108 protein-coding genes and 2 pseudogenes (2 of these 110 cut by a window edge) are annotated in these 111,284 nt (G+C 64.3%); 66 read left to right on the top strand and 44 right to left on the bottom strand.

The window, feature by feature from the left end; genetic code table 11:
- From ndk to IB234_RS13245, 12 genes are all read left to right on the top strand, one after another.
- Window positions 1–335 carry the 3' portion of a nucleoside-diphosphate kinase gene (ndk, locus tag IB234_RS13300; protein ID WP_182831880.1) on the top strand. 97 nt of this gene lie to the left of the window's left edge, so the window shows 335 of its 432 coding nt (coding positions 98–432); its start codon lies off the left edge, out of view; it ends in the stop codon at window positions 333–335.
- Between the two features lie 24 nt (window positions 336–359).
- Entirely contained in the window at window positions 360–1,505 is a 1,146-nt protein-coding gene (gene rlmN / locus IB234_RS13295; RefSeq protein ID WP_192318368.1) for a 23S rRNA (adenine(2503)-C(2))-methyltransferase RlmN, read from the top strand.
- Window positions 1,506–1,516: 11 nt separating this feature from the next.
- On the top strand, window positions 1,517–2,278 hold the full coding sequence (gene pilW / locus IB234_RS13290) for a type IV pilus biogenesis/stability protein PilW (RefSeq protein ID WP_192318365.1): 762 nt from the start codon (window positions 1,517–1,519) through the stop codon (window positions 2,276–2,278).
- Window positions 2,275–3,315 (top strand): RodZ family helix-turn-helix domain-containing protein, encoded by a 1,041-nt coding sequence (locus tag IB234_RS13285; RefSeq protein WP_318652017.1) that lies wholly within the window; start codon window positions 2,275–2,277, stop codon window positions 3,313–3,315. The genes pilW and IB234_RS13285 overlap by 4 nt, the downstream gene beginning before the upstream one ends.
- A gap of 8 nt (window positions 3,316–3,323) precedes the next feature.
- The gene (ispG, locus tag IB234_RS13280; protein WP_192318361.1) at window positions 3,324–4,436 is read left to right on the top strand and encodes a flavodoxin-dependent (E)-4-hydroxy-3-methylbut-2-enyl-diphosphate synthase; all 1,113 of its coding nucleotides are present in this window, start codon (window positions 3,324–3,326) and stop codon (window positions 4,434–4,436) included.
- A 12-nt stretch (window positions 4,437–4,448) separates the two neighbouring features.
- Window positions 4,449–5,735, top strand: a complete 1,287-nt coding sequence (gene hisS / locus IB234_RS13275; RefSeq protein WP_192318359.1) for a histidine--tRNA ligase — start codon at window positions 4,449–4,451, stop codon at window positions 5,733–5,735.
- Between the two features lie 34 nt (window positions 5,736–5,769).
- A complete protein-coding gene (locus IB234_RS13270; protein WP_192318357.1) occupies window positions 5,770–6,405 on the top strand; it encodes a tetratricopeptide repeat protein in 636 nt (211 codons plus the stop codon).
- Window positions 6,398–7,549, top strand: a complete 1,152-nt coding sequence (gene bamB, locus IB234_RS13265; RefSeq protein WP_192318355.1) for an outer membrane protein assembly factor BamB — start codon at window positions 6,398–6,400, stop codon at window positions 7,547–7,549. Before IB234_RS13270 ends, bamB begins: the two co-directional genes overlap by 8 nt.
- A gap of 67 nt (window positions 7,550–7,616) precedes the next feature.
- Entirely contained in the window at window positions 7,617–9,116 is a 1,500-nt protein-coding gene (gene der, locus IB234_RS13260; RefSeq protein WP_192318353.1) for a ribosome biogenesis GTPase Der, read from the top strand.
- Between the two features lie 128 nt (window positions 9,117–9,244).
- Window positions 9,245–10,393, top strand: a complete 1,149-nt coding sequence (locus IB234_RS13255) for a pyridoxal phosphate-dependent aminotransferase (RefSeq protein WP_192318351.1) — start codon at window positions 9,245–9,247, stop codon at window positions 10,391–10,393.
- Window positions 10,381–11,178 (top strand): amidohydrolase, encoded by a 798-nt coding sequence (locus IB234_RS13250; protein ID WP_192318349.1) that lies wholly within the window; start codon window positions 10,381–10,383, stop codon window positions 11,176–11,178. Before IB234_RS13255 ends, IB234_RS13250 begins: the two co-directional genes overlap by 13 nt.
- Window positions 11,179–11,193: 15 nt before the next feature.
- On the top strand, window positions 11,194–11,685 hold the full coding sequence (locus IB234_RS13245; protein WP_192318347.1) for a hypothetical protein: 492 nt from the start codon (window positions 11,194–11,196) through the stop codon (window positions 11,683–11,685).
- Between the two features lie 68 nt (window positions 11,686–11,753).
- Here the strand turns inward: IB234_RS13245 and IB234_RS13240 are convergent, their stop codons facing one another.
- The 3 genes from IB234_RS13240 to IB234_RS13230 all read right to left on the bottom strand — a co-directional run bounded on the left by IB234_RS13240 (window position 11,754) and on the right by IB234_RS13230 (window position 16,215).
- A complete protein-coding gene (locus IB234_RS13240) occupies window positions 11,754–12,821 on the bottom strand; it encodes an NAD(P)-dependent alcohol dehydrogenase (RefSeq protein ID WP_192318345.1) in 1,068 nt (355 codons plus the stop codon).
- Between the two features lie 196 nt (window positions 12,822–13,017).
- Window positions 13,018–14,688, bottom strand: coding sequence for a 2-isopropylmalate synthase (gene leuA, locus IB234_RS13235; RefSeq protein ID WP_192318343.1), 1,671 nt, complete (start codon window positions 14,686–14,688; stop codon window positions 13,018–13,020).
- 306 nt (window positions 14,689–14,994) lie between these two features.
- Window positions 14,995–16,215 carry a mechanosensitive ion channel family protein gene (locus IB234_RS13230; RefSeq protein WP_192318341.1) on the bottom strand — a complete coding sequence of 407 codons (1,221 nt, stop codon included), beginning with the start codon at window positions 16,213–16,215 and terminating at the stop codon, window positions 14,995–14,997.
- Window positions 16,216–16,347: 132 nt separating this feature from the next.
- On the opposite strand from IB234_RS13230, the gene IB234_RS13225 reads away from it, so the two are divergent.
- The 4 genes from IB234_RS13225 to IB234_RS13210 all read left to right on the top strand — a co-directional run bounded on the left by IB234_RS13225 (window position 16,348) and on the right by IB234_RS13210 (window position 21,055).
- A complete protein-coding gene (locus tag IB234_RS13225; protein WP_192318339.1) occupies window positions 16,348–16,752 on the top strand; it encodes a DUF6491 family protein in 405 nt (134 codons plus the stop codon).
- A 180-nt stretch (window positions 16,753–16,932) separates the two neighbouring features.
- A complete protein-coding gene (locus tag IB234_RS13220; RefSeq protein ID WP_192318337.1) occupies window positions 16,933–17,487 on the top strand; it encodes a sigma-70 family RNA polymerase sigma factor in 555 nt (184 codons plus the stop codon).
- Window positions 17,487–18,476 carry a FecR domain-containing protein gene (locus tag IB234_RS13215; RefSeq protein ID WP_192318335.1) on the top strand — a complete coding sequence of 330 codons (990 nt, stop codon included), beginning with the start codon at window positions 17,487–17,489 and terminating at the stop codon, window positions 18,474–18,476. Before IB234_RS13220 ends, IB234_RS13215 begins: the two co-directional genes overlap by 1 nt.
- A gap of 167 nt (window positions 18,477–18,643) precedes the next feature.
- Window positions 18,644–21,055, top strand: a complete 2,412-nt coding sequence (locus IB234_RS13210; RefSeq protein WP_192318333.1) for a TonB-dependent siderophore receptor — start codon at window positions 18,644–18,646, stop codon at window positions 21,053–21,055.
- Window positions 21,056–21,167: 112 nt separating this feature from the next.
- Here IB234_RS13210 and IB234_RS13205 read toward each other — a convergent pair whose 3' ends face one another.
- Both IB234_RS13205 and xseA read right to left on the bottom strand, forming a co-directional pair.
- A complete protein-coding gene (locus IB234_RS13205) occupies window positions 21,168–21,986 on the bottom strand; it encodes a peptidoglycan DD-metalloendopeptidase family protein (protein ID WP_192318331.1) in 819 nt (272 codons plus the stop codon).
- Window positions 21,987–21,989: 3 nt separating this feature from the next.
- Window positions 21,990–23,369 carry an exodeoxyribonuclease VII large subunit gene (xseA, locus tag IB234_RS13200; protein WP_192318328.1) on the bottom strand — a complete coding sequence of 460 codons (1,380 nt, stop codon included), beginning with the start codon at window positions 23,367–23,369 and terminating at the stop codon, window positions 21,990–21,992.
- A 119-nt stretch (window positions 23,370–23,488) separates the two neighbouring features.
- Between xseA and IB234_RS13195 the strand changes: the two genes are divergently transcribed.
- Together IB234_RS13195 and IB234_RS13190 are read left to right on the top strand one after the other, a co-directional pair.
- Window positions 23,489–24,247, top strand: a complete 759-nt coding sequence (locus IB234_RS13195; RefSeq protein ID WP_318652015.1) for an EAL domain-containing protein — start codon at window positions 23,489–23,491, stop codon at window positions 24,245–24,247.
- On the top strand, window positions 24,244–24,795 hold the full coding sequence (locus IB234_RS13190) for a sugar ABC transporter ATPase (RefSeq protein WP_192318326.1): 552 nt from the start codon (window positions 24,244–24,246) through the stop codon (window positions 24,793–24,795). Before IB234_RS13195 ends, IB234_RS13190 begins: the two co-directional genes overlap by 4 nt.
- On the opposite strand, the gene IB234_RS13185 is transcribed toward IB234_RS13190, so the two are convergent.
- A complete protein-coding gene (locus IB234_RS13185; RefSeq protein WP_192318324.1) occupies window positions 24,774–25,697 on the bottom strand; it encodes a LysR family transcriptional regulator in 924 nt (307 codons plus the stop codon). The genes IB234_RS13190 and IB234_RS13185 overlap by 22 nt on opposite strands.
- A 103-nt stretch (window positions 25,698–25,800) precedes the next feature.
- Between IB234_RS13185 and IB234_RS13180 the strand changes: the two genes are divergently transcribed.
- The 9 genes from IB234_RS13180 to IB234_RS13140 all read left to right on the top strand — a co-directional run bounded on the left by IB234_RS13180 (window position 25,801) and on the right by IB234_RS13140 (window position 35,720).
- On the top strand, window positions 25,801–26,574 hold the full coding sequence (locus tag IB234_RS13180; protein WP_192318322.1) for a sulfite exporter TauE/SafE family protein: 774 nt from the start codon (window positions 25,801–25,803) through the stop codon (window positions 26,572–26,574).
- Window positions 26,575–26,679: 105 nt separating this feature from the next.
- A complete protein-coding gene (guaB, locus tag IB234_RS13175; protein ID WP_192318320.1) occupies window positions 26,680–28,149 on the top strand; it encodes an IMP dehydrogenase in 1,470 nt (489 codons plus the stop codon).
- A 74-nt stretch (window positions 28,150–28,223) separates the two neighbouring features.
- The gene (guaA, locus tag IB234_RS13170) at window positions 28,224–29,801 is read left to right on the top strand and encodes a glutamine-hydrolyzing GMP synthase (RefSeq protein WP_192318318.1); all 1,578 of its coding nucleotides are present in this window, start codon (window positions 28,224–28,226) and stop codon (window positions 29,799–29,801) included.
- 65 nt (window positions 29,802–29,866) lie between these two features.
- The gene (locus IB234_RS13165) at window positions 29,867–30,481 is read left to right on the top strand and encodes a LysE family translocator (RefSeq protein WP_192318316.1); all 615 of its coding nucleotides are present in this window, start codon (window positions 29,867–29,869) and stop codon (window positions 30,479–30,481) included.
- A gap of 98 nt (window positions 30,482–30,579) precedes the next feature.
- Entirely contained in the window at window positions 30,580–31,599 is a 1,020-nt protein-coding gene (locus tag IB234_RS13160) for an extracellular solute-binding protein (RefSeq protein WP_192318313.1), read from the top strand.
- 1 nt (window position 31,600) lies between these two features.
- Window positions 31,601–33,175, top strand: coding sequence for an ABC transporter permease (locus IB234_RS13155; protein WP_192318311.1), 1,575 nt, complete (start codon window positions 31,601–31,603; stop codon window positions 33,173–33,175).
- 164 nt (window positions 33,176–33,339) lie between these two features.
- Window positions 33,340–34,710 carry a multicopper oxidase family protein gene (locus IB234_RS13150; protein WP_192318309.1) on the top strand — a complete coding sequence of 457 codons (1,371 nt, stop codon included), beginning with the start codon at window positions 33,340–33,342 and terminating at the stop codon, window positions 34,708–34,710.
- Entirely contained in the window at window positions 34,710–35,186 is a 477-nt protein-coding gene (tadA, locus tag IB234_RS13145) for a tRNA adenosine(34) deaminase TadA (protein ID WP_192318307.1), read from the top strand. Before IB234_RS13150 ends, tadA begins: the two co-directional genes overlap by 1 nt.
- A 66-nt stretch (window positions 35,187–35,252) precedes the next feature.
- Entirely contained in the window at window positions 35,253–35,720 is a 468-nt protein-coding gene (locus IB234_RS13140) for a hypothetical protein (protein ID WP_318652014.1), read from the top strand.
- A gap of 6 nt (window positions 35,721–35,726) precedes the next feature.
- On the opposite strand, the gene IB234_RS13135 is transcribed toward IB234_RS13140, so the two are convergent.
- The 4 genes from IB234_RS13135 to mltF all read right to left on the bottom strand — a co-directional run bounded on the left by IB234_RS13135 (window position 35,727) and on the right by mltF (window position 40,411).
- Complete coding sequence (locus tag IB234_RS13135; RefSeq protein WP_192318305.1) at window positions 35,727–37,505, bottom strand: glycosyltransferase family 39 protein; 1,779 nt, start codon at window positions 37,503–37,505, stop codon at window positions 35,727–35,729.
- Entirely contained in the window at window positions 37,502–38,473 is a 972-nt protein-coding gene (locus tag IB234_RS13130) for a glycosyltransferase family 2 protein (RefSeq protein WP_192318303.1), read from the bottom strand. The genes IB234_RS13135 and IB234_RS13130 overlap by 4 nt, the downstream gene beginning before the upstream one ends.
- 14 nt (window positions 38,474–38,487) lie before the next feature.
- Window positions 38,488–38,835: an EamA family transporter gene (locus IB234_RS13125; RefSeq protein WP_192318301.1), complete on the bottom strand. Its 348-nt coding sequence runs from the start codon at window positions 38,833–38,835 to the stop codon at window positions 38,488–38,490.
- 103 nt (window positions 38,836–38,938) lie between these two features.
- Window positions 38,939–40,411, bottom strand: a complete 1,473-nt coding sequence (gene mltF, locus IB234_RS13120; RefSeq protein WP_192318299.1) for a membrane-bound lytic murein transglycosylase MltF — start codon at window positions 40,409–40,411, stop codon at window positions 38,939–38,941.
- Between the two features lie 193 nt (window positions 40,412–40,604).
- Here mltF and purL point away from each other — a divergent pair, with 193 nt between their 5' ends.
- The 3 genes from purL to IB234_RS13105 all read left to right on the top strand — a co-directional run bounded on the left by purL (window position 40,605) and on the right by IB234_RS13105 (window position 45,320).
- A complete protein-coding gene (purL, locus tag IB234_RS13115) occupies window positions 40,605–44,501 on the top strand; it encodes a phosphoribosylformylglycinamidine synthase (RefSeq protein WP_192318297.1) in 3,897 nt (1,298 codons plus the stop codon).
- Window positions 44,502–44,558: 57 nt separating this feature from the next.
- The gene (locus IB234_RS13110; protein WP_192318295.1) at window positions 44,559–44,828 is read left to right on the top strand and encodes a CDGSH iron-sulfur domain-containing protein; all 270 of its coding nucleotides are present in this window, start codon (window positions 44,559–44,561) and stop codon (window positions 44,826–44,828) included.
- Between the two features lie 174 nt (window positions 44,829–45,002).
- Window positions 45,003–45,320 carry a YqfO family protein gene (locus IB234_RS13105; RefSeq protein ID WP_192318293.1) on the top strand — a complete coding sequence of 106 codons (318 nt, stop codon included), beginning with the start codon at window positions 45,003–45,005 and terminating at the stop codon, window positions 45,318–45,320.
- 60 nt (window positions 45,321–45,380) lie between these two features.
- Here IB234_RS13105 and IB234_RS13100 read toward each other — a convergent pair whose 3' ends face one another.
- The 5 genes from IB234_RS13100 to IB234_RS13080 all read right to left on the bottom strand — a co-directional run bounded on the left by IB234_RS13100 (window position 45,381) and on the right by IB234_RS13080 (window position 48,456).
- A complete protein-coding gene (locus IB234_RS13100; protein ID WP_192318291.1) occupies window positions 45,381–46,397 on the bottom strand; it encodes an alpha/beta hydrolase in 1,017 nt (338 codons plus the stop codon).
- A 45-nt stretch (window positions 46,398–46,442) separates the two neighbouring features.
- Window positions 46,443–46,703 carry a DUF2790 domain-containing protein gene (locus tag IB234_RS13095; RefSeq protein WP_192318289.1) on the bottom strand — a complete coding sequence of 87 codons (261 nt, stop codon included), beginning with the start codon at window positions 46,701–46,703 and terminating at the stop codon, window positions 46,443–46,445.
- A gap of 28 nt (window positions 46,704–46,731) precedes the next feature.
- Window positions 46,732–47,157 carry an organic hydroperoxide resistance protein gene (locus IB234_RS13090; RefSeq protein WP_192318287.1) on the bottom strand — a complete coding sequence of 142 codons (426 nt, stop codon included), beginning with the start codon at window positions 47,155–47,157 and terminating at the stop codon, window positions 46,732–46,734.
- Window positions 47,158–47,363: 206 nt separating this feature from the next.
- Window positions 47,364–47,813, bottom strand: coding sequence for a MarR family winged helix-turn-helix transcriptional regulator (locus IB234_RS13085; RefSeq protein WP_192318285.1), 450 nt, complete (start codon window positions 47,811–47,813; stop codon window positions 47,364–47,366).
- Between the two features lie 139 nt (window positions 47,814–47,952).
- Entirely contained in the window at window positions 47,953–48,456 is a 504-nt protein-coding gene (locus tag IB234_RS13080; RefSeq protein ID WP_192318283.1) for a L,D-transpeptidase family protein, read from the bottom strand.
- 155 nt (window positions 48,457–48,611) lie between these two features.
- Between IB234_RS13080 and IB234_RS13075 the strand changes: the two genes are divergently transcribed.
- Window positions 48,612–49,511 carry a DUF6929 family protein gene (locus tag IB234_RS13075; RefSeq protein WP_192318281.1) on the top strand — a complete coding sequence of 300 codons (900 nt, stop codon included), beginning with the start codon at window positions 48,612–48,614 and terminating at the stop codon, window positions 49,509–49,511.
- On the opposite strand, the gene IB234_RS13070 is transcribed toward IB234_RS13075, so the two are convergent.
- Window positions 49,491–49,730: a DUF2789 domain-containing protein gene (locus IB234_RS13070; protein ID WP_192318279.1), complete on the bottom strand. Its 240-nt coding sequence runs from the start codon at window positions 49,728–49,730 to the stop codon at window positions 49,491–49,493. The two genes, IB234_RS13075 and IB234_RS13070, sit on opposite strands and share 21 nt — an antisense overlap.
- A gap of 25 nt (window positions 49,731–49,755) precedes the next feature.
- Window positions 49,756–50,301: an NUDIX hydrolase gene (locus tag IB234_RS13065; RefSeq protein ID WP_192318277.1), complete on the bottom strand. Its 546-nt coding sequence runs from the start codon at window positions 50,299–50,301 to the stop codon at window positions 49,756–49,758.
- A gap of 140 nt (window positions 50,302–50,441) precedes the next feature.
- On the opposite strand from IB234_RS13065, the gene IB234_RS13060 reads away from it, so the two are divergent.
- The 5 genes from IB234_RS13060 to IB234_RS13040 are packed head-to-tail and all read left to right on the top strand — an operon-like array spanning window position 50,442 to window position 53,727.
- Entirely contained in the window at window positions 50,442–51,050 is a 609-nt protein-coding gene (locus IB234_RS13060; protein WP_192318275.1) for a CoA pyrophosphatase, read from the top strand.
- 10 nt (window positions 51,051–51,060) lie between these two features.
- Window positions 51,061–51,585 (top strand): gamma carbonic anhydrase family protein, encoded by a 525-nt coding sequence (locus tag IB234_RS13055; RefSeq protein ID WP_192318273.1) that lies wholly within the window; start codon window positions 51,061–51,063, stop codon window positions 51,583–51,585.
- Window positions 51,582–51,788 (top strand): DUF1289 domain-containing protein, encoded by a 207-nt coding sequence (locus IB234_RS13050; RefSeq protein WP_192318270.1) that lies wholly within the window; start codon window positions 51,582–51,584, stop codon window positions 51,786–51,788. Before IB234_RS13055 ends, IB234_RS13050 begins: the two co-directional genes overlap by 4 nt.
- Before the next feature lie 32 nt (window positions 51,789–51,820).
- On the top strand, window positions 51,821–53,002 hold the full coding sequence (gene purT, locus IB234_RS13045) for a formate-dependent phosphoribosylglycinamide formyltransferase (protein WP_192318268.1): 1,182 nt from the start codon (window positions 51,821–51,823) through the stop codon (window positions 53,000–53,002).
- Window positions 52,999–53,727: an SGNH/GDSL hydrolase family protein gene (locus tag IB234_RS13040; protein ID WP_318652013.1), complete on the top strand. Its 729-nt coding sequence runs from the start codon at window positions 52,999–53,001 to the stop codon at window positions 53,725–53,727. Before purT ends, IB234_RS13040 begins: the two co-directional genes overlap by 4 nt.
- On the opposite strand, the pseudogene IB234_RS13035 reads toward IB234_RS13040, so the two are convergent.
- Window positions 53,711–54,493, bottom strand: a pseudogene (locus IB234_RS13035) (transporter associated domain-containing protein); the annotation flags it as partial. The gene IB234_RS13040 and the pseudogene IB234_RS13035 overlap by 17 nt on opposite strands.
- 123 nt (window positions 54,494–54,616) lie before the next feature.
- Window positions 54,617–55,417, bottom strand: coding sequence for an inner membrane protein YpjD (locus tag IB234_RS13030; protein ID WP_192318263.1), 801 nt, complete (start codon window positions 55,415–55,417; stop codon window positions 54,617–54,619).
- A gap of 143 nt (window positions 55,418–55,560) precedes the next feature.
- On the opposite strand from IB234_RS13030, the gene ffh reads away from it, so the two are divergent.
- The 6 genes from ffh (at window position 55,561) to IB234_RS13000 (ending at window position 59,591) form a co-directional block, all read left to right on the top strand.
- The gene (ffh, locus tag IB234_RS13025; RefSeq protein ID WP_043308643.1) at window positions 55,561–56,934 is read left to right on the top strand and encodes a signal recognition particle protein; all 1,374 of its coding nucleotides are present in this window, start codon (window positions 55,561–55,563) and stop codon (window positions 56,932–56,934) included.
- A gap of 134 nt (window positions 56,935–57,068) precedes the next feature.
- A complete protein-coding gene (gene rpsP / locus IB234_RS13020; protein ID WP_021700306.1) occupies window positions 57,069–57,320 on the top strand; it encodes a 30S ribosomal protein S16 in 252 nt (83 codons plus the stop codon).
- Window positions 57,321–57,325: 5 nt separating this feature from the next.
- A complete protein-coding gene (gene rimM / locus IB234_RS13015) occupies window positions 57,326–57,859 on the top strand; it encodes a ribosome maturation factor RimM (RefSeq protein WP_192318252.1) in 534 nt (177 codons plus the stop codon).
- A 28-nt stretch (window positions 57,860–57,887) separates the two neighbouring features.
- Window positions 57,888–58,631: a tRNA (guanosine(37)-N1)-methyltransferase TrmD gene (trmD, locus tag IB234_RS13010; protein ID WP_192318250.1), complete on the top strand. Its 744-nt coding sequence runs from the start codon at window positions 57,888–57,890 to the stop codon at window positions 58,629–58,631.
- 39 nt (window positions 58,632–58,670) lie between these two features.
- Complete coding sequence (gene rplS, locus IB234_RS13005) at window positions 58,671–59,021, top strand: 50S ribosomal protein L19 (RefSeq protein ID WP_192318248.1); 351 nt, start codon at window positions 58,671–58,673, stop codon at window positions 59,019–59,021.
- Window positions 59,022–59,180: 159 nt separating this feature from the next.
- A complete protein-coding gene (locus IB234_RS13000) occupies window positions 59,181–59,591 on the top strand; it encodes an acyl-CoA thioesterase (protein ID WP_043308639.1) in 411 nt (136 codons plus the stop codon).
- Window positions 59,592–59,617: 26 nt separating this feature from the next.
- Here the strand turns inward: IB234_RS13000 and IB234_RS12995 are convergent, their stop codons facing one another.
- Window positions 59,618–61,420 carry a cation:proton antiporter gene (locus IB234_RS12995; protein ID WP_192318246.1) on the bottom strand — a complete coding sequence of 601 codons (1,803 nt, stop codon included), beginning with the start codon at window positions 61,418–61,420 and terminating at the stop codon, window positions 59,618–59,620.
- A gap of 77 nt (window positions 61,421–61,497) precedes the next feature.
- Here IB234_RS12995 and xerD point away from each other — a divergent pair, with 77 nt between their 5' ends.
- The 6 genes from xerD (at window position 61,498) to IB234_RS12965 (ending at window position 67,151) form a co-directional block, all read left to right on the top strand.
- Window positions 61,498–62,394: a site-specific tyrosine recombinase XerD gene (gene xerD / locus IB234_RS12990; RefSeq protein ID WP_192318244.1), complete on the top strand. Its 897-nt coding sequence runs from the start codon at window positions 61,498–61,500 to the stop codon at window positions 62,392–62,394.
- A 168-nt stretch (window positions 62,395–62,562) separates the two neighbouring features.
- Window positions 62,563–63,291, top strand: a complete 729-nt coding sequence (locus IB234_RS12985) for a DsbC family protein (RefSeq protein ID WP_192318242.1) — start codon at window positions 62,563–62,565, stop codon at window positions 63,289–63,291.
- A gap of 110 nt (window positions 63,292–63,401) precedes the next feature.
- Window positions 63,402–64,706 carry a homoserine dehydrogenase gene (locus IB234_RS12980; protein ID WP_192318240.1) on the top strand — a complete coding sequence of 435 codons (1,305 nt, stop codon included), beginning with the start codon at window positions 63,402–63,404 and terminating at the stop codon, window positions 64,704–64,706.
- An 11-nt stretch (window positions 64,707–64,717) separates the two neighbouring features.
- Window positions 64,718–66,127: a threonine synthase gene (thrC, locus tag IB234_RS12975; protein WP_192318238.1), complete on the top strand. Its 1,410-nt coding sequence runs from the start codon at window positions 64,718–64,720 to the stop codon at window positions 66,125–66,127.
- A gap of 138 nt (window positions 66,128–66,265) precedes the next feature.
- Window positions 66,266–66,832, top strand: a complete 567-nt coding sequence (locus IB234_RS12970; protein WP_192318236.1) for a DJ-1/PfpI family protein — start codon at window positions 66,266–66,268, stop codon at window positions 66,830–66,832.
- Between the two features lie 16 nt (window positions 66,833–66,848).
- A complete protein-coding gene (locus IB234_RS12965; protein ID WP_043308632.1) occupies window positions 66,849–67,151 on the top strand; it encodes a ribbon-helix-helix domain-containing protein in 303 nt (100 codons plus the stop codon).
- Between the two features lie 52 nt (window positions 67,152–67,203).
- Here the strand turns inward: IB234_RS12965 and rhlB are convergent, their stop codons facing one another.
- From rhlB to IB234_RS12945, 4 genes are all read right to left on the bottom strand, one after another.
- Window positions 67,204–68,625 carry an ATP-dependent RNA helicase RhlB gene (gene rhlB / locus IB234_RS12960; protein WP_192318234.1) on the bottom strand — a complete coding sequence of 474 codons (1,422 nt, stop codon included), beginning with the start codon at window positions 68,623–68,625 and terminating at the stop codon, window positions 67,204–67,206.
- An 87-nt stretch (window positions 68,626–68,712) separates the two neighbouring features.
- The gene (locus IB234_RS12955; RefSeq protein WP_192318232.1) at window positions 68,713–69,873 is read right to left on the bottom strand and encodes a dipeptidase; all 1,161 of its coding nucleotides are present in this window, start codon (window positions 69,871–69,873) and stop codon (window positions 68,713–68,715) included.
- A gap of 100 nt (window positions 69,874–69,973) precedes the next feature.
- Window positions 69,974–70,912, bottom strand: coding sequence for a GGDEF domain-containing protein (locus IB234_RS12950; protein ID WP_192318230.1), 939 nt, complete (start codon window positions 70,910–70,912; stop codon window positions 69,974–69,976).
- Between the two features lie 242 nt (window positions 70,913–71,154).
- A complete protein-coding gene (locus tag IB234_RS12945) occupies window positions 71,155–71,814 on the bottom strand; it encodes an alpha/beta hydrolase (protein WP_192318228.1) in 660 nt (219 codons plus the stop codon).
- A gap of 391 nt (window positions 71,815–72,205) precedes the next feature.
- Between IB234_RS12945 and IB234_RS12940 the strand changes: the two genes are divergently transcribed.
- From IB234_RS12940 to IB234_RS12925, 4 genes are all read left to right on the top strand, one after another.
- Entirely contained in the window at window positions 72,206–73,234 is a 1,029-nt protein-coding gene (locus IB234_RS12940) for an amino acid ABC transporter substrate-binding protein (RefSeq protein WP_192319080.1), read from the top strand.
- 97 nt (window positions 73,235–73,331) lie between these two features.
- Window positions 73,332–74,516 carry an amino acid ABC transporter permease gene (locus IB234_RS12935; protein ID WP_192318226.1) on the top strand — a complete coding sequence of 395 codons (1,185 nt, stop codon included), beginning with the start codon at window positions 73,332–73,334 and terminating at the stop codon, window positions 74,514–74,516.
- A gap of 10 nt (window positions 74,517–74,526) precedes the next feature.
- A complete protein-coding gene (locus tag IB234_RS12930; protein WP_192318224.1) occupies window positions 74,527–75,624 on the top strand; it encodes an amino acid ABC transporter permease in 1,098 nt (365 codons plus the stop codon).
- A gap of 9 nt (window positions 75,625–75,633) precedes the next feature.
- Complete coding sequence (locus tag IB234_RS12925; protein WP_192318220.1) at window positions 75,634–76,395, top strand: amino acid ABC transporter ATP-binding protein; 762 nt, start codon at window positions 75,634–75,636, stop codon at window positions 76,393–76,395.
- A gap of 52 nt (window positions 76,396–76,447) precedes the next feature.
- On the opposite strand, the gene IB234_RS12920 is transcribed toward IB234_RS12925, so the two are convergent.
- Window positions 76,448–77,407 (bottom strand): GlxA family transcriptional regulator, encoded by a 960-nt coding sequence (locus IB234_RS12920; protein WP_192318218.1) that lies wholly within the window; start codon window positions 77,405–77,407, stop codon window positions 76,448–76,450.
- A 96-nt stretch (window positions 77,408–77,503) separates the two neighbouring features.
- Between IB234_RS12920 and IB234_RS12915 the strand changes: the two genes are divergently transcribed.
- From IB234_RS12915 to IB234_RS12905, 3 genes are all read left to right on the top strand, one after another.
- A complete protein-coding gene (locus IB234_RS12915) occupies window positions 77,504–77,974 on the top strand; it encodes a nuclear transport factor 2 family protein (protein ID WP_192318216.1) in 471 nt (156 codons plus the stop codon).
- Between the two features lie 41 nt (window positions 77,975–78,015).
- Complete coding sequence (locus IB234_RS12910; RefSeq protein WP_192318213.1) at window positions 78,016–78,315, top strand: GIY-YIG nuclease family protein; 300 nt, start codon at window positions 78,016–78,018, stop codon at window positions 78,313–78,315.
- 66 nt (window positions 78,316–78,381) lie between these two features.
- Entirely contained in the window at window positions 78,382–79,317 is a 936-nt protein-coding gene (locus IB234_RS12905; protein ID WP_192318211.1) for a glutathione S-transferase family protein, read from the top strand.
- Between the two features lie 18 nt (window positions 79,318–79,335).
- Here the strand turns inward: IB234_RS12905 and IB234_RS12900 are convergent, their stop codons facing one another.
- Both IB234_RS12900 and yejK read right to left on the bottom strand, forming a co-directional pair.
- The gene (locus IB234_RS12900; protein ID WP_192318209.1) at window positions 79,336–79,671 is read right to left on the bottom strand and encodes a glutaredoxin family protein; all 336 of its coding nucleotides are present in this window, start codon (window positions 79,669–79,671) and stop codon (window positions 79,336–79,338) included.
- A gap of 1 nt (window position 79,672) precedes the next feature.
- The gene (gene yejK / locus IB234_RS12895; protein WP_192318207.1) at window positions 79,673–80,680 is read right to left on the bottom strand and encodes a nucleoid-associated protein YejK; all 1,008 of its coding nucleotides are present in this window, start codon (window positions 80,678–80,680) and stop codon (window positions 79,673–79,675) included.
- Window positions 80,681–80,950: 270 nt separating this feature from the next.
- On the opposite strand from yejK, the gene IB234_RS12890 reads away from it, so the two are divergent.
- Window positions 80,951–82,552, top strand: coding sequence for a M28 family metallopeptidase (locus IB234_RS12890; protein WP_192318205.1), 1,602 nt, complete (start codon window positions 80,951–80,953; stop codon window positions 82,550–82,552).
- A 51-nt stretch (window positions 82,553–82,603) separates the two neighbouring features.
- Here the strand turns inward: IB234_RS12890 and IB234_RS12885 are convergent, their stop codons facing one another.
- Together IB234_RS12885 and yjeH are read right to left on the bottom strand one after the other, a co-directional pair.
- The gene (locus IB234_RS12885; protein ID WP_192318203.1) at window positions 82,604–83,935 is read right to left on the bottom strand and encodes a TAXI family TRAP transporter solute-binding subunit; all 1,332 of its coding nucleotides are present in this window, start codon (window positions 83,933–83,935) and stop codon (window positions 82,604–82,606) included.
- A 51-nt stretch (window positions 83,936–83,986) separates the two neighbouring features.
- Window positions 83,987–85,252 (bottom strand): L-methionine/branched-chain amino acid transporter, encoded by a 1,266-nt coding sequence (gene yjeH, locus IB234_RS12880; RefSeq protein ID WP_192318201.1) that lies wholly within the window; start codon window positions 85,250–85,252, stop codon window positions 83,987–83,989.
- Window positions 85,253–85,375: 123 nt separating this feature from the next.
- Between yjeH and IB234_RS12875 the strand changes: the two genes are divergently transcribed.
- Window positions 85,376–85,795 carry an Lrp/AsnC family transcriptional regulator gene (locus IB234_RS12875; RefSeq protein ID WP_192318199.1) on the top strand — a complete coding sequence of 140 codons (420 nt, stop codon included), beginning with the start codon at window positions 85,376–85,378 and terminating at the stop codon, window positions 85,793–85,795.
- A gap of 16 nt (window positions 85,796–85,811) precedes the next feature.
- Here IB234_RS12875 and IB234_RS12870 read toward each other — a convergent pair whose 3' ends face one another.
- Genes IB234_RS12870 through IB234_RS12855 form a run of 4 tightly spaced genes read right to left on the bottom strand, consistent with a single transcriptional unit; the run spans window position 85,812 to window position 88,900 of the window.
- Window positions 85,812–86,609 (bottom strand): substrate-binding periplasmic protein, encoded by a 798-nt coding sequence (locus IB234_RS12870; RefSeq protein WP_192318197.1) that lies wholly within the window; start codon window positions 86,607–86,609, stop codon window positions 85,812–85,814.
- Between the two features lie 50 nt (window positions 86,610–86,659).
- Complete coding sequence (rlmF, locus tag IB234_RS12865; RefSeq protein ID WP_192318195.1) at window positions 86,660–87,652, bottom strand: 23S rRNA (adenine(1618)-N(6))-methyltransferase RlmF; 993 nt, start codon at window positions 87,650–87,652, stop codon at window positions 86,660–86,662.
- 43 nt (window positions 87,653–87,695) lie between these two features.
- Window positions 87,696–87,917: a TIGR02450 family Trp-rich protein gene (locus IB234_RS12860; protein WP_192318193.1), complete on the bottom strand. Its 222-nt coding sequence runs from the start codon at window positions 87,915–87,917 to the stop codon at window positions 87,696–87,698.
- The gene (locus IB234_RS12855; protein ID WP_192318190.1) at window positions 87,914–88,900 is read right to left on the bottom strand and encodes an NAD(P)/FAD-dependent oxidoreductase; all 987 of its coding nucleotides are present in this window, start codon (window positions 88,898–88,900) and stop codon (window positions 87,914–87,916) included. The genes IB234_RS12860 and IB234_RS12855 overlap by 4 nt, the downstream gene beginning before the upstream one ends.
- Before the next feature lie 218 nt (window positions 88,901–89,118).
- Here IB234_RS12855 and IB234_RS12850 point away from each other — a divergent pair, with 218 nt between their 5' ends.
- Genes IB234_RS12850 through IB234_RS12840 form a run of 3 tightly spaced genes read left to right on the top strand, consistent with a single transcriptional unit; the run spans window position 89,119 to window position 91,905 of the window.
- A complete protein-coding gene (locus tag IB234_RS12850) occupies window positions 89,119–90,024 on the top strand; it encodes a TIGR01777 family oxidoreductase (RefSeq protein WP_192318188.1) in 906 nt (301 codons plus the stop codon).
- Window positions 90,021–91,043 (top strand): ferrochelatase, encoded by a 1,023-nt coding sequence (gene hemH / locus IB234_RS12845; RefSeq protein WP_192318186.1) that lies wholly within the window; start codon window positions 90,021–90,023, stop codon window positions 91,041–91,043. The genes IB234_RS12850 and hemH overlap by 4 nt, the downstream gene beginning before the upstream one ends.
- Before the next feature lies 1 nt (window position 91,044).
- Window positions 91,045–91,905 (top strand): substrate-binding periplasmic protein, encoded by an 861-nt coding sequence (locus IB234_RS12840; protein ID WP_192318184.1) that lies wholly within the window; start codon window positions 91,045–91,047, stop codon window positions 91,903–91,905.
- Between the two features lie 186 nt (window positions 91,906–92,091).
- On the opposite strand, the gene IB234_RS12835 is transcribed toward IB234_RS12840, so the two are convergent.
- The 6 genes from IB234_RS12835 to IB234_RS12810 form a co-directional block, all read right to left on the bottom strand.
- A complete protein-coding gene (locus tag IB234_RS12835; protein ID WP_192318182.1) occupies window positions 92,092–93,276 on the bottom strand; it encodes an acetyl-CoA C-acyltransferase in 1,185 nt (394 codons plus the stop codon).
- 26 nt (window positions 93,277–93,302) lie between these two features.
- Entirely contained in the window at window positions 93,303–93,737 is a 435-nt protein-coding gene (locus IB234_RS12830) for an acyl-CoA thioesterase (protein ID WP_043308607.1), read from the bottom strand.
- Window positions 93,738–93,884: 147 nt separating this feature from the next.
- Window positions 93,885–95,048 carry an iron-containing alcohol dehydrogenase gene (locus tag IB234_RS12825; RefSeq protein WP_192318180.1) on the bottom strand — a complete coding sequence of 388 codons (1,164 nt, stop codon included), beginning with the start codon at window positions 95,046–95,048 and terminating at the stop codon, window positions 93,885–93,887.
- 17 nt (window positions 95,049–95,065) lie between these two features.
- Window positions 95,066–96,040 carry an alpha/beta hydrolase family esterase gene (locus IB234_RS12820; protein ID WP_192318177.1) on the bottom strand — a complete coding sequence of 325 codons (975 nt, stop codon included), beginning with the start codon at window positions 96,038–96,040 and terminating at the stop codon, window positions 95,066–95,068.
- 298 nt (window positions 96,041–96,338) lie between these two features.
- Window positions 96,339–98,129: an acyl-CoA dehydrogenase C-terminal domain-containing protein gene (locus IB234_RS12815; RefSeq protein ID WP_192318175.1), complete on the bottom strand. Its 1,791-nt coding sequence runs from the start codon at window positions 98,127–98,129 to the stop codon at window positions 96,339–96,341.
- Window positions 98,126–99,364, bottom strand: coding sequence for a 3-hydroxyacyl-CoA dehydrogenase (locus IB234_RS12810; RefSeq protein WP_192318173.1), 1,239 nt, complete (start codon window positions 99,362–99,364; stop codon window positions 98,126–98,128). The genes IB234_RS12815 and IB234_RS12810 overlap by 4 nt, the downstream gene beginning before the upstream one ends.
- A 95-nt stretch (window positions 99,365–99,459) precedes the next feature.
- Here IB234_RS12810 and IB234_RS12805 point away from each other — a divergent pair, with 95 nt between their 5' ends.
- The gene (locus IB234_RS12805) at window positions 99,460–100,359 is read left to right on the top strand and encodes a LysR family transcriptional regulator (RefSeq protein WP_192318171.1); all 900 of its coding nucleotides are present in this window, start codon (window positions 99,460–99,462) and stop codon (window positions 100,357–100,359) included.
- Window positions 100,360–100,640: 281 nt separating this feature from the next.
- A complete protein-coding gene (locus IB234_RS12800) occupies window positions 100,641–101,147 on the top strand; it encodes a hypothetical protein (protein ID WP_192318169.1) in 507 nt (168 codons plus the stop codon).
- Here IB234_RS12800 and IB234_RS12795 read toward each other — a convergent pair.
- Window positions 101,144–102,433, bottom strand: coding sequence for an NTP/NDP exchange transporter (locus IB234_RS12795; protein ID WP_192318167.1), 1,290 nt, complete (start codon window positions 102,431–102,433; stop codon window positions 101,144–101,146). The two genes, IB234_RS12800 and IB234_RS12795, sit on opposite strands and share 4 nt — an antisense overlap.
- Window positions 102,434–102,435: 2 nt before the next feature.
- Window positions 102,436–103,360: pseudogene (locus IB234_RS12790) on the bottom strand (aldo/keto reductase).
- Window positions 103,361–103,476: 116 nt separating this feature from the next.
- Here IB234_RS12790 and IB234_RS12785 point away from each other — a divergent pair.
- Window positions 103,477–104,541: an SMP-30/gluconolactonase/LRE family protein gene (locus tag IB234_RS12785; protein ID WP_192318165.1), complete on the top strand. Its 1,065-nt coding sequence runs from the start codon at window positions 103,477–103,479 to the stop codon at window positions 104,539–104,541.
- On the opposite strand, the gene IB234_RS12780 is transcribed toward IB234_RS12785, so the two are convergent.
- From IB234_RS12780 to upp, 3 genes are all read right to left on the bottom strand, one after another.
- Window positions 104,538–106,025, bottom strand: coding sequence for a flavin-containing monooxygenase (locus IB234_RS12780; protein WP_192318163.1), 1,488 nt, complete (start codon window positions 106,023–106,025; stop codon window positions 104,538–104,540). The genes IB234_RS12785 and IB234_RS12780 overlap by 4 nt on opposite strands.
- A 166-nt stretch (window positions 106,026–106,191) precedes the next feature.
- Entirely contained in the window at window positions 106,192–107,454 is a 1,263-nt protein-coding gene (locus IB234_RS12775) for a uracil-xanthine permease family protein (protein ID WP_192318161.1), read from the bottom strand.
- A gap of 2 nt (window positions 107,455–107,456) precedes the next feature.
- On the bottom strand, window positions 107,457–108,095 hold the full coding sequence (gene upp, locus IB234_RS12770; protein ID WP_192318159.1) for a uracil phosphoribosyltransferase: 639 nt from the start codon (window positions 108,093–108,095) through the stop codon (window positions 107,457–107,459).
- Window positions 108,096–108,357: 262 nt separating this feature from the next.
- Here upp and IB234_RS12765 point away from each other — a divergent pair, with 262 nt between their 5' ends.
- The 3 genes from IB234_RS12765 to mqo all read left to right on the top strand — a co-directional run.
- On the top strand, window positions 108,358–108,915 hold the full coding sequence (locus IB234_RS12765; RefSeq protein ID WP_192318156.1) for a hypoxanthine-guanine phosphoribosyltransferase: 558 nt from the start codon (window positions 108,358–108,360) through the stop codon (window positions 108,913–108,915).
- Between the two features lie 451 nt (window positions 108,916–109,366).
- The gene (locus IB234_RS12760; RefSeq protein ID WP_192318154.1) at window positions 109,367–109,657 is read left to right on the top strand and encodes a PA4642 family protein; all 291 of its coding nucleotides are present in this window, start codon (window positions 109,367–109,369) and stop codon (window positions 109,655–109,657) included.
- Window positions 109,658–110,021: 364 nt separating this feature from the next.
- A protein-coding gene (gene mqo / locus IB234_RS12755) for a malate dehydrogenase (quinone) (protein ID WP_192318151.1) crosses the window boundary here: on the top strand, window positions 110,022–111,284 show its 5' portion. The gene runs 225 nt beyond the window's last position; 1,263 of the gene's 1,488 nt are visible here — the first part of the coding sequence; it begins with the start codon at window positions 110,022–110,024; the stop codon falls past the right edge of the window.

Below are 111,284 nucleotides of genomic sequence, written 5' to 3'. Positions count from 1 at the left end.
GCGTCGTCGCTTCCAAGATGGTTCAGCTGTCCGAGCGCGAGGCCGCTGGCTTCTACGCCGAGCACAGCGAGCGCGGCTTCTTCAAGGATTTGGTTGCCTTCATGACTTCCGGTCCGGTTATCGTTCAGGTTCTGGAAGGCGAAGACGCCGTTCTGAAAAACCGTGAACTGATGGGCGCCACCAACCCGAAAGAAGCTGCTGCCGGCACCATCCGTGCTGACTTCGCCGTTTCCATCGACGAGAACGCCGTACACGGTTCCGACTCCGAGGCTTCCGCCGCTCGCGAAATCGCGTACTTCTTCGCCGCCACCGAGGTGTGCGCTCGCATTCGCTAAGCGCGAACAGGCGAGGGTGAATCCATGACTGATGTTGCCAAGACCAACCTGCTGGGGCTGACCCAGAGAGAAATGGAAAGCTTCTTCGATCGCATCGGAGAAAAGCGCTTCCGTGCCGGTCAGGTCATGAAATGGATTCACCACTTTGGTGTCGAGGATTTCGACGCCATGAGCAATCTCGGCAAGGCTCTGCGCGAAAAGCTCAGTGCCTGCGCCGAGATTCGCGGTCCCGAGATCGTCAGCCAGGACATCTCCAGCGATGGCACCCGCAAGTGGGTGGTGCGCGTGGCGTCCGGCAGTTGCGTCGAGACCGTGTATATCCCGCAAGGCGGCCGGGGCACTCTCTGTGTCTCATCCCAGGCGGGCTGCGCGCTGGATTGCAGTTTCTGCTCCACCGGCAAGCAGGGCTTCAACAGCGACCTGACTGCCGCGGAAATCATCGGCCAGGTGTGGATTGCCAATAAGTCCTTCGGCACCGTACCGGCCAAGATCGATCGTGCCATCACCAACGTGGTGATGATGGGCATGGGCGAGCCCCTGCTGAATTTCGACAATGTCGTACCGGCCATGCAGATCATGATGGATGACCTCGGCTACGGCATTTCCAAGCGCAAGGTGACCCTGTCCACCTCTGGCGTGGTGCCCATGATCGACAAGCTGGCGACCGTCACCGACGTGTCCCTGGCCCTGTCGCTGCATGCACCGAACGACGAGCTGCGCAACCAACTGGTGCCGCTCAACAAGAAATACCCGCTGGAAGTATTGCTGGCGTCCTGTCGCCGCTACATCGAAGGTCTGGGCGAGAAGCGCTTCCTGACCGTCGAGTACACCTTGCTCAAGGACATCAACGACCAGCCGGAACATGCTGCGCAGATGATCGCACTTCTCAAGGATTTCCCTTGCAAGATCAATCTGATTCCGTTTAATCCCTTCCCCCACTCCGGTTACGAACGGCCGAGCAACAATGCTATTCGTCGCTTTCAGGATCTGCTGCACAAGGCTGGCTTCAACGTCACCGTGCGTACTACTCGTGGCGACGACATCGATGCCGCCTGCGGGCAACTGGTCGGCCAGGTGCAGGATCGCACTCGTCGCAGTGAGCGCTACATCGCCGTACGTCAGCTGGGTAGCGAGGCTGTAGAACCTCGAAATACCGCCAATCGAAATTGAAGGGGGAATTCATGACTCTGCGCGCCGCGCTTTATCTGTCTCTTGTCTGCTTGTTGGCGGGGTGCGTGAGAACTGGTGGTCCGGTGGACCCCATGAGCACGCGGGAGGGTAGGGAGGCCGCCCGTGACGCATACATTCAGCTGGGTGTCGGCCATATTCGCAATGGTTCTACCGAGCTTGCCAAGGCGCCTCTGCGCCAGGCCCTGGAGCTCGATTCTTCCAGCGCCGAAGCCTATGCCACTCTCGCGGTGGTCTATCAATATGAGATGGAACCCAAGCTCGCCGACGAGAACTTTCGTAAGGCCATTTCGCTCAGCAAGGGCGATGCCCGTCTGCTGAACAACTACGGCGGTTTCCTCTTCGAACAGAAGCGCTATGAGGATGCGTATGCCCAATACCTGAAGGCAGCCGAGGACACACTCTACGGGGAGCGCTCTCGTGTATTCGAGAACCTGGGGCTGACTGCGCTGCAGTTGGGGAAGCGTCAGGAGGCCAAGCATTATTTCGAGCGGGCGCTGCGCCTCAACAGCAGTCGCTCCGTTTCTTTACTGCAGATGGGCCTGCTGACGTTCGAGGATAAGGACTATGTGGCTGCCCGCAGCTATTACGACGGATATAGCCAGCAATCGCGACAGTCTGCGCAGAGCCTGCTGTTGGGTATCCGCTTGGCCAAGGTGTTCGATGATCGTGATCAGGCCGCGAGCCTGGGCCTGCAGTTGAAGCGCATTTATCCGGGAACCCCGGAATATCAGCAGTATCTGTCGGAGCAGTGATGAAAACCTCGCATCCAGAAGCCGTTGCCGCGCCCCGGGTCAACCCTGGGGAAACGCTGCGCAAGGTGCGCGAAAGCCGAGAGCTTGCGCTGAGCGATGTGGCCGTACAGCTCAACTTGACGGCTCAGTCTTTACGTTGCCTGGAGGAGGGTGCTTTCGAGCAACTACCAGGGCACACGTTTGCCCGTGGATATGTGCGTACCTATGCCAAGCTCATGGAGCTTGACCCTGACCAGCTTGTCAGGGAGTTCGACCACTACACGGGAACCGACGCGAGTGGCAGCAGCGTAGCGAGCCTCGCGCGCATTGAGGAACCTGCCCGCGTTTCACAGGGGCTGGTGAAGTTTTTCAGTGTGGTGGTGCTGCTGGCCATTGGTGGTGCTGGTTTTCTCTGGTGGCAGGGTGAAGCCGAGCGCATGGGCAGTGAGTCGACGAAGTCCAGCATCGAGCATGTAGAAGTCGAGGCGGCCGATGGCACCACCGAGCTCCATCCGCTGGGCGAGCCTGAGGACGAGGCAGTCATTGAGGCGCAGGGTGAAGATGCTGTCGAGCAGCCGCCCGAAGTCGCCTCCGGTGATGAGCTCGGGGCACCTGCAGTAGCCGATGCTGATCCTGCCGCATCGGCGACTCCGGCTCAGCCTGCTCCGCCAAGTCCTCCGGTCTCGGCGCAGACACCGAATGCGAGCGATGCTGTAGCTCCGCCCGTAGAGACTGAGAATGCTGTACCTCCGGCAGGCATAGCCGCCCAGGCTCCGGCTGCTCCGACAGCCGCTGTACCTGCTGTTCCCGCTGCTGGAGAGGCTTTGATCAACCTGCAGTTCACGGCAGACTGCTGGACCCAACTGACCGATGCCAACGGCAAGGTGTTGCTCAGCGCCCTCAAGCGCCGTGGCGATAGCGTCGAGCTGACCGGCAAGGCCCCATTGGAACTACGCCTGGGTTATGCCCGCGGCGCCGTGGTGCTGGTCAACGGCCAGCCAGTCGATGTCGCTTCTTCCACTCACGGCGAAACCGCCCGCCTCAAACTGGGGCAGTGAGCCAGATCATGCATTGCGAATCTCCTATCAAGCGTCGCCTGTCCCGAAAAATCTGGGTTGGCTCGGTACCTGTCGGCGGTGATGCGCCGATTGCTGTGCAGAGTATGACCAATACCGAGACCTGCGATGTCGATGCTACCGTCGGCCAGATCGAGCGCCTCGAGGCTGCCGGGGCCGATATCGTGCGCGTCTCCGTACCATCCATGGAGGCTGCCGAGGCCTTCGGTCAGATCAAGCGCCGAGTGAATCTGCCGCTGGTCGCTGATATTCACTTCGACTACCAGATCGCTCTGCGTGTGGCCGAGCTGGGCGTCGATTGCCTGCGCATCAATCCGGGTAACATCGGTCGCGAAGATCGGGTCAAGGCCGTGGTCGAGGCTGCGCGCGACAAGGGCATCCCGATCCGCATCGGCGTCAATGCCGGTTCGCTGGAGAAGGACCTGCAGAAGAAGTACGGCGAGCCGACGCCCGAGGCGCTGGTCGAGTCCGCTCTGCGCCATGTCGAGCATCTGGACCGCCTGAACTTCCCCGACTTCAAGGTCAGCGTGAAGGCCTCCGATGTATTCATGGCCGTCGAGGCCTACCGTCTGCTCGCCAAGCAGATCGAGCAGCCGCTGCACCTTGGTATCACCGAAGCCGGTGGTCTGCGTTCGGGTACCGTGAAGTCGGCGGTCGGCCTCGGCATGCTGCTGGCCGATGGCATCGGCGACACCATCCGTATCTCCCTGGCCGCCGATCCGGTGGAGGAGATCAAGGTCGGTTTCGACATCCTCAAGTCCCTGCGTCTGCGCTCTCGTGGCATCAACTTCATCGCCTGCCCGAGTTGCTCACGGCAGAACTTTGATGTGGTCAAGACCATGAACGAGCTGGAGGCTCGCGTCGAAGACCTGCTGGTGCCGCTCGACGTCGCCGTGATCGGCTGCGTGGTCAATGGTCCGGGTGAGGCCAAGGAGGCACATATCGGCCTCACCGGTGGTACCCCAAACAACTTGGTCTACATCGACGGCGCTCCGGCCTCGAAGCTGAACAATGAAAACCTGGTGGATGAGCTGGAGAAGCTGATCCGTCGCAAGGCGGCCGAGAAGGCCGAGGCCGACGCGGCCGTCATCGCCCGCGGCTGATAAGGAAGATTCGTGAGCAAGACCCTGCAAGCCATCCGTGGCATGAATGACATCCTGCCGGAGCAGACACCGGCCTGGCGCTATCTGGAAAGTACCCTGGTCAGCCTGCTCGACGGCTATGGTTACAAGGAAATCCGCCTGCCCATCGTCGAGTACACCGAGCTGTTCGCCCGGGGTATCGGCGAAGGTACCGACGTGGTCGACAAGGAGATGTACACCTTCCTTGATCGTAACGAAGAGTCCCTGACTCTGCGTCCGGAAGGTACTGCGGGTTGCGTGCGCGCCGTGCTCGAGCATGGCATGACCGGCGGTGGCCAGGTGCAGAAACTCTGGTACGCGGGCCCGATGTTCCGCTACGAGAAGCCGCAGAAGGGCCGTTATCGCCAGTTCCACCAGATCGGCGTGGAGGTCTTCAACCTGCCCGGCCCGGACGTCGATGCCGAGCTGATCGTGCTCACCGCGCGCCTGTGGCAGAAACTCGGTCTGACCGACGCCGTGACCCTACACCTCAACAGCCTGGGTTCCAGCGAGGCGCGCGCCGTCTACCGCGAGGCGCTGGTGGCCTACCTGCAGGAACGCTTCGAGCGTCTCGACGAAGACAGTCAGCGGCGCATGTCGACCAACCCGCTGCGTATTCTCGACAGCAAGATCCCTGAGACCCAGGCGCTGCTGGTCGATGCACCGCGCCTGCACGATTACCTAGATGCCGAGTCCGTCACGCACTTCGAGGGCCTCAAGGCCCGCCTGGATGCGGTTGGTATTCGCTACGAGATCAACCAGAAGCTGGTGCGTGGCCTGGATTACTATAGCCGTACCGCCTTCGAATGGGTCACCGACAAGCTGGGCTCCCAAGGCACCGTTTGTGGCGGCGGTCGCTACGACGGCCTGATCACCCAGTTCGGCGGCAAGCCGACCCCGGGTGTCGGCTTCGCCATGGGCGTGGAGCGTTTGGTCCTGCTGTTGGAAACCTTGGAACTGCTGCCAGCTGGGCTGAATACACCGGCAGACGTTTACCTGTGCGCTTTCGGCGAAGCGGCCGAGCTTGCCGGGCTTGGTCTGGCCGAGCGTCTGCGCGATGCCATTCCTGGCCTGCGCCTGCTGGTCAACAGTGGCGCTGGCAGTTTCAAGAGCCAGTTCAAGAAGGCCGACAAGAGCGGCGCGCGCTTCGCCCTGATCCTGGGAGAGGACGAACTGACCGCCCGCGTGGTAGGTTGCAAACCCCTGCGCGACGACGCAGAACAACAGAACATTGGCTGGGATGCGTTGGCACAGCACCTGGCCGCCTGCCTGCAGGCGTGAGAACAAAGAGAATCAAGGAGTTATTGGGGTGAGCATGACCGAAGAAGAACAGATTGCGCAGCTTAAGGATTGGTGGCAGCGCAATGGCAAGCCCCTGCTGACCGGCGGTGTGTTGGCTCTGGCCATTGTGTTTGGCTGGCAGGGCTGGCAGCGTTATCAGACGAATCAGGCGCAGAGCGCCGGTGCAATCTACCAGCAGATGCTGGAGGTTACCTTCACTGCCGATGGCAAGCCGGATATCGGCAAGGTGACCGAGTTGGCGGCGAAGCTGAAGAAGGAGTATGGCAGCACCAATTATGCTCAGTACGCCAGTCTCTTCATTTCCAAGCTGGCGGTGGACAACGGCAAACTGGATGACGCACTGGCTGAACTCAAGCCTTTGCTGGATAAGCCTGCCGACGAGACAGTCGGCGAAATTGCCCGCCAGCGTACCGCTCGTGTGCTGGCCGCACAGGGCAAGGCCGAAGACGGACTGAAGCTGCTTGAGGGCAAGGTCGCCAAGGCCTGGTTGGCCAGCCGTGAGGAGCTGCGAGGCGATCTGCTGGTGCAGCTTGGCCGTGGTGACGAGGCTCATGCGGCTTACCAGAAAGCCAAGGATTCTCTGGCTGAAGAGGCCGCAGTAGGCAGCTTGCAGATGAAACTCGACGACCTGGCGAAAGGGGATGCCTGACGTGATGCGTTGGAAGAATGCCGCCGTGCTGGCCCTGGCCCTGATAGCCGTGGGTTGCAGCAGCAACAGCAAGAAGGAACTGCCTCCAGCCGAGCTGCCCGATATCCAGGAAGAAGTGCGCCTGGATGCCCAGTGGAGTCGCTCCATCGGTGACGGGCAGGGTGAGCTGTACAATCTCCTGACTCCTGCGAGCGATGGCGACCGCTTGTTCGCTGCGGCTGCCAATGGCGACGTTGTGGCCCTTGATCGTCTGACGGGTGACAAATTCTGGGAAGTCGAGCTGGATCTGCCGATTTCCGGTGGTGTCGGTGCCGGCTACGGTCTGGTGCTGGTTGGTACCCTCAAAGGTGAAGTGGTGGCATTGGATGCCAGCAGCGGCGAAGAGAAGTGGCGTGCCCGCGTTACCAGCGAAGTGCTGTCCGCCCCGGCCACCAATGGCGATGTCGTTGTGGTGCAGACACAGGACGATCGCCTGATCGCCTTCGACGCCAGTACCGGCTCGCAGCGCTGGATCTACGAGAACAGCCCGGCTGTGCTGACCCTGCGTGGTACCAGCAGCCCGGTGATGACCAATAACCTGGTGATCGCCGGTCTTTCCAGCGGCAAGCTCATGGCCCTGGATGCGGGTCGTGGTATTCCCGTATGGGAGCAGCGTGTGGCTGTGCCGCAGGGTCGCTCCGAGCTGGAGCGCATGGTCGACATCGACGGCAATCTGCTGCTCACGGGTGGCAATGTCTACGTAGTCACCTACCAGGGTAAGGTCGCTGCATTCGACGCGGAGAGCGGCCGTCCGCTTTGGAATCGCGATGCTTCCAGCTACGTAGGTCTGGCTCAGGGCTTTGGCAGTGTTTACGTCAGCCTGGCCAGTGGCGCGGTGGAAGGGGTGGATGAAGGCTCCAACTCGGCGCTGTGGAACAATGACGCCCTGCAGCGTCGTCAGCTGTCCGCGCCTGAAGTATTTTCCAGCTACGTGGCTGTGGGGGACTTCGAAGGCTACCTGCACCTGCTGAGCCAGGTGGACGGCCACTTCGTCGGCCGCGAGAAGATCGACGGCGACGGCGTGCGTGTTCGCCCGCTGGTGATTGGTGACTGGATCTACGCCTACGGCAACAGCGGCAAGCTGGTTGGTCTGACCATCCGCTAAGCTGTTCTGCAATGTCCGGCCGCTGCCGTTCGACGGCAGCGGCCTTTGCGTTTTTTAGGAGGAGCCAATGGTTCCGGTAATCGCCCTGGTGGGCCGCCCCAACGTCGGCAAGTCGACGCTGTTCAACCGCCTGACCAGGACCCGTGACGCCATCGTGGCCGAATACGCGGGCCTGACCCGCGATCGCCAGTACGGCGAGGCCAAGTGGCAGGGGCGCACCTACATCGTCATCGATACCGGCGGCATCTCCGGCGACGAGGAGGGCATCGATGCGAAGATGGCCGAGCAGTCGCTGCAGGCCATCGAGGAAGCCGATGCCGTGCTGTTCATGGTCGACTCGCGCGCGGGCATGACCGCCTCCGACCAGATGATCGCCGAGCACCTGCGCAAGCGGAACAAGCGCAGCTTCCTGATCGCCAACAAGGTCGACACCGTCGATCCGGATATCGCCCGTGCCGAGTTCAGCCCGCTGGGCCTGGGCGACGCCCTGCCGATCGCCGCCGCCCACGGTCGTGGCGTCAGCCAGATGCTGGAAGCCGCGCTGGGCATCTTCCCGCGTGACGATGGCGAGCCCGAGCCGGTCGAAGGCGAGGAGGGCGTAGAAGCCCCGGCCGAGGAAGTGGTCGCCGAGGGCCAGGAAGCCAAGCGCATCCCCGGTCCGAGCGAGAAGGATGGCATCAAGATCGCCATCATCGGTCGTCCCAACGTCGGCAAGTCGACCCTGGTCAACCGCATGCTCGGCGAGGAGCGGGTGATCGTCTATGACCAGGCCGGCACCACTCGGGACAGTATCTACATTCCCTTCGAGCGCGACGAAGAGAAGTACACCCTGATCGATACCGCCGGCGTGCGTCGCCGCGGCAAGATCTTCGAGGCCGTCGAGAAGTTCTCGGTGGTCAAGACCCTGCAGGCCATCCAGGACGCCAACGTGGTGATCTTCGTGATGGACGCCCGCGAGGGCGTGGTCGAGCACGACCTCAACCTGCTCGGTTTCGTGCTGGAGACCGGCCGCGCGCTGGTCATCGCCCTGAACAAGTGGGACGGCATGGAGCAGGGCGAGAAGGACTACGTGAAGACCGAGCTGGAGCGCCGGTTGATGTTCGTCGACTGGGCGGACATTCACTTCATCTCCGCCAAGCACGGCACCGGCGTCGGTCACCTGTACAAATCGGTGCAGACCGCCTTCAAGGCTGCTGTCACCCGCTGGCCGACCAACCGTCTGACGCAGATCCTCGAAGACTGCGTGCAGGAGCACCAGCCGCCGACCGTCAACGGTCGCCGCATCAAGCTGCGCTATGCCCACCTGGGTGGCGCCAACCCGCCGCTGATCGTGATCCACGGCAACCAGGTCGACTCGGTACCGAAGACCTACACCCGCTACCTGGAAAACACCTACCGCCGCGTGCTCAAGCTGGTCGGTACGCCGATCCGCATCGAGTACAAGGGCGGTGAGAACCCCTACGAGGGCAAGAAGAACAAGCTCACTGAGCGCCAGGTGAACCGCAAGAAGCGTCTGATGAGCCACCACAAGAAGGCCGAGAAGAAGCGCAAGGACAAGAAGCGCTGATTCACCGCCGTTCTACCCGAAGGCGCAGGAGCAACAGCTTCTGCGCCTTTTTCATTGGCGCCGCTGCTGCATCCTGAGCGGGCCATCGGCTATCCTCGCGGCTCGCACCACGCCAGCAGGAAGTCCCGATGCTCGCCAGCAAGCTGCCCAATGTCGGCACCACCATCTTCACCCGCATGTCCCAGCTCGCCGCGGAAGTCGGCGCCATCAACCTGTCCCAGGGCTTCCCCGATTTCGACGGCCCGCAGGCCCTGCGCGAGGCCGTGGCCCGCCACGTGCTGGAGGGGCGCAACCAGTACTGCCCGATGACCGGTCTGCCGGCCCTGCGTCAGCAGGTGGCGGCCAAGATCGCGCGCAGCTATGGCGTGCAGCGCGATGCCGACAGCGAGATCACTATTACTCCCGGCGCCACCGAGGCGATTTTCTGCGCGGTGCAGGCGCTGATCCATCCGGGTGACGAGGCCATCGTCCTCGACCCCTGCTACGACAGCTACGAACCTTCGGTGGAACTGGCCGGCGGCCGCTGCGTGCATGTGCCGCTGGCCCTGCCGGACTTCGCCGTGGACTGGCAGCGCCTGGGTGACGCCATCACTCCGCGCACCCGCCTGATCTTCCTCAACTCGCCGCACAACCCTAGCGGCGCGCTGCTCAGTCGCGAAGATCTGGACCGCCTGGCCGCTCTGATCCGCGGCCGCGATATCCACATCATCAGCGACGAGGTCTATGAGCACCTGATCTTCGACGGCGCCCGCCACGCCAGCGTGCTATCCCACGAGGAGCTGTACGCCCGCGCCTTCGTGGTCAGCTCGTTCGGCAAGACCTACCACGTCACCGGCTGGAAGACCGGCTACGTGGTGGCGCCGCCGGCGCTCACCGCCGAGCTGCGCAAGATCCACCAGTACGTCAACTTCTGCGGGGTTACTCCGCTGCAGCACGCCCTGGCCGACTTCATGGCGGTAAGTCCCGAGCATGTCGAGGAGCTGCCGGCCTTCTACCAGGCCAAGCGCGACCTGTTCTGCGACCTGCTGGCCGGCTCGCGCTTCAGCTTTACCCGTGCGCCCGGCACCTACTTCCAGCTGGCCGACTATTCGGCGATCCGCCCGGATCTGGACGATGTGGCCATGGCCGAATGGCTGACCTGCGAACACGGCGTGGCGGCCATCCCGGTGTCGGTGTTCTACCAGCAGGCGCCGACCGAGATGCGCCTGGTACGCTTCTGCTTTGCCAAACGCGAGGAGACGCTGCGCCTGGCAGCGGAAAAGCTATGCGCGATCTGAGCCAGCTGCCCGACCTCGAACTGGCACTGATCCAGAGCGAACTGGATTGGCACGACGCCGCCGCCAACCGCGCGCGCTTCGAGCCGCTGCTGGAGCAGGCGCGCGGCGCCGATCTGGTAATACTGCCGGAGATGTTCAGCACCGGTTTCTCCATGCATTCGGCCGAGCTGGCCGAGGCGGAAGACGGCCCGACCACGGCCTGGCTGCGCGAGCAGGCCCAGCGAATTGGCGCGGTGGTCACTGGCAGCCTGATCATCCAGGCTGCCGATGGCAGCTACCGCAACCGCCTGTTGTGGGCGCGTCCGGATGGTTCGCTGGCGCATTACGACAAGCGCCACCTGTTCCGCATGGCCGGTGAGCACAAGCACTACAGCGCCGGCGAGGAGCAGGTGCTGCTGGAGCTCAAGGGCTGGCAGGTGCGCCCACTGATCTGCTACGACCTGCGCTTCCCGGTGTGGAGCCGCGACCCGCACAACACCGATCTGCTGCTCTACACCGCCAACTGGCCGGGCGCGCGGCGTCACCACTGGAACCGCCTGCTGCCGGCGCGGGCCATCGAGAACCTGTGCTACGTCGCCGCGGTGAACCGCATCGGCAGCGACGGCAATGGCCATCCCTACAGCGGCGACTCTCAGGTGCTGGATTTCCAGGGCGAGACTCTGCTGGCACCGGGCGACGCAGCCGGTGTGTTCCGCGTACGTCTTTCGGCCGCCGGACTTGCCCTCTATCGCGAGCGCTTCCCGGCCTATCGGGATGCCGACAGCTTCACTTTCGATACTCACTGACCAGGAGCCATCAGCATGGACGCCACCCCAGAGAACCCCTATCGAGCACCGGCCGCCGAGTTGCTGAGCACCGAGGACAGGGCGGTCGGCCCGCTCTACAGAATGAGCGCCGTCGGCATTGCCACCTTCTTCGGTACACCGCTGGCCGGAGCCTACATCATGGCTCACAACCTACGTGCTCTCGGGCAGCAGGATCGGGTGCGCAATGCCTGGTGGATGGGCATCGGCTTGTTTGCGCTGGTGATGGTGATTGGTTACTGGCTACCGGACGGTGCCAGCATGGGACTGACCGTTGCTCAGGTAATCGGCATGCATCAGTACGCCAAGTCTCTATACGGCGAGGCGGTTGCCGGGCACCTGGGGGGCTTCCGGTCCAACTGGCGGGCATTCGGTATCGCCCTGTTGTTCCTGTTGGCCTTCATCGTGGTGCTGTTCACCGTCGTGATGGTGACCGGTATCGGCGAGGGTGAGATGACAACCCTGGGTGGCCCTGTATCGGTCGAATAGCGTGGAGGTTACCAGCGCTATAGATGAAAACGCCGGGCTGATCCCGGCGCTTTCATCTGTGCTTACCTTCAGGCTGCGCTGGCGTTCTGGAGCGATGCCATGTCGATCACGAAGCGGTACTTCACATCGCTCTTGAGCATGCGCTCGTAGGCCTGGTTGATTGCCTGCATGGGGATCATCTCGATGTCCGAGACGATGCCGTGGGCGGCGCAGAAGTCGAGCATCTCCTGGGTCTCGGCAATGCCGCCGATCAGCGATCCGGCGATGCGGCGGCGCTTGAAGATCAGGCCGAACACGTCGGGCGACGGGTGCGGCGAGTCCGGGGCGCCGACCAGGGTCATGGTCGTGTCGCGCTTGAGCAGGTTGAGGAAGGGATTGAGGTCGTGCGGGGCGGCGACGGTGTTGAGGATGAAGTCGAAGCTGTTGGCGTGGGCCGCCATCTCTTCGGCGTTCTTCGACACCACCACTTCACTGGCCCCCAGGCGCAGGGCGTCATCGCGCTTGTTCGGCGAGGTGGTGAACAGCACCACGCGTGCTCCCATGGCGGCGGCGATCTTCACGCCCATATGGCCGAGACCGCCCAGGCCAACGATGCCGACCTTCTGCCCCGGACCGATCTTCCACTGGCGCAGCGGCGAGTAGGTGGTGATGCCGGCGCACAGCAGCGGCGCTACAGCGGCCAGTTGCGCGGGGTCGGTATGGCTGATGCGCAGGACGAAACGCTGCTCCACCACGATGTGCTGGGAGTAGCCGCCAAAGGTATTTTCGCCACCGAACACCGGGCCGTTGTAGGTGCCGGTGAAGCCGCTCTCGCAGTATTGCTCGAGGTTCTCGTTGCAGGAGGCGCAATGGCGGCAGCTGTCGACCATGCAGCCGACACCGGCCACGTCGCCGACCTTGAACGTCGAGACGTTGCTGCCGACGGCGGTAACCCGGCCGACGATCTCATGGCCTGGTACCGAGGGGTACAGAGTGTTGTTCCATTCGTTGCGTGCGGTGTGCAGGTCCGAGTGGCAGACGCCGCAGTAGAGAATGTCGATGGCCACATCGTCCGGGCCGACAGCGCGGCGCTGGATTTCCACCGGGGCCAGCGGGGTATGTGGGGCCTGGGCGGCGAAGGCGAGGGTCTTGCTCATGGAGTTCTCCCGAAGCGGATCAGTAAACGCAGGAGAGAGTAGAGCACGGGCGTGACAGGCAGCTTGCCCAATACTGCCGCATGCATGCCCATAGGTGCGGAACTGGGCGTGCCGCTTGAGCCTTGAGAGCAGAAACGAAAACGCCGGCCAGTGCCCGGCGTTTTCATTCGTGGCTGACCGATCAGGCGGCCTGCGATCAGGCGGCTTGTGCCTCGGCCTGCTCCAGCGCGCGGTTGAGTGCGCTGAACAGGGCGCGGAAGGTCGCGGTGGTCAGGTTCTCGTCGATGCCGATGCCGTGCAGCGGGCGGCCACCGTTCAGGCGTACCTCGATATAGGCCGCAGCCTGGGCGTTGGTGCCGGCGCTGATGGCGTGCTCGTGGTAGTCCATGATCTCGATGTTCTGCGGCAGGGCGGCGACCAGCGCCTCCAGCGGGCCCTTGCCGGTGCCGTGCTTGCGACGGGCTTCGCCTTCGTAGCTAACCTCAACGTCGACGGTGCAAATGCCGTTCTCTTCCTGCAGGCGATGGCCGGTGAGCACGTACGGGCTGTCGGCTTGCAGGTATTCGCTCTGCAGCAGGCCGTAGATCTGCTGGGCGGTCATCTCCAGGCCAAGGCGGTCGGTCTCGCGCTGTACCACCTGGCTGAACTCGATCTGCATGCGGCGCGGCAGGCTGATGCCGTATTCCTGTTCGAGCAGGAAGGTGATGCCACCCTTGCCGGACTGGCTGTTCACCCGAATCACGGCTTCATAGTCGCGACCGATGTCGGCCGGGTCGATCGGCAGGTACGGTACTTCCCAGACGCCTTCCGGATCCTGCTGGGCGAAGCCCTTGCGGATAGCGTCCTGGTGCGAGCCGGAGAAGGCGGTGTGGACCAGATCGCCGACGTACGGATGGCGCGGGTGCACTGGCAGCTGGTTGCACTCTTCTACCACCTTGCGCACGGCATCGATGTCGGAGAAGTCCAGCTCTGGGTCGACGCCCTGGGTGTAGAGGTTGAGCGCCAGGGTCACCAGGCAGACGTTGCCGGTGCGCTCGCCGTTACCGAACAGGCAGCCTTCGACGCGGTCGGCGCCCGCCATCACCGCCAGCTCCGAGGCAGCTACGCCGGTGCCACGGTCGTTGTGGGTGTGCACGCTGATCAGCACGCTGTCGCGGCGGGCGACATGGCGGCCGAACCACTCGATCTGGTCGGCGTAGTTGTTCGGAGTAGCGCACTCGATGGTGGCCGGCAGGTTGAGGATCAGCTTCTGCGCCGGGGTCGGCTCGAACACGCCGATTACCGCGTTGCACACCTCGACGGCGAAGTCGATTTCGGTGGAGCTGAACACCTCAGGCGAATACTCGAAGCCCCACTGGGTGTCGGGCTGGGCAGCGGCCAGACGCTTGATGGTGGTGCCGGCTGCCACGGCGATGGCTTTGACCCCGGCTTTATCCTGGTTGAAGACGATCTTGCGGAAGGCCGGTGCGCAGGCGTTGTAGTAGTGGACGATGGCCTTCTTGGCGCCCTTGAGCGATTCGAAGGTACGCTCGATGAGGTCGTCGCGAGCCTGGGTCAGCACCTGGATGGTCACGTCATCAGGAATGTGGCCGCCTTCGATCAGCTCGCGGACGAAGTCGAAATCGGTCTGCGAGGCGGACGGGAAGCCCACTTCGATTTCCTTCAGGCCCACGGCGACCAGGCACTTGAAGAAGCGCATCTTCTTCTCGGCGTCCATCGGCTCGATCAGCGACTGGTTGCCGTCGCGCAGGTCGGTGGACAGCCAGATCGGTGCCTTGTCGATGATCTGGTCCGGCCAGGTGCGGTCAGTGAGTTGCACCTGGGTGAACGGGCGGTACTTCTTCGAAGGGTCTTTGAGCATGGTCATCAGGGTAATCCTTGGGTCGGCGGCAGGCCGGGCGAATCGCGAAATCGAAAGGTGTGCGTCGGAGGCGGGATTCAGCCACGCAGTCGCGGGCTGACCAGACGTAGGCAGGCGTGTTGACGCAGCAGGATGAGGGTGTGGGCTATGTTCATGGTGTTCACCTTAAAGAGCGAGGTGAAAGCTGGCAATAGTTAAGGAAAAAACGCCAGTGGATATCGCGTATCTCCATCTGGCGATTTTTTATTGCATATATTCTCTGTTTGTCGAGATCTTATTGCATGGCAGTTTGCGCTTTGTTGCGCCAGACACTCACCTCGCCGCGCCCAGGCGCTGGAAGTCCGCGCCACTGGGGTTCTGGAACACTCGCAGGCCGAAGGCCGGCAGGATCGCCAGCAGGTGGTCGAAGATGTCCGCCTGGATGCGCTCGTATTGGGCCCAGGCCACGGTGTTGGTGAAGCAGTAGATCTCCAGCGGCAGGCCATTCTCGTTGGGCTGCTGGTGGCGGACCAGCAGGGTCATCTGCTGGTGCACTTCCGGATGCGTGCGCAGGTAGTGCTCGACGTAGGCGCGGAAGGTGCCGAGGTTGGTCAGCTGGCGGCCGTTGAGTGGGTCGCTGAGGCTGGCGTTGTATTGCTGCAGTTCGGCCTGCTTGTTGTCGAGGTAGTCGCCGAGCAGGTCGAAGCGGTGTAGCTGCGCCTGGGTTTCGGCATCCAGGAAGCGCACGCTGTTCTGGTCCAGGTGCAGGCTGCGCTTGATGCGGCGGCCGCCGGATTCCTGCATGCCGCGCCAGTTCTTGAACGAGTCGGTGATGAAGCGCTTGGTCGGAATGGTGGTGATGGTCTTGTCCCAGTTCTGCACCTTCACCGTGTGCAGGGCGATGTCGATCACATCGCCATCGGCGTTGAGCTGGGGCATTTCGACCCAGTCGCCGACGCGGATGATGTCGTTGGAGCTGATCTGCACGCTGGCCACCAGCGACAGTAGGGTGTCCTGGAAGATCAGCAGCAGCACCGCGGCCATGGCGCCGAGGCCGGACAGCAGGATCAGCGGCGAGCGGTCGACCAGGGCGGCGATGATGAGGATGGTGGCGATGGCGAACACCGCGATCTTGAGCACCTGCACATAGCCCTTGATCGGCCGCAGATTGGCGTCCGGGCGGCGCTGGTAGAGCGTGTTGATCAGGTTCAGCACTTCGCTGATGGCCAGCGCCAGGGTCAGGACCACGAAGGCGCCGCAGACGTTGCGCACGATCTCCGTCACTTCGCCCGGCAGGTTGGGGATCAGGGCGATGCCCAGCGACAGGATTAGCGCCGGCACTATGTTGGCCAGGCGCGAGATCACCGGCGAGTCGGCGATGCTGCGGTCCAGTTGGGTGGCGCGCAGGCCGCGGTACAGGGCGCGCAGGAGGATGCGCTTGACCAGCCAGTTGGCGATCCAGGCGGCCAGGGCCAGCAGGCTGAGGCTGATCAGGGTGTAGAGTTGTTGGTGCTGTTCGAGCCACTGCAGGGCTTCGCGATACTGTTCGGGCATGGAACTCCTCGAGCGGTTCGTGGTTTTCCGCAGGCGGCGGAAGGTAAGCGCAGCGCATTACCCTAACAAACCTGGCGGCTGGGCGTGGGCCATGCTTGTGTCCTGAGGTGTTTCTGTCGAGTGGAGGTGCCCATGAAGTCGACCCTGGCGCTGTGTGCGTTGCTGACGCTGGGCGGCTGTGCCTCCAGCGAGCATGTGCGCGATGCACAACTGCCGCTGGACCAGCACCTGGCCAAGCTGGGGCTGGTCCAGGGTGAGCCGCAGGATTCGATCAGCCGCTTCGAGATCGACGACTGGGACTACCTGGACAAGCGCCATATCGTGCTCGGCCGCGCGCCGGGGCGACGCTACCTGCTCGAGTTCAGCCGCGACTGTGATCGCCTCGATTTCAGCAGCAGCATCGGTTACAGCTCGACCGTTGGCCTGCTGACCCACCTCGACCATGTGACGGTGTTCGATGGCATGGGTGGCGTGCCGCAGATCTGCCAGATCGACAAGCTGTACAAGCTGGAAAGGGTGGAAAAACCGGCGCCCTGATCGGTATCTCACCAAGCCATTTCTAGCCGAGAGCTCTGGGCTGAGGGGTAAGCGGTCGGTGAAGAGGGCATCGGTAAGTTGCTGGCTGATGGCTGGTTATGTGATGATTAATAGCAATTCTCATTTGCTCTAAAGATCTTGATACCCGCGGGACGCCACCCAGCGGTGTGGTGACTGCCTGTGAGCTCATCTGCCTATGCCACCCCTCCAACGCTGGAGACCCTGTACTGCGACCACCACGGTTGGTTGCAGGCTTGGTTGCGCCGGCGCCTGGGGCACGCCTGCGATGCCGCTGATCTGGCCCAGGACACCTTCCTGCGCCTGATCGGCGGAGCCAGCCAGCCGCGTTTCACCAGCATGGGCGAGGCCCGCGCTTACCTGCGTACCACCGCCAGGAACCTGTGCATCAACCTGTGGCGGCGCCAGGAGATCGAGCGCGCCTGGCTCGATACCCTGGCGGCACTGCCGGAAGACCAGTACCCCTCCGCTGAGCGCCAGGCCGCAGTGCTGCAAGCCCTGGAAGAAATCAGCGGCATGCTGCAGACGCTGTCGGCCAGGGCGGCGCGCGGCTTCATCCTCGCGGTGGTGTGCGAGATGACCGACGATGAGGTCGGTGCAGAGCTGGGGGTTTCCGGGCGCATGGTGCGCAAGTACGTGGCTCAGGCCATGCTCGCCTGCCTGACCCTGCGCGCCAGCGCGACGGTCGCCGCCTTGCGCCAGGAACCGCTCGGCTGATGGAGAGCCGCGCCTACGAGCCAACCGTGCCGTCGCACGCCGTGCTGGAGCAGGCGGCCTACTGGTACGCCACCTTGCGCGACGGCCAGGCCAGTGCCCAGCAGCGCGCCCACTGGCAGGCCTGGTTGGGTGAGGACCTGCTGCACGAGCAGGCCTGGCGCTATGTCGAAGGTATCAGTCATGAATTCGAGCCGCTGCGGGGCCGACCAGACACGCGACTGGCTGCCGATGCGCTTGACATCGTTGCCGGGCGCATGCATTCGCGGCGTCGTCTGCTGACCGGGATGGCTATCATCGCCACCGGCAGTCTGTCTGGTTGGTTGGGCTGGCGCGAGGCGCTGCTACCGTCGAGCCTGATGGCCATCGGCGCGGATCATCACACCGACACTGGCGAGCAGCGTGAAATGACTCTGGCCGATGGCTCACGCGCCTGGCTCAACACTGCCAGCGCCATCGACCTTGCCTTCAGCGCCCGTGCGCGAGTCGTCACCCTGGTGCGCGGCGAGGTGTTCATCGCCACCGCCAAGGGCGCGCGGCCCTTCTATGTCGAGACCGAGCACGGTCGCCTGCAGGCCCTGGGCACGCGTTTCAACGTACGCCGTGATGGCGAGCGCACCTGGCTGGCGGTCTACGAGGGCGCGGTGGAAATTCGCACTGCCAGCGGAGAAAGCCGCGTGGTCGGCGCCGGCCAGCAGGCCCAGTTCTGCGCCGAGAGCATCGGCGACAGCCTGGCCGCCGACGCGGCCCGCGAAGCCTGGACCCAGGGCATGCTGTTGGCGGACAACATCTCCCTGCGCGAGGTCGCGCAGGAGCTGCGCCGCTATCGTCACGGCCACCTCGGCGTGGCCGACGAGGTGGCCGATCTGCGGGTGTACGGCAACTTCCCCATTCAGGACTCCGAGCGTGTGCTGCGTATGCTGGCCTCGGCGCTGCCGATCCGTATCGAACAGCCCTTGCCCTGGTGGGCGAGCATCGAAGCCCGGTACTGAGCCGGGCGGGAAAAATAATTCAGGAAGAGGTTCCGGGTTTCGTCTGCTCGCTGGTTTACCCAGTAAGAAGACATGAAACATCGCCGAATCGGCGCTTCGAGTGGCCGTGTGGCATCGCCTGTTGAGGGTCTTCGCTCATTCACCCTTGCCCCAGAGGAATGCCGTCCATGTCCCACCGCTGTCACCAGCGTGCTGCCCGTTCGGGTGTCGCCGCACACGTCTTTGCCCTGCGTCCGCTGACCCTGGCGCTTCACCTGGCGCTGCTGGGCAGTGCCGTGAGCCTGGCCAGTTGGTCTCCGCTCGCCATGGCCGAGGGCAGCGCAGCCACCGCCTCCGTGCGCAGCTACGACATTCCGGCAGGTCCCTTGGCCAGCGCGCTGACGCGCTTCTCCCATGAGGCAGGCGTATACCTAGTCGGCGCTGGCAGTCTGGCCGAGGGAGTGACCAGCCCGGGCTTGCAGGGCAGCTATACCGTATCCGCCGGACTGGCCCTGCTGCTTGCAGGTACTGGTCTGGAAGCGGTTCAGCAGGGCGATGGCAGCTATGGACTGCAGCCGGCACCCAATGGGGAGGCATTCCGTCTCTCTCCCGTTATCGTCAACTCTCAGGCGGCCGCGGAAGATACCTCCAGCTCTGTAGTAGCCCAGGAGCTCTGGGTCGGCGGCAAGGTGGCGACCAGCATTCTCAACACCCCGGCATCGGTCTCCGTGGTGACCCAGAAGGAAGTCGAGCAGCGCAGCGCCAGCACGACCGAGGAGATTCTGCAGTACACGCCGGGCGTCATCACCGACTACTACGGCACCGATGACCGCAACGACTACTTCCAGATTCGCGGCTTCCAGGCCACCACCTACCGTGACGGCCTGACCCTGGGTTCGATGCGCGGCGTGCGCGAGGAGCCGTTCGCCTACGAGCGCGTCGAAGTGCTGCGTGGCGCCAACTCCACGCTGTTCGGCCCGGCCGACCCGGGCGGCTCGGTGAACTTCGTGACCAAGCAGCCGCGCTTCAGCAAGTTCGGCCAGGTCTATGCCACCTACGGCTCGTTCAACCACATGGAGTCCGGCCTGGATACCGGTGATGCGAACGAGGAGCAGACCCTGGCCTACCGCTTCACCGGCAAGTTCCAGGACAGCGACCGCGAGTACGACCACTCCCAGGACGACAACAACTTCCTGATGGGCGGCCTGACCTGGGCGCCGACGGCCTATACCTCGGCCACCCTGGTGGTGGATCACCTGCGCCAGGACAACACGCCCAACAGTGGCGGTTATCCGATGGACCGCGAGTACGACCGCGACGAGTTCTTCGGCGAGCCGAGCTACAACTTCCACGATGTCGAGCGCACCAACGTCAGTGCCAACTTCAGCCATGATTTCGACAACGGCTTCACCCTGCGCAGCAACATGCGCCACAGCGACCTGAGCGATGAGTACGGCTACGTCTACATCAGCGATGCTGCCGGCCATACCGGCAACGTGGTCAATCGTGGCTACCTGGGTTCCGATAGCGAGGCAGAACAGTTCAACGGCAACGTGATCCTGCAGTACGACGCGCGCTTCGAGAACATCGACAGCAGCAGCATCGTCGGCGTGGAGTACCTCGATGCCTCCGCCCAGAACGTCTCCGTCTATGGCGACGCCGATCCCATCGACGTGACCAATCCTATCTACCGTGGCGTTTCGCCAGCGATCGTCTACGAGGACAAGGATCGGGACAACACCACCAAATCGGTCTTCCTGCAGCAGAACCTGTCGTTCTACGAGCGTTTCATCGTCACCGTCGGCATGCGCCATGACTCGATGGACGTTTCTGAAACGGATCACCTGGCTGGGGCCAAGACCTCTGACAGTTTCTCGGAAAACTCTTTCCGTGGCGCGCTGACCTACATCGTCAACGATGAGGTTTCCACCTACGTCAGCATGGTGGAGTCGGTTGCCCCGCCTGAGGTCGGTGTCACTCCGGAGCGTGGCAAGCAGTACGAAGTGGGCGTGAAGTATTCGCCGCTGGCGATGAATGCGCTGTTCTCCGCCGCCATCTACGAGTTGACTCAGGAGGATGTCGCCACCGCAGTCGTACAGTCGAACGGGCTTATCGAGCAGCAGACCGTGGGCGAGCAGCGCGTGCGCGGCCTCGATCTGGAGGCCAAGGCCGAGCTGACGGAAAACCTGAGCCTGATCGGCGGTTACTCCTACATGGATACCGAGGTGCTGCGCGGTGCGCTGCAGTCCTGGACCGGGGCGGGTTATGAGGCGGTATCGATCAAGGGTAACGAGCTGGTCTCCGCACCCAAGCACTCTGCTTCGCTGTGGAGCTATTACAGCGTGCCGGGAACCGATGTCAGCGTCGGCCTGGGCGCTCGTTATGTCGGCTCCTACAATTTCAGCGACTTCAACAACACCGGCGAGAGCGATGCCACCACGCTGTTCGATGCCGCATTCAACTACCAGATCGTCAAGGGCACTGACCTGGCCATCAACGTCAGCAACCTGTTCGACGAGCAGCATGTGGTCGGTCGCGGTAGCGCGAACTACTACAACCCGGGGCGCGAGATCACGGCCAAGGTGAGCTACAACTGGTAAGCCTGTGGCGCGCTGCCCTCGGGGAGCGCGGCCTGTGCGAAACCGCGAAATGAAAAGACCGCCTGGGGCAACCCGGCGGTCTTTTTTTATTGGGTCTCCGCTGGCGGATGCTTCAGGGCTTGAACGCGCCGATGAAGATCGCCGGGTCGACCCGCGCGTCGTTGAGGCTGACATTCCAGTGCATGTGCGGCCCGGTGGCGCGGCCGGTGGCGCCAACCTTGCCGACCACGCCGCCGCGCGGCAGCTCCTGGCCCAGTTGCACGTCGATCTTGGACATATGGCAGAACATGCTGATCAGGCCCTGGCCGTGGTCGACGAATACTGTCTTGCCATTGAAGAAGTAGTCGCCGATCAGGATCACCTTGCCGGCTGCCGGGGCCTTGATCGGCGTGCCGGCACCGACGGCGAAGTCCAGGCCGGAGTGAGGATTGCGCTCCTCGCCGTTGAAGAAGCGGCGCAGCCCGAAGGGCGAGGACAGCGGTCCGTTGACCGGCTTGTCGAACAGCAGATTGCTCGGCTGGCGGGCGCTGAACTGCTGGTAGGCTCGGGTCTGCTCGGCCAGCTCGCGCTCGATGCGCGCTAGGTTCTTCGCGCTCGGATTGACCTGTTCCTGGTTCTTCAGGGTAATGCGCTGCTCGCGGTAGTGCTTGGCGCCGACCTGGAAGCTCAGCGCCTGGCCGTTGGCCTCGATCTGCTGCTGGCCGGGCTTGACCGTCAGTGGGATGCCGACGATGGCGATCCAGCGCTTGCCTTCTTCCTTGACCACCAACACCGGCTTGCCCTGGTAGCGAGCCTGCGGCGCAGCAGGGCCGTCGCCCAGGTCGAGCACGGCGACGCCGCCGGGCACCGGCTTGTTCAGCAGGCGGGTGATAAAGCCCTCAGCATGAGCGGGCAGGGCGAGGCAGAGCAGCAGGGCGATAAGCGGGCGCACGTGTCAGTCCAGTAGCGAGAGGGTGACCGGGGTGAGGTGGTTGTCTTCGACGCGTACCTCTAGTTCGCCTTCGCCCAGGCGCGCCTTGAGGCGCTGGCCGGGCTGGGCCTGGCTGGCGCTGCGGATGGCCTGGCCACGCTCGTCGAGAAGGATGCTGTAGCCGCGGCCGAGGGTGGCCAGCGGGCTGACGATATGCAGCGTCTGCGCGAGATTTTCCAGCTGCTGGCGCTGCTGGCGCAGCTGCAGTTCGATGGCGCGCGGCAAGCGCTCGCCCAGGCTGTCCAGGCGCTGGCGCAGCAGGGCCAGGGCGCGACCCGGATGCTGGGCGTGCAGGCGGCCGTCGAGGCGCGCCAGGCGCTCGTGGCGACTGGTGGCTTGCTGCTGGAAGGCCCGGCGCAGGCGCATGTCCAGGTCGTCCAGGCGCTGGGCCTGCTGGCGCAGGCGTTCGCCGGGGTGGCGCAGGCGCCGGGTCAGGCCTTCCAGGCGAAGCTGTTCGCGGCTCAGGCGTGTCTGCAGGCTCAGCGCCAAACGGCGGGTGAGACCGTCCAGGCGGCGTTGCAGATCGGAGCTGTCCGGAGCCAGCAGCTCGGCGGCGGCCGAGGGCGTCGGCGCGCGTACGTCGGCGACGAAGTCGCTGATCGATACGTCGGTCTCATGGCCGACGGCGCTGACCACCGGTGTGACGCAGGCGGCCACCGCGCGCGCCACGGCCTCCTCGTTGAAGCACCACAGGTCTTCCAGCGAGCCGCCGCCGCGGGCCAGGATGATCGCGTCGAAGCTGGCACGGTCGGCCAGCTGCAGGCCGCGGACGATCTGCGCGGTGGCCTCGCGGCCCTGCACGGCGGTGGGGATCAGGGTCAGCGCCACCTGCGGGGCGCGGCGGCGGAACACGCTGATGATGTCGCGGATCACCGCGCCGGTCGGCGAGCTGACGATGCCGATGCGCTGCGGGTGGGCGGGCAGGGCGCGCTTGCGCTCGCTGGCGAACAGGCCCTCGGCGGAGAGCTTTTCCTTGAGTGCCTCGAAGGCCAGGCGCAGGGCGCCGTCGCCGGCCGGCTCCACGGTGTCGAGGATTAGCTGGTAGTCGCCGCGGCCCTCGAACAGCGAGACCTTGCCGCGCACCTTCACCGCCAGGCCGTCGCGCAGCGCCTGGCGCACGCGGCTGGCGTTCTGCCGGAACAGCGCGCAGCGCACCTGGGCCTGGCTGTCCTTGAGGGTGAAGTAGAGGTGGCCGGAGGCCGGGCGCGCCAGGTTGGAGATCTCGCCCTCGACCCAGACCTGGGCGAACACGTCCTCCAGCAGCAGGCGAGCGCGGTTGTTGAGCTGGCTGACACTGAGGGTGTCGCGGTCGAGGCCGAGGCGGGCGAAGGGATCGGTAAGCATGGCCGGCATCATAGTGTCTTTGCCTGTTGTGGTCATGGTCCGCCGCCCCTGTCTGCTGGCTAGAGAGGGACAGGGCACGCCATAATGAGAGGGATTCCTGTTTGAACACGAGTGTGACGGTGCGTATTTCCCCTGATGTTCTGTTGTCGTTCCTGGCTGGTGATGGCCTGGGTGTCGAGTACCAGCCGATTCTGCGTGTGGCCGATGGCGAGCTGGTGGCCTATGAGGCGCTGGCCCGCTTTCGCCATGAGCGCCTGGGCTATCTTCCACCGGATCAGGTGTTTCGCCAGTTGCATGACAGCCCCTTGAGCCTGTTTCAGCTCGAACTGCTGATCAAGCGCCTGCAGTTGGAGGCCTGCCCCGCAGGCACGCCGGTGTTCCTCAATATCGACCAGGATGCGTTCGAAGTGTTTCTCGGCGAGGATCGCCATCCGATGGTCGAGCTGCTGCTGGAGCACCAGCAGGCAGTGGTGGAAATCATAGAGAACAGCTCTGTGGCCGATGCTCGGGTCAGCATCGCCATGCAGCAGGCGTTCGGCGGGGCAGGCATTCCCCTGGCGCTGGACGACCTCGGGGCCCACGACAGCCTGGTGTCTTTCGACGTGCTCCTCGGCGTGCAGTACCTCAAGCTGGCTCGCGACTGGCTCTCGCGGCTGTCCAGTCCGGCTGCCATGGCACTGCTGCGGGGGATCCTCAGTTTCGCCCGTGATGCGGGCAAGACGGTGATCCTCGAGGGTGTGGAGGACGAAGCGCAGATGCGATGGGCGCGGGAGCAGGGTATCGATTGCGTGCAGGGTTTCCTGTTTCGCGACCGCTTCGTTCGCCATTGGGCTGGCGAGGCCCTGGGAGCAGGCGCCGGATGTGAGGAGCCCGCATGAGCGAGCGGCAGTTGATTCTGGTGCCGCGATTGTCGCGAGTGCCGGACCATGAATATCGAGCACGCAAGCTGCTCGACTGGCTGGTGCGCCAGCGCATCGTCGAGGCGCTGCCGACTACCTGTGGCCGTGGCCGGGGCGGTATGGCCTATGCAATCGGTGAGGGCGCCCGGCGGGTTGCGCAACATCCGGAACGACTGCCGTTTGGCCAGCCGTTCAATGGTCTGGAGGTCGTCACGCGTCGCTGCATCTATACGCCGACCCGTGGCTTTCACGAAGAGGCAGGGTGCCCCGAGTGCCGCCGGGAGATAGGCGAGGCCTTCTTCGACAGCCTGGACGAATGGACGCCCGGTGATACCGACAACTTCACCTGCCCGGAATGCGGCCATGAAGATGAGGTGAACGGCTTTCTCTTCCTGCAGCCGTGCGCGTTTTCCAACCTCGGCTTCATCTTCAATGGATGGGTGGAGGCCGGTCTGGCTCCCTCGTTCCTGGAGTCCTTCGCCGAGCGTGTGGGGTTCTCCGTCGCTCAGGTCGTCGTCGATCCCTGACTACTGTCAGTCTTCGCCATGGCATTGCGGAAATGATGGACGAACGTCTTTACCAATGCGGAGTCGTCCTGTCTGCAGGCGAGGGCGATGCTGGTATGGCAGGTCTCGTCATCCAGCGGCACCAGTGTGATGCCGGTCGGCGCGATGGCACTCATGCTCAGCGGCAGCAGCGCGATGCCGAAACCGGCCTGGATCAGCTGGAGCTGGGTGGTCTTGCGTGATACCACTCTAGCGGCCTTCGGATAGAAGCCGGCGCGTGTACACAACTCGGCCGCTCGGTAGCTGAGGCCGCCACGCTGCGGATGGGGGATGGAGATGAAGGGTTCCTCTATCAGCTGGGTGAGGCGCACTGACGACTCCCTGGCCAGTGGGTGCTGGCTGGCGACAGCCAGCAGCATGGGTTCGTCGAGCAAGCGATGCAGCTCCAGGCCATCGTGCTGGCGCAGCACCGGAAGGCGAAGCAGGCCGATGTCCAGGCGCCGTTCGGCCAGCTCCTGAAGCTGGATCTCCGATGACTGCTGGGCGATCTCCATGTGCACGCCGGCGTATTCGGTGAGATAGCCAGCCAGCGCTGCCATCAGTACACCGCTCAGGGGGACGGTGCTGGAGTGGTTGAGGCGAAGAGTGCCGCGCAAGCCGAGGCCGATCTCCCTGCTTTCCTGGCTGGCACGCTCTAGTTCCAGCAGGAGGCCACGTGCACGCGGGTAAAAGGCTGCTCCCGCATCGGTGAGCAAGGGTTGCCGTGCCGTGCGTATGAACAGGGTGCTCTGCATCTGCGCCTCCAGCTCCTTGATCTGCCGGCTCATCGCTGACTGGGCGACGAACAGGCGCTCAGCGGCGGCGCTGAAACTGCCGCTCTCGACGATGGCGACGAAGTAGTGCAACTGGCGGGTGGAGATCATCTGTCATGCCTTTTTCGGATGGCTTGTCGATTTTTATCATATTGGTAGGCATGGCTGGGGTGGCGATAGAGTGCCGGTGTCATGTGTTGAAGGATGATGCTCAATGGAGCTCGCTTCGTTAATCGCCTCCCTGCCGTTTTCGCCTGTTAACTGGCTGGTCATCCTGCTCGGCATCACTGCCGCCTACGTGGTGTTCGGTATAGCCGGATTTGGCACTGCCCTGGTTGCCGGCCCGGTGTTGCTGTATTTCCTGCCGCTGTCCACCATCATCCCGCTGCTGGTGCTGCTCGATTTCGTCGCCGCCTTCGGCAATCTGCTGCCGTCCCGGCGTGATGTGGCCAGGCCAGAGCTGCTGCGCCTGTTGCCGTGCATGGCACTGGGATGCACGCTGGGGGTGGTCTTCCTGCTCAGCCTGCGATCCGATGTGCTGCTACTGGCGATGGGGATTTTTGTGAGCGTCTATGCGCTGTACAGCCTGGCGGTGCGCGTTCGTCCGGCAAGCCTATCGGCCGCCTGGGCGGTTCCGGCCGGCACGGTGGCTGGGCTGTTCGGTGCTCTGTTCGGCAGCGGAGGATTTCTCTACGCCCTCTATCTCAACGCACGGTTGGCGGATAAGCAGCAGGCCCGTGCCACGCAGAGCGCCCTGATCAGTTGCAGTGCCTTGGTTCGACTGAGTCTGTTTCTGGTTGCCGGGGTCTACGCCGATCTGCAATTGCTGCTGCTGGCCGCCTGCCTCTTGCCGCCCATGGCGCTCGGTCTATGGTGTGGGCGCCGCCTGACGCTGAACATGTCTCGTGATGCTTTCGTGCGTCTGGTGACCTGGCTGGTGCTGGCCAGCGGCCTGGGGCTGATCGGGCGCTATCTGGGAGGAAGCTGAGGAGCGGACCGTCAGCGGTCTTTTCCCTGCATCTCCGCATTGAGCGGCGGGGCTGGGCTAGGTATAATGCCGCGCTTCTTATTTTTCCCTCCCGGGAGCCCCGCCATGCTGCGCATCAGCCAAGAAGCACTCACCTTCGACGACGTTCTGCTCATCCCCGGTTACTCCGAAGTTCTGCCCAAGGACGTCAGCCTGAAGACCCGCCTGACCCGTGGCATCGAGCTGAACATCCCGCTGCTGTCCGCCGCGATGGATACCGTCACTGAAGCGCGCCTGGCCATCGCCATGGCCCAGGAAGGCGGCATTGGCATCATCCACAAGAACATGACCATCGAGCAGCAGGCTGCCGAGGTACGCAAGGTCAAGAAGTTCGAGGCCGGCGTGGTCAAGGACCCGATCACCATCGAGGCCGACGCCACCGTGCGTGACCTGTTCGAGCTGACCCGTCAGCACAACATCTCCGGTGTGCCGGTGCTGAGCAATGGCGACCTGGTCGGCATCGTCACTTCCCGCGACGTACGCTTCGAGAACCGCCTGGACGCCCTGGTCCGCGACGTGATGACGCCGAAAGAGCGTCTGGTCACCGTCAAGGAAGGCGCTACCAAGGAAGCTGTGCGCGAGTTGCTGCACAAGCACCGCATCGAGAAAGTCCTGATCGTCGACGACGCCTTCGCCCTCAAGGGCATGATGACCGTCAAGGACATCGAGAAGGCCAAGGCCTATCCGCTGGCCAGCAAGGACGACCAGGGCCGCCTGCGTGTCGGTGCCGCCGTCGGTACCGGTGCCGACACCGGTGATCGCGTTGGTGCACTGGTCGCCGCTGGAGTCGACGTGATCATCGTCGATACCGCCCACGGCCACTCCAAGGGCGTGATCGACCGCGTACGCTGGGTCAAGGAGAACTTCCCGGAAGTCCAGGTGATCGGCGGCAACATCGCCACCGGTGACGCCGCCAAGGCCCTGGTCGCCGCCGGCGCCGACGGCGTTAAGGTCGGCATTGGCCCGGGCTCCATCTGCACCACCCGTATCGTCGCCGGTGTCGGCGTACCGCAAATCAGCGCCGTGGCCAACGTCGCTGCCGCCCTGGCCGGTACCGGTGTTCCGCTGATCGCCGACGGTGGCATCCGTTTCTCCGGTGACCTGTCCAAGGCCATCGTCGCCGGCGCTTCTGCCGTGATGATCGGCTCGATGCTGGCCGGCACCGAAGAGGCTCCGGGCGAAGTCGAGCTGTTCCAGGGTCGTTCCTACAAGGCCTACCGCGGCATGGGCTCGCTGGGCGCCATGGCCCAGGCCCAGGGGTCGTCCGACCGTTACTTCCAGGATTCCTCGGCCGGTGCCGAGAAGCTGGTGCCGGAAGGTATCGAAGGCCGCGTACCGTACAAGGGGGCGATGAGCGCCATCGTGCACCAACTGATGGGCGGCTTGCGCGCCTCCATGGGCTACACCGGCTGCGCCACCGTCGAGGAAATGCGCACCAAGCCGGAGTTTGTGCGCATCACCGGCGCCGGTATGGCCGAGTCGCACGTGCACGACGTACAGATCACCAAAGAAGCCCCGAACTATCGAGTGGGTTAATCCACTGCAATGAATCGACACGGGGCTGACTGATCAGCCCCGTGTCATTTGTGACTTCGCTACGAGAGACGGCCATGGCCCACGACATTCACGCCCACCGCATCCTCATCCTCGACTTCGGCTCCCAGTACACCCAGCTGATCGCCCGCCGCGTGCGCGAGATCGGTGTGTACTGCGAAATCCATCCGTTCGACATGGACAACGAGGCGATCCGCGCCTTCGCCCCGCGCGGCATCATCCTCGCCGGTGGCCCGGAGTCGGTGCACGAAGCCAACAGCCCGCGCGCGCCGCAGGCGGTGTTCGACCTCAACGTGCCGCTGTTCGGCATCTGCTACGGCATGCAGACCATGGCCGAGCAGCTCGGCGGCAAGGTCGAAGGTTCCGACCTGCGTGAGTTCGGCTACGCCCGCGTCGACGTGATCGGCAAGGCCCGCCTGCTCGACGGCATCGAAGACCACGTGGACACCGACGGTGTGCTGGGTCTGGACGTGTGGATGAGCCACGGCGACAAGGTTACCGCCATGCCTGCCGGGTTCCACATCCTGGCCAGCACCCCGAGCTGCCCGATCGCTGCCATGGCCGACGACAGCCGCGCTTACTACGGCGTGCAGTTCCACCCGGAAGTGACCCACACCAAACAGGGCGGTCGCATCCTCTCGCGCTTCATCCTCGACATCTGCGGCTGCGAAGCCCTGTGGACCCCGGCCAATATCGTCGAAGACGCCATCGCCACCGTGCGTGCCCAGGTCGGCACCGCTAAGGTGCTGCTGGGTCTGTCCGGCGGCGTCGACTCCTCGGTAGTTGCCGCGCTGCTGCACCGCGCCATCGGCGACCAGCTGACCTGCGTGTTCGTCGACAACGGCCTGCTGCGCCACAAGGAAGGCGACCAGGTGATGGCCATGTTCGCCGAGAACATGGGCGTCAAGGTGATCCGCGCCAACGCCGAAGAGCTGTTCCTCGGCCGCCTGGCCGGCGTCGCCGACCCGGAAGAGAAGCGCAAGATCATCGGTCGCAGCTTCATCGAAGTGTTCGATGAAGAAGCCACCAAGCTCAAGGACGTGAAGTTCCTCGCCCAGGGCACCATCTACCCGGACGTGATCGAGTCGGCTGGTGCCAAGACCGGCAAGGCCCACGTGATCAAGTCCCACCACAACGTCGGTGGCCTGCCGGAGGACATGCAGTTCTCCCTGGTCGAGCCGCTGCGCGAGCTGTTCAAGGACGAGGTGCGCAAGATCGGCCTGGAGCTGGGTCTGCCCTACGACATGGTCTACCGCCACCCGTTCCCGGGGCCGGGCCTGGGCGTGCGCATCCTCGGCGAAGTGAAGAAGGAATACGCCGACCTGCTGCGTCTGGCCGACCACATCTTCATCGAAGAGCTGCGCAATTTCGACTGGTACCACAAGACCAGCCAGGCCTTCGTGGTGTTCCAGCCGGTGAAATCGGTCGGCGTGGTTGGTGACGGCCGTCGCTACGCCTGGGTCGTGGCCCTGCGCGCCGTGGAAACCATCGACTTCATGACCGCACGCTGGGCGCACCTGCCCTACGAGCTGCTGGAGAAGGTCTCCAACCGCATCATCAACGAGATTTCCGGTATCTCTCGCGTCACCTACGACGTGTCGAGCAAGCCGCCTGCCACCATCGAGTGGGAGTGATCCGCGACGCAGAGGGCAGCCATGGCTGCCCTTTTCGTATCTGACAGCTGATAAGGAGAAGCGCGATGTTCGGGATCACCGACTACGGCGCCTTCGTGGTCGCCTTCGTGGTGCTGCTGATGATTCCGGGGCCGGGCAACCTGGCGCTGATCACCTCCACCGGCAAGGGCGGCGTGCGCGGCGGTCTGGCCTCGACCTTTGGTATCATCCTCGGTGACCAGGTGCTGATGTGGCTGGCGGTGGCCGGAGTGGCGGCACTGCTGGCGGCCTACCCGACGGCCTTCCATGCCGTGCAGTGGCTGGGCGCAGGCTATCTGGTCTGGCTCGGTGCGCGCATGCTGCTGGCCAAGCCGGGCAGCGCCCCGGCAGTGCATATCAGCGCCGGCCATTACCTGCGTCAGACGGCGGTGATCACCCTGTTCAATCCCAAGGCCATCGTCTTCTACATGGCCTTCTTCCCGCTGTTCATAGACCCGGCGCGGCACCAGGGGCTGCTGACCTTCGCCGTGATGGCGCTGACGGTAGCCCTGCTGACCTTCGTCTACGGCCTGGTGGTGACCCTGCTGACCCATCAGCTGATCGAGCGCATGCGTGCTCGCCCACAGTTGGGCAAGGCGCTGGAACGCTTGGCCGGGCTGTGCCTGGTAGGCTTCGGACTGAAGCTCGCACTGACTCGCTGAGCCGGCTGCGCGATCTGCCGCAGCCATTTCTTGAGAATCAGATGCAATTGGCCCGTATAATCGTCCCGGTAACTTTTTGTTTCAGAGGAAAGTGGCTTATGTCGGCACATCGAGTAACCGGGTTGGCGCGCGCGATCGGCGCCGCCGTTCTGTCCTGCGGCATGCTGTTCGCCAGTGGCGCGCGCGCCGACGACCCGGTAACCCTGACCCTCTACAACGGCCAGCACGAGGCTACCGGCAAGGCGGTAGCAGCGGCCTTCGAGAAGAAGACCGGGATCAAGGTGCTGATCCGCAAGGGCGGTGGCGGCCAGTTGGCCAACCAGATCGCCGAGGAAGGCGAGCGCTCGCCGGCCGACGTGATCTACACCGAAGAAGCTCCGCCGCTGGTCAAGCTGGCCAGCCAGGGCCTGCTGGCCCAGGTCGACCCGGCCACCCTCGCGCAGATCGACCCCAAGCTGTCGGATGACCAGGGTCGCTGGCTGGGCATCACCACCCGCGTGCGGGTGCTGGCCTACAATCCGGAACTGGTCAGCGAGGCCGAGCTGCCGAAGAGCGTGCTGGAAGTGGCCGAACCCGAGTGGGACGGCAAGATCGCCTTTGTCCCCAGCAGCGGCGAATTCGTCGGCCAGACGGCTGCGGTGATCCGCCTCAATGGTCGCGAGGCCGCCGAGGAGTGGCTGGTCGGGCTCAAGGCCTTCGGCTCCACCTACACCAACAACGTCATCGCCATGAAGGCGGTGGAGAATGGTGAGGTTGGTGCGGCACTGATCAACAGCTACTACTGGATGGCGCTCAAGCGCGAGAAGGGCGAACTGAAGTCCAAGCTGCACTACTTCGCCGACGGCGATGCCGGCGGTCTGGCCAGCGTCTCCGGCGCGGCGGTAGTGAAGTCGACCAAGCATCCCAAGGAAGCCCAGCAGTTCCTCGCCTTCATGATCAGTGAGGAAGGGCAGAAGGTGGTGCTGAGCAAGTCGCCGGAGTATCCGGTGAACAAGGCCGTGGCCGCCGACCCGCTGCTCAAGCCGCTGGATCAGCTCAAGCCGCCGGCCATCACCGCCTCCGAGATCGGCCTGGCCGAGGACGCCCTGGACCTGCAGCGCGAAGCCGGGATGAACTGATATGCAGGTGGATGTGCTCGAGCAGGAGCTGCCGGCGCCGCTGCATGTCGGCCGCCGCCGGCGCAAGGCGCCACCGCTGTGGCTGCAGCTGCCGGTGCTGGCGTTGCTGCTGGTCGCCGCGCTGCCGCTGTTCTACGTGGTGGCGCGCACTGCCCAGGCCGGCTGGCACGAGGCCTGGCACCTGCTCTGGCGTCCCTTCGTATTCGGCCTGCTGGCCAACACCATGAAGCTGATGGTGCTGGTCACCGTCGGCTGCGCAGTGATCGGCATGGCCCTGGCCTGGCTGGTCGAGCGCAGCGACCTGCGCTGGCGCCGGCAGTGGAACGTGCTGCTGTGCCTGCCGTTCGCCATTCCGTCCTTCGTCGCCGGCTTCACCTGGATCTCCATCGGCCCGATGTTCGAGGGATTGGGTGGCACCGTGCTGGTGATGATCCTGTCGAAATATCCGCTGGTGTACCTGCCGGTGGCCGCCACCTTGCGCAGCCTCGACCCGGCGCTGGAAGAGTCGGCGCGCATGCTCGGCTACAACCGCCGGCAGATATTCTGGAAGGTGACCCTGCCACTGGTGCGTCCGGTGCTGATGGCCACCAGCTTGCTGGTGGCGGTGCACATGTTGGTGGAGTTCGGTGCGCCGTCGATCATGCGTTACCAGACCTTCACCACGGCGATCTACCAGCAGTTCGAGCTGGAGTTCTCCAACACCAACGCCGCCATGCTCTCGGCGCTGCTGCTGGGCCTGTGCCTGATCATGCTGTGGGGCGAGTTCCGCCTGCGTGGCCGCGGCTATGCGCGTACCGGCCAGGGTGTGGCCCGCCAGGCACCGCGTGTGCGCCTGGGCGCCTGGGGCTGGCCGTTGCAGGCGCTGCTGCTGGTGCTGGTGGCGGTGGGCTGCGGCACGCCGCTGGGCATGCTCGGTTTCTGGATCGTCGACGGCAGCTCGGCCAGCTTCCCGGTGGAGGACATCCTCAGCGCCCTGTGGTCGTCGCTGTCGCTGTCCTTCGGCGGCGCGTTGCTCAGCTGCCTGCTGGCGCTGCCGGTGTGCCTGGTGGTGGTGCGCTATTACGGGCGCATGGCCTGGCTGGCTGACCGCCTGCCTTACCTGCTGCATGCGCTGCCGGGGCTGGTGATCGCCCTGTCGCTGGTGTTCTTCGCCCTCGGCTACGTGCCGGCGCTGTACCAAACCAGCCTGTTGCTGCTGGTGTGCTACGCGCTGTTGTTCATGCCGATGGCCCAGGGCTCGATCCGCACCGCGTTGGAGAAGGCTTCGCCACAGCTGGAGGAGGCCGCGCGCACCCTCGGTCACACGCCGCTGGCGACCTTCTTCAAGGTCACCCTACCGATCATCTTCCCGGCCATTGGCGCCGGTTTCGTGCTGGTGTTCCTCGACTGCATGAAGGAGCTGACCGCCACGCTGATCCTCGGTCCGACCGGCCTGGATACCCTGGCCACGGCCGTGTGGTCGCACACCGGCAACCTCGAATATGCCGCCGCCGCGCCCTATGCCGCGCTGCTGGTGCTGGTATCCGGCCTGCCGGTGTATCTGTTGACCACCCGCGCCTATGCGCGGCGCAGCTGAGCCTGCTCGCAAGAGCGTGAGCAGGCACTGATAAATGGTGCGACGAATTGTCCGCCGCCGCGGCCGTCCCGACGCGCTATCGTGCGCTCCGGGGCAGTGCCCGCAGAGGCGCCTCCCAACACCTGATTAGCGCCGTTGTTGTTTCCGCTTCAGGAGCCTGAATCATGAGCTTCACTCGCAGACAAGTTCTCGCCGGCCTGGCCGGTCTCGGGGTAGTCGGTCTTGGCGCCGGTAGCGTGCGCTACTGGCTGGGCCGCCCGGAGAGCGTTGCGACCCATGACTACGAACTGATCGCCGCGCCGCTCGACATGGAGCTGGTGCCCGGTCACAAGACCCCGGCCTGGGCCTATGGCGGCCAGGCGCCCGGCCTGGAGCTGCGCTGCCGCCAAGGCGAGCGACTGCGGGTGCGCTTCATCAACAAGCTGGACGTGGACAGCACCATCCACTGGCACGGCATCCGCCTGCCGCTCGAGATGGACGGCGTGCCCTATGTCTCGCAGTTGCCGGTCAAGCCCGGCGAATACTTCGACTACGACTTCATCTGCCCGGATGCCGGCAGCTACTGGTACCACCCACACACCTCCAGTGCTGAGCAGTTGGGGCGTGGTCTGGTCGGGCCGCTTATCGTCGAGGAGCGCGAGCCGTCCGGTTTCACCCATGAGCGCACGCTGTGCCTGAAGACCTGGCACGTGGATGAGCAGGGCGACTTCACCGAATTCCTGGTGCCACGACTGGCGGCGCGCGAGGGTACCCGTGGGCGATTGTCGACCATCAATGGCCAGCCTACTCCGACCTTGGAACTGCCGGCCGGGCAAGTGGTGCGCCTGCGCCTGATCAACGTCGACAACACCATCACCTATCGGCTCAACCTGCCGGGTGGCGAGGCGCGAATCTACGCGCTGGACGGTAACCCGATAGAGCCGCGGCCACTGGGCAAGGACTACTGGCTGGGTCCAGGCATGCGCATCGATCTGGCGCTGAAAGTGCCGGCGGCGGGACAAGAGCTGCCACTGCGAAATGGGCCGCTGCGTCTGGCAACGATCAAGAGCGTGGCCAGCTCTGATGTCGCCGGCGATTGGCCGCCGGCGTTGCCGGCCAACCCGGTGGCTGAGCCGGATCTGGCGAGTGCCGAGACGCTCCGCTTCAACTTCGAGTGGGCGGCGGCGCTGTCCGGTGACGTGAGCAAGGGCGGCAGCTACAAGTACTGGCAGATCAACGGCCAGGCCTGGGACATCAATGACAAGACCTGTGCCGATCGTCCTATTGCCAGCCTGAAGAGGGACGGTCACTACATCTTCGTGCTGCGCAACATGGCCCAGTATCAGCATCCCATCCACTTGCACGGCATGAGCTTCAAGGTGCTGGACTCGGACCGCAAGGACATCGTGCCGTACTTCACCGACACCTACCTGCTGGGCAAGAACGAGACAGCGCGGATCGCCTTCGTCGCCGATAATCCCGGGGTATGGATGTTCCACTGCCACGTGGTTGATCACATGGAAACCGGCCTGATGGCCGCCATCGAGGTAGTTTGATGCGCCAGCCGCAGTTCATCGACCGCAGCCAGGACGAGCGCTTCATGCGCGAGGCTCTGGAGCTCGCTCGCCAAGGGGCCGAGCGCGGGGAGGTCCCGGTCGGCGCGCTGCTGGTGCAGGGTGGCGAGGTGGTGGGGCGCGGCTTCAATTGCCCCATCAGTACTTCGGACCCGAGTGCCCATGCGGAAATGGTCGCCATTCGCGCCGCCGCTCAGGTCGTGCAGAACTACCGTCTACCTGGCAGCACGCTCTACGTCACCCTGGAACCGTGCAGCATGTGCGCGGGGCTGATCGTACATTCGCGCGTCAGTCGCGTGGTCTACGGTACCACCGAGCCCAAGGCGGGTGTCGCGGTCAGTCGTGGCCAGTTCTTCGCGCAGGATTTCCTCAATCATCGAGTGCTGATCGAGGGCGGGTTACTGGCCGAGGAATGCAGTGAGATGCTCAGCACGTTCTTCAAGGCGCGACGCACCTGACAGCGCTATGCGCAGGCTTCACGCGCTGCTAGGCTGCGCGCATTTCGCGATCCGGAGAACCTGCCTGTGAAACAGGGGATGTTGTCGTTGTTGGCGTTGGCTTGCCTGTCCGCCCAGGCTGCCGAGGAGAAGGTCTACCTGCTGGTCTCGGCAGGGGTGAACGACACCACCCTGGCTCAGAGCCTGTTTCTGCATGAGCCTGACATCACGACCCTGGATGACTGCCGGCAGGCGATTCAGCAGGGGCAGCGTGATGGCGACTGGATGAAGTACCACCACATACTGCGCAGGGACAAGATGCAAGGCTTCAGCGTGCAGATGCAGTATCGCTGCGTCACCAGCAAGCAGGAGATCGCCCCCTGGTTCGACCGCGCCCGTTACGATCATCCTTACCTGATCGGCGTCGATGAGCAGTCTCGGTTGAGCGTGAAGTCGATGGAAAGCATGGCCGCCTGCATGGGCGCCTACCGCGCCCTGCCCGAGGCAGAGCGCTCCCGCAGCCACTGCGCCAAGGGCAATCAGAAAGTACGCTGACGGTGGTCAGTCTGCATTTTCCTTAGCTGCTTGTTCTATTTGTCGCAGGTAGTGCGGGCCGCGGGTGACGGTAAAGATTTTCAGGTCCTCCAGCTGCAGCTGCGTTCCTATCGGACAACTGATGCGTATGCGCAGTGTTCCACCGAGGGGTTCGAGCGCATCCAGCTCCAGCGTACCGATGCTGATCGTTTGCGGCGGCCGCATGTGGTTCAGGAACATGCGCATGCTCCTGGGAGGGCCTCCCGGCGGCAGATAGTCGAGCCCGACTTCATCGCAGTCCTGGTCGAAGCGCTGCCCTTGGAACTGCACGATTGGCATGCCACCCAGCAGGGGGAACATCAGATTCTCCCAGATGATGTACGCATCCTTTGCCGTGCTGCGTGCACCCTCAGAGGAGAACGGATCACCATCCATTCCCTGCCACTGCATATGACTGGGTTCTGCTGCCGCTATCGTCCGGTGTGGAACATGAGTCAGATCCGGCATCAATGGGCGGCTGTAGCGCTGATGCAGGTAACCGGCGGCTATACCGAGTAGCACCAGCGCGACCGCAGCACTCAGCGTGCGTGCTCGAGGGCGAGCCTGCCAGATGGCGGATATGCCGAAGGCCGCCAGCAGCGTCAGAGGCAATTCCATTGAGCCGATGGCATAGCGCGTGCCATGCATGGCCAGCGTCATGATCGCTACCTGATAAGCCGCAATGCAGCCCAACATCCAGAGATAGGGGGCGCGTCGATAGCCCCAGAGCCCGAAGAGCGCGAGAGCGACCAGCATGATGTGCCAGGCACGAGCATTGAACACTTTCCGGTCGAGTTTGGCCTGGCTGAAGAACAGGGTGGCTCCGGCCTTTTGCACCAGCATGTTGGCCAGCACGCCCAGCGGCATGTCCGCCAGCTCTGCTCTTGCTATCCGACTCAGGCGCTTGTCGCCCTCTATGGTCAGATGGCTATCTGTTCCGTGAAGCACATGGAAGTGATCGTGCAGCATGCCGTAGTAAGGTGGTTCGTAGCCCGCCACCGCCGGATTGATACCGAAGTAAAGGGCTGCTCCGCTGCCGGTGGCGATCATCGGGTAGTCGAAGGTCGCCTTGTTGTGCGCGATGTAGGCGGCGGTGCCGGCCGCGGCAATGAGGTGCAGCACCAGCAGCCGGCGGGCGATGATCTTCAGCGTCTGTGAGCCCCGCCAAATCAGCAGGGCGCAGGCAATCACGGCGGCGAGTGTCCAGTAGACGTAGGTAGCCCTGACCAAGATGGATAGCAGCAGCGCGGTGCCTCCCAGTAGCACTGGCCAGCGGCGTTGCGGGGACTCGCAGATCAGCGCGCAGCACCACAGCCAGACGCCCAGGCACAGCAGTTGGGGTGGCTCGCTCAGTGGTGGAATCAATACCTGCGGGAATAGCGGCGACAGTGCTATCAGCCAGGCAGACGCGGTGGCAGCAGTGAGGCCGGCAATTCGTCTCAGGGCGTCGAAGACGAGCAGCAGCAGGACTCCACTGAGCACCAGGTTGCCTTGTATGACAAGGCTCTCATCGGCGCCGAACAGTGCCAGATAGATGAAAGATCCGGGAGCGACCAATAAGTGGGACGGGTCGCTGAACAACTCCGAGGCGTTCTCCAGAAAGCGCCTTGCCAGCGGCAGGTAGGTCACCTGGGTGTCGTAGTTGAGCGCGCTGACGAGTGGCGAGCAGCGATAGAACCACTGCTGCACCGCCAGAGGCAGGAACAGTCCGAGCAGCCAGAAAAGCGGCCTCTCTCTAAGGGTTGCGACGATCTTGGAGGTCATCATTCTGGGTGCGTCAGATGCGGTGTCAGCTGTGGATGGAGAGGTTCCTGGGGGGTGCTGCTGATGTCGTGATGGAGAAACGCTATCAATAGCTGTGTGCCGATCAGGATCGGCAGGCCGGCGAGCATTACTGTCCCGCTGGTGGCGGGTACGCCGTGGAGGTCGCTGGTCAGCCAATGATCCAGGCCGAACAGCGTGCCGCCGATGACGAATAGAAGCCCCATCATGCTGTACAGCGAGCCGATGTTGAAGTCGCGCAGCCAGTAGTTGTAGAGATAGCGCCGGTACAGCCGGGACAGGTGCTTGGCCGCAAACTCCGGCAGGACCTTGCGCACATTCAGTCCCGATGTTTCATCGGCGTAAATCGCATCCATCGGTACGTCCTTCACTACCGCTCTGGTCGTATTCAGGCGGAACAGCATGTCCGTCTCGAAGAAGTAGCGGGTCTCCAGTTTGTCCAGCGGCAGTTCCCGCAGCACCTGGCAGTGGATGGCGGTGTAGCCGTTGGTGGGGTCCATCACGTTCCAGTACCCGCAGCTCAACTTGGTCAGAAAGGACAACATCGCGTTGCCGACCAGTCTTACCCGTGGCATGCCGCGCAGCGATTCGTGCCGATAGAAACGATTGCCCTTGGTGTAGTCGGCACGTCCCTGGCGGATTGGACGCACGAAGTAGGGGATCAATCTGGGGTCCATCTGGCCATCACCGTCGACCTTGACCACGATATCCATGTCGTCCGCCAAGGCCTGGCGATAGCCGGTTACCACCGCGCCGCCAACTCCCAGGTTGACCGGGTTGCGCAGCACCTGTACGCGTGGGTCCCGGCAGTTCGCTTCGATGAAATCGCCACTGCCGTCCGGGCAGCAGTCATCGACTGCATAGATCTTCGTTACCGAAGTAGGGATTTCCGATAGCACCTGAAGAACGTGGTCTTTGACCTTGTAGCAGGGAATAGCGACAGCGACTTTCATGGATGTCTGTTCCTTCAGACCGAGGCAGCGATGATGACTCCGAGCAGAATCAGCCCACCACCGACGAAGGTTCGCAGGTGGAGGGTGGAGCCGAACACCAGATATTCAAGAAGCGGCACCATGAGAAAGGCCAGGCCCATGAACGGGTAAGCCAGATGCAGCGGAACATTGCGTAGGATCCAGATCCAGAACAGCGTGGTCGCGCCATAAAGCGCCAGGGCGGCAATCAGTGCGCCGTTGAATGCCCATGCCCGCCAATCCGCCGCGTCATGGATATTGAGCGCAGCTTGTTTGAAGAGTATTTGGCCTGCTGCGATACCACTGACGCACAGCAGGGTGGCGAAAATGTAGAAAGCCGACACGAAAAATCCCTGTGTTCTGGCTGCGGCTCGAAGGTGCCGACGGCATGAGCGGGCGATTGTAGGCGCTCAGGTTGTTTGACTCCATAGCCAGATTTCGGATGGGTCAGTTAGGAGATTTCTCTACCGGCTTGTCCTTTGATACGCCCGGCACGTGCAGGCCGCTCTCTGCGACGCGAGTGCCCTCCAACTGAGGCTGGGTCACCCAGTTGAGGATGTCGTAATAGCGCCGCACGTTGCGCACGAAGTGCACGGTCTCGCCGCCACGGGCGTAGCCGTAGCGGGTCTTGCTGTACCAGCGCTTCTGCGACAGGCGCGGCAGCATCTTCTGTACGTCCAGCCACTTGTTCGGGTCGAGACCTTCGGCCTGAGCCATCTTGCGCGCGTCCGACAGGTGGGCGATGCCGATGTTGTAGGCGGCCAGGGCGAACCAGGTGCGGTCCGGCTCGCTCATGTCCTCGGTGAGGCCGCTGTGCACCAGGGTGAAGTACTTGGCGCCGCCGGCGATGCTCTGCTTGGGGTCCAGGCGGTTGACCACGCCCATCGCCTGGGCGGTGTTCTGGGTCAGCATCATCAGGCCGCGCACGCCGGTCTTGGAGGTGGCGTCGGCGGTCCACAGCGATTCCTGGTATCCGATGGCGGCGAGCAGGCGCCAGTCCACCTTGTGTTTCTCCGCCGCCTGCTTGAAGTGTTGTTCGTAGCGCGGCAGACGCTGCTGCAGATGCTTGGCGAAGGTGTAGGCGCCAACGTAGCCGAGTACGTCGACGTGACCGTAGTAGCGTTCCTTGAGGCGCTGCAGGCTGCCATTTTCCTCGACCAGGGTCAGGAAGTGGTTGGCTTCGCGCAACAGGCTATCGTCCTCTCCGGTGGCCACCGCCCAGCCCAGGCTGCGGGCCTCGCCCAGGTCGAAGGCGACGCGTACGTTGGGGAAGTACACCTGGTTCATCGCCAGTTCGTTGGAGTCGACCAGCGTAAGGTCGACCTGCCCCTCGTCGACCATGCGCAGCAGGTCTACCACCTCGACATCGATGGATTCCTCGTACTGCAGTTCCGGCAGGGTCTTCTTCAGCTCGGCCAACTGTTCGGCGTGACTGCTGCCCTTGAGGACCAGGATGCGCCGGCCGATCAGATCTTCGGGGCGGCTGGGGCGGCGCTGGCCATCGCGGTAGATGATCTGCGGAGTCACATCCAGGTAGGCACGGGAGAAGTTGGCCTGGGCCTTGCGGCCCTCGCTGGCAACCAGGCCGGCGGCGGCCAGCACCGGACCGTTGGGCTGATTCAGGCGGGTGAACAGATCGTCGAGGTTGTCCGCAGTTTCGATCTTCAGCTCGACGCCCAGATTGTCGGCGAAGCGCTTCGCCAGTTCGTACTCGAAGCCAGTCTCGCCGCTGCGGTCCTGGAAGTAGGTGGTCGGGCTGTTACGGGTGATCACGCGTAGAACACCCTCCTCCTGCACGCGCTCGAGAGTACTGGGCTGCTGCTTGGCGGCAGAGCCGTCGCAGCCCACGAGCAGCAAGGGGATAACGGTCGCCAACAAGCAGGCGGTCGTGCGGATGCGCAACACAATGTGGGCAAACATCGGCGCAGTATACGCAAAGCCCAACGGCCGCCATATCTCGACAGTATTTCGGCGCTCTGCTAGATGCGCCGGATCCTGTGTGCTCAGGGTGCCGCCGGCGGGTGCTTTAGGCTAGAATGCACGGCCTCAAAGAACCTGCTCCCGGGGGCCCGTGGCAGGTTCGAAGTACACCCCTTCTCAGAGGCTGTTCTCCATGTTGATCCTGCGCGGCGCGCCCGCTCTTTCCGCCTTCCGTCACGGCAAACTGCTTTCGCAACTGACTGCCAAGGTTCCCGCCGTGACCGGTCTGTATGCCGAGTTCGCGCACTTCGCCGAAGTGACCGGTGTACTCACCGCCGATGAAGAGCAGGTACTGGCCCGGCTGTTGAAGTACGGCCCGAGCGTGCCGGTGCAGGAGCCTGCCGGCAAACTGTTCCTGACCATTCCGCGCTTCGGCACCATCTCGCCCTGGTCGAGCAAGGCCAGCGACATCGCGCGCAACTGCGGCCTGGCCAAGATCGAGCGCCTGGAGCGCGGCATTGCCTACTACGTCAGCGGTGAACTGTCCGCTGCCGATCACCAGGCCGTCGCCGCCGTGCTGCACGACCGCATGACCCAGCTGGTGCTAGGCACTCTGGAGGAGGCCGCCGGCCTGTTCAGTCACGCCCAGCCCAGGCCGCTGACCGCCGTGGACCTGCTTGGTGGTGGTCGCGCCGCTCTGGAGCAGGCCAACGTGCAGCTGGGCCTGGCCCTGGCCGAGGACGAGATCGACTATCTGGCGAAGAACTTCACCGAGCTGGGCCGCAACCCGCATGACGTCGAACTGATGATGTTCGCCCAGGCCAACTCCGAGCATTGCCGCCACAAGATCTTCAACGCCAGCTGGGACATAGACGGCGAGAGCCAGGACAAGTCCCTGTTCGGCATGATCAAGAACACCTACCAGATGCACAGCGACGGCGTGCTGTCCGCCTATAAGGACAACGCCTCGGTCATCGTCGGCAACGTTGCCGGGCGCTTCTTCCCCAATCCGGATACCCGTGAGTACGGCGCCACCGTCGAGCCGGTGCATATCCTGATGAAGGTGGAAACCCACAACCACCCGACCGCCATCGCCCCGTTCCCTGGCGCCTCCACCGGCTCCGGTGGCGAGATCCGCGACGAAGGCGCTACCGGCCGTGGCGCCAAGCCCAAGGCTGGCCTGACCGGTTTCAGCGTGTCCAACTTGAACATCCCCGGTTTCCAGCAGCCCTGGGAGAAGCCCTACGGCAAGCCCGAGCGCATCGTTACCGCGCTGGACATCATGATCGAAGGTCCGCTGGGCGGTGCCGCGTTCAACAACGAATTCGGCCGTCCCGCGCTGAACGGCTACTTCCGTACCTTCGAGCAGGCGGTGCAGAGCCCGCGCGGTGAGGAAGTGCGCGGCTACCACAAGCCGATCATGCTGGCCGGCGGCATGGGCAACATCCGTGAAGACCATGTGCAGAAGGGCGAGATCTCGGTTGGCGCCAAGCTGATCGTACTCGGCGGCCCGGCCATGCTCATCGGCCTGGGCGGCGGCGCCGCTTCCTCCATGGCCACCGGTGCCAGCTCCGCCGACCTGGACTTCGCCTCGGTGCAGCGCGACAACCCGGAAATGGAGCGTCGCTGCCAGGAAGTCATCGACCGCTGCTGGCAGCTGGGCGCCGAGAACCCGATCAAGTTCATCCACGACGTCGGTGCCGGCGGTATCTCCAACGCCCTGCCGGAACTGATCAACGACGGCGGCCGTGGTGGTCGCTTCGAGCTGCGTGCGGTGCCGAACGACGAGCCGGGCATGGCCCCGCACGAAATCTGGTGCAACGAGTCCCAGGAACGCTACGTGATGAGCGTGGACGCCGCCGACTTCGAGCGTTTCAAGGCTATCTGCGAGCGCGAGCGCTGCCCGTTCGCCGTGGTCGGCGAGGCCATCGCCGAGCCGCATCTGACCGTGTCCGACAGCCACTTCGGCAACAAGCCGGTGGACATGCCGCTGGAAGTGCTGCTCGGCAAGCCGCCGCGCATGCATCGCAGCGTGCAGCGCGAGGCGGAGCAGGGCGATGATTTCGCCGCTTCCTGCGTCGACATCGGCGAGGCCGTGAGCCGCGTGTTGCGCCACCCGGCCGTGGCCAGCAAGAGCTTCCTGATCACCATCGGCGACCGCACCATCACCGGCCTGGTTGCCCGCGACCAGATGGTCGGCCCGTGGCAGGTGCCGGTGGCCGACTGCGCCGTGACCGCCACCAGCTTCGACGTCTACACCGGTGAAGCCATGGCCATGGGCGAGCGCACGCCGCTGGCCCTGCTCGATGCCCCGGCCTCGGGCCGCATGGCTGTCGGCGAGACCATTACCAACCTGGCTGCCTCGCGCATCGAGAAGATGTCCGATATCAAGCTGTCCGCCAACTGGATGGCTGCTGCCGGCCACCCGGGTGAAGACGCGCGCCTGTACGACACCGTGAAAGCGGTCGGCATGGAGCTGTGCCCGGCGCTCGGCATCACCATCCCGGTGGGCAAGGACTCCATGTCCATGAAAACCCGCTGGCAGGACGAGGGCGTCGACAAGAGCGTGACTTCGCCGCTGTCGCTGGTGATCACCGGCTTCGCTCCGGTCGCCGACATCCGCCAGACCCTGACCCCGCAGCTGCGTCTGGACAAGGGCGAGACCGATCTGATCCTGATCGACCTCGGCCGCGGCCAGAACCGCATGGGCGGTTCGATCCTGGCGCAGACCTACGCACAGATCGGCCAGAGCGTGCCGGACGTCGACGACGCCGAAGACCTCAAGGCCTTCTTCGCCGTGATCCAGGGCCTCAATGCCGACGGCCACATCCTGGCCTACCACGACCGCTCCGATGGTGGCCTGCTGACCACCGCCCTGGAAATGGCCTTCGCCGGCCACTGCGGCCTCAACCTGTTCCTCGACTCCCTGGCCGACGACGCCTCCGAACTGGCCGCCGTGCTGTTCAACGAGGAACTGGGTGCGGTGATCCAGGTGCGCCAGGACGCCACTCCGGAAATCCTCGCCCAGTTCAGCGCCGCTGGTCTCGACGATTGCGTGGCGGTGATCGGCCAGCCGGTCAACGGCAGCGACGTGGCCATCAGCTTCAACGGCGAGCCGGTGTTCGGCGGCGAGCGCCGCATGCTGCAGCGCCAGTGGGCCGAGACCAGCTTCCAGATCCAGCGCCTGCGCGACAACGCCCAGTGTGCCGAGCAGGAATTCGACCTGATCCTCGACGAGGACAACCCGGGCCTGTCGACCAAGCTGTCCTTCGACGTCAACCAGGACATCGCCGCGCCCTACATCAAGAAGGGTGTGCGTCCACAGGTGGCGGTACTGCGCGAGCAAGGCGTCAACGGCCAGGTGGAAATGGCTGCGGCCTTCGACCGCGCCGGCTTCAGCGCCATCGATGTGCACATGAGCGACATCCTCTCCGGCCGGGTCAGCCTGGAGCAGTTCAAGGGCCTGGTGGCCTGCGGCGGTTTCTCCTACGGTGACGTGCTCGGCGCCGGTGAAGGCTGGGCCAAGTCGGTGCTGTTCAACAGCCGCGCCCGCGATGGCTTCGCCGCCTTCTTCGCGCGCAAGGACAGCTTCGCCCTAGGCGTGTGCAACGGTTGCCAGATGATGAGCAACCTGCACGAGCTGATCCCGGGCACCGAGTTCTGGCCGCACTTCGTGCGCAACCGCTCGGAGCAGTTCGAGGCCCGCGTGGCCATGGTCCAGGTGCAGGAGTCGGCGTCTATCTTCCTGCAGGGCATGGCCGGTTCGCGCATGCCGATCGCCATCGCCCACGGCGAAGGCCATGCCGAGTTTGAGAGCGAAGAGGCGCTGCTGGAGTCGGACCTGTCCGGCACCGTTGCCCTGCGCTTTATCGATAACAACGGCAAGGTTACCGAGACCTATCCGGCTAACCCGAACGGCTCTCCGCGCGGTATCACTGGTCTGTGCAGCCGCGACGGCCGCGTGACCATCATGATGCCGCACCCGGAGCGGGTGTTCCGCGCCGTGCAGAACTCCTGGCGCCCGGATGAGTGGCAGGAAGACGGCGGCTGGCTGCGCATGTTCCGCAACGCCCGCGTCTGGGTCGACTGATAGACCGAATGCCCTCTCCCGCGCCCTGCGGGGGAGGGCTTCGCGACGAGGCTGGCGATGTCAGGCTCCGAAGAAAACTCCCTTCCCGAAGTGCGTCAGGTCAATCCTGGCGAGACTCATCTGCTGTGCCGCTGCGGGCGCTCGCCCGTGCTTCCCGACTGTCCTCCCGGCTGTGCCGAAGGCTTGTGCCTCGAACCCGTGCGTCAGCAGTTCGTGCTGCTCTGTCGCTGCGGGCAGTCGCGGCGCATGCCTTATTGCGACGGTAGCCACAGCCCGCCGGCTGAAGGCCTCAAGGCGCGCTGGCGCCGTTTTGCCCGGGGTGATTAAGCCGCTTCGCCTTATGGCCAATGGCTCTAGCCAGGAAATGGACGATTTGCCTGCGGCAGACTCCAATGCAGAGTTGCGAACTAGGCCGCGTGAAGCAGATAAGGCAAAATGCCATTATCGCCTTGGCAGTGCGGTTCTAGGATCGCTGTATTCGTCGATGCTCGGAGGGGCTGGATGTACAAATTCTGTTTCTATGTGCCGGAGAGCCACCTGGAAGAAGTGAAAGCCGCAGTGTTCGCGGTAGGTGCAGGACGCATCGGACAATATGACAGCTGCTGCTGGCAGACCCTGGGCAAGGGCCAGTTCCGCCCCCTGGCCGGTAGCGATCCGTTCCTCGGCCAGCAGGGCCATATAGAGGAAGTGGCGGAGTGGAAGGTGGAACTGGTGGTGGCCGACGAGCTGATCCACGACGTGGTCAAGGCCATGAAGAAGGCCCATCCCTACGAGACTCCCGCCTTCGATGTGTGGCGCTTGTCCGACCTGCAGTTCTGATTTGCACTTATAAATAGAAGAAGCCCCGGCAATGCCGGGGCTTCTTTTTTCCGCCTGCTGTTACTGCAAGTGCTGCTTCAGTTCGTCACCGGCCTGGCGCATGGCCGCCTGCACAGCTGGTACATGGGCCAGCGGGTTGAGCAGGCCGTAGTCGTGAATCATGCCGTTATAGCGTACGGCGGTGACCGTCACGCCGGCAGCATCCAGCTTGCGAGCATAGGCCTCGCCCTCGTCACGCAGCACATCGAACTCGGCAGTCTGGATCAGGGTTGACGGCAGTCCTTTCAGCTGTTCGGCAGATGCCAGCAGCGGCGAGGCGAAGCGTTCGGCGCGCTGCTTCGGATCGGTGGTGTAGCTGTCCCAGAACCACTGCATCATCGGCTTGGTCAGGAAGTGGCCCTGGGCGAACTGGTTGTACGAGCCGGTCTCGAAGCTGGCGTCGGTTACCGGCCACAACAGCAGCTGGAAGCGCAGTTTCGGCACGCCGGCCTCTTTCGCTTTCAGCGCAACTACTGCGGCCATATTGCCGCCGACGCTGTTGCCGGCCACGGCCAGGCGCGAGCTATCCACGCCGATCTCCTTGCCGTGTTCGCCGACCCATTTGGTCGCCGCGTAGGCCTGGTCGATGGCGGTCGGGTACTTGGCTTCCGGCGACGGGGTGTAGCCGACATAGACGGCCACGGCGCCGGAGTTCACCACCAGGTCACGGATCAGGCGGGCATGGGTCGGGTAGTCGCCGAGCACCCAGCCGCCGCCGTGGAAGAACATGAACACCGGCAGCTCACCTTTCATACCCTCGGGGCGAACGATGGTCAGGGTGATCGACTGGCCAGAGGCTTCGATGGTCTTCTCGGACACGCTGACGCCAGACAGATCGACCTTGACCGAGGCCTGGGCGCCGACCAGTACGGCGCGGGCATCTTGTGGGCTGAGGGTTTCCAGCGGCTTGCCGCCGCCGGCTTCCAGGGCTTCGAGGAAGGCCTGGGTGTTGTGTTCCACGCCGGGGCTGCCGGCGGCGAAGGCGTTACCAATGGCCAGGGCGAGCAGGCCGCTTCCAACGAGTTGCTTGATGTTCATGATCATTCTCCTGGCGAATTGAATTCTTGGGGGTGAACCAGGGCCTCAGCCCTGGTTGTGGCAGTTGTCGGCTTGCTTGAGGTAGGTGACGGACTGCAGTTCACCGCTCGAGTCACGGTAGATCATCTGCGCCTCGACCACGCTGCAGCTGGCGCTGGCGGCCTCCTGCAGGCTGATCACTTCGGCCACGTCCAGCTGCTGGCCGTAGCGGTACTGCTGGCTGATCGGTTGGTCGGCGAAGCTGGCCGAGGCTCCGGCCAGGGCCAGCGCGGCGAGCGCGCTGGCTATCATGCGACGAGCTTTCATGTCGGTATCTCCTCTCGTCGGGCCGGGTTCAGATCACGACCAGGCGAACGTCGATGTTGCCGCGGGTGGCGTTGGAGTACGGGCAGACCTGGTGAGCGGCGGCGACCAGTTCTTCGGCGACGGCGCGCTCGATGCCCGGCAGGCTGATGCTCAGTTCCACTTCCAGACCGAAGCCGCCAGGGATCTGACCGATGCCGACCTTGCCGGTGATCGAGGCGTCGGCCGGGAATGTTTGTTTCTTCTGGCTGGCGACGAATTTCAGAGCGCCGATGAAGCAGGCCGAGTAGCCGGCGGCGAACAGCTGTTCCGGGTTGGTGGCTTCGCCGCCCTGGCCGCCCAGTTCACGCGGGGTGGTCAGCTTGACGTCGAGGAAACCGTCGGAAGAAACGGCACGGCCGTCGCGGCCTCCGGTGGCGGTAGCGGTGGCGGTGTAGAGGGCTTTGATGGTTTGCATGGCGGTATCTCCAGTTAGTTTGCTGTATAAAATTTTGCGCGCTAATTAAGTGCGTGAGGCAGAAGTTAGTCGCATTTAATTTTGCGCGCAAGATAAATTTTAGAAGTTTTCCATCTGAGCTATCTGCTCTTATGGAATAAGTGCGGACTAGAGCGGCGGAAGGCGAGAAAAAACGAGGCGCCACCCAGATACGGGTGGCGTAAAGGTCAGAGCGACTGCTGCAACTGGTCGCGCAGGGCGACTATCTGGTCCTTGAGTGCGCCGATCTGTTCCAGGGTCAGGCCGCTGGCTTCGAGGATGCAGGCGGGAAACTGCTCGGCCTGCTGCTGCAGGGACCGGCCATGCTCGGTCAGGTGCAGTTCCACCACACGCTCGTCGGCGCTGCTGCGGGTGCGGGTGATGAAACCCTCGGCTTCCAGGCGCTTGAGCAGTGGCGTCAGCGAGCCGGGATCGGTGAGCAGGCGCGCGCTGATCTCGCCGACGGTGATGCCGTCGCCTTCCCACAGCACCAGCATGGCCAGGTACTGCGGGTAGGTCAGACCGATGCCCTGCAGCATCGGCTTGTAGGCCTTGGTCATCAGCAGTGATGTGGAGTGCAGGGCGAAGCACAGCTGGTTGTCCAGCTGCAGGGCGGCGCAGGATTGCGGCTGTTTCATGGTGGGACCTCCACTCGATATCTGCGCAATAATTTATCGCGCCAATTAACGTTGAGCAAATTTTGATCGATAGGCATGAAAAAGGCGCCGCAGGGGCGCCTCGTTCGGGCAGCTGTTTTTGCTTAGGCGCAGCAGATCCTCAGGGGCGGATCTCGATCAGCGTGCCGTCCTTCACCAGGCTCCACACTTCGCGCATATCGGCGTTGCGCATGGCGATGCAGCCCTCGGTCCAGTCCAGCGTATTGAAGAACCACTCCGGGTACTCATCGTCCAGCGGAGTGCCGTGGATCATTATCATGCCGCCCGCCGAGACCCCTTTCTTGCGCGCGTTGGCGGCGTCGCGGGCGTTGGGGTAGGAGATGTGCATGGACAGGTTGTACTTGTCGCTGGTCTTGCGCCAGTCGATCCAATAGAAACCTTCCGGCGTGCGCAGGTCACCTTCGCGCACCTTGGCGCCATCAGGCACTTTGCCCAGCGAGATGCGGTAGGACTTGAGTACTTCGCCACGTCCCATCAGGTGCAGCTTGCGCTCGGATTTGAGCACTAGCACCTTGTCCACGGATCGCTCGCGCAATACGGGTGCGCTGGAGGCGTAGGAGAAACTGACGAAGGAAACGCAGAGTAAGGCGAGCAACCAGCGCATTGCGATGTACCGAGGTGTATCCGTGTTGGCCCTGATGGATCAGGTTGTTATAGCGCGAGAGTCTGCCTATGCCGCCGATGATGTTCAATCCTCGCCAGTCGGATGGCGGCTGGGTAGCATCGATCGGCCATAGCCATTCTATTCCGGAGTCCACGATGTCTCCCACGCTGCTGCGTACCTTGTCCCTCGCCCCGGCGCACCATCCGCAGGGCCGTGTTCACCTCGGCGCTGCAAGCGCATTGGTTCGAGTTGATAGGCAACTGTACGTAGTAGCGGATGACGAACTGCATCTGGGGCTGTTCATACTCGGCGACCCGCGCCCCGGTCGGCTGGTGCAACTGTTCGAGGGTGCGCTACCGGCCGAAAAGGTTACCCGCAAGGCGGCCAAGCCAGACCTGGAGGTGCTGGCTCTGCTTCCGGCAACGAAGTGCTGCCCCGAGGGCATGCTGCTGGCACTGGGCTCTGGTTCGACGCCGGAGCGCTGGCGTGGTGTTCTGCTCGGGCTGGAGGACAACGCACGGCCTCGCCAGATCGACCTGGCGCCTCTGTATCAGGCGCTGCGGCAGCGCTTCGCCGACTTGAATATCGAAGGCGGCTTCCGTCTAGACGATGAGTTTCTTCTGCTGCAGCGTGGTAACCAGGGCCAGGCCACCAATGCTGCTGTGCACTATTCCTGGGGTGAGTTTTGCGACTGGCTGACTGGCGAGGGAAGTGTTCCCATCCCTTATGTTCAGCCGCTTGACCTGGGCGAGCTAGCCGGCGTGGCTCTGGGCTTCACCGATGGAGCCGCGCTGGCGGATGGTCGCTGGTTGTTCAGCGCCGTGGCGGAGAACACGACTGACAGCTACAGAGATGGCGCCTGCCTGGGCGCCGTGATCGGGTTGGTGGAGCGTGACGGCCGGGTACGCCGGTTGGCCGAGCTCGACGGGAAGTGGAAGGTCGAGGGGATCGCGCTGGACGAGGCAGGCGACCTACTGCTGGTCACCGACGCGGATGATCCCGCGACTGCTTCCAGCTTGTTGCATCTGCCTCTTTCAGGGCTTCTGGGTCAGTGATACGGCCAGCTCATCGACCTGGATTGCCCAGTCGGAGTCACGCTTGAGCGACTCGGCCAGGAAGTTGGCCTGGGCCTCGGTCCAGAATGGCGCCTTGGCGAGCTTCTCGCCGTTGGACAACTGATGATCGCGGATGAAGGCGGCGATCTCCTCGTTGCTGGACGGCAGGCCGAGTTGTTCGAACAGGGTGCGCAGGCTGTGGTGGTTGCTGGTATCCATGGCAATGCTCCCTTCGGATGAGTGGTTACTGACGAGGACGGAGCGGGGCGAGTCCTTCGTTGCGCACCGGAAAACGCTGATCGATCCGGTCGGCGAAATAGCATTCCAGAGTACGTCCGACCGTAGGGAAGGCTAGCTCGTTCCATGGGATGTCGTGCTCGTGGAACAGCCGCACTTCCAGGCTTTCCTCTCCGGCGCAGAAATCCAGGTCGGCCAGCTCGGCGCGGAAGAATACATAGAGCTGGCTGATGTGCGGCAGGTCGAACAGGGTGTAGAGGTGCAGATCACGCACCCGTGCGCAGGCCTCTTCGTCGGTCTCGCGCATGGCCGCTTCGGCCATGGTCTCGCCGTTCTCCATGAAGCCGGCCGGCAGCGTCCAATAACCGCGGCGTGGCTCGATGGCGCGCCGGCACAGCAGCACCTGCTCGCCCCACACCGGCAGGCAGCCGGCGACGATGCGCGGGTTCTGGTAATGAATGGTCTGGCAGTGTGCACAGACGAAGCGCAAGCGGTTTTCGCCTGTGGGAATGCGCTGCTCCACGGAGCTGCCGCACTGGCTGCAGAATTTCATGCTGGTGTCTCCTGAGTCATCACCCATGTTGGCGCCGGAGACTGCGTGGCGGCAAGCCGTTCGATCTACCGCAGGTCTTGGGCGAGCTGAGCCTTCGTGCCATGATGCCGGGCAGAAGACCACAAGAACCGAGACCCATCATGCTCGACGAGCTCCTGCAGCGCGTGCGCGATTACAGTCCACGCAATTCGGAGACCGACCAGCGCCACCCTGAGGCGGCCGTGCTGGTGCCTCTGACCCGTAGCGACGATCCTGAGCTGGTGCTGACCCTGCGTGCCAGCGGCCTGTCCACTCACGGCGGCGAAGTGGCTTTCCCAGGAGGCCGCCGCGATGACACCGATCCCGATCTGGCGTTTACCGCCCTGCGCGAGGCAGAGGAGGAAGTCGGCCTGCCACCGGGACTGGTGGAGATGGTTGGCCCGCTAAGCCCGCTGGTGTCGCGCTTCGGTATCCGTGTCACGCCGTGGGTCGGTGTGGTGCCGGACTATGTCGAGTACCGGCCCAACGATAGCGAGATTGCTGCAGTTTTCGCCGTGCCGCTGCGCTTCTTCCTCGAGACCCCGCGTGAGGTTACCCATCGCATCGATTACGAGGGGCGCAGCTGGTATGTACCCTGTTATCACTACGAGCACTACAAGATCTGGGGCCTGACGGCGGTGATGATCGTCGAGCTGCTGAATGTCGCTTTCGACGCCGGCATCGATCTGGAGCAACCGCCGCAGCCCTCGGTCAAGATCATCCGCCTGTGAGGAACTTTCCATGAAATACCGCCTGGGCGATGCCCGTGTGGAGGCCCACCCCGAGAGCTGGATCGCCCCGACTGCGGCGGTGATCGGCAAGGTGCGCCTGGAGCAGGGCGCCAACGTCTGGTTTGGCGCCGTGCTGCGCGGCGACAACGAGCTGATCCACATCGGTGAGAACAGCAACGTGCAGGACGGCACCGTGATGCACACCGATATGGGCTTTCCGCTGACCCTCGGCAAAGGCGTCACCGTCGGCCACAACGTGATGATGCACGGCTGCAGCGTGGACGATTACAGCCTGATCGGCATCAATGCAGTGATCCTCAACGGCGCCAAGATCGGCAAGTACTGCATCATCGGCGCCAACAGCCTGATCCCCGAGGGCAAGGTGATTCCCGACGGCAGCCTGGTGATGGGCAGCCCGGGCAAGGTGGTGCGCGAACTCACCGAGCAGCAGAAGAAGATGCTCGAAGGCAGTGCCGCACACTACGTGCACAACGCCCAGCGCTACGCTCGCGATCTGGTTGAGGACGACGCGTGAGCGACGAACGCCCGGTCAAGTCGCCCTGCGTCAGCGTCTGCGCCCTGGACGATCACGACATCTGCATCGGTTGCCAGCGCACGGCGGATGAAATCACCCGCTGGGGCCGCATGAGCAACGACGAACGCCGCGAAGTGCTGCAGCACTGCATCGAGCGCACACGCGCTGCCGGGCAGTTCTTGCAGCTACCCGCACGCCCCTGAGTTTTCTTTCTCCCTATTCCGAGGACATCCGCATGCCCCGTATCGGTACCCCTTTGTCGCCCACCGCGACCCGCGTCCTGCTCTGTGGCTCCGGCGAGCTGGGCAAGGAAGTGGTGATCGAGCTGCAACGCCTGGGTTGCGAGGTGATCGCCGTCGATCGCTACGCCGACGCTCCGGCCATGCAGGTGGCGCATCGCAGCCACGTCATCAGCATGCTCGACGGCGCTGCCCTGCGCGCGGTGATCGAGGCGGAGAAGCCGCACTACATTGTGCCGGAGATCGAGGCCATAGCCACCGATACCCTGGTCGAGCTGGAGGCCGAAGGCTACACCGTGATCCCCAGTGCCCGCGCCGCCAAGCTGACCATGAACCGCGAGGGCATCCGCCGCCTGGCCGCCGAAGAGCTGGGCCTGCCGACCTCGCCCTATCACTTCGCCGACACCTTCGAGGCCTATGCCGAGGCGGTGAAATCGGTCGGCTACCCCTGCGTGGTCAAACCGATCATGAGCTCCTCCGGCAAGGGCCAGAGCGTGCTGAAGAGCGACGCCGACCTGCAGGTCTCCTGGGACTACGCCCAGGAAGGCGGTCGCGCCGGCAAGGGCCGGATCATCGTCGAGGGCTTCATCGACTTCGACTACGAGATCACCCTGCTCACTGTGCGCCACGTCGGTGGCACCTCGTTCTGCGCGCCGGTCGGCCATCGCCAGGTCAAGGGCGACTACCACGAGTCCTGGCAGCCGCAGGCGATGAGCGCCAGGGCCCTGGCCGAGTCCGAGCGCGTGGCGCTGGCGGTGACCGAGGCCCTCGGTGGCCGCGGTCTATTCGGCGTGGAGCTGTTCGTCAAAGGCGATCAGGTGTGGTTCAGCGAAGTCTCGCCGCGCCCACACGACACCGGCCTGGTCACCCTGATCTCCCAGGATCTGTCCGAGTTCGCCCTGCACGCACGGGCCATTCTCGGCCTGCCGATCCCGAGCATTCGCCAGTTCGGCCCGTCCGCCTCCTCGGTGATCCTGGTCGAGGGTGAGTCGCGTCAGGTGGCCTTCGCCAACCTCGGCGCCGCCCTGGCCGAGCCAGATACCGCGCTGCGCCTGTTCGGCAAGCCGGAGGTCAGCGGCCAGCGGCGCATGGGCGTGACCCTGGCGCGCGACGAGAGCATCGAGGCGGCACGGGCCAAGGCTGTGCGGGCGTCCGAGGCGGTCAAGGTCGAGCTGTGAGTCGTCTGCGCGCTGGGCTGTGGTGGGGGCTCCTGCTGGCCCTGGCGCCGATTGCCCTGCCGCAGGCCCTGTGGACCCGGCGCACGGCGCTGCGCCTGCCGAAGGCGGCGGGCGCGCAGAGTGGTCTGGCCGGCGCGGGGCAGGGCGGTGAGCCGCTGCGTCTGCTGCTGATCGGCGAATCCACGGTGGCCGGTGTCGGTGTCGAGGCGCAGGAGGCTGCCCTGGCCGGACAACTGGCCCAAGCGTTGTCGCTACGGTTGCAGCGCCCGGTGGCCTGGCGCGCTTGCGGCGAGAACGGCATCACCGCGGGTGAGGCTTGCGAGCGCCTGCTGCCGCTGGCCCTGAGCGAGCCGGCGGACCTGGTGCTGCTGGTGTTCGGTGTCAATGACACGACTCGCCTCAGCTCTCTGGCTCGCTGGGAGGCTGCGCTGTCCTCACTCAGTCGCACACTGAATGGCCGAGGTGCGCGAGTGGTGTTCACCGGCGTACCTCCCATCCAGCACTTCAGTGCGTTGCCCTGGTTGTTGCGGTGCCTGCTCGGGTTGCGGGCGGGGCTGCTGGATAGCGAGTTACGGCGCGTTAGCGCGCAGGAGCAGGCGCAGTACGCACGGCTGGAGCTGCAGTTTGTCGATGAGTACCTGGCGCGGGATGGTTACCACCCGTCTGCGCTGGGCTACCGGGTCTGGGGCGAGGGGCTGGCTGAGCAGATCACGCGCTCGGTCTGAGGCGTGCTTGCCACAGGCGTACGCTCTTCACCCGGTTATCGCTGGATTCGAGGATTTCCAGGCGGTACGGGCCGATCTTCAGGCACACCGGGCTGTCGGGGATGGTTTCCAGGGCTTCGGTGACCAGGCCGCTGAGCGTCTTGGGGCCCTCGCTGGGCAGATGCCAGCCGAGGGTCTTGTTTATTTCGCGGATGCTCGCCGCGCCATCGATGATCTGCGAGCCATCTTCCTGGGGGTGGATATCCGGATTCTCTTCGCCCTCGACATGGCTGAAGTCACCGATGATCTCGTCCAGCAGGTCTTCCAGAGTGACGATGCCCTGGATGTCTCCGTATTCGTCGACCACCAGACCGAGACGGCGCTTCTCTTTCTGGAAGTTCACCAGTTGGGTCGCCAGCGGTGTGCCTTCGGGCACGAAGTAGGGGGGTACGCAGCTCTCCAGTAGCGTCGCGTGGCTCAGTCGGTTCTGCGTCAGCAGTACGGCCAGGCGGCGCATGTGGACGATGCCCTCGATCTGGCTGATGTCGCCGCGATATACCGGCAGGCGGGTGTGGCTGACGCCGCGCAACTGCTCGATCAACTGGGGCAATTCTTCGTTCAGGTCGATGCCGGTGACTTCGCTGCGCGGGATCATGATGTCGTCCACCGTGACCTTTTCCAGCTCCAGCAATTGCAACAGAGCGCGTTGGCGCTGCTGGCGTTCTTCCTGGGCGTCTCCATCGCGCAGGGCGCGACGGCGCTCGACGCTTGGCGCGCCAGTAGCGCGAGCCTGCTTGCTGGTACGCCGTACGAGTGATGGCAGCAGCTTGCGTTCGTGCAGGAGTAGCAGGCCGCCGATCAGCAGCGCCGCCGTGCCGAGCCACCACTCATAGGGGGCGAGTGTCATGGGTCAGATATGCAGGATGAATTCGCGGACCAGTTTGCTGCCGAAATAGGCCAGCATCAGCAGGCAGAAGCCGGCCAGGGTCCAGCGGATTGCCTTGTGCCCGCGCCAGCCAAGCTGGTGGCGACCCCACAACAGCACGGCGAACACCAGCCAGGCCAGGCACGACAGCAGAGTCTTGTGCGCCAGATGCTGGGCCAGCAGGTTGTCGACGAACAGCCAGCCGGACAGCAGCGATAGCGACAGCAGCAGCCAGCCTGCCCAAAGGAAGCCGAACAGCAGGCTCTCCATGGTCTGCAGCGGCGGGAAGTTGCGGATCAGGCCCGATGGGTGTTTGTGCTTGAGCTGGTGGTCCTGCAGCGACAGCAGCAGCGACTGGAACATGGCGATGGTCAGCAGGCCATAGGCGAGGATCGACAGCAGGATATGGGCGAGGATGCCCGGTGCCTCGTTGATCGGTTGGCTGGTGCCGCCCGGCACGAACTCTGCCAGCAGCACCGTCAGCGCGCCCAGCGGGAACAGCAGCAACAGTAGGTTCTCCACCGGGATGCGTGCTGAGCCGAGCAGGGTCAGCGCTATGACCGCGCAAGCGATCAGGCTGGAGGCGTTGAAAAAGTCCAGGTTGAGGCCGATGCCGGGCAGCAGCTGCAAATTCAGGCTGAGCGCGTGGGCGATCAGGGCCAGGGCCCCGAGCAGACCAAGCAGGCGTTTGTCCGGCGCCTGACGGCGGCCGAAGCGTAATCCCTGGTAGAGGGTGGCGCCGGCATACAGGCCGGCGGCGGCGAGACTGGGCAGCAGAGGGTGCATAAATCCGTGTATGGCTGGGCCCGAAAGGCCGTGAGTGTGGCACATAAGAAGCGTTTCACGAAAGACCGCCGGCGGTGTCGGCGGCTCGGTCAGTTCGTTATACTCCGCGGCTTGCTGTAAGCACCCTGCTCAAAGGATCGCGCATGTTCGAGAACCTAACCGACCGCCTGTCACAGACGCTGCGCCATGTCACCGGCAAGGCCAAGCTGACCGAGGACAACATCAAGGACACCCTGCGCGAAGTGCGCATGGCTCTGCTCGAGGCCGACGTCGCCCTGCCGGTGGTCAAGGACTTCGTCAACAAGGTCAAGGAACGTGCGGTCGGCACCGAGGTGTCGAAGAGCCTGACTCCGGGCCAGGCGTTCGTGAAGATCGTCCGCGCCGAGCTGGAAGAGCTGATGGGCGCGGCCAACGAAGACCTCAGCCTGGCTGTGACGCCGCCGGCCGTGGTGCTGATGGCAGGCCTGCAGGGCGCCGGTAAGACCACTACCGCCGGCAAGCTGGCACGCTTCCTTAAGGAGCGTAAGAAGAAGACGGTGATGGTGGTGTCTGCGGACGTCTACCGCCCGGCGGCGATCAAGCAGCTGGAAACCCTGGCCAGCGACATTGGTGTGACCTTCTTCCCCTCCGACATCAGCCAGAAGCCGGTAGCCATCGCCCAGGCGGCAATTGCCGAGGCCAAGCTGAAGTTCATTGACGTGGTCATCGTCGACACCGCCGGCCGCCTGGCCATCGATGCCGAGATGATGGCCGAGATCCAGGCCGTGCACGCCGCGATCAACCCTGCAGAGACCCTGTTCGTGGTCGATGCCATGACCGGCCAGGACGCCGCCAACACCGCCAAGGCCTTCGGCGACGCGCTGCCGCTGACCGGCGTGGTGCTGACCAAGGTCGACGGTGACGCCCGTGGCGGTGCTGCGCTGTCCGTGCGTCACATCACCGGCAAGCCGATCAAGTTCATCGGTATGGGTGAGAAGAGCGAGGCGCTGGAGCCGTTCCACCCGGACCGCATCGCCTCGCGCATCCTCGGCATGGGCGACGTGCTCAGCCTGATCGAACAGGCCGAGCAGACTCTCGACCGCGAGAAGGCCGAGAAGCTCACCAAGAAGCTGAAGAAGGGCAAGGGCTTCGACCTCGAAGACTTCCGCGACCAGCTGCAGCAGATGAAGAACATGGGTGGCCTCGGCGGCCTGATGGACAAGCTGCCGTCCATCGGCGGGGTCAACCTGTCGCAGATGGGCGGTGCTCAGGGCGCGGCGGAGAAACAGTTCAAGCAGATGGAGGCGATCATCGATTCGATGACGCCGTCCGAACGTCGCGATCCTGAAATCATCAGTGGCTCGCGCAAGCGCCGCATCGCCCTCGGCTCCGGCACTCAGGTGCAGGATGTCGGTCGGCTGATCAAGCAGCACAAGCAGATGCAGAAAATGATGAAGAAATTCACCGCCAAGGGCGGCATGGCCAAGATGATGCGCGGCCTTGGTGGCATGATGCCGGGCGGGCTGCCGAAGCTGTGAGCCCGGGGCCGATGGATGGCCCGAAAAAGAAATTTGCAAACGGCCGGATAATCCTTAGAATATGCGGCCTTTCGGGCCTAGGCCCATTAAAGTGTGTGCCTTTTAGTTAGCACCGATTACAGGAACGAAGTTCAATGGTAACCATCCGTCTTGCTCGTGGCGGCTCCAAGAAGCGCCCCTTCTACCACCTGACCGTGACCAACAGCCGCAATGCGCGCGACGGTCGCTTTGTTGAGCGCATCGGTTTCTTCAACCCGGTTGCCACTGGTGCCGAAGTGAAGCTCTCCGTGAACCAAGAGCGCGCTACCTACTGGCTGAGCCAGGGCGCCCAGCCGTCTGAGCGCGTTGCTCAGCTGCTGAAGGAAGCTGCCAAGGCTGCTGCCTAAGCAATATGAACGCTACGCCGTCCGCTGAGGACCTGATCGTCCTCGGCAAGATCACTTCGGTGCACGGCGTGCGTGGGGAAGTGAAGATCTATTCCTTCACCGACCCGATCGACAACCTGCTCGATTACAACCCCTGGACGCTCAAGCGCGAGGGTGAGGTCAAGCAGGTGGAGCTGGTCAGCGGTCGCCTCCAGGGCAAAGTTCTGGTGGCCAAGCTCAAGGGGCTCGATGATCGCGAGGTAGCACGTACCTTCGCGGGGTTCGAGATATGCGTGCCGCGTGCACTGCTCCCCGACCTGGATGACGGCGAGTTCTACTGGCACCAGCTGGAAGGACTGAAGGTGATTGATCTGCAAGGGCAATTGCTCGGGCGCCTCGATCACCTGCTGGAAACCGGCTCCAACGATGTGATGGTGGTCAAGCCCTGTCCGGGCAGCCTGGATGATCGCGAGCGCCTTCTGCCCTATACCGAGCAGTGCGTACAGCAGATCGATCTGGCCGCCGGCGAGATGCGGGTCGACTGGGACGCGGATTTCTGAGCCCCAGGCTCTTGCCCGAGCGAGTGCCATGCGTGTCGAAGTCATCAGCATCTTCCCGGAGATGTTCGCCGCCATTAGTCAGTACGGTATTACCAGTCGTGCAGTGAAGCAGGGCTTGTTGCAGTTGAACTGCCACCAGCTACGCGATTTCACCGACGACCGTCATCAGACAGTGGACGATCGCCCTTTCGGCGGCGGCCCCGGCATGGTGATGAAGATCAAGCCCCTGGAGCTTGCACTGGCTACGGCCAAGGCGGCTGCCGGGGAGACGGCGAAGGTCATCTACCTGTCGCCGCAAGGCCGCCAGCTGTCTCAGCAGGGGGTTCGTGAACTGGCTAGCGAGCAGGCGCTGATTCTCATCACCGGCCGCTACGAAGGCATCGACGAGCGTTTCATCGAGACGCATGTCGATGAGGAATGGTCGATCGGCGATTACGTCCTCTCCGGCGGTGAGCTTCCGGCGATGGTGCTGATTGATGCTGTTACGCGGCTGCTCCCGGGTGCGCTCGGGCATGCAGATTCCGCCGAGGAGGACTCGTTCAGCGATGGCCTCCTCGATTGCCCGCACTACACCCGACCTGAGGTGTACGAAGGCAAGCGTGTTCCGGACGTGCTGCTTAGCGGCAACCATGAACACATCCGGCGCTGGCGCCTGCAGCAAGCCCTCGGGCGAACCTGGGAACGCCGTGTCGATCTTCTGGATAGCCGCTCGCTTTCTGGAGAAGAGAAGAAGCTGCTGGAGGAGTACATCCGCCAGCGGGACGATAGTTAACGTATCGATGGCAGACCGAGTCTGTCTTAGGAGCGCAGCATGACCAACAAAATTATCCAGATGCTCGAAGCCGAGCAGATGAACAAAGAAATCCCGGCTTTCGCCCCGGGTGACACCATCATCGTTCAGGTGAAGGTAAAGGAAGGCGACCGTTCGCGTCTGCAGGCCTTCGAAGGCGTGGTAATCGGCAAGCGTAACCGCGGCCTGAACAGCGCTTTCACCGTGCGTAAGATCTCCAACGGCGTTGGCGTTGAGCGTACCTTCCAGACCTACTCTCCGCTGATCGACAGCCTGAGCGTCAAGCGTCGCGGCGATGTGCGCAAGGCCAAGCTGTACTACCTCCGCGACCTGTCCGGCAAGGCAGCTCGTATCAAGGAAAAACTGTCCTGATAGGACGGTCTTCCGACCTGAAAGAAGCAGCCTCCGGGCTGCTTTTTTCGTTTTCGGGGCCCGCTGACCGACGGGTTCCGAGCCCTGCCGTACGGGCAGCGTGACAACAAAGACAAGAGCGCGGCACAGGCGGCCACATTCCCTTGGAGCAGTAGTGGCATGACCCCCAGAGAGCAAGAGATCCAGCGCCGTACCGAGCTGTCGGAAACCCGCGTCGTCAAGGCGGTGTTCCCGCCGACCACCAACCATCACAACACCCTGTTCGGCGGCACCGCGCTGGCCTGGATGGACGAAGTGTCCTTCATTGCCGCCACGCGCTTCTGCCGCCTGCCGCTGGTGACCGTGTCCAGCGACCGCATCGACTTCAAGCATGCGATTCCCGCCGGCTCGCTGGTCGAGCTGATTGGCCGGGTGATCGCCGTGGGCAACACCAGCCTCAAGGTCGAGGTCGAGGTGTACGTCGAGGGCATGTACTGCGGCGATCGTGAGAAGGCCATTAGCGGCGTGTTCAGCTTCGTCGCCATCGGCGACGACAAGAAGCCGGTGCCGGTTCTGCCGGGCATCGAGTAAGGAGAAGGCGCCGCGAGGCGCCTTTTTCATTCCTCGGCGTCGATCAGGGCGAGCAGGGTCCAGCCCGGCCCAGGGGTGAAGTCCAGCGTGGCACTGGCGATGTGGAACCAGCCGCGGGTATCGAAGGCCATCAGCAGGGTGGCGGCGTCGCCGTGCAGGCTGCGGTAGTGCTCCCAGGTGAAGCTCTCCGATAGCGTGGTGCTGCGGATCTCGGCGCCACGGGCCAGGGCGCTGGCCAGCTGGCCGTAGGTCTGCGACGGGTAGCCGAGTGGCTGGCCGCGGTGTTTGTCGCTGGTTCGGTGCTTTTCGCTCAGGCGCTGTTCGCGCTGGCTCGGCAGGTAGTACAGATTGGCCTTGCCGAAGTCCGGGCGAAAGCGCGTGCAGGCCAGGCTGTTCTGTTCGCTGGAGGGCGACAGGGCGAGCAGCTGGCCGAGGCCGACCATGTCCAGGTGGGCGTCGGCATGCTGCGAAGCCGGGTTGCCGAAATAGACGGGCAGGCCGTCCATGCGCGCGGCGCTGATGTTCTCCCAGCTGGAGTCGGTCAACAGCACGCGCTGTTCGCGCTGTTGCAGGGCCTTGCCGACCGCCTTGGCCAGCGGGTTGGCGCCGATGATCAGAAAGCCGCGCGGAGATGGCTCGGAGACCTTGAGCAGATGGGCCAGCGGGCGTGCGGTGGCGCTCTGCAGTACCACGGTGCCGATGATCACCAGGAAGGTCAGTGGCACCAGCAGGTGCGCCTGGCTGTAGCCGTGGTGCACCAGGCGTTCGGCGAAGATGGCCGAGACCGCCGCCGCCACGATGCCGCGCGGGGCGATCCAGGACAGCAGGGCGCGCTCGCGCCAGTTCAGGCTTGAACCGGTGGTGCTCAGGGCCACGCACAGCGGGCGGGCGATCAGCTGGATGATCGCCAGTACCGCCAGGGTGATCGGGCCGAGGGCGATCAGGGCATCCAGGTCCAGGCGCGCGGCGAGCAGGATGAACAGGCCAGAGATCAGCAGCACGCTGAGGTTTTCCTTGAAGTGCAGGATGTGCTGCACATCGACGCCGCGCATGTTGGCCAGCCACATGCCCATCACCGTCACCGCCAGTAGGCCGGACTCGCTGACCAGCAGGTTGGCGGCGATGAAGATGCCCAGCACCGCCGCCAGGGCTGCCAGGTTCTGCAGGTATTCCGGCAGCCAGTGGCGGCGCAGGGTAACGCCGAACAGCCAGCCACCGGCTGCACCCAGCAGGCAGCCGCAGGCAATCACCGCGGCGAAGGTCGAGAGGCCTGCGCTCACGGCGCCGCCATGGCCGTCCTGGCTGACGATGAAACTGAACACCACCACCGCCAGCAACGCGCCGATGGGATCGATGACGATGCCTTCCCAGCGCAGGATGTTGGCCACCGCGGCATTGGGGCGCATGACCCGCAGCATGGGCACGATCACCGTCGGGCCGGTGACCAGGGTCAGGCTACCGAACAGCACTGCCATGTCCCAGGGGAAGTTCAGCAGGTAGTGGGTGCTCAGGGTGATCACTATCCAGGTGGCGAGGGCGCCAATGGTCACCATGCGTTGCACGACGCTGCCGATTTCGCGCCATTCGGCGAGCTTGAGGGTCAGGCTGCCCTCGAACAGGATGATCGCTACCGACAGCGAGACCAGCGGGAACAGCAGTGGGCCGAACAGCTGCTCCGGCTGCAGCCAGCCCAGCACTGGGCCTGCGCCGATGCCGCAGAGCAGCAGGAAGAGGATTGCCGGCAGGCGCAGGCGCCAGGCCAGCCATTGGCTGAGCAGCGCGGCGGCACCTATGCCGCCGAGACCGAGCAGGATGTGGGTTTCGCTCATCAGGAGTCCTTATCTCTGGTGAAGGCGGGGGAGGCTATGGAAGACTAGCCCGAGTTTCTTCCGTTCAAAGTGCTTCGATGCCTGTCCTAGACCACCCCCTGATCGACCGCTTTCTTGATGCCTTGTGGCTGGAGAAGGGCCTGTCGCCGCACACGCGTTCCGCCTACCGCAGCGATCTCGGCCACTTCCACGTTTGGTTGCAGGCGCGTGGCGGCGAACTGCAGCACGCTGGGCGCGAGAGCATCCTCGATCACCTTGGCTGGCGCCTGGAGCAGGGCTACAAGGCGCGTTCCACGGCGCGCCTGCTATCGGGGCTACGCGGCTTCTATCGCTACCTGCTGCGCGAGGGCCTGATCGGCGAAGACCCGACCCTGCAGGTGGAGCTGCCGCAGCTCGGCAGGCCGCTGCCCAAGTCGCTGTCCGAGGCCGACGTCGAGGCGCTGCTGGCGGCGCCGGAGCTGGAGGACCCGATTGGCCTGCGCGACCGCGCCATGCTCGAGGTCCTGTATGCTTGCGGTCTGCGCGTGACCGAGTTGGTGTCGCTGACCCTGGAACAGGTCAATCTGCGCCAGGGCGTGCTGCGGGTGTTCGGCAAGGGCAGCAAGGAGCGCCTGGTGCCGCTGGGCGAGGAAGCCATCACCTGGGTCGAGCGCTATACCCGCGAGGCACGACCCTTCCTGCTCGACGGCAAGCCCAGCGACGTGTTGTTTCCCAGCCTGCGTGGCGAACAGATGACCCGGCAGACCTTCTGGCACCGCATCAAGCACCAGGCCAAGGTGGCGGGCATTCTCAAGCCGCTCTCGCCGCATACCCTGCGTCACGCCTTCGCTACCCACCTGCTCAACCATGGTGCCGACCTGCGCGTGGTGCAGATGCTGCTGGGCCATAGCGACCTTTCGACTACGCAGATCTACACCCATATTGCCCGTGCACGTCTGCAGGACCTTCATGCGCAACATCACCCGAGGGGGTGATCAGGCAAACGGTGTTCTGGCCTGGAGCGGTTCATCGGACTTTTGTGGGCTGATCTCATGCAATGGTTGTATTGCTGCCTGCCGGTTTGCAGGTACTTCCGCCTGGCGTCTGGAGTCGGCCGTGCCGCCATGCTGTGGTAGGCTTGAACATCACCACAGGAGTGCTTCATGTCTGTTTTTCGTATTCTGGGCGGTGCCGTGCTCGGCCTTGCCGCATCCGTTGCACTGGCTGCCGATCCTGATCAGTCGATTCGCGCCACCCTGACGACGCTGCAACCGGACATGCCTATCGAGGCTATTTCCGAGAGCCCGATGACCGGCCTCTACCAAGTGCATCTGAAGGGCGGCCGCCTGCTCTACGCGAGTGCCGATGGGCAGTTCTTGATGCAGGGCAACCTGTATCAGTACAAGAACGGTGATGCGGTCAACCTGACCCGCCAGGCTGAAAGCAAGGGTGTAGCCAAGGAAATCAACGCCATTCCCATCAGCGAGATGGTGGTCTTCTCGCCCAAAGAGCCGGCGAAGGCGCATATCACAGTGTTCACCGATACCGACTGCGGCTACTGCCAGAAGCTGCACAGCGAGGTGCCGGAGCTCAATCGGCGCGGTATCGAGGTACGCTATGTCGCCTTCCCGCGCCAGGGTATCGGTAGCCATGGCTACAACAGCTTGGTCAGCGTCTGGTGTGCCAAGGACCGTCAGGCCGCCATGGACAAGGCCAAGCTGGGGCAAGATCTGCCGGCTGCCACCTGCGACAACCCGGTGGCCAAGCAGTACGAGTTGGGCCAGATGATCGGCGTCAACGGCACGCCAGCCGTCGTGATGGGGAACGGCGATCTGATTCCGGGCTACCAGCCCGCGCCACAACTGGCAGAAGCCGCGCTGCAGTCCAAGTAATAGGCCTGCAGGCCTGATTGACCTGTGATCTGGCGCTTCGTAAAGTGCGGCTCTTTTGTGTGGCCGGGGTTCGCCCCGGCCGCTTCGTGTAGGCAGATGGGGAAAACAACGTGAAACCGGTGAAAGTGGGCATCTGTGGGTTGGGTACCGTCGGTGGCGGTACCTTCAATGTACTCAAGCGTAACGCCGAGGAGATTGCCCGCCGTGCCGGGCGTGGAATCGAAGTTGCGCAGATTGCCGCTCGTCGCCCCAACCCGAAGTGTGAAACCGGTGCCACCCCCATCACCGCCGACATTTTCGACGTGGCCAACAACCCGGAAATCGACGTGGTCATCGAGCTGATCGGTGGCTACACCCTGGCCCACGAGCTGGTGCTCAAGGCCATCGAGAACGGCAAGCACGTGGTCACCGCCAACAAGGCGCTGATCGCCGTGCACGGCAACGAGATCTTCGCCAAGGCCCGCGAGAAGGGCGTCATCGTCGCCTTCGAGGCCGCCGTGGCCGGTGGCATCCCGGTGATCAAGGCGATCCGCGAGGGCCTGGCCGGTAACCGTATCAACTGGCTGGCCGGCATCATCAACGGTACCGGCAACTTCATCCTCACCGAGATGCGCGAGAAAGGCCGTGCCTTCGAGGACGTATTGAAGGAGGCTCAGGCCCTGGGCTATGCCGAGGCTGATCCGACCTTCGACGTGGAAGGCATCGACGCCGCCCACAAGCTGACTATCCTCGCCTCCATCGCCTTCGGCATCCCGCTGCAGTTCGACAAGGCCTACACCGAGGGCATCAGCAAGCTGACCAGCGCCGACGTGAACTATGCCGAGGCCCTGGGCTACCGCATCAAGCACCTCGGCGTGGCTCGCCGCACCGAGGCTGGCATCGAGCTGCGCGTGCACCCGACCCTGATCCCGGCCGACCGCCTGATCGCCAACGTCAACGGCGTGATGAACGCAGTAATGGTCAATGGCGACGCTTCCGGTTCTACCCTCTACTACGGCGCCGGCGCCGGCATGGACGCGACCGCGTCCGCCGTGGTGGCCGATCTGGTCGACGTGGTGCGTGCCCTGACCAGCGATCCGACCAACCGCGTGCCTCACCTGGCCTTCCAGCCGGATGCCCTGAGCGATCACCCGATCCTGCCGATCGCTGAGAGCGAGAGTGCCTACTACCTGCGGATCCATGCCAAGGACCATCCGGGCGTACTGGCACAGGTGGCGAGTATCCTGTCCGAGCGTGGCATCAACATTGAATCGATCATGCAGAAAGAGGCCGAAGAGCAAGACGGTCTGGTACCGATGATCCTGGTCACCCACCGGGTCATCGAGTCGCGCATCGACAACGCCATCGCCGCCCTCGAAGGGCTGGCAGACGTGGTCGGCAAAGTCGTGCGTATCCGCGTCGAGCAACTGGTCTGAGGTAGAAAGTCATGCGTTATATCAGCACCCGCGGCCAGGCCCCGGCCCTCAACTTCGAAGACGTCCTGCTCGCCGGCCTGGCCAGCGACGGCGGCCTCTACGTTCCGGAAAACCTGCCGCGTTTCACCCAGGAAGAGATCGCCTCCTGGGCCGGCCTGCCTTACCACGAGCTGGCTTTCCGCGTGATGCGCCCGTTCGTTACCGGCAGCATTCCGGACGCCGACTTCAAAAAGATCCTCGAAGAAACCTACGGCGTGTTCGCCCACAACGCCGTGGCGCCGCTGCGCCAGCTCAACGGCAACGAGTGGGTGCTGGAGCTGTTCCACGGCCCGACCCTGGCCTTCAAGGACTTCGCCCTGCAGCTGCTCGGCCGCCTGCTCGACCATGTGCTGAGCAAGCGCGGCGAGCGCGTGGTGATCATGGGCGCCACCAGCGGCGACACCGGTTCGGCCGCCATCGAAGGCTGCAAGGCCTGCGAGCACGTCGACATCTTCATCATGCACCCGCACAACCGTGTGTCCGAGGTGCAGCGCCGGCAGATGACCACCATCCTCGGCGAGAACATCCACAACATCGCCATCGAAGGCAACTTCGACGACTGCCAGGAGATGGTCAAGGCCAGCTTCGCCGACCAGGGCTTCCTCAAGGGCACCCGTCTGGTGGCGGTCAACTCGATCAACTGGGCGCGGATCATGGCCCAGATCGTCTACTACTTCCACGCAGCCCTGCAGCTGGGCGGCCCGGCGCGTTCCATCGCGTTCTCGGTGCCGACCGGCAACTTCGGCGACATCTTCGCCGGGTATCTCGCGCGCAACATGGGCCTGCCGATCAGCCAACTGATCGTCGCGACCAACCGCAACGACATCCTGCACCGCTTCATGAGCGGTAATCAGTACGTCAAGGACACCCTGCACCCGACCCTGTCGCCCTCCATGGACATCATGGTCTCGTCCAACTTCGAGCGCCTGCTGTTCGACCTGCACGGCCGCAACGGCGCTGCCATCGCCAGCCTGATGGACAACTTCAAGCTGGGCGGCGGTTTCAGTGTCGAGGAGGACCGCTGGACCGAGGCGCGCAAGCTGTTCGACTCGCTGGCCGTCAACGACGAGCAGACCTGCGAGACCATCGCCGAGGTGTACCAGGAGTGCGGCGAGCTGCTCGACCCGCACACCGCCATCGGCGTGCGTGCCGCTCGCGAGTGCCGTCGCAGCCTGGCGGTGCCGATGGTCACCCTGGGTACCGCGCATCCGGTCAAGTTCCCGGAAGCGGTGGAGAAGGCCGGCATCGACGCGGTTCCGGCCCTGCCGCCGCACCTGACCGACCTGTTCCAGCGCGATGAGCGCTGCACCGTGCTGGCCAACGACCTGAAGACCGTACAACAGTTCGTCGCCGTCCACGGCAATCGCGGCAAGCCGCTGTAAGGCTGCGCCGTGATGAAGAGCCCCGCCTGGTGCGGGGTTTTTTTATGGGCGGCGCATGGCCCTGTAGTAGCCAGCTGTTACCCTGGCTCGGGTGAGGCGGCGCAGACTGGCGCCACATTCACAGAGGAGGCTGCTGTCATGACGGCGAAGAAGATCCTGATGCTGGTCGGCGACTACGTCGAAGACTACGAGACCATGGTGCCGTTCCAGGCCCTGCAGATGGTCGGCCACACCGTGCATGCGGTCTGCCCCGGCAAGAGCGCCGGGCAGAGCGTGCGCACCGCGATCCACGACTTCGAGGGCGACCAGACCTACAGCGAGAAGCCGGGGCATAACTTCGCCCTCAACTTCGACTTCGCCAAGGTCACGGAAGGGGCCTACGATGGCCTGCTGATTCCCGGTGGCCGTGCCCCCGAATACCTGCGTCTGAATGCTGAGGTGATCGCCCTGGTGCAGGCCTTCGCCAAGGCCGGCAAGCCGATCGCCGCGGTGTGCCACGGCGCCCAGCTGCTGGCCGCCGCCGACGTGCTCAAGGGCCGCGGCTGCAGCGCTTACCCGGCCTGCGCGCCGGAAGTGCGCCTGGCTGGTGGCGAGTACGTGGAAGTGCCGATGGATGGCGTCCACGTCGATGGCAACCTGGTCACCGCTCCGGCCTGGCCGGCGCATCCGGCCTGGTTGGCGGCGTTCCTGAAAGTGCTGGGCTGAGAGAGGAGAGCAGGGCATGTGCGAGCTGTATGTAAAGGCCGATCCGATCCTCTACGAGTCGCGCTCGCGCTCCCTGCGCATTCGCGGGGTGGTCACCACCCTGCGTTTAGAAAATCAGTTCTGGGACATCCTGCGCGAGATCGCCGAGGTTGACGGCATGACCACCAACCAGTTGATCACCAAGCTGTACGAGGAGGTCATGGACTACCGTGGCGAGGTGGTCAACTTCGCCTCGTTCCTGCGCGTCAGCTGCACGCGTTTTCTGGCGCAGCGCCCGCAGCCGAGCGCCGAGGTGCTCAGTCTGGTGCAGTCGCGCTAGGTTAGCGCCCATAAAAAAGCCCGCGTCGAGCGGGCTTTTTATTGGCTGCCAATCAGTGCTTGCGCGGCACCGGCTTGAGCAGCTCTTCCGGCGGCATCTCGCAATTGATCTTGCGGCCCAGCAGGGCTTCGATCGGCGGCAGTGCATAGGCATCGTCCTCGCCGGCGAAACTGATCGAGGTGCCGCTGGCGCCGGCGCGGCCGGTACGACCGATGCGGTGTACGTAGTCGTCCGGTACATCCGGCAGGGTGAAGTTGATCACGTGGCTGATGCCGTCGACGTGGATGCCGCGGCCGGCGACATCGGTGGCGACCATCACGCGGATCTTGCCTTCGCGGAAGCCTTCCAGAGTCTTGATGCGCTTGTGCTGCGGTACGTCGCCGGACATCTGCGCGGCGCTGACGCCGTCGCGGATCAGCTTCTCCTCGATGCGCCGTACTTCGTCGCGGCGGTTGGCGAACACCATCACCCGCTGCCAGTCGTTTTGCGTCACTAGGTTGTACAGCAGCTTGTACTTGTCCTGGCTGGACACGGCGTAAACGTGTTGCTCGACGGTGTCGCTGGCGACGTTTTCCGGCTCGATCTCGACGATGGCCGGGTTCACCGTCCACTGGCGGGCCAGGTTCATCACGTCTTCGGTGAAGGTGGCGGAGAACAGCAGGGTCTGGCGGTCGCCCTTCATCGGGGTCTGGCGGATGATCTGGCGTACCTGCGGGATGAAGCCCATGTCGAGCATGCGGTCGGCTTCGTCCAGCACCATCACCTCGACCATGTCCAGGTGCACCTCGCCGCGCTGGTTGAAGTCCAGCAGGCGGCCGGGAGTGGCGACCAGGATGTCGCAGTAGCGCGACTCGAGCTGCTTGAGCTGCTTGTCGAAGTCCATGCCACCGACGAACTGCATGACGTTGAGGCCGGTGTACTTGGTCAGGGCCTCGGCGTCCTTGGCGATCTGCACCACCAGCTCGCGGGTCGGCGCGATGATCAGCGCGCGCGGCTCACCCATGTAGCGCTCTTTCGGCACCTGGGTTTGCAGCAGCTGGGTGATGGTGGAGATGAGGAAGGCGGCGGTCTTGCCGGTGCCGGTCTGGGCGCGGCCGATGGCGTCCTTGCCACGCAGGGTGTGGCCGAGGACCTGGGCCTGGATCGGCGTGCAGTAAGGGAAACCGAGGTCGTGGATGGCGTGCATCAGCTCGGGGGCCAGCTTGAAGTCGTGGAAGCGCGTCTTGCCTTCCTGCGGTTCGACCACGAAGTCCTCCAGCTTCCAGGTATCCACCGGCTTGGCCGGGCGCTCGCGGCGCGGCTTTTCGGCGCGTGGCTTGGCGTCCTTGGACGGACGAGGCTCGTTGGCCTGCTTCGGCTTGGCATCGCGCTGCCCGCGCTGTTGGGCGGGGGAGCTGGAGGGCGTGGCGGGAATGCTGCTGGCGGGCTGTTCGGCTTCGCCCTTGCTGAAGATTTTCTTGAGTGCTTTGAGCACGGCCGTCTCGTATTGGTCAAGGAATGAACGGTCGTCAGTGTAAAGCAAGATGCCCGCGCGGCGAAGTGCCGCGCGGGTTACGGCCGGTCAATCGGGGAGGCTGGCCAGGAGCAGGTCGCGTACGTTGCCGCCCATGATCGCGGCGATGTCGGCATCGCTGAAGCCTGCGCGCTGCAGGCCCTCGGTGATCTGGGCGAGGCCGGTGGTGTCGAATGGAGCGCGGATGGTGCCGTTGAAGTCGGAGCCCAGTGCCACATGCTTCACGCCGACCTTATCCACGGCATAGCGGATGGCGCGGACGATGGCACCGACATTGGTTTCGCAGACGGCAGCGTCCCAGTAGCCGATACCGATCACCCCGCCGGTGGCAGCGATGCGCTGGAGATGATCGTCGGTGAGGTTGCGCGGGCCGGGGCAGGTGCCGGCGACGCCGGTGTGGGAGACCAGCACAGGTCGCTTGGCCATGGCCAGCACGTCATCGATCAGCGGCTTGGAGGCATGGGCCAGGTCGACCAGCATGCGCTTCTCTTCCAGGCGGGTGATCACCTGGCGGCCCAGCGGCGTCAGCCCGCCTTTATTCAGGCCGTGGGCGGAGCCGCCGACTTCGTTGTCGAAGAAGTGGGTCAGGCCGGCGATGCGAAAGCCCGCGTCGTACAGACGGTCGATGTTATCCAGCTTGCCCTCGATGGGCTGCAGGCCTTCGCTGGCGAGCACGGTGGCCAGGCGTTGCGGGTCGCGTTGCCAGTCCTCCAAGTAGCGGACCAGCTCGCCGCGGTTGTGGATCAGCACCATGCGGCCTTCGCTGCCGGCGACGGCCTGCTTCAGCTTGTCGGCTTGATAAAGCGCTCGTTCGAGCAGGCTGCCCCAGGTTGCCCGTGGCCAGCGCTGGGCCATGGCCAGCACGGTAATGTTGTCGCTGTCGGCGCCATTGCTCTCGTAGTTGATGCCGCGCGGAGTCTTGGTGACGGTGGAAAATACCTGCAGGCCAACATGGCCTTCGAGCAGTCGTGGCAGGTCGGAGTGGCCATAGTCATGGCGCTGCAGCAGGTTACGCTGCCAAAGCAGCGCATCATCGTGCAGGTCGGCGACGAACAGGGTCTGGTGCAGTTTCTCGGCCTTGTCGCTGGCCGGATAGGGGGCCGAAGTGGCCACGGCGTTCATCTTGCGATCAAGCAGGGAGGGAATGGTGAAGAAGATTCCCGCACCGATGGGCACGAGGATCAATAGGGCGAGCAGCAGCTTGCGCATGAGGAACATCCGGTCGTTGTTGTTATGCGCCGAACTCTAGCAAGCCGAGTGGGTGAGTGACGATGGTGTGGCGGAATCACCCGGGTGTTTGGCGTGGCGGTCAGCCGAACAACTGGTTGCGACCTTGCTCCTTGGCCTTGTACAGCGCAGCATCGGCGCGTGCTATGAGGCTTTCCAGCCCATCCCTGCTCTGCATCTGACCGAGGCCGATGGAGATCGTGACGCCAGGCAATATTCCCACTGGGGAATAGAAGGAACCCACCTGTTCCAGGCTCTGGCGCAGTCGCTCGCCAATCGTTCGTGCTTCTGCGGCATCCAGCTCTGGCAGGAGGATGACGAACTCTTCGCCACCGTAGCGCACCATGCTGTCCTTGGGGCGTAACTGGTTGCGCAGGGTGTGCGCCACCAGGCACAGCGCATAGTCACCCGCCAGGTGGCCGTGCTGGTCGTTGTAGGCCTTGAAGTGATCGACGTCGAGCATGAGCATGCTCAGCGGCTGGCCGTTGAAGGCGCAACGGGTGCTTTCCCGCTCGAAGACGTGCTCCAGCCAGCGTCGGTTAAAGCAGCCGGTGAGGATGTCGACATTGGCGTTCTGTTCGCTGTCGAGAATGATTCGGTTGCCCTTGCGCACCCGATCACAGAGCAGCTCCAGCAGATTCTGCATCAGCTCGGGCGACTGGTCGGAAAGCTTCAGCAGTGATTCGCGGTGCAGGCGCAGCACCAGAGACGGCTGGGTGGCAACCACGTAGGCCGAAGGGCGATCGTTGTCGATGAAGCTGATCTCTCCTGCGCATTCTCCTGGCCGAAGAGTGCTGACCGGCTGATTGTCCAGAGAACCCAGATAGACCTTGAGTTCTCCCTCCAGCAGCAGATAGAGGTGCTGATTGCGATTGAAGGGGGAAAGCAGGATCTCGCTACTGTCCAGCCTGCAGGCGCAGAACTCCTGCAGCAATTGTTGCAGGCTGCTGGCGGCGACGTTCTGGAACAGTCGCAGTCGACGGATCTGCTGAAGATCCTGCTGCCAGGGCGCACTTCTCATCGTGGGTATGAATGAGACTGGCTGCTATGAATGGGCATATCGCAATAACACTCCCTGTTGCAGGGCGAATACCTTGCCGTGACCATATGCCGCGTTCTAGCGGCTGCGCAATGCTGGCGCAGCCAGCGACCGACCGGCGGTCGCTGGCGAAGGACAGGCCTCGGTCACTCGTCAGTCTCTTGACTTGAAGTGGTGCCTGGCTGAGAAGGCAACGATGCCGAGACGAAGTTTTGACGCGGATCTCAGGCGTTCAATACCTGCTTGAGCCAGGCGCCGATATCCTGGATCTCCTCCATCATCACTTCATGGCCCATCGGATACTCGTGCCAGGTGACCGGTACGTCGAGGCGGGCTAGCGCGTCATGGGCAGCTCTCCCCATGTGCGGCAATACCACCTGATCCTGGCTGCCATGCAGGCACAGAACGGGCAGTTTGCGGCGAGACTCCTCGATCTGCAGGTCGTCAGTGAAGGTCGGCGCGTAAGTGGACAGTGCCATCAGACCGCCTAACGGCCCCTGCCAGCGCAGAAAGGCAGTGTGATAAACAACGGCGCCGCCCTGAGAGAAGCCCGCGAGAATGATCCTAGCCGGATCGATGCCTCCATCACGCTGATTTTCGATGAGCCCGATCACCGTCTGGGCCGAAGTTTCCATCTGCTCCATGCTGATCGCGCGTGCCGGATTCATTGCAAGGATGTCGTACCAGCTGGGCATGGCCCATCCGCCATTGATGGTGACCGGCTGCGTCGGTGCCTGGGGAAGAACGAAACGGGTCTTGGATAGCTGTTGTTGCAGCATTTTGGCCACGGGCTCGAAGTCGTAGCGGTCGGCTCCCAGCCCGTGTAACCAGATTACGCAAGAATCTGCGGCTTGAGAGGGCTCGAGTATCAGCGGTGTTTGCATGTTTGCTCCAAATTGGTGCGAATGTTCATTTTTGAGCAACCCCAGGAAATACCCAGTGAGCCAATCACGTAAGAACATGTCGCACGGCTAGAAAAATTGCTCTTGACCATCGTGAAATTATCTTCCTGGACTCGTCTGGTACGCCCCTTGCTTTAGCTAGCCGGTCCGGCGGGGGCGCCTGATGGCGAATGTCGGACAAAATCTGCTGTGTCTTTTTCCCGTAACACTACGGAGATGGAAGTACTCAATTCGCCGGTCTGCGGATCGGCATCTAGACTCTTTCAGGTTCGCACCCCGGTCGGTTACGCCATGTTGGCGGGATCGAACGTGCCTCACAAGGGTACGGCGGCAGGACCGAGACATGACCAAACAAGAACACTTGGAGGTTTTGATGAAGATGGTGAAATCCACTCTGGCAGTACTGACCACGGCTGCGGTACTCGGTGTGAGCGGTTTTGCTCATGCTGGTGCGACCCTGGATGCGGTGAAGAAGAAAGGTTTCGTGCAGTGCGGTATCAGCGACGGCTTGCCTGGTTTCTCCTACGCCGATGCCAAGGGCAACTACCTGGGTATCGACGTGGACGTGTGCCGCGCCGTTGCCGCCGCTGTATTCGGCGATGCCTCCAAAGTCAAGTACAGCCCGCTGACCGCCAAGGAGCGCTTCACCGCGCTGCAGTCCGGCGAAGTCGACATGCTGTCGCGCAACACCACCTGGACCAGCTCGCGCGATGCGGCCATGGGCCTGAACTTCACTGGCGTGACCTACTACGACGGTCAGGGCTTCCTGGTCAGCAAGAAACTCGGCGTCTCCAGCGCCAAGGAACTGGACGGCGCCACCGTGTGCATCCAGGCCGGTACCACTACCGAGCTGAACCTGTCGGACTACTTCCGTGCCAATGGCCTGAAGTACACCCCCATCACCTACGATACCTCCGACGAGAGCGCCAAGTCCCTGGAGTCCGGCCGTTGCGATGTGCTGACCTCCGACCAGTCGCAGCTCTACGCCCAGCGCATCAAGCTGGCCGCGCCGGACGACTACGTCGTTCTGCCGGAAGTGATCTCCAAGGAACCGCTCGGCCCGTCCGTGCGTCAGGGTGACGAGGAGTGGTTCGATATCGTGCGCTGGACCCTGTTCGCTCAGTTGAACGCCGAGGAACTGGGCGTGACTTCCGCCAATGTGGAAGAAATGGCCAAGTCCACCAAGAACCCGGACATCGCCCGTCTGCTGGGCGCCGAGGGTGATTTCGGCAAGGACCTCAAGCTGCCGAAGGATTGGGCGGTGCAGATCGTCAAACAGGTCGGCAACTACGGCGAGATATTTGATCGCAACGTCGGTGCCGATAGCGAGCTGAAGATCGAACGCGGCCTCAATGCCCTGTGGAACAAAGGTGGTATGCAGTACGCACCGCCGGTGCGCTGATCGCCTCTGCCATCGCCCCTTCATGGGGCGATGGTGTTTCTGAGTTCGTGAACTCCGCGCCGCAATCCATGGGCGCGGAGTTTCCATGAGGGCCACTATGCAAAATCCTGCCAATATTTCGCGCCCGCGCTCGTCGGTATGGACCGACCCGCAGGTGCGCGGCTGGCTATTCCAGATCATCGCGGTCATCGTCGTCGTGGCGATCGGCTGGTACCTGTTCCACAACACCCAGCACAACCTGCAGCAGCGCGGGATCATCTCGGGCTTCGGCTTCCTCGAGCAGAGCGCCGGCTTCGGTATTTCCCAGCATCTGATCGATTACCAGGAGAGCGACAGCTACGGTCGCGTCTTCGTCATCGGTTTGCTCAACACCCTGCTGGTGTCCGGCATCGGCATCGTGCTGGCCACTGTGCTTGGTTTCATTCTCGGCGTGGCGCGGCTGTCGCCCAACTGGCTGATCAGCAAGCTGGCCACCGTCTATATCGAGACGTTCCGCAACATCCCGCCGCTTCTGCAGATCTTCTTCTGGTATTTCGCTGTCTTCCTGCCGCTGCCCGGTCCGCGCCAGGGGATCAGCATCGGCGACGCCTTCTTCCTCAGCAACCGCGGCCTGAACATGCCGTCTCCGACCATCGCCGAGGGCTTCTGGCCGTTCTTCATTGCCGTGATCATCGCCTTGGCGGCAATCTGGGTAATGGCGCGCTGGGCGCGTCAGCGCTTCGAGGCTACCGGCAAGGGATTCCCGACGCTGATCTCCAGCCTGGTGCTGGTCGTCGCGTTGCCGGGACTGGCCATGCTGGTGTTTGGTGATCCCTTCCACTGGGAAGTACCAGAGCTCAAGGGCTTCAACTTCCGGGGCGGCTGGGTGTTGATTCCGGAGCTGATGGCTCTGACCCTGGCATTGACCGTGTATACCGCCGCTTTCATCGCGGAGAACGTGCGTTCCGGTATCCAGGCGGTCAGCCACGGCCAGACCGAGGCGGCCCGCTCTCTCGGCCTGCCGGCCGGCAAGACCCTGCGCCTGGTGATCATTCCGCAGGCCCTGCGCGTGATCATTCCACCGCTCACCAGCCAGTACCTGAACCTGGCGAAGAACTCGTCGCTGGCCGCCGGTATCGGCTATCCGGACATGGTCTCGCTGTTCGCCGGAACGACCCTGAACCAGACCGGCCAGGCCATTGAGGCCATCGCCATCACCATGAGTGTGTATCTGGCCATCAGCATCAGCATTTCGATCCTGATGAACTGGTACAACAAGCGCATCGCGCTGATCGAGCGGTAAGGAGAAGCGCATGGAAGTTCATCAATTTCGCCCCAGCCTGCCGCCACCCCGCATGAGCGTGGGGGTTGTCGGCTGGCTGCGGTCCAACCTGTTCTCCAGCTGGTTCAACACCCTGTTGACCCTGCTGGCCATCTACCTGGTCTGGCTGATCGTGCCGCCGTTGCTGAAGTGGGCGATCTTCCAGGCTGACTGGACCGGCACTACCCGGGCCGACTGCACCAGTGAGGGCGCCTGCTGGGTGTTCATCAAGGAGCGCTTCAGCCAGTTCATGTACGGTTTCTACCCGGAAGAGCTGCGCTGGCGCGTTGACCTGACCGTGTGGCTGGCTGTGATCGGTGCAGCGCCGTTGTTCATCCCGGCCATGCCGCGCAAAGCCGTGTATGGCCTGGTCTTCCTGATCGTGTACCCGCTGGTGGCCTTCTGGCTGCTGCACGGTGGTTTCTTCGGCCTGTCCGAGGTGTCCACCAGCCAGTGGGGCGGCCTGATGCTGACCCTGGTGATCGCCGCTGTCGGCATTGCCGGCGCGTTGCCGTTGGGCATCATGTTGGCCCTGGGCCGGCGTTCGAAGATGCCGGCGATTCGGGTGATCTGTGTGACCTTCATCGAGTTCTGGCGTGGTGTTCCGCTGATCACCGTGCTGTTCATGTCCTCGGTGATGTTGCCGCTGTTCCTGCCGGAAGGCCTCAGCTTCGACAAGCTGCTGCGGGCCCTGATCGGGGTGATCCTGTTCCAGTCCGCCTACATTGCCGAAGTGGTGCGTGGTGGTCTGCAGGCCATTCCCAAGGGGCAGTACGAGGCCGCTGCGGCCATGGGCCTGGGCTACTGGAGAACCATGGGTCTGGTGATCCTGCCGCAAGCGCTCAAGCTGGTGATCCCCGGCATCGTCAATACCTTCATCGCCCTGTTCAAGGACACCAGCCTGGTGATCATCATCGGCCTGTTCGACCTGCTCAACAGCATCAAGCAAGCCACCACTGATCCGGCCTGGCTGGGCATGGCTACCGAGGGCTACGTGTTCGCCGCCCTGGTGTTCTGGATTTTCTGTTTCGGCATGTCCCGCTATTCCATGCGCCTGGAGCGCAAGCTGGACACCGGCCACAAGCGTTAGGAGCCATTTATGACTGAAGCAAACAAGCAGACCAGCGCCGAGCCGATCATTCAGCTGCAAGGCGTGAACAAGTGGTACGGCCAGTTCCATGTGCTCAAGGACATCAACCTCAATGTGCAGCAGGGTGAGCGCATCGTCCTCTGCGGTCCGTCGGGTTCCGGCAAGTCCACGACCATCCGTTGCATCAATCGTCTGGAGGAGCATCAGCAGGGGCGCATTATCGTCGACGGCACCGAGCTGACCAGCGACCTCAAGCACATCGAGGCGATCCGCAGCGAAGTGGGCATGGTGTTCCAGCACTTCAACCTGTTCCCGCACCTGACTGTGCTACAGAACTGCACCCTGGCGCCGATGTGGGTACGCAAGATGCCCAAGCGCAAGGCCGAAGAGATCGCCATGCACTTCCTCGAGCGCGTGCGCATTCCCGAGCAGGCGCACAAGTACCCGGGTCAGCTCTCCGGTGGTCAGCAGCAACGCGTGGCTATCGCCCGCGCCCTGTGCATGAAGCCGAAGATCATGCTGTTCGACGAGCCGACCTCGGCCCTCGATCCGGAAATGGTCAAGGAAGTGCTCGATACCATGATCGGCCTGGCCCAGGATGGCATGACCATGCTCTGCGTGACCCACGAGATGGGCTTCGCCCGTACCGTGGCCAACCGGGTGATCTTCATGGATCGCGGTGAGATCGTCGAAGAGAACGAGCCCAACACGTTCTTCGACAACCCGCAGAATGAGCGGACCAAGCTGTTCCTCGGACAGATCCTGCACTGATCTGTGCTGCGCTAAAGAAAAAGGAGCCTTCAGGCTCCTTTTTCTTTGTGCGTTATTCGGTGAGCGGCTGGCGCAGGCGCTTGCGGAAGGCCCCCGGCGTCTCGCCACAGAGCTGCTTGAACAGCTTGGCGAAGGTGGCGCGGTCGGCGTAGCCGACCTGGGCGGCGACCTGTTCCAGTGAGCGCACCGGGTTGCGCAGGGCGCTTTGCGCGGCGCTGATGCGTAGGCGCTGCAGGTAGTCGTTGGGTGTCAGTCCGGTGGCCGCTTTGAAACGGCGCAGCAGGGTGCGGGTGGAACAGTTGGCGCGCTCGGCCAGCAGCGCCAGGTCGATGGCCTGGGCGTGGTGCTGCTGCAGCCAGCGCAGCAGCGGGGCGATCAGCGGGTCGTCCTGCCCGGCCATCGGCAGCAACGGGGCGAAGCGGCTCTGGCCGCCGCGCTCGCGCTCCACCACCAGGGCGCCGGCCACGCGCTGGGCCAGCCAGTCGCCGCCATGCACGGCGATCAGGTGCAGGCACAGATCGAGACCGGCCTGGGCGCCGCCGGAGCAGAAGCGGTTGTCGTCTTCGGTGAATAACTGGTCGATCTGCAGGCGCACCTTCGGGAAGCGCTGGCGGAAGCTGTCCGCCAGGGCCCAATGGGTAGTGGCGCGGCGACCGTCCAGCACGCCGGAGGCGGCCAGCAGGCAGGCGCTGCTGCACAGGCTGGCGAGCTGTTGGTGCTGCGGGCGAGTGGCCAGCCAGGCGAGCAGGGCGGCGTTGTGCTCCAGGGTGCGGTCCAGCGCGCTGCCGGTGGCGGGGATCAGCAGCAGGTCGGTGCGTTCGGCCAGGTTCAGGTCCCCGTCCACGCGCAGCTGTGCATAGCCGAGCTGCACCGGCTGACCGTCAGCGCTGACCCGTTGCAGTTCGAACAGTGCCTCGCCGGCCATTTGGTTGGCCAGGCGGAAGGCGTCATCGGCCATGCTCAGGCTGGAGAGCACGGTTTGCGGGCAGATGTAGAGAGCGATGCGGATCATCTGGCGATTATTGACACAAAGTTGTCTGTATCGCCAATCGCCGGCCGTCGTTCGCGCGACCATACTCTGCCCATCACAACCCGGAGCAGCGTTGCCATGGCCCACCCCAATGCCGAACTGATCGACCGTTTCTACCAGGCCTTCCAGCGCCAGGATGCCGAGGCCATGGCCGCTTGCTACGCCGACAACATCGAGTTCTCCGACCCGGTATTTCGCGATCTCAAGGGCGCGGACGCCGGCGATATGTGGCGCATGCTCTGCTCCCGCGCCAAGCAGTTCTCCCTGACCTACGAGGTGCTGGAGGCGGATGATCGCCAGGGCCGCGCGCGCTGGGTGGCGACCTACCTGTTTAGTCAGACCGGGCGCATGGTGGAGAACCATATCGAGGCCAGCTTCCGCTTCGAGGGCGGCAAGATCGTCGAGCACCGCGACCGCTTCGATCTGTGGCGCTGGTCCCGCCAGGCCCTGGGCGCCAAGGGTGTGCTGCTCGGCTGGCTGGCGCCGGTGCAGAACGCTATCCGCAAGCAGGCCATGGGCGGGCTGCGCGCCTGGCAGGCCGGGCGCTGACTGACGTAAGCTCTGCGGCCCTGTATTTGCGCTGCCGAGCCATGACCGATACACCACCTGCCAAGCCCTGGTCCGTCTACCTGGTGCGTGCCGAGAACGGCGCGCTGTACTGCGGCATCAGCGACGATCCGCAGCGGCGCTTCGAGCAGCATCGCAGCGGCAAGGGCGCGCGCTTCTTTTACTCCAGCCCGGCGCAGGCGCTGGTGTACACCGAGATCTGTGCGGACAAAAGTGCTGCGCTGCGTCGTGAGCGGGCGATCAAGGCGCTGGCCAAGGTCGCCAAGGAGCGCCTGGTGCAGAGTTGCACCATGCAGGGAAGTGATAGCGAGCAATCAGTCTGATCGGGTAGGCCATTGCCTGCCCGGGCGTTAAGCTGCCCCTTCACTGCCACCGACGCGGAGCCCGCCATGCACGAGTTGATCCTGCACCACTACCCGACTTCACCGTTCGCCGAGAAGGCGCGCCTGCTGCTGGGCTTCAAGCAGCTGTCCTGGCGTTCGGTGATGATCCCGCCGGTGATGCCCAAGCCCGACCTGACCGCGCTGACTGGCGGCTACCGCAAGACCCCGGTGCTGCAGATCGGCGCTGATATTTATTGCGACACTGCGCTGATCGCCCGTCGCCTGGAGGCCGAGAAGAGTGTTCCGGCGCTGTTCCCGGAAGGCCTGGAATTCGTCGTCGCCAGCTTCGCCCAATGGGTCGACTCGGTGGTGTTCCAGCATGCCGTGAGCCTGGTGTTCCAGCCCGAATCCGTGGCACTGCGCTTTGCCAAGCTGCCACCAGAAGCGGTCAAGGCCTTCATCGCCGACCGCGCCGGGCTGTTCAGTGGCGGTACCGCGACGCGCATTCCGGCCGACGTGGCCAAGCACAACTGGCCGAGCATCATGGCCCGCGTCGAGCAGCAGCTGGCGCGTGAGCAGGGCGACTTTCTGTTCGGCGAGCCATCTGTGGCTGACTTCTCCCTGGCCCACTGCCTGTGGTTCCTCAAGGGCACGCCGGTCACCGCGCCGTTGGTCGATGCTTATCCCAATGTCAGTGCCTGGCTTGGCCGCGTGCTGGGCTTTGGCCATGGAGCGTCCAGTGCGTTGAGTGCAGAAGAGGCTATCGAGATCGCTCGCGCGGCGACCCCGGCGGCTTTGCCGGACGAGCAGTTCGCCGAGCCCAATGGCTTCCAGGCCGGCCAGCGGGTGAAGATCGCCGCAACCGACTATGGCGTCGATCCGGTGGAGGGTGAACTGGTGTTCGCCGGCGCCGAGGAGCTGATCCTGCGCCGCGAGGATGAGCGCGCGGGCGTCATACATGTGCATTTCCCGCGCCTGGGCTTCCGTATCGAAGCGCTGTAAGCAGGAACCAGGGCGACGCTAGCGCAGCGCCGCCTTGATACCCTCCGGGCTGTAGCCGCGGATCACCGTGTTTCCCACCGTCAGTAGCGGGATGCCCTGACCGTTCAACGCATCGTAGGCGCGGCGCCCTTCTGCGGACTTCTCGATATCGAATTCGGTATAGGGAATACCTTCCTCGGCGAGGAAGCTGCGGGTCTTGGCGCAGTAACCGCACCAGGCGGTGGCATACAGCACGACCCCGGCCTCAGCCGCCGCCACCTGCGGAGTCGGTTTCAGGCCGAGAAAGGTCTCGATGCGGTCCCAGTGTTGCCAGGTGGCGAGAATCGCCAGTAGCACGAATATCCGCTTGCCCATCTCACTCCTTGCGACGCTTGAGTTGGTCCTTCAGTTGGGTGGGTACCTGGCGAATGATCAGCATGTCGCGCGACTCATCGTATTCGATCTTCGAGCCCAGCAGGTGGGCCTCGAAGCTGATCGACAGACCTTCGGCCCGGCCGGTGAAGCGACGGAACTGGCTGAGGGTGCGCTTGTCCGCCGGAAATTCCGGGGCCATGCCGTAGTCCTTGTTGCGGATATGCTCGAAGAAGGCGCGCGGGCGGTCTTCGTCGATCAGCCCGGAGAGCTCGTCGAGGGTAATCGGCTCGCCGATCTTGGCCTGGCTGGTGGCGTAGTCGACCAGTGTCTCGGTCTTGGCGCGGGCCTGCTCCTCGGCCATGTCCTCGCTCTCGACGAAGTCGCTGAAGGCCTTGAGCAGGGTGCGCGTCTCGCTCGGCGCATCCACGCCCTCGTGGCAGCCGATGAAGTCGCGGAAGTAGTCCGAGACCTTCTTGCCGTTCTTGCCCTTGATAAAGGAAATGTACTGCTTGGAGTGGGCGTTGTTGCGCCACTCGGAGATGTTGATGCGTGCCGCCAGGTGCAGCTGGCCGAGGTCCAGGTGCTTGGCCGGCGCCACGTCCAGCGCCTCGGTCACCGCCACGCCTTCGCTGTGGTGCAGCAGGGCGATGGCCAGGTAGTCGGTCATACCTTGCTGGTGGTGGGCCAGCAGTACGTGGCCGCCAGTCGACAGGTTGGATTCTTCCATCAGCTTCTGCAGCTGTTCGACAGCCTGACGGCTGAAAGCGGTGAAGTCCTGCTCGCCGTCCAGGTAGGCCTTCAGCCAGCCGCTGAACGGGTAGGCGCCGGACTCTTCGTGGAACAGGCCCCAGGCCTTGCCTTGCTTGGCGTTGTAGCTCTCGTTGAGGTCGGCCAACAGGTTCTCCATGGCCTGAGACGCGGCGAGTTCGGAGTCGCGGGCGTGCAGCACGGCGGGCGAGCCATCGGGCTTCTTGTCGATCAGGTGGACGATGCAGTGGCGGATCGGCATGGGTATCGGTCTTCGGTGATTCGCGGGAACAGGGCGAGGAGTCTACCCGACAACGCTGCACGGCGGGCTTGTCGTCATTCGAGTGATGGCTTAGTGCTTCTATCTTCGGTGAACTGCAGCAATTTTTCGGAAAAAAGCAGCTAGCCGCTTCGCTTGCTGGGAAATGTCCATCTACTGTCTTTTCGTCCACACGACGCAGTAAGGGACGGTCCGCGGGGTACCACAAGTGCCGCCGCATCCATTTGCTCCAAACACGGATTGGAGAACCCCATGCATTACAAGAAAAAACTGCTGTTTGCTTCCTTCCTGGCCTCCACGGCTGCTCCGGTTCTGGCGACCGGAACCCAAGACCTCTCGCAGATATTCGACAAACTCTGGAGTCCGAGCCGTATCGGCCCTCTGGAATGTCGTGCGGAGCTGCTCAACAGCTCGCCCTTCCTTTTGCCACGCTGCATGCAGGCACAGAACACCCAGCAGCATTTGCAGATGCTGCACGATGTGGCTCTGGCCAACGGGGGCAACCGCGCCGCCGGTTTGCCTGGCTATGACGGCTCGCTGAGCTATGTGAAGGAGACCCTGGAGCGCGCCGGCTATCGCGTTACCCTACAGGCCTTCCCGTTCAGTGCGTTCTACCCGCAGGGACCCGGCGCATTGCAATCGGTGTCGCCTTCCCCGGTGGATTTCGAGTGGGAGGTTGATTTCACCTACCTGTCGCAGACCGAGGCGGGGGATGTCACCGCGGCTGCCGTACCGGTGGACATCTCGCTCGGCGCCGGCAACACCTCTACCAGCGGCTGCGAGGCCGAGGATTTTGCCGCCTTCCCTTCAGGATCTATCGCGTTGCTGCAACGCGGCTCCTGCGACTTCGCGGTCAAGGCTCAGAATGCCGCGGATGCTGGTGCTGTTGGGGTAGTTCTGTTCAATCAGGGGGACACGGAGGACCGTAAGGAGCTGATCAGTGCCACCCTGGGCGACGCGTATGCCGGCGGCATCCCGGTGCTGTTCGCCACCTATGACGTGGGGGCTAGCCTGGCGCAGACCGCCGAGCTGCAGGTGCGCCTGTTCGCCGATGTGGTGCGTGAACGGACCCAGACCAACAATCTGGTAGCCGAATCGAAGCATGGCAACCCGAACAACGTGGTGATGGCCGGCGCCCACCTGGACTCGGTGTACGAGGGGGCGGGTATCAACGACAACGGCTCGGGTAGTGCCGCGCTGCTGGAGCTGGCCATCCAGCTGCGTAAGGTCAAGCCGACCAACAAGCTGCGTTTCGCCTGGTGGGGAGCGGAGGAGTCCGGTCTGGTGGGCTCGACTCACTACGTCACCCAGTTGTCGCCGGAGGAGAAGACGAAGATCAAGGCTTACCTGAACTTCGACATGATCGCCTCGCCGAACTTCGCCTACTTCGTGTATGACGGCGATGGCTCGGACTTCGGCCTGGAAGGCCCTCCTGGCTCTGCGGCGATCGAGAAGCTGTTCGAGGAGTACTACAAGCTGCGTGGCCTGCCGTCAGAAGGCGATGAAATCACCTTCCGCTCCGACTATGCGCAGTTCTTCACGGACGGAATCGCGTTCGGCGGGCTGTTCACCGGAGCGGAGGTGTTGAAGACCGAGGAGCAGGCGGCGCGCTACGGCGGTACCGCGGGCGTTGCCCTCGACCCCTGCTACCACGCCACCTGCGACAACCTGGGCAACATCGACATGCGGGCGCTGGAGATCAATGGTGATGCCATGGCTTTCGTCACCAGCTGGCTGTCGCACTCCACCAAGGCAATCGATGACGAGATTGCGGCGAGCCAGGCGGACAAGAGCCTGAAGCGTTCCGCCCAGGCCTATGACATCACTCACTGGGGCAAGCACTGGATCAAGTGATCCACGCCAGCTGACAAGAGCCCCGCCACGGTTTGCCGTGGCGGGGCTTTTTCATGGTGCCGGGATTGCCGCCTGGCGGCGCTGCACGGCGTGCAGGCGCTCGATCATGTAGCGCAGGTGCATGTGCAGCTCGTACAGCTCGCTGGAGTAGGACAGGGGGACTTCGACCCGCGCCAGCTCGTCCTCCAGCTTCTCCAGCCGCTCGATCTCGGCACTGATGTCGCCATTGAGCTGGCCCTTGTACAACTGCTGGTCAATTTCGCGCAGGTGCTTGTACCAGCGGTAGATGCGTGCACGGATGCGCCATTGGTAGATCGGGCCGATGGCCTTGAACAGCGGGAACAGCAGCACCAGCAGCGGAATGGCCAGGATGATGTAGCGGTCGGCCAGCGAGGCGATGCGGAACGGCAAGTAACGCTGCAGGATCGGCAGGCCCTTGTCGTAGTAGTAGTCAGCCTCGCTCAGGGTCTGTAGCGACAGTGGTGGCTTGGCTGGATAACTGCCGGCCGAGTCGAGCAGGCTGCCGTTCTTCAGTACGGTCTTGGCAGCTTCCAGAATCAGTGGAGTCAGCGAGGGATGGAAGCTCTCACCGGCTACCAGAGTGGCAACCGGTCCGAGGGTGACGATATCGCGGTCCGGGGTGTTGTTCGCCATGTCCAACATACCTTCCCCGACCTCCAGCCGGCTCAGATAGGGCAGACGCGCCAGGTACGCCTCGGTGCGGCGCAGGCTGACCAGACGCAGCTCCGGTTCGGCGGCCAGGCGCTGGATCAGAGCATTCTCTGCCGGGCCGACGAAGAACGCGGCGTCCAGCTCTCTGGCCAGCAGGGCATCGGCAGCGCGGCTACCGCCCAGTGCTTGCCACTGCTGGGGATAGGCGGTCGGTTCGATGCGATTGGCGGCGAACAGGGCCGCGGTTACCGCCTGGGTGCCACTGTCTTCCCCACCGATGGCCAGGCGCAGTTCGAGCAGGTCGGCCAGGCGTTCGAACTTCACTTTCCTGGTGGTGAACAACCACAGCGGTTCCCGGTACATCACGCCGAGGCCGGATATGGATTTCCTTGCCTCGTCATCCAGGGTCAACTCCTGGCCACTCTGTACCAGGGCCAACTCGACCTCGCCTGCACCCAGCTTGGCCAGGTTGTCGCGCGAGCCGCGACTCGGCACCAGTTCCAGTTCGAAGCCCTGTTGCTCCAGTTCCGCCTGCAGTCGCTCGGCGAAGGCATGGTAGCCACCACTTTCTGCGCCGGTGGCCATGCGTGCATGCATCGGCGGCGGCGGGGCGACGAAGTAGAACAGCGCGCCCACCAGGCCGGCCACTACCGGCACTAGCCACAGGTTGGCGAGGATGAGGATTTTCAGGTCGCGGAGAATGCGGCGCATGGTCGGTCCTTGTGGCTGTTCCTCGCAGAGGATAGCCGGCCAGCTCACCGTTCAGCCACGCGGGGCGAGAACCGCTCCGCGTCGCTCGTGCCAATGGCCCGCGGCTGTCAGCACCACGAGCAGGCCGATGGCATACAGCGCCTCCACACCCAGGGCGACCAGCACCAGCCCGCAGAGCAGGGTGCTGAAGCCGGCTACCCAGCGCCACAGGCCGCGCAGCAGCACCCAGCCGGCAGCCATGCTGAGCAGGTAGACGACAATGAAGTTGCCATTGGCGTAGCGAATCAGGTCGTCTACCGACAGCTGCATCACGGCAGCCAGGGTGGCGCACAGGCAGCAGATCAGAACCACCACCAGCAGCGCCCGTGCCGGCACACCATGGCGATTGAGTGTAGCGACGGAAGAGGGCAACTTGCCCTCGTCGGCCAGGCTCCAGATCAACCGGGCGAAGCCTTGCACGTAGACGTTCATCGAGGCAAAACAGGCCAGGTAGCCGACCGCGGCGACCAGCCAGCGCGCCTCGTCACCGAGCAGCATGTGCATCAGTCGTGGCAGGGAGGCGGCATCGCTGTGCACGTCGCCGTATACGCCGAAGCTCAGCACCGCCACCGAGAAGCCCCAGTACACCAGGCCGGCCAGCAGCACGCCGAGCAGCAGGGCCAGGGGGAAGTCGCGCTGCGGGTTCTTGAACTCCTCGCCCAGGTGGGTGAAAGCCTCGATGCCGACGAAGCACCAGAACATCACGCCCAGTGCTGCCGGGATCAGGTGCCAGGAGTCGTCGATCTGCGGCAGCAGTGGCTGGCTGGCCAGTGGCAGGTCGCCGACCCACCAGACCAGGCCAACGGTGCCGAGAATCGCCAGGGCGATCAGCCCCTGCACCACACCGCTGGCCCTGGCCGGGCGCTGGCCGAGCAGGAGCATGGCGCCGAGGGTGACGAACTGGATCAGCAGCGCCTCGACTTTGCCGATGGGCAGCACTGCCTGCCAGAAGCCGGTGGCGATGCTCAGTGCCGCCGGTAGGCCGACGGGTAGGACGGCGAGGAACAGGAAGGCGATCAGCCGCTCCATGCGTGGGCCAAAAGCGCGACCGATCAGATGCGGCGCGCCGCCGGCATGGGGGAAGCGCTTGCCCAGCTGGGCGAAGGTGAAGGCCACCGGCAGCACCAGGGCGATGAGGATTAGCCAGGCCCAGAGCGAGGCGCTGCCAGCGGCCGTGGCGGCCAGCGCCGGCACCACGAAGATGCCGGTGCCCAGCAGCGAGGTACTGAGCAGCGCCACGCCCTGTAGCAGCCCCAGTTCCTTGTTCAGCCGGCTCATGATGTATCCTCGTCCCTTCATTTCGATCCCGCCATGTTAAGCGCGCCCTCGTTGTCAGGTCGCCGCCGATCACCGGCAAACTGGCGGAATCCACAGTCAAACTGCCTGCTGCCGAGAACCCCCGTGGACAAGTTCGATCGCCAGATCATCGCCCTGCTGCGCCAGGATGCGCGCACCTCCGTCAGCCAGATCGCCCGTGAGGTAAGCCTGTCGCGCTCCGCGGTCGGCGAGCGCATCCGCCAGTTGGAGCAGGACGGGGTGATCCGCGGCTATCACGCGCAGGTGGTCGATCCGGCAGGCGGCGGGGTCAAAGCCTTCCTCGAACTGTTCTATCAGAACAGCCGTTGCCAGGATTATGTGGACCGCATGCGCGCCTTCCCTGAGATCCGCCAGTGCTGCGGCATCAGTGGCGAGACCGACATGCTGGTGCAGGTCGAGGCGGCGAGCATGGCGCGGCTGGCGGAGATTCGTGGAGTGATTGAGAGCTTCCCCGGCATGCAGCGGGTGAAGACGCACATGGTGGTGAGCGAGTGGGCGATGTAGCGCCTGCCACGAGTGGCTAGCGTGCCGATGCCTGGGCTGCTTCCTCTTCGGTGAGCATGTACTTGCCGGCCTGCAAGTCCTGAAAGTAACGGTCGTAGCGGCCGCTGTCACGGAACATCTGCAGGCGACGATTGAAGCGTTGCAGCAGGTCCCCACTGTCCGCCAGGCGCTTGGGCAGCATCAGGTAGCTACGGTTGACCAGCAGTGGTTTGGGATGGTGGGTGACCCTGGCACGTTCGGCGGGGGTGAAATGGCGGCTCAGTGCGGCGTAGCCGACGTTCATCTCCTGTGGATAGAGCACCACCCGCTCCTTGAGCAGCTTGTCGAAGTTCTGCTGGTCGCTGGAGACGCGCTCCATCGTTGCGGTGCCCTTGGCCAGGAACGCGTCGAACGCCGAGCCATAGCTGTATTCCAGGCCGCCACCGAGGTTCATCCCGGCGAGGTCGTCGAAGCTGTGCCAGTCGAAGGGCTGTGACTTGAGGTGGAAGAACACGAACTGCTCGTCCAGCAGCGGCGCGCTGAACAGGAAGTCGGAGTCGCGTTCGTCCTTGTGCATCCACACGCCGGTGGCGTCGAACTTGCCGGCGGCGGTGGCCGAGTAGGCCCGGGGCCAGGGCAGGAAGCGGAAGCTGACCTTGTAGCCTTCCTCGGCGAACAGGTCACTGATGATGTGGGCGATCACGCCGCTGTGGCGCAACTCCTGGGACAGATAGGGCGGCCAGTCCCCGACGCTGATCTGCAGGTCGCGCGGCTCCGCATGTGCGCTCAGGCACCAGGACAGGCAACAGAGGGTCAGCAGGGTTTTCCAGCGCATGGGGACTCCCGGACTCCCGGTGGCTGTTTGGCATTACTTCCACAGCATAGTCAGATTGGCGCGCCGGCGATGCTACCGTTCAGCCAGCCGCGACGTGCAGCGACCTCATGGAAGGTCCAGGCGACGAAGCGACTCTGCTTGTTGCCCTGGGCCATGTCCACCTGCCGTATTTCCAGCGCGCCAGCTTTCTTCAGCGCCGCTTCCAGGCCGGGCAGGTTGGACGCCTTGGACACCAGGCTGCTGAACCACAGCACCTGGCCGGCCACTGCTGTGCTCTCGCGAGCCATGCGCCGCAGGAAGGCCGCCTCGCCGCCTTCGCACCATAGCTCGTTGCTCTGCCCGCCGAAGTTCAGCACCGGTAGTTTGCGCTTGGGGTCGAGCTTGCCGAGGTTCTTCCACTTGCGTGTGCTGCCGCTTGTGGCTTCGGCAGCGGAGCTGTGGAAGGGTGGGTTGCACAGGGTCAGGGTAAAGCGTTCGTCACTGGTCAGCAGGCCCTGGAAGATATGCTGAGGCTCTGTCTGCTGACGCAGTGCGATGGCATCGGTGAGGCCGTTGGCCTGGACGATGGTGCGAGCGGCGGCCAGGGCCACCGGGTCGATGTCCGAGCCGAGGAAGCGCCAGCCGTAGTCGCTATGGCCGAGCAGCGGGTAGATGCAGTTGGCACCGGTACCCACGTCCAGTGCGCGAACTGCCTTGCCACGCGGAATGTTGCCTTCGTTGCTCTCGGCCAGCAGGTCGGCCAGGCCGTGCAGGTAATCGGCACGGCCGGGAATCGGCGGGCACAGGTAGCCCGGCGGAATGTCCCAGTGAGCGATGCCGTACAGCTGGCGCATCAGCGCACGGTTGAACACCTTTACCGCTTCGGGATCGGCGAAGTCGATGCTCTGCTTGCCGTAAGGGTTGAGGATGACGAAGCGGCCCAGCTCCGGGCTGGCCTCGATCAGCTTGGGGAAGTCGTAACGGCCCTGATGGCGGTTGCGCGGGTGCAGCTGCCCTTTGCTGACGGCTTTGGGTTGGCGGGGCGGGGAGGTTTTCTGGCGCATGGCGGGCGGTTCGGCGGACGAGACGGCAATTGTCCCACAGCCATCAGCGCCAGCCCATCGACCAGTGTTCGCTGTCCTGCAGATGCCGCCAGTCGAGCCATTCGCTGCGCCGGGTGAGCACGGCCTGGAGTTCGACCTGCTGGACGTCGCCGGTTTCGTCGCACAGCAGCTCCGTCACCAGGAAGTGCTTCTCGCGGTTCTGCGGTTGGCAGGCGGTCCATTTCGACAGCAGCAACTTGCGTGGATTGAGGCGGCGTTTCGTCACTGGCGATGCTCCAGCAGTCGCCGTGCCGCCTCCTGGCCGCTGAGCCAGGCACCTTCCACTCGGCCGGACAGGCACCAGTCGCCGCAGGCGTACAGGCCCAGGTCGGCATCGGCCAGGGCACCCCATTCGTGGGCGCTGGCCGGGCGGGCGTAGAGCCAGCGGTGTGCCAGGCTGAATGCGGGGGCGGGCAGGGCGCAGCCGATCAGTTCGGCGAAGGCGCCATGCAGCTGCTCGATCACGGCCTCCTTGGGCAGGTCCAGATGCTGCCGGCTCCAGGCGCTGGTGGCGTGCAGCACCCAGGTATCGATGTGGCCGTCGCGGCCCGGCTTGCTCCGGTTACAGGCCAGCCAGTCGATGGCGCTGCCCTGGACGAAGCAGCCTTGAACCGGTGTCTCCAGCGGCTGGTCGAAGCCCAGGGCCACGGCCCAGGTGGGCTCCATCACCACGCTGGCGGCAGTGCCGGCCAGCTTCGGCGCGGCGGCCAGCAGGTTGGTGGCCTGCGGCGCCGGAGTGGCGATGATCACGCTGCTGTAGGGGCCGTGGCTGTTGCCCTCGGCATCCTGCAGGCTCCAGTGCTGCTCGCCGCGGAACACCTCGGTGATGCGGCAGGAGAAGTGCACCGGCAGAGCGCCGAGCAGCGCACGGCTGATGGCGCTCATGCGTGGCGTGCCAACCCAGCGCACCTGTTCGTCTGGCGAGGGCAGCAGGCCATTCTGGTTGTAGTGGTACATCTGCGGGTCCCACTCGGCGACCCAGCCGCGGGCCTGCCAATGCTGCACCACCTCGACGAAGCGGCGGTCACGGGCGGTGAAGTACTGGGCGCCCAGGTCCAGCGAGCCGGCGTCGCTGCGCTTGCTGGCCATGCGCCCGCCACTGCCGCGGCTCTTGTCGAACAGTTCGATCTCCAGGCCGGCGGCGTGCAGTGCCTGGGCGGCCGAGAGCCCTGCCAGGCCAGTACCGATTATCGCGATGGGTGCGCTCATGGTGATCCTCGTTTCCCGGAGTCGCTCGCTACCGGAGCGATGTCATTGCCGACTACTGTTTGGACACGGGTGGACGAACATTGGTTGTACCCGTCTCATGCCTGACCGCATGAGGCGACTGAAACTGGGACGGTGCGCCAGACGGAAAAAGGCACGTTGCGCCGTCATGATTCAGACTAGGGCGTGACAGGTGGTTCACGCCATGCGAGGAGAGTGCCATGCACATATTGCTGACCGGCGGTACAGGTCTGATTGGCCGCGCCTTGTGTCGTCAGTGGTTGCGGCAGGGACATGAGCTGACCGTCTGGAGTCGCACGCCCGCACGTGTTCCTGGCCTGTGCGGCGTGGCGGTACGTGGCATCGGTAGTCTCGAGCAATACGGTGCGGGCCCGCTGGATGCGGTGATCAACCTGGCCGGTGCGCCCATCGCCGACCGACCCTGGACGCATCGGCGCAAGGCGCTGCTGTGGGAGAGTCGCGTGGCGCTCACCGAGCAGTTGCTGGTCTGGCTGGAAGCCCGCGACCACAAGCCACAGGTGCTGATTTCCGGCTCCGCCGTAGGCTGGTATGGCGACGGCGGCGAGCGCGAGTTGCATGAGGACAGCCCGCCGGTGGTCGAAGATTTTGCCGCTCAGTTGTGCGGCGCCTGGGAGGAAACCGCCCAGCGTGCCGAGGAGCTGGGCATCCGCGTGGTGCTGTTGCGTACCGGGCTGGTGCTGGCGGCCGATGGTGGCTTCCTCAAACGTTTGCTGCTGCCCTTCCGGCTAGGCCTGGGTGGGCCGATTGGCAATGGTCGGCAGTGGATGCCCTGGATCCATCTGCAGGATGAAATCGGTCTCATCGATTTTCTCTTGCAGCGGGAAGGCGCGCGCGGTCCCTATAATGCCTGCGCCCCGCAGCCGATCCGCAATCGGGCCTTCGCCCGTGCGTTGGGCCGTGTATTGCACCGACCGGCGCTGCTGCCGTTGCCTGGGCCGCTGCTGAAGTTGGGGCTGGGCGAGTTGTCCGGGCTGCTGCTCGGTGGGCAAAAGGCACTGCCGCAGCGTGCGTTGACCGAGGGTTACGAATTCCGCTTCACCGATCTCGACTCGGCCCTGGCCGATCTTTTCAAGGACACCGCATGACCGATCATGCCCTGCTGTTGATCAATCTGGGTTCGCCGGCCTCCACTTCGGTGGCCGACGTGCGTCGCTACCTCAACCAGTTCCTCATGGACCCCTACGTGGTCGACCTGCCCTGGCCGCTGCGCCGGCTGCTGGTTTCGCTGATCCTGATCAAGCGCCCTGAGCAGTCGGCCCATGCCTACTCGTCGATCTGGTGGGAGGGTGGTTCGCCGCTGGTGGTGCTCAGCCGCCGTCTGCAGCAGGCCATGGTGCCGCACTGGCCGCATGGGCCGGTCGAGCTGGCCATGCGCTACGGCGAGCCTTCCCTCGCCAGCGTGCTCGAACGCTTGGTGGCCCAGGGCGTGCGCAAGGTGACCCTGGCGCCGCTCTACCCGCAGTTCGCCGACAGCACTACGACGACGGCGCTGGAGGAGGTGAAGCGTGTGGTGCGTGAGCACAACCTGTCGCTGCAGTTCGCCAGCCTGCCGCCATTTTACGATCAGCCCGAGTACCTGGACGCCCTGGTGGCGAGCGCCAAACCGCATCTGGAGCAGGATTTCGACCATCTGCTGCTGAGCTTCCACGGCCTGCCCGAGCGGCATATCCGCAAGCTGGTGAAAGACCCCAGCCACAGCCTGACCTCGACCAGCAGCGCCGGCGTCAGCGACGAGACCCTGGCGGTCTGCTATCGCAGCCAGTGTCTGCGCAGCGCCGAGCTGTTCGCCGAACGTGCCGGCCTGCCGGCGGGCAAGTGGTCCGTGTCGTTCCAGTCGCGCCTGGGGCGCGCCAAGTGGATCGAGCCCTATACCGAAGCGCGTCTGGACGAATTGGCCAAGGCTGGGGTGAAGAAGTTGCTGGTGATGTGCCCAGCATTCGTCGCCGACTGCATCGAGACGCTGGAGGAGATTGGTGATCGCGGCCGCGAGCAGTTCCAGGAAGCCGGTGGCGAGGAGCTGGTGCTGGTGCCATGCCTGAACGACCACCCGCAATGGGTCGCCGCCTTGAAGACACTCTGCGAGCGGGCGCCACAGGTTATCTGACATGCCCGCCGCGTCTGTTGCATTGCGCTGCTGGGTACTGGCTTCGCTGGTGCTGGCGAGTGGTGTACAGGCGGGCGAGTTGCGCGTGTGCCAGCATGACCCCGGCCGCTACGCCTATCGCATCGAGCTGGCCAACCTGATCCTGGCGCGTACGGCGGCCAGCCATGGTGAGCTGCACATTGCGCCGGCCATGGCCGATGACCCTCCACAGGAGCGTTGCCTGCTGCAGCTGCGCGATGGCGAGATGGACCTGGCCTACGTGCCACCGAGTGCTGAGCGCCTGCAGCAGTTCGACATGCTGCCGTTCGATATCCACGCTGGCATGCTCGGCTATCGCCTGCTGTTGATCCGCCGCGAGGATGCCCCGCGTTTCGCCCGGGTTCGCACCGTGGATGACCTGCGCCAGTTCCGTGGTGGTTTCGTCAGTCAGTGGAGCGACTTCTCCCGCTTCGCCCTCAATCGCCTGCCGGTGGTTGGCACCTCGCGGCCGGAGAACCTGCTGGCGATGCTCGAGAGCCACCGCTTCGACTACTACCACCGGGCGCTGCATGAGATCTGGCCGGAAATCGATGGAACAGGAACGGCCCAGCATCCGGATCTGATGGTCGAGCCGAACCTGGCGCTGGTCTATCAGTTGCCGGTGTACTTCACCTTCAATCACGGGGATGTGGCATTGCGCGACCGCTTCGCCGAGGGGATTCGCCTGATCCAGGCCGACGGCAGCTTCCAGCAGTTGCTGTACCGTCATTTCGGCAAGGAGGTGGCACGCAGTCGCCTGAGCGAGCGACGCCTGCTGATTCTCGACAACGATTTGCCGGCGGGTTTGCCCGAGGCGGACAGCCGCTTCTGGCTGCAGCGCTAGGTTCTGTACGAAAAGTGCCTGCGCTCGGTGATGCTGCGTTAAAAACAGGCTCAGAATGCTCATTTACACCACGTAAACTGCGCTTCTTCGCCTGTTTTTGCCTTGCCTGACCTTCGCTCGGCGACTTTTCGTACAGAACCTAGGCCGGAGGGAACTGCGGCCACGCAGTGTGGCCGCGGGCGAGCCTTACAGCACTTCGAACAGCCCGGCAGCGCCCATGCCGCCGCCGACGCACATGGTGATCACCACGTACTTCACGCCGCGACGCTTACCTTCCAGCAGGGCGTGGCCGACCATGCGTGCGCCGCTCATGCCGTAGGGGTGGCCGATGGCGATGGCGCCGCCGTTGACGTTCAGTTTGGCCGGGTCGATGCCGAGCTTCTGCGCGCTGTACAGCACCTGGCAGGCGAAGGCTTCGTTGAGTTCCCACAGGCCGATGTCGTCGACGGTGAGGCCGTGCTGCTTGAGCAGTTTCGGCACGGCGAACACTGGGCCGATGCCCATCTCTTCCGGGGCCAGGCCGGCCACGGCGATACCGCGATACAGGCCCAGTGGCTGGATGCCGCGCTGGGCCGCCAGGGCGCCGCTCATCAGCACGCTGGCGCTAGCGCCGTCGGACAGCTGGCTGGCGTTGCCGGCGGTGATGCAGCCGCCTTCGATCACCGGCTTGAGGTTCTGCAGGTCGCCGAGCACGGTTTGCGGGCGGTTGCCTTCGTCGAGGCTGAGGGTGACGTCTTCGAAGCTGACCGCGCCGGTTTCTTTATCCACCAGTTTCTTGCGTGCGGTAACTGGAACGATCTCGTTGGCGAACAGGCCGGCGGCCTGGGCGGCGGCGGTGCGTTGCTGCGACAGGAAGCCGTATTCGTCCTGGGCTTCGCGGCTGATGTTGTAGCGCTTGGCGACGATCTCGGCGGTCTGCAGCATCGGCATGTAGGCATGCTCGGCCATCTTCACCACGGCCGGGTCGTAGTCGGCGCCGGACCATTTCATGTGGGTGTTCTGCACCAGGCTGATCTGCTCCTGGCCGGCACCGACGGTGACGGCCATGCCGTCGACCATGATCTGCTTGGCGGCGATGGAGATGGCCATCAGGCCGGAGGCGCACTGGCGGTCGATGGTCTGACCGCTGACCGACAGCGGCAGGCCGGCGGCCAGCGCGGACAGGCGCGCCAGGTTGATCGCGGCGGTGCCGCCCTGCATGGCGGTGCCCATCACCAGGTCTTCGATTTCACCCGGTTCGATGCCGGCGCGCTCGACGGCGGCACGAATGGCTACGGCGCTCATGGACGGCGACTTGAGGTCGTTGAAGGCACCGCGGAAGGCCTTGGCGATGGGCGTACGGGCGGTGGAAACGATGACGGCGTCTTGCATGGCGAAATGCTCCTGTTGTGGTCGTGTCAGTCGCGCAGCAGGCGGGCGAGTGCCGCGCGCAGCGTTTCGGGAATCGGCACCGGGCGGTTGCTGGTGCGGTCGACGAAGACGTGGACGAAGCGCCCGGCGGCGCAGGCCTCGTCTTCGCCGGCCTTGAAGATGGCCAGCTCGTACTGCACCGAGCTGTTGCCCAGCTTGCCGACGCGCAGGCCGACCTCGATGCGTTCGGGGAAGGCGATGGAGGCGAAGTAGTCGCACGACGAGCTGACCACGAAGCCGATCACCTCGCCCTCGTGGATGTCCAGGCCGCCGACTTCGATCAGGTAGGTGTTCACCGCGCTGTCGAAGAAGCCGTAGTACACGACGTTGTTGACGTGACCGTAGACGTCGTTGTCGTGCCAGCGCGTGGTGATCGGCTGGAAGTGGGCGTAGTCGCCGCGCAGGTGCTGCGGTGGGTTCATGCTCGGTCCTCGTGCTTGCGTACCACCCTAAGGCCTGGGAGGCGGCTGGGATACTTTGATTCGTCGGCTGTATTGCGGGCTATTGGTCTGCTCCAGCATTCGCCGGATGGATCGCGCTCCATCGAACCATCCGGCCCGGGCAGATGATCAATACGCCGCTTGGTAAATGGCCAGCGCATCAGCCTCGCTGACTTCGCGCGGATTATTCACCAGCAGGCGCTGCTGGAGCATGGCGTCGCTGGCCAGGGTGTTCAGCATGGCCTCCGGCACGCCGGCATCGCGCAGGCGGCTGGGCAGGCCGCAGCGCTGATTCAGCGCGGCCAGCTCATCGATAAAGGCGGTACAACGTTGTTCCGTGCTGCCGCCCTGGAAGCGCTCGCCGAGCAGCAGCGGCGCCAATTCGGCATACAACGGCATGGCGGCCGGGGCGTTGAAGCGCAGCACATGCGGCAGCACCAGGGCGTTGGAGAGGCCATGGGGAATATGGAAGTGCCCACCCAGCGGATAGGCCAGGGCATGCACCGCTGCCACCGGCGCATTGGCGAAGGCTTGGCCGGCCAGGCAGGCACCGAGCAGCATGGCCTGGCGCGCCTCGCGGTTGCCGCCGTTGTGCACCGCCTCATCCAGATTGGCAGCCAGCAGGCGCAGGGCCTCGCGGGCCAGCAGGTCGGACAGCGGATTCTTCTTCAGCTTGGTGGTGTAGGCCTCGATGGCGTGGACCATGGCGTCGATGCCGGTCGCGGCTGTCACCGCTGGCGGCAGGCCGAGAGTCAGCTCGGCGTCGAGCAGCGCCAGATCCGGTAGCAGCAGTGGCGAGACCACGCCCATCTTGGTGGTTTCGCCGGTGGTAACGATGGAGATGGGCGTCACCTCCGAACCGGTGCCGGCGGTGGTCGGCACCTGGATCAGCGGCAGGCGCTGGCCACGGGCGTTGCCCACGCCGTAGATATCCTTCTGCGATTGCTGACAGTTGGGATGGGCGAGCAGGGCGACCAGCTTGGCCACGTCCATTGAGCTGCCGCCGCCGAAGCCGATCACCAGGTCGGCGCCGAGGGCGCGGGCGCGCTCCACGGCGTTGAGCACGATGGCTTCGGGCGGGTCGGCGATCACCTGGTCGAACACTTCCACGGCCACGCCGGCCTGGGCGAAGCCGGGCAGCACGCCGTCGAGCAGGCCGAAGCGGGTGATGCCGGGGTCGGTGACCAGCATCACGCGCTGGGCGCCGCGCTCCTGGCACAGGCTGGCGAGGCGCACGCTGGAACCGGATTCGCAGAGGATCTGCGCAGTGGTGGCGAAGCTGAAGGGTTGCATGACGAATCCTCCGAAGGTCAGGGCCGCGCCGGCACGGGCTGCTGGCGGGCGAAAAAGTCCCAGATGGCCCGTGGGCCGTCGAAACCGGAAAGGGTGGGGCCGAGCAGGCGCGGCGCGCGGAAGTCGCCCTGGGGCAACAGGTGGCCGCCACCGATCACTCCGTACAGGGCAATCTCGGCACGGCCATCGGCCTGCCACTGGTCGAGGCTGACGCGTTGCGCTGGGTCGTTTGGATCGTTCCAGGCTGTGCTGCTGCGCACCGCATCGCGCGGGTAGCCGGCCAGGTTGGCGAAGTACAGCGCCGACTCGTAGGCCGAGCGCACGGTGCCGCGGTTACCGAAGCCGAACAGGGTGACCACGCCGCCGTTGTACGGGTTGATCGGGTCGCGCGTGCCGTTCATCAGCAGCACCGGCACGGCCTGGCCGGACGGCGTACAGGCCAGGTTGTCGTCGGTGGGCAGGTTGGCGGCGAAGGCGGCGACACCGGCCAGCAACGCTGGGTTTTCCAAGGCGATGCGCAGGCCCAGCTGGCCACCGTTGGAATAGCCGGTGAGGAACGCGCGCTGCGGGTCGGTGCCGTGCTGGCGGGCGAAGCGCTGGATCAGCGCGGTGATCAGACCCTTGTCGTCGATGTTCTGCGCGCGAGCTGGGTAGTCAGCGGTACGCCGGCAGTCGTTCCAGTTCTTCTCGAAGCCCTGCGGGTAGACGACGATGAAGCCATGATGATCGGCCAGGCGCTCGAAGGCGTAGGCGCTGAAGGTGCGGATGTCGTCGATGGTCTGCAGCGAGCCGTGCAGGACGAACACCAGCGGCGCATTGGCTGGCAGGTTCTTCGGCGCATAGAACGCGTAGTCGCGCTGCAGGCCGCCAAGCTCGATGCGCTCATGCTGCAGCGTGGCACTCAAGGCCGGTTGGGTGGGCTTGGGTGCATAAAGGAAATAGGCATACAGCCCGGCCGCGAGGGTGGCGAGCAGAAGGAGTGAAATCAGCACTTTTCTTGTCGTTGTCATGCGTGTCTCACAGTAGGGGATCGAGATGCCGCGACTGTAGGGTGCGCCGTGCGCACCGACTGTTCGAGTGCGTATGGCAGGCATGGTGCACACGGCGCACCTTGCGGTCCTGGCCTTCAGCCTGGCGGATAGCGCTTTGCTTATCTATCAGGTTGACGGTTCTGACAAAGCATTCGAGAGGTTCTTCAGCGCGTGTTTCAGGAGGCGATGAGCACAGGGATGCCCATGCATGGCTGCAGGGCATCGCTGCGCTCAACGCCAAATCAGGAGCGCCAACGATTCAGAAGGCGAAGCTTTCCTCCGGCATCGCCATCAGGCATTGCGCGCCGCCCAGCAGGGCTTCGCGGTGGCTGCTGGCGCGTGGCAGCACGCGGCGCAGGTAGAACTCGGCGCTATTCAGCTTGGCCTGATAGAAAGCCGCCTCGCCGGTGCCTGCGTCCAGCGCCTGCTGGGCGGTGCTGGCGGCCTGCAACCAGAAACCGGCCAGCAACACATAGGCCGAGTACTGCAGGAAGTCCACCGAGGCCGCACCGATTTCCTGGGCATCTGCCTGGCTGTTGGCGATCACCTGGGCGGCCAGTTCGCGCCATTGCTGCAGACGCTGCTCGACCAGGCGCGCGGACTCGGCCAAGGCCGGTTGCGCGGCGGTGTCGCGGGCACGGGCGGCGAACTCGTCGATCAGCGCGTTGAGTTCGGTACCGCCGTCGCCCAGTAGCTTGCGGCGGATCAGGTCGAGCGCCTGGATGCCGTTGGTGCCTTCATAGAGCTGGGTGATGCGGCTGTCGCGCATCAGCTGTTCCATGCCCCACTCGCGGATAAATCCATGGCCGCCGTAGACCTGCACCGCGTGGCTGGCGACTTCCTGGCCCATGTCGGTGAAGAAGGCTTTGACGATCGGGATCAGCAGCGCGGCGCGTTTGCCAGCGGCCTTGCGTGCGGCGGCGTCACTGGCGCCGTGCTCCAGGTCGAGCTGGCGCGCGGTGTAGGCGGCGAGCATGCGGCAGCCTTCGACCAGGGTCTTCTGGGTCAGCAGCATGCGTCGCACGTCCGGGTGCACGATGATCGGGTCGGCCGCCTTCTCGGGTGCAACGGCGCCAGTCAGGCCGCGCGACTGCAGGCGCTCGCGGGCATAGCGCAGGGCGCCCTGGAAGGCCGCCTCGCCGATGCCCAGGCCCTGCAGGCCGACCTGGAAGCGCGCGTCGTTCATCATGGTGAACATGCCCACCAGGCCCTGGTTGGCCTCGCCAACCAGCCAGCCAGTGGCGCCGTCGAAGTTCATCACGCAGGTGGAGGCGCCCTTGATGCCCATCTTGTGCTCGATGGCGCCGCAGGACAGCGCGTTGCGCTGGCCCAGGCCGCCCTCGGCGGTGGCGATGAACTTGGGTACCAGCAGCAGGCTGATGCCCTTCACGCCGGCCGGTGCGTCCGGCAGGCGCGCCAGCACCAGATGGACGATGTTCTCGGACAGGTCCTGCTCGCCGCCACTGATGAAGATCTTGTTGCCGGTGACCTTGTAGCTGCCATCGGCCTGCGGTTCGGCGCGGGTGCGCAGCAGGGCCAGGTCGGTGCCGGCCTGCGGTTCGGTCAGGCACATGGTGCCGGTCCACTGGCCGCCGACCATCTTGGCCAGGTAAGCGTCCTTGAGCTCGTTGCTGCCGTGCTTGTCGAGCGCCAGCACGGCGCCCTCGGTGAGCCCGGAGTAGATGCGGAACGACAGCGAGGCGCCCATCAGCATCTCGTGGAAGGCGAAGGACACCAGCTGCGGGAAGCCCTGTCCGCCGAAGTCGAGCGGCCCGGTCATGCTCGCCCAGCCGTTGTCGACGTACTGCTTGTAGGCGGAACGGAAGCCTGTGGGCGTAGTGACGTCGCCGTTCTCCAGCTGGCAGCCTTGCTCGTCGCTGTTGCGGTTGAGCGGGGCGATCTCGTTGCCGGTAAAGGCCGCAGCCTCCTCCAGCACGCCGTCGATCAGCTCGCGGTCGAGGCCGTTGTTCAGGCGCTCGCAGTGGCCGGCGACGTCGAACAGTTCGTGCAGCACGAAGCGCATGTCGCGCAGGGGGGCTTGGTAGCTCATGCGCGACCCTCCTGTACGTCGGCGAAGCGCTTGTTGTCCGCCACCAGGCGGTCGATCAGGCCGGCCGGCTGCCAGTGTGCGCCGAAGCGCTCGGTGAGGTTCAGCAGGCGCTCGCGAATGGCGGCCACGCCCTGGGCGTCGGCCCAGGCCATTGGTCCGCCCTTGTCGGCGGGGAAGCCGTAGCCGTTGAGGTAGACCAGGTCGACGTCATGGCTGTTGGCGGTGATGTTCTCCTCGAGAATCTTCGCGCCCTCGTTGACCAGGGCCAGCAGGCAGCGCTCGAGAATCTCCTCTGGGCCGACGTTGCGGCGCTGGTAGCCGAGGCGTTCGCCCTCGCGCTGCACCAGCGCGTCTACCAGCGGATCGTGCTCGGCCTGGCGGCTGCCCGGCGCGTAGCTGTAGTAACCCTTGCCAGACTTCTGGCCGAAGCGGCCGAGTTCGCACAGGCGGTTGTCGACCTGCACCTGCGCCACGTCCTGGCCCTTGCCGGCCAGCTCGCGGGCACGCCATTCCAGATCGATGCCGACCACGTCGTACATGCGGAACGGGCCCATGGCGAAGCCGAAGCCCTGCAGAGCGCTGTCGACCTGATGTGGGTAAGCGCCTTCGAGCAGCATGCTGCGCGCCTCGAACACGTAAGTGTGCAGCATGCGGTTGCCGATGAAGCCGTCGCAGTTGCCGGCCACCACGCTGATCTTGCCGATGCGCTGGCCGAGGGCCACGGCGGCGTCGAGCACGGCCGGTGCGGTCTTGCCGCCACGCACGATTTCCAGCAGCTTCATGATGTGCGCCGGGCTGAAGAAGTGCAGGCCGAGCACGTCCTGCGGGCGGGCGGTGACGGCGGCGATGGCGTCGATGTCCAGCGCCGAAGTGTTGCTGGCGAGGATCGCGCCTGGCTTCACGATGCGGTCGAGGGTGCGGAAGATTTCCTGCTTGAGTTCGAGGTTCTCGTAGACCGCTTCGATCACCAGATCGACATCGGCCAGGTCGGCGTACTCGTTCACCGCCTGGATGCGCGACAGGCGCAGGCTGGCTTCGCCAGTGGTGATGCGGCCCTTGGCGACGTTCTGCGCCCAGGTGTCCTCGGCCATCTTCAGGCCGGCCTCGACCATCTGCGGGTTGTTGTCCAGCCACAGGACCGGGATGCCGGCGTTGGCCAGGCTGATGACGATGCCGCGGCCCATGGTGCCGGCGCCGATCACGGCGGCCTGTTCGATCTTGTAGTTATTGCTCATAGCCTTTCCTCGAACGCGATAGCGAAAACTGACGCACCTTAAGTACCGCTGTACTATTTGAGAAATTTTGACTTGTGATAAGTTGAATTCCTCTCGTGAATATATCGACCTTCGACCTCAACCTTCTGCGAGTGCTCGATGCCCTGCTGCGCGAGCGCAATGTCTCGCGCGCCGCCGAGCATCTGGCGCTCAGCCAGCCGGCGGTGAGCAATGCACTGGGGCGCCTGCGCGACCTGCTCGACGACCCGCTGCTGGTGCGCGTTGGCCGCGCCATGCAGCCGACGCCGCGGGCGCTAGAGCTGGAGGCGCCGATCCGCGCGGCGCTGCGGCAGATCGAGGAGAGCCTCAGCGAAGGTAGCCGCTTCGACCCGGCGCGCAGCCGCCAGCGCTTCACCATCGCTCTCACCGACTACGCCGAGATGCTGCTGATGCCGCGCCTGCTGGCGCGCCTGGCCGAGCTGGCGCCGGGCATCCGCATCGACGTGCGGCACCTGTCGCCACGCCTGCCAGCCGAGGCGCTGGAGAAGGGCGAGATCGACCTCGCCCTCGGTCGCTTCGAGGCGTTGCCGCCGCGCTTCATCGGTCGCCGTTGGATGAGCGAAACCCTGCAGCTGGTGGCGCGCCGCGATCACCCGCAACTGCACAACGGCCTGAGCCTGGATGGCTTCCTGCGCCTGCGGCACCTGTGGGTGCACGGCGGGCAGACCCGCGGCATGGTCGAGCAGTGGCTGGGCGAACATGGCCTCAGCCGCGAGATCGTCTACACCACGCCGAACTACCTGCAGGCCGCACACATCGCCACCGGTGGCGATTTGGTGGCGGTGCTGCCGACGCGCCTGGCGCGCTACTTCGCCGGTCTGCTGCCGCTGCAGCTGTTCGACCTGCCGTTCGAGCTGGGGCCATTCCATCTGGAGATCGTCAGCCTCGATCTGCGCAGCCGCGATACGCCGCTGCAGTGGCTGATCGAGCAGATCCAGTCGTTGGGCGAGGTCTGATCGCGACCGTTCGTCGTGTTTTCTCTGGGAGATAGCCGAACAGGCGAGGCGCGAAGGCTCTGCAACGCCACTTTGGCAAGCGCAGCGGCGAATTTGCGCGGAGCGCCTCTGGCCTGGGTAATACCAAAGACGCAGAACGGTGGAAGCGACACGGGCCGACCTCGGTACCTGGAAAAAGTGCTAGACCATCTGCTCCCGCGCCTTATGCCTCATCCGCCTAAAGCATGGGCTTGCAGGGTCGTAGACTGGGGCTCCCAGGCCGAGAAACCAGGGAGAACCCTATGCCTATCGCCATCAACCCGATTGGCAACAGCCTCTACGAGTCGCGCCCACTGCGGGCAGACAACGACAGTGACACCGCATTGGGCACCGTGCGTAACCGTTTTGACACGGAGCTCAATCCCACCAGTGCCGAGCGTCTGCAGGATCGTCTGGAGCTGGCCCGAGAACGGGCCGCCGAGCGGTCCGCTCGGCAGCAGGAACTGGCCGAAGAACGACGTGACCTGTTGCGTGAGGAGCTGGCCGAGCAGACGCGACAAGCCAACGAAGAGGCCACCAATACCTTGCAGGACCGACTGCGTCAGCAGCAGGTGGAGCGATTCCTGGAGGCGCAGCGGGCCGATCAGGACCTGAGTGCCGAGCAGAATGATCCCCTGGCTCCGCAGAGTCTCGTCCAACAGCGGACCGAGGCCAACCAGCTGACTTTCGGCCCACAGCAGACGGTCACCACGCGGACCGCCATCGAGGCGATCACCACCTACCAGGAAACCCGGGACCTGATCGCCTAACGAGGGCCGCGCCGCTCTTCGGTGGCGCGGTCCGCGCGGTTGCCCAGGTGCCAGCCGAGCACGCTCCATAGCGCGGCGCAGGCGGCGCCTACCAGCGCCACCAGCAGGATGCCCTGACTCAAGGTGTCGAGCAGAGTCTTGGCCCAGCCGCTGATGGCGTCGCCACCGCGGTAGACCACGGTGTCGATAAAGTTCTTCGCCTTGTATTTGGTCTCGGCATCGAGTGGAGCGAACAGCATCTCGCGGCCGGGGCGAACGAAGGCGTATTCGCCGATGCGCCGCACGATCATCAGCGCTGCCAGCACGGCGAAGGTCGGCGCCAGCGCCAGGCCGACGAAGCCCAGGCACATCAGCATCGGTACTGCTGCCAGCAGCACGCGAATGCCCAGGCGCTGGGCTACCCGCCCGGTGATGAACAGCTGCGCCGCCAGTGCACCGGCCTGCACCACGAAGTCGATGATGCCGAACACGCGCACCTGCGCATCGCGCTCGGGGAGCATCTCGGCCACCAGGCGCGCCTGCTCGAAGTAGAGGAAGGTGCTCACCGTTGCCAGCAAGATGACGAAGGCCGATACGCCGAGCAGATAAGGCGAGCCCAGCACGCGGGTCAGGCCTCTGAACGGATTGCCCGGCACTGGCTGCCGAGGGCTTTCGCTGGGCGCGGCACCGGGGCGACCGGCACCGGTGTGCTCGCGCCAGGCCATCAGGTAGTGCTTGAGCGCCAGTGCCGCGCCTAACAGCAGGGCGGCCAGCAGGCACAGCCCGGCGGCGTCCATTGTCTCGACCAGCAGGGCGCTGAGTGCAGGCCCTGCCAGCCCGCCGACGCTGGCGCCGGCGGCGATGAAGGCGAACAGACGCTTGGCCTGGGGAGCGTCGAACACGTCGGCCATCAGGCTCCAGGCCAGTGAGACGACGAACAGGTTGTACACCGAGATCCATACATAGAAGGTGCGGGCCAGCCACAGGTTGTCACCGGCCATGGCGAACAGCCCGACAAAGGCCAGCAGGTTGAGGCAGAAGAATCCGAACACCCAGTCGACGAACTGCCGGCGCGGCACTCGGGAGTTGAGCCAGGCGAACAGCGGCACCGCCAGCAACATGGCGACGAAGGTGGCGGTGAACAGCCACTGCAGGTGCTCGACGCCGGCCTGGATGCCCATCGACTCGCGGATCGGGCGCAGCATGAAGTAGCCGCAGAACAGGCAGAAGAACAGGGCGAAGCCGGCCAGGGCGGCACCCAACTCGCCGGCCTCGGCATTGATCGCCTGCCCCAGGCGCCGGCGCATGTTCAGGCGAACAGCTCGATGATGCGCCGGCGCTGCGCCTCGTCAGGTAAGCGCCCGTGGCCGGCCTGCAGGTTGTCGGCCATGTAGTGGGCCTTGGAGGTGGCCGGGATCACCGCCGTCACCGCCGGGTTGGCGAGGATGTACTTGAGCATCAGCTGAGCCCAGGAGCCGGCGTCCAGTTCGGCCCTGGCCCATTCGGGTAGCGCCTTGCCGCGGACCCTGTCGAACAACGCGGCGCGTTGGAAGGGGCGGTTGATCAGCACGGCGATGCCCTTGTCGGCGCAGAACGGCAACAGCTCGCGCTCGGCGTTGCGTTCGCCGATGGAATAGTTGAATTGCACGAAGTCCAACGGCTCGCGGCGCAGCACCTCGAGCAGGCGCTCGTGGGCGGAGTCGAGGTAATGGGTAATACCGATGTAGCGCACCTTGCCCTGTTCCTTCAGCTCGCGCAGCAGCTGCAGCTGGGTCTCGGTGTCCTGCAGGTTGTGCACTTGCATCAGGTCGATGCGCTCGCTCTGCAGGTCTTTGAAGCTGGCGGCGATCTGCCGCTGGCCGGCGTCACGACCGGTGGAGGAGACCTTGCTGGCGAGGAACAGCTTTTTCGCGTGCAGTGCCTTTGGCCAGCTCACCGCAGACCGCCTCGGCGCGACCGTAGCTGGGTGCGGTGTCGACCAGGCTGGCGCCGCCTCCGGTCAGAGTGGTAAGTACCTCGCGCAGCGGTGCCAGGTGCTCGTCGTCGAGCGACACGTCGTGGGTGCGCGAGGTGCCCAGGCCGATCACCGGCAGCAGCTCGCCGCTGGAGGGAATCTTGCGTCGTAGCAGGCCGCTGCTGTCCGTGGCCCAAGCCAGGTTAGGCAGTAACGGGCTCAAGGCGGCGAGGGTGGCGACGGCGCTGGAGTGCTGGATGAATTGGCGGCGCGTGGGCATGGCGAAGGGTCTCCGAGTCGGTGGCGGTCCCTGGACAGTCATAGGCACAGCGGGAACCTCCGTTCGAGACGCGCCTGGATTAGGCTGCAGGCATAACAACGACAAGGAACATCGCCATGCGCAAACTGCTGTTATTGGCTGTACTCGCCGGCATCAGCCATCTGCTGTTCTGGCCCACGCCATTGCAACCGGTGGCCTGGCAGCCCGGCCCGGTGCCCAAGGCCGAAGGCGTGTGGGCAGCCAATACCCGGCTGGATGGCGCGGTGCTGGAGCAGTCTGGCCTGGACGGCCCGGACACCGTGGCGGTGGATGACCAGGGCCGGCGCTACAGCGGTATCGGCGACGGGCGCATCCTGCGCTGGCAGGCGGGGCAAGCGGCGCAGACCTTCGTCAGCCTGGCCGGGCGTCCGGTGGGCATGAACTTCGGCCCGGACGGCAGTCTGTACGCGGCCGACGAGGCCAACGCCAAGGTCTGGCGCGTGTCTCCCGAGGGGCAGGCGCAGGTCGTGGTGCAGAGCGACGCCCAGCAGCGCTTCACCTTCCTCAACGATGTGTTCGTCGCCCGCGATGGCCGCCTGTTTTTCACCGAGGCTTCCAGCCGCTGGGGCCTGGCCGACAACAAGCGCGCCCTACTGGAGCACGGCGGCGACGGTGGCGTATTCGTGCGTTATATCGACGGGCGCATCGATCGGGTGATGGATGGCCTGCAGTTCGCCAACGGTGTGGTGCTCAGCCCGGATGAGTCCTACCTGCTGGTCGCCGAGACCGGTGCCTACCGCATCACTCGCCTGTGGATACAGGGCCCGCGCAGCGGTCAGCGCGAGGTGCTGTTGGACAACCTGCCGGGCTTCCCTGGTGATCTGTCGATCGCCCCGGACGGCAGCTACTGGTGCTCGTTCTTCTCGCCGCGCAAGGCCGTGCTCGATGCGCTGGGCCCCTGGCCGTTCCTGCGCAAGGTTGCTTCGCGCCTGCCACCGGCGCTGCTGGCGCGGCCCAGCCGCTATCCCCACGTGTTCCGTTTCGACGGCGAGGGCCGTGTGCTGGAGAGCCTGCAGGCCTCGCCGGACAGCGAACTGCCCAGCTTCAGCAGCGTGGTGCAGGTGGGCAACGAGCTGCTGCTCGGCACTCCCGGCGGTGTCGGCGAGATCGATGCCGATCGCGCCTACCGCGTGCGTCTCTAGTCGGTCAGCGCCAGCTCGTCGCGCGCCTCGGGCTGCGGCGAGCTGAACTCCAGGCAGCCGTCGTCGAGGCGGCCGTGGCGCAGCAGGGCCAGGTCCAGCAGGTAGTTCTGGTACAGCTTCCACGGCATGCGGTCGCCCTGGCTGGGCAGCAGGTGGGCGGCGCGGTCAATGTAGCCGGACTGCAGGTCGAGGAACGGCTCCTTGCCGATCTCGCCGTGCTGGCGCGGCGTCACCTGGCGCATGCCGAGTGCATCCATGTGCTGGATCAGGCGGCACAGGTACTGGCTGGAGAGGTCCGCCTTGAGCGTCCAGCTGGCGTTGGTGTAGCCGAGGATCACCGCGGCGTTGGGCAGGTCGCGCAGCATCAGGCCGCGATAGCCCATGCTTTCTGATGCAACGAAGGGACGGCCGTCGACCAGCAGCTGCATGCCGCCGAACAGCTGCAGCTCAAGGCCGGTGGCGCTGACGATGGCGTCGGCCGGCAGCTCGCGTCCCGAGCGCAACTTCACGCCGCTCTCGGTGAAGGTTTCGATCTCGTCGGTGACTACCTCGGCGCGGCCCTGGCGCAGGGCGGCGAACAGGTCGCCATCGGGCACCGCGCAGACGCGCTGGTCCCAGGGGTTGTAGCGCGGGCTGAAGTGGCGCATGTCGTAGCCCTCGCCGAGCTGGCGGCGCGCAAGGCCCAGCAGCAGACGGCGAATCAAGCCGGGGCAGGACTTGGCCAGGCGATAGAACAGCATCTGGAAGGCCACGTTGCGCGTGCGCCCCAGGCGATACACCCAGGTGGCCGGCAGCCAGCGGCGCAGTGCGGCGAGCAGGCGATCGTGCTGCGGCAGGTTGATCACGTAGCTCGGCGAGCGCTGCAGCATGGTCACGCTGGCGGCCTGCTCGGCCAGGGCCGGGACCAGGGTCACGGCAGTGGCGCCGCTGCCGATCACCAGGATGCGCTTGCCGCTGGGGTCGAAGTCCTGCGGCCAGAGCTGGGGATGGATGAAGCTGCCGGCGAAGCGCTCGCGGCCAGGGAAGTCCGGGGTGTAGCCGGCCTCGTAGCGGTAGTAGCCGGTGCACAGCACCAGCATGCGGCAGCGCAGTTGCAGCGGCTCAGCCGCATCGCCGCGTTGCACGTCGAGGGTCCACAGCGCCTGCTCGCTGTCCCACTGTGCGCGCTGCACGCGATGCTGGTAGCGGATCAGCGAGTCGACGTCGTGCTCGCGGGCAGTGTCTTCGATATAGCGGCGGATCGACGGGCCGTCGGCGATGGTCTGCGGATCGGTCCAAGGGCGGAAGCTGTAGCCCAGGGTGTACATGTCCGAGTCGGAGCGGATGCCGGGATAGCGGAACAGGTCCCAGGTGCCACCCATGGCGGCGCGCCCTTCGAGGATTGCCACGCGCTTGTCCGGGCACTCGCGACGCAGGTGGCAGGCGGCGCCGATGCCGGACAGGCCGGCGCCAACGATCAGGATATCCAGCTCTTCGACGGACATGCGGGCTCCTCATTCCATGTATGCAGCAAGCCTAGCCAACCCGGTGGGGCGCATGGCCGCAGCATGGCATCAGCAGGGCTGTCTGAGCGAACCGCAAGGAGGGTGAAAGCGCCAAACTGGCGACTGCGGCGCAATGAAAAAGGCCCCGCGAGCGGGGCCTTGGCGATCAGATCTCGGGATCGATCGGCGGGTGCTTGTGCCAGGCAGTGCCACCCGGCAGCAGCAGGTTCAGGGCCAGGGCGCTGATGGCGCACAGGGAGATGCCCGAGAGGGCGAACTCCTTGCCGCCGATGACCATGCCACCGATGCCGAACACCAGCGTCACCGAGACGATGATCAGGTTGCGTGCCTCGGAGAGGTCCACCTGGTGGCGGATCAGGGTGTTCAGGCCAACCACGGCGATGGAGCCGAACAGCAGGCAGAGGATGCCGCCCATTACCGGAACCGGGATGGCTTGCAGGCCGGCGCCGAACTTGCCGACGAAGGCCAGCAGGATGGCGAACACCGCCGCCCAGGTCATCACCTTGGGGTTGAAGCTCTTGGTCAGCATGACCGCGCCGGTCACTTCGGCGTAGGTGGTGTTGGGCGGGCCGCCGAACAGGCCGGCGGCCGAGGTGGCCAGGCCGTCGCCGAGCAGCGTGCGGTGCAGGCCTGGCTTACGCACGAAGTCCTTGCCGGTAACGGTGCCGACGGCGATCACCCCGCCGATGTGCTCGATGGCCGGGGCCAGGGCAACCGGCACCATGTACAGGATGGCGCCGAGGTGGAACTCGGGGGCGACGAAGTTGGGGATGGCCAGCCAGGGTGCGGCGGCGATGCCGGTAGTGTCGAACACGCCGAAGAAGGCCGAGAGAATGCAGCCCACCGCGATGCCGGCGAGGATCGGCACCAGGCGGAACAGGCCGCGGCCCAGCACCGCTACCAGCAGGGTGGTGATCAGCGCCGGCATGGAGATGAACATGGCGGTCTGGTAGGGCACCAGTTGCGCGGCGGCATCGCCGGTCTTGCCCATGGCCATGTTCACCGCGACCGGCGACAGGGCCAGGCCGATGGCGATGATCACCGGGCCGATCACCACTGGCGGCAGGATGCGGTCGATGAAACCGGGGCCTTTCAGCTTCACGGCCAGACCGAGGAAGGTGTAGACGAAGCCGGCGGCGACCACGCCGCCGAGCACTGCCGGCAGGCCGAACTCACCCTTGGCGGCGATGATCGGCGCGATGAAGGCAAACGACGATGCTAGAAACACCGGCACCTGGCGCCCGGTGGCCAGCTGGAACAGCAGAGTGCCGATGCCGGCGGTGAACAGCGCCACGTTGGGGTCCATGCCGGTGATCAGCGGCATCAGTACCAGTGCACCAAAGGCGACGAAGAGCATTTGCGCGCCCGAGAGTATCTGCCGCGGCAGCGGGTCGTTGTACTCGCTCATGCTCAGGCGTCCTTCTGCTTGGTACCGAAGATCTTGTCGCCGGCATCACCGAGGCCGGGAATGATGTAACCGTGCTCGTTGAGACACTGATCGATGGAGGCGGTATAGATGGTCACGTCCGGGTGGGCATCCTCCACCTTCTTGATGCCCTCGGGCGCGGCGACCAGCACCATGGCGCGGATTTCCTTGCAGCCGGCCTTCTTCAGCAGGTCGATGGTGGCGACCATGGAGCCGCCGGTTGCCAACATCGGGTCGACGATCAGCGCCAGCCGCTCGTCGATTTCCGGCGCCAGCTTCTCCAGGTAGGTGTGTGCCTGCAGAGTCTCTTCGTTACGCGCGATGCCCACGGCGCTGACCTTGGCGCCCGGCACCAGGCTGAGCACGCCGTCGAGCATGCCGATGCCGGCACGCAGGATCGGCACCACGGTGATCTTCTTGCCGGCGATCTTCTCGACCTGCACCGGCCCGGCCCAGCCCGCGATCTCGTAGTTTTCCAGCGGCAGGTCGTTGGTCGCCTCGTAAGTGAGCAGGGCGCCCACTTCCTGGGCCAGTTCGCGGAAGTTCTTGGTGCTGATGTCGGCGCGGCGCATCAGACCGATCTTGTGACGGATCAGCGGATGGCGGATCTCACGGATGGGCATGCAGGGGTCTCCGGGGCGAGGAATTCTGGCTAGAGTAAAGCACTGCTCATGCCAGGGGCGGCTGGCGTTTTGTCGCGCAGGTGGAGGACCGATTGTCGCGGCTTCACGCCACGCTGCGGCCTCCGGCGCTAAAGGCGCGCAGTGTAGCGTCTCCCCTGGGCGAACGGTCAGAAATTCCGCCGCCGGGCTTGCCCTCGGACGTCCATCTGAGTACCTTTGCCGGCCATTTTTTAACCAGTTCTTTTTCTCCCCGGAGCGCGCCATGTCCGCCGATCTCGCCCACATTCGCCAAATCATGGCCGAAGCCGATTGCCTGTTCACCGAGGCACAGGTCGAGGCGGCCATCGCCCAGGTCGGTGCGATCATCAGCGCGGAGCTGGCCGAGCGCAATCCGGTGGTGTTCTGCGTGATGAATGGCGGCCTGATCTTCGCCGGCAAGCTGCTGACCAAGCTGAATTTCCCGCTGGAGCTGTCTTACCTGCACGCCACCCGCTACCGCAGCGAAACCACTGGCGGCGAGTTGTTCTGGAAGGCCAAGCCGGAAATCTCCTTCATCGATCGCGAAGTGCTGATCATTGACGACATCCTCGACGAGGGTCACACCCTGTCGGCCATCATCGAGTTCTGCAAGCACGCTGGTGCCCGCGCGGTGCACACCGCCGTGTTGATCGACAAGGACCACGACCGCAAGGCCCGTCCGGACCTCAAGGCCGATTACGTCGGCCTGTCCTGCGAAGACCGCTTCATCTTTGGCTACGGCATGGACTACAAGGGCTACTGGCGCAACGCCGCCGGTATCTTCGCCGTCAAAGGCCTCTGATCCCGCAAGGATCTGTCGAGTTTACTTGGCGCTGTTTCAGCTGGAGAGGCTCTGAGCAAGACCAATCCATAGGCCGTGGTATCCCAGCGCGCGCTCCGTTCGCTTATTGGGTGGGCGAGGCTGGCGAGTTATCGCACTGACGCAACCGGGCTGCATCGCATGAGCAAACCACTCCTCAGCCTGTAGCTCGGCGCCTGTTTTCACCCCGTCGCGCCAGCCTTTCCTGCGACGAGGCTGAGCCCCTGATGGCGCAGCCGCGCTCTCTGCAGCCGCCTGCTGGGGCTGGCAGGTCTGGGGGCTGCGCCAGAACTTACCTTGCTTCGTCGACTACCCGGTCTGGGTGAAGACGCACTGCGAAGTCTGAATACGCATCTTTAGTCGCGTTGAGCGACGGACTGGGCGCGGGTAAACTGCCGGCCCCGTATGAGTTCGCTGCGAGTTGGAGTGCGTGATGCGTAAAGACAAGAAACAGGTGATTGGCGAAGAGATCGGCGACGACGCGATCAAGCTGTTCCTCTCGGTCGAGCCGGCCGACGACACGCCACCTTCCCTGCACAAACTGGTCAAGGCCTACCGCAGCCTGCGCATCGACGATTTCGAACGCTTCCTGACCTTCTTCAAGGATGCTGGTTTCGACCTGCACGCCAAGGACGCACAGGGTCAGGATTTCGTTGCCCTGATCAAGGACCAGCGTCTGGCCGAGCCCTACATCGACGCGATAAACGCGGCAAAAGCTGGATAAACGTAGGAAAAATGACCGTCTGCCGGGGTTCGTGCATTTTTTGCGACTGAGCTTGCGGCAATAGTGGTATCGTGCGCGCCGGAAAACTCCCGACCCGGCGGCGCGGCTGGCCTGGAGCGCTTTTTGCGCTTGCCACGAGATGCTGATGAAGATCGGGGAAAACGACGAATTGAACGCGCGGATTGCCCACAGGCTGTACGCGCCGGACGAGGTTGCTCGGGACCGTTCAGGCCAAGTCATCGGCCAGGGTACGAGCCCCTCCGAAGCTCCAGACACCCGTCTGGCTGTCAGTGATTAGACGTCGGTGCGCGGCTCAAAAGGCCGATGTCAGCGGCTTGGTACTGCAGATCTTGGAGAAGCGTTAATGACGCAAGTCAATCACGAAACCGTGGATGTGCTGCTGGTCGGGGCCGGCATCATGAGCGCCACCCTGGCGGTGCTGCTCAAGGAGCTGGACCCCAATCTGAAGCTGGAGATCGCCGAGCTGCGTTCTTCTGGTGCCATCGAAAGCTCCAACCCGTGGAACAATGCGGGTACCGGCCACGCCGGCCTCTGCGAGCTGAACTACACGCCGCAGGCGGCCGATGGTTCGGTGGACATCAAGAAAGCGGTGCATATCAACACCCAGTTCGAGGTTTCCAAGCAGTTCTGGTCGTACCTGTGCGGCAAGAGCGGCTTCGGCTCACCGAAGAATTTCATCAACCCTGTACCGCACCTGAGCTTCGTGCGCGGTGACAAGGACATCGGTTTCCTCAAGACCCGCCATGCCGCGTTGAGCCAGCACCACGCGTTCGCCGACATGGAGTACACCGAAGACAAGGCCGCCATGGCGGAGTGGATGCCGCTGATGATGCAGGGCCGCGATGCCAACGAACGCATCGCCGCGACCCGCGCGCTGAACGGCACCGACGTCAACTTCGGCGCCCTGACCAACCAGCTGCTGCAGTACCTCGCGCAGCAGGGCAATACCACCGTCAGCTACAGCCAGAAGGTCACCGGCCTCAAGCGCACCGCCGACGGCTGGAGTGCCGAGGTCAAGAACACCAAGAGCGGTGAGCAGCGCGAGATCAAGGCTCGTTTCGTGTTCCTTGGCGCCGGTGGCGGCGCACTGCCGCTGCTGCAGATGTCCGGCATCGAGGAAGGCAAGGGCTTCGGCGGCTTCCCGGTCAGCGGCCAGTGGCTGCGTTGCGACAACCCGGAAGTGGTCAAGCAGCACCAGGCCAAGGTCTACAGCCAGGCCGAAGTGGGCGCGCCGCCCATGTCCGTGCCGCACCTGGACACCCGCGTGGTGGATGGCAAGACCTCGCTGCTGTTCGGCCCCTATGCGGGCTTCACTACCAAGTTCCTCAAGTACGGCTCGTTCCTCGACCTGCCGCTGTCGGTCCGTCCGAGCAACATCGGCCCGATGCTGGCCGTGGCCCGCGACAACTTCGACCTGACTCGCTACCTGATCAAGGAAGTGCTGCAGTCGCCGGAACAGCGCCTGGACTCCCTGCGCAAGTTCTACCCGGATCTGAACCCGGCCGACTGGCGCCTCGAAATCGCTGGCCAGCGCGTGCAGATCATCAAGAAGGACGCCAAGAAGGGCGGCATCCTGCAGTTCGGCACCGAACTGGTGGCGGCCGAG

This window comes from Pseudomonas sp. PDM16, assembly GCF_014851865.1.
Lineage (GTDB): Bacteria > Pseudomonadota > Gammaproteobacteria > Pseudomonadales > Pseudomonadaceae > Aquipseudomonas.
This window is presented reverse-complemented; position numbering and strand designations above follow the sequence as displayed.

What these genes read in the sequence shown, in the direction of transcription:
- rlmN (WP_192318368.1), top strand. Translation starts at nt 360, where the DNA reads ATGACTGATGTTGCCAAGACCAACCTGCTGGGGCTGACCCAGAGAGAA.
- pilW (WP_192318365.1), top strand. Translation starts at nt 1,517, where the DNA reads ATGACTCTGCGCGCCGCGCTTTATCTGTCTCTTGTCTGCTTGTTGGCG.
- ispG (WP_192318361.1), top strand. Translation starts at nt 3,324, where the DNA reads ATGCATTGCGAATCTCCTATCAAGCGTCGCCTGTCCCGAAAAATCTGG.
- IB234_RS13270 (WP_192318357.1), top strand. Translation starts at nt 5,770, where the DNA reads ATGACCGAAGAAGAACAGATTGCGCAGCTTAAGGATTGGTGGCAGCGC.
- bamB (WP_192318355.1), top strand. Translation starts at nt 6,398, where the DNA reads ATGCCTGACGTGATGCGTTGGAAGAATGCCGCCGTGCTGGCCCTGGCC.
- der (WP_192318353.1), top strand. Translation starts at nt 7,617, where the DNA reads ATGGTTCCGGTAATCGCCCTGGTGGGCCGCCCCAACGTCGGCAAGTCG.
- IB234_RS13255 (WP_192318351.1), top strand. Translation starts at nt 9,245, where the DNA reads ATGCTCGCCAGCAAGCTGCCCAATGTCGGCACCACCATCTTCACCCGC.
- IB234_RS13250 (WP_192318349.1), top strand. Translation starts at nt 10,381, where the DNA reads ATGCGCGATCTGAGCCAGCTGCCCGACCTCGAACTGGCACTGATCCAG.
- IB234_RS13245 (WP_192318347.1), top strand. Translation starts at nt 11,194, where the DNA reads ATGGACGCCACCCCAGAGAACCCCTATCGAGCACCGGCCGCCGAGTTG.
- IB234_RS13240 (WP_192318345.1), bottom strand. Translation starts at nt 12,821, where the DNA reads ATGAGCAAGACCCTCGCCTTCGCCGCCCAGGCCCCACATACCCCGCTG.
- leuA (WP_192318343.1), bottom strand. Translation starts at nt 14,688, where the DNA reads ATGACCATGCTCAAAGACCCTTCGAAGAAGTACCGCCCGTTCACCCAG.
- IB234_RS13230 (WP_192318341.1), bottom strand. Translation starts at nt 16,215, where the DNA reads ATGCCCGAACAGTATCGCGAAGCCCTGCAGTGGCTCGAACAGCACCAA.
- IB234_RS13225 (WP_192318339.1), top strand. Translation starts at nt 16,348, where the DNA reads ATGAAGTCGACCCTGGCGCTGTGTGCGTTGCTGACGCTGGGCGGCTGT.
- IB234_RS13215 (WP_192318335.1), top strand. Translation starts at nt 17,487, where the DNA reads ATGGAGAGCCGCGCCTACGAGCCAACCGTGCCGTCGCACGCCGTGCTG.
- IB234_RS13210 (WP_192318333.1), top strand. Translation starts at nt 18,644, where the DNA reads ATGTCCCACCGCTGTCACCAGCGTGCTGCCCGTTCGGGTGTCGCCGCA.
- xseA (WP_192318328.1), bottom strand. Translation starts at nt 23,369, where the DNA reads ATGCTTACCGATCCCTTCGCCCGCCTCGGCCTCGACCGCGACACCCTC.
- IB234_RS13190 (WP_192318326.1), top strand. Translation starts at nt 24,244, where the DNA reads ATGAGCGAGCGGCAGTTGATTCTGGTGCCGCGATTGTCGCGAGTGCCG.
- IB234_RS13185 (WP_192318324.1), bottom strand. Translation starts at nt 25,697, where the DNA reads ATGATCTCCACCCGCCAGTTGCACTACTTCGTCGCCATCGTCGAGAGC.
- IB234_RS13180 (WP_192318322.1), top strand. Translation starts at nt 25,801, where the DNA reads ATGGAGCTCGCTTCGTTAATCGCCTCCCTGCCGTTTTCGCCTGTTAAC.
- guaB (WP_192318320.1), top strand. Translation starts at nt 26,680, where the DNA reads ATGCTGCGCATCAGCCAAGAAGCACTCACCTTCGACGACGTTCTGCTC.
- guaA (WP_192318318.1), top strand. Translation starts at nt 28,224, where the DNA reads ATGGCCCACGACATTCACGCCCACCGCATCCTCATCCTCGACTTCGGC.
- IB234_RS13165 (WP_192318316.1), top strand. Translation starts at nt 29,867, where the DNA reads ATGTTCGGGATCACCGACTACGGCGCCTTCGTGGTCGCCTTCGTGGTG.
- IB234_RS13160 (WP_192318313.1), top strand. Translation starts at nt 30,580, where the DNA reads ATGTCGGCACATCGAGTAACCGGGTTGGCGCGCGCGATCGGCGCCGCC.
- IB234_RS13155 (WP_192318311.1), top strand. Translation starts at nt 31,601, where the DNA reads ATGCAGGTGGATGTGCTCGAGCAGGAGCTGCCGGCGCCGCTGCATGTC.
- IB234_RS13150 (WP_192318309.1), top strand. Translation starts at nt 33,340, where the DNA reads ATGAGCTTCACTCGCAGACAAGTTCTCGCCGGCCTGGCCGGTCTCGGG.
- tadA (WP_192318307.1), top strand. Translation starts at nt 34,710, where the DNA reads ATGCGCCAGCCGCAGTTCATCGACCGCAGCCAGGACGAGCGCTTCATG.
- IB234_RS13135 (WP_192318305.1), bottom strand. Translation starts at nt 37,505, where the DNA reads ATGATGACCTCCAAGATCGTCGCAACCCTTAGAGAGAGGCCGCTTTTC.
- IB234_RS13130 (WP_192318303.1), bottom strand. Translation starts at nt 38,473, where the DNA reads ATGAAAGTCGCTGTCGCTATTCCCTGCTACAAGGTCAAAGACCACGTT.
- mltF (WP_192318299.1), bottom strand. Translation starts at nt 40,411, where the DNA reads ATGTTTGCCCACATTGTGTTGCGCATCCGCACGACCGCCTGCTTGTTG.
- purL (WP_192318297.1), top strand. Translation starts at nt 40,605, where the DNA reads ATGTTGATCCTGCGCGGCGCGCCCGCTCTTTCCGCCTTCCGTCACGGC.
- IB234_RS13110 (WP_192318295.1), top strand. Translation starts at nt 44,559, where the DNA reads ATGTCAGGCTCCGAAGAAAACTCCCTTCCCGAAGTGCGTCAGGTCAAT.
- IB234_RS13105 (WP_192318293.1), top strand. Translation starts at nt 45,003, where the DNA reads ATGTACAAATTCTGTTTCTATGTGCCGGAGAGCCACCTGGAAGAAGTG.
- IB234_RS13100 (WP_192318291.1), bottom strand. Translation starts at nt 46,397, where the DNA reads ATGAACATCAAGCAACTCGTTGGAAGCGGCCTGCTCGCCCTGGCCATT.
- IB234_RS13095 (WP_192318289.1), bottom strand. Translation starts at nt 46,703, where the DNA reads ATGAAAGCTCGTCGCATGATAGCCAGCGCGCTCGCCGCGCTGGCCCTG.
- IB234_RS13090 (WP_192318287.1), bottom strand. Translation starts at nt 47,157, where the DNA reads ATGCAAACCATCAAAGCCCTCTACACCGCCACCGCTACCGCCACCGGA.
- IB234_RS13085 (WP_192318285.1), bottom strand. Translation starts at nt 47,813, where the DNA reads ATGAAACAGCCGCAATCCTGCGCCGCCCTGCAGCTGGACAACCAGCTG.
- IB234_RS13080 (WP_192318283.1), bottom strand. Translation starts at nt 48,456, where the DNA reads ATGCGCTGGTTGCTCGCCTTACTCTGCGTTTCCTTCGTCAGTTTCTCC.
- IB234_RS13075 (WP_192318281.1), top strand. Translation starts at nt 48,612, where the DNA reads ATGTCTCCCACGCTGCTGCGTACCTTGTCCCTCGCCCCGGCGCACCAT.
- IB234_RS13070 (WP_192318279.1), bottom strand. Translation starts at nt 49,730, where the DNA reads ATGGATACCAGCAACCACCACAGCCTGCGCACCCTGTTCGAACAACTC.
- IB234_RS13065 (WP_192318277.1), bottom strand. Translation starts at nt 50,301, where the DNA reads ATGAAATTCTGCAGCCAGTGCGGCAGCTCCGTGGAGCAGCGCATTCCC.
- IB234_RS13060 (WP_192318275.1), top strand. Translation starts at nt 50,442, where the DNA reads ATGCTCGACGAGCTCCTGCAGCGCGTGCGCGATTACAGTCCACGCAAT.
- IB234_RS13055 (WP_192318273.1), top strand. Translation starts at nt 51,061, where the DNA reads ATGAAATACCGCCTGGGCGATGCCCGTGTGGAGGCCCACCCCGAGAGC.
- purT (WP_192318268.1), top strand. Translation starts at nt 51,821, where the DNA reads ATGCCCCGTATCGGTACCCCTTTGTCGCCCACCGCGACCCGCGTCCTG.
- IB234_RS13030 (WP_192318263.1), bottom strand. Translation starts at nt 55,417, where the DNA reads ATGCACCCTCTGCTGCCCAGTCTCGCCGCCGCCGGCCTGTATGCCGGC.
- ffh (WP_043308643.1), top strand. Translation starts at nt 55,561, where the DNA reads ATGTTCGAGAACCTAACCGACCGCCTGTCACAGACGCTGCGCCATGTC.
- rpsP (WP_021700306.1), top strand. Translation starts at nt 57,069, where the DNA reads ATGGTAACCATCCGTCTTGCTCGTGGCGGCTCCAAGAAGCGCCCCTTC.
- rimM (WP_192318252.1), top strand. Translation starts at nt 57,326, where the DNA reads ATGAACGCTACGCCGTCCGCTGAGGACCTGATCGTCCTCGGCAAGATC.
- trmD (WP_192318250.1), top strand. Translation starts at nt 57,888, where the DNA reads ATGCGTGTCGAAGTCATCAGCATCTTCCCGGAGATGTTCGCCGCCATT.
- rplS (WP_192318248.1), top strand. Translation starts at nt 58,671, where the DNA reads ATGACCAACAAAATTATCCAGATGCTCGAAGCCGAGCAGATGAACAAA.
- IB234_RS13000 (WP_043308639.1), top strand. Translation starts at nt 59,181, where the DNA reads ATGACCCCCAGAGAGCAAGAGATCCAGCGCCGTACCGAGCTGTCGGAA.
- IB234_RS12995 (WP_192318246.1), bottom strand. Translation starts at nt 61,420, where the DNA reads ATGAGCGAAACCCACATCCTGCTCGGTCTCGGCGGCATAGGTGCCGCC.
- xerD (WP_192318244.1), top strand. Translation starts at nt 61,498, where the DNA reads ATGCCTGTCCTAGACCACCCCCTGATCGACCGCTTTCTTGATGCCTTG.
- IB234_RS12985 (WP_192318242.1), top strand. Translation starts at nt 62,563, where the DNA reads ATGTCTGTTTTTCGTATTCTGGGCGGTGCCGTGCTCGGCCTTGCCGCA.
- thrC (WP_192318238.1), top strand. Translation starts at nt 64,718, where the DNA reads ATGCGTTATATCAGCACCCGCGGCCAGGCCCCGGCCCTCAACTTCGAA.
- IB234_RS12970 (WP_192318236.1), top strand. Translation starts at nt 66,266, where the DNA reads ATGACGGCGAAGAAGATCCTGATGCTGGTCGGCGACTACGTCGAAGAC.
- IB234_RS12965 (WP_043308632.1), top strand. Translation starts at nt 66,849, where the DNA reads ATGTGCGAGCTGTATGTAAAGGCCGATCCGATCCTCTACGAGTCGCGC.
- IB234_RS12955 (WP_192318232.1), bottom strand. Translation starts at nt 69,873, where the DNA reads ATGCGCAAGCTGCTGCTCGCCCTATTGATCCTCGTGCCCATCGGTGCG.
- IB234_RS12950 (WP_192318230.1), bottom strand. Translation starts at nt 70,912, where the DNA reads ATGAGAAGTGCGCCCTGGCAGCAGGATCTTCAGCAGATCCGTCGACTG.
- IB234_RS12945 (WP_192318228.1), bottom strand. Translation starts at nt 71,814, where the DNA reads ATGCAAACACCGCTGATACTCGAGCCCTCTCAAGCCGCAGATTCTTGC.
- IB234_RS12940 (WP_192319080.1), top strand. Translation starts at nt 72,206, where the DNA reads ATGAAGATGGTGAAATCCACTCTGGCAGTACTGACCACGGCTGCGGTA.
- IB234_RS12935 (WP_192318226.1), top strand. Translation starts at nt 73,332, where the DNA reads ATGCAAAATCCTGCCAATATTTCGCGCCCGCGCTCGTCGGTATGGACC.
- IB234_RS12930 (WP_192318224.1), top strand. Translation starts at nt 74,527, where the DNA reads ATGGAAGTTCATCAATTTCGCCCCAGCCTGCCGCCACCCCGCATGAGC.
- IB234_RS12925 (WP_192318220.1), top strand. Translation starts at nt 75,634, where the DNA reads ATGACTGAAGCAAACAAGCAGACCAGCGCCGAGCCGATCATTCAGCTG.
- IB234_RS12920 (WP_192318218.1), bottom strand. Translation starts at nt 77,407, where the DNA reads ATGATCCGCATCGCTCTCTACATCTGCCCGCAAACCGTGCTCTCCAGC.
- IB234_RS12915 (WP_192318216.1), top strand. Translation starts at nt 77,504, where the DNA reads ATGGCCCACCCCAATGCCGAACTGATCGACCGTTTCTACCAGGCCTTC.
- IB234_RS12910 (WP_192318213.1), top strand. Translation starts at nt 78,016, where the DNA reads ATGACCGATACACCACCTGCCAAGCCCTGGTCCGTCTACCTGGTGCGT.
- IB234_RS12905 (WP_192318211.1), top strand. Translation starts at nt 78,382, where the DNA reads ATGCACGAGTTGATCCTGCACCACTACCCGACTTCACCGTTCGCCGAG.
- IB234_RS12900 (WP_192318209.1), bottom strand. Translation starts at nt 79,671, where the DNA reads ATGGGCAAGCGGATATTCGTGCTACTGGCGATTCTCGCCACCTGGCAA.
- yejK (WP_192318207.1), bottom strand. Translation starts at nt 80,680, where the DNA reads ATGCCGATCCGCCACTGCATCGTCCACCTGATCGACAAGAAGCCCGAT.
- IB234_RS12890 (WP_192318205.1), top strand. Translation starts at nt 80,951, where the DNA reads ATGCATTACAAGAAAAAACTGCTGTTTGCTTCCTTCCTGGCCTCCACG.
- IB234_RS12885 (WP_192318203.1), bottom strand. Translation starts at nt 83,935, where the DNA reads ATGCGCCGCATTCTCCGCGACCTGAAAATCCTCATCCTCGCCAACCTG.
- yjeH (WP_192318201.1), bottom strand. Translation starts at nt 85,252, where the DNA reads ATGAGCCGGCTGAACAAGGAACTGGGGCTGCTACAGGGCGTGGCGCTG.
- IB234_RS12870 (WP_192318197.1), bottom strand. Translation starts at nt 86,609, where the DNA reads ATGCGCTGGAAAACCCTGCTGACCCTCTGTTGCCTGTCCTGGTGCCTG.
- rlmF (WP_192318195.1), bottom strand. Translation starts at nt 87,652, where the DNA reads ATGCGCCAGAAAACCTCCCCGCCCCGCCAACCCAAAGCCGTCAGCAAA.
- IB234_RS12855 (WP_192318190.1), bottom strand. Translation starts at nt 88,900, where the DNA reads ATGAGCGCACCCATCGCGATAATCGGTACTGGCCTGGCAGGGCTCTCG.
- IB234_RS12850 (WP_192318188.1), top strand. Translation starts at nt 89,119, where the DNA reads ATGCACATATTGCTGACCGGCGGTACAGGTCTGATTGGCCGCGCCTTG.
- hemH (WP_192318186.1), top strand. Translation starts at nt 90,021, where the DNA reads ATGACCGATCATGCCCTGCTGTTGATCAATCTGGGTTCGCCGGCCTCC.
- IB234_RS12840 (WP_192318184.1), top strand. Translation starts at nt 91,045, where the DNA reads ATGCCCGCCGCGTCTGTTGCATTGCGCTGCTGGGTACTGGCTTCGCTG.
- IB234_RS12835 (WP_192318182.1), bottom strand. Translation starts at nt 93,276, where the DNA reads ATGCAAGACGCCGTCATCGTTTCCACCGCCCGTACGCCCATCGCCAAG.
- IB234_RS12830 (WP_043308607.1), bottom strand. Translation starts at nt 93,737, where the DNA reads ATGAACCCACCGCAGCACCTGCGCGGCGACTACGCCCACTTCCAGCCG.
- IB234_RS12825 (WP_192318180.1), bottom strand. Translation starts at nt 95,048, where the DNA reads ATGCAACCCTTCAGCTTCGCCACCACTGCGCAGATCCTCTGCGAATCC.
- IB234_RS12815 (WP_192318175.1), bottom strand. Translation starts at nt 98,129, where the DNA reads ATGAGCTACCAAGCCCCCCTGCGCGACATGCGCTTCGTGCTGCACGAA.
- IB234_RS12810 (WP_192318173.1), bottom strand. Translation starts at nt 99,364, where the DNA reads ATGAGCAATAACTACAAGATCGAACAGGCCGCCGTGATCGGCGCCGGC.
- IB234_RS12800 (WP_192318169.1), top strand. Translation starts at nt 100,641, where the DNA reads ATGCCTATCGCCATCAACCCGATTGGCAACAGCCTCTACGAGTCGCGC.
- IB234_RS12795 (WP_192318167.1), bottom strand. Translation starts at nt 102,433, where the DNA reads ATGCGCCGGCGCCTGGGGCAGGCGATCAATGCCGAGGCCGGCGAGTTG.
- IB234_RS12785 (WP_192318165.1), top strand. Translation starts at nt 103,477, where the DNA reads ATGCGCAAACTGCTGTTATTGGCTGTACTCGCCGGCATCAGCCATCTG.
- IB234_RS12780 (WP_192318163.1), bottom strand. Translation starts at nt 106,025, where the DNA reads ATGTCCGTCGAAGAGCTGGATATCCTGATCGTTGGCGCCGGCCTGTCC.
- IB234_RS12775 (WP_192318161.1), bottom strand. Translation starts at nt 107,454, where the DNA reads ATGAGCGAGTACAACGACCCGCTGCCGCGGCAGATACTCTCGGGCGCG.
- upp (WP_192318159.1), bottom strand. Translation starts at nt 108,095, where the DNA reads ATGCCCATCCGTGAGATCCGCCATCCGCTGATCCGTCACAAGATCGGT.
- IB234_RS12765 (WP_192318156.1), top strand. Translation starts at nt 108,358, where the DNA reads ATGTCCGCCGATCTCGCCCACATTCGCCAAATCATGGCCGAAGCCGAT.
- IB234_RS12760 (WP_192318154.1), top strand. Translation starts at nt 109,367, where the DNA reads ATGCGTAAAGACAAGAAACAGGTGATTGGCGAAGAGATCGGCGACGAC.